The organism is Microbacterium sp. BWR-S6Y (genome assembly GCF_041379845.1).
Classification (GTDB): Bacteria; Actinomycetota; Actinomycetes; order Actinomycetales; family Microbacteriaceae; genus Microbacterium; species Microbacterium hydrothermale.
In genome coordinates this window covers 395,475-504,789 of the sequence record NZ_JBFECV010000002.1, presented here as the reverse complement: position 1 = coordinate 504,789, position 109,315 = coordinate 395,475, and the positions used below count along the sequence as shown (strand labels likewise).

122 protein-coding genes and 1 tRNA gene (2 of these 123 only partly in view) are annotated in these 109,315 nt (G+C 68.4%); 73 read left to right on the top strand and 50 right to left on the bottom strand.

Annotated elements, in window-relative coordinates; genetic code table 11:
- The 6 genes from AB1K56_RS06335 to AB1K56_RS06310 form a co-directional block, all read left to right on the top strand.
- Positions 1-1,852, top strand: partial view of an ArnT family glycosyltransferase gene (locus AB1K56_RS06335; protein ID WP_371204965.1) — the 3' portion only. 134 nt of this gene lie to the left of the window's left edge; only the last 1,852 of its 1,986 coding nucleotides appear in the window; the start codon falls outside the window, past its left edge; the stop codon is at positions 1,850-1,852.
- A 73-nt stretch (positions 1,853-1,925) separates the two neighbouring features.
- Complete coding sequence (locus AB1K56_RS06330) at positions 1,926-3,491, top strand: DUF3375 domain-containing protein (RefSeq protein WP_371204964.1); 1,566 nt, start codon at positions 1,926-1,928, stop codon at positions 3,489-3,491.
- Complete coding sequence (locus tag AB1K56_RS06325; RefSeq protein WP_371204963.1) at positions 3,484-4,236, top strand: DUF4194 domain-containing protein; 753 nt, start codon at positions 3,484-3,486, stop codon at positions 4,234-4,236. The genes AB1K56_RS06330 and AB1K56_RS06325 overlap by 8 nt, the downstream gene beginning before the upstream one ends.
- On the top strand, positions 4,233-7,577 hold the full coding sequence (locus tag AB1K56_RS06320; protein ID WP_371204962.1) for an ATP-binding protein: 3,345 nt from the start codon (positions 4,233-4,235) through the stop codon (positions 7,575-7,577). The genes AB1K56_RS06325 and AB1K56_RS06320 overlap by 4 nt, the downstream gene beginning before the upstream one ends.
- Positions 7,578-7,590: 13 nt before the next feature.
- Positions 7,591-7,929, top strand: coding sequence for an SDR family NAD(P)-dependent oxidoreductase (locus AB1K56_RS06315; protein ID WP_371205064.1), 339 nt, complete (start codon positions 7,591-7,593; stop codon positions 7,927-7,929).
- Positions 7,911-8,063, top strand: coding sequence for a hypothetical protein (locus AB1K56_RS06310; protein WP_371204961.1), 153 nt, complete (start codon positions 7,911-7,913; stop codon positions 8,061-8,063). Before AB1K56_RS06315 ends, AB1K56_RS06310 begins: the two co-directional genes overlap by 19 nt.
- A gap of 36 nt (positions 8,064-8,099) precedes the next feature.
- Here AB1K56_RS06310 and AB1K56_RS06305 read toward each other — a convergent pair whose 3' ends face one another.
- Genes AB1K56_RS06305 through AB1K56_RS06290 form a run of 4 tightly spaced genes read right to left on the bottom strand, consistent with a single transcriptional unit; the run spans position 8,100 to position 10,628 of the window.
- Positions 8,100-8,879 (bottom strand): hypothetical protein, encoded by a 780-nt coding sequence (locus tag AB1K56_RS06305; RefSeq protein WP_371204960.1) that lies wholly within the window; start codon positions 8,877-8,879, stop codon positions 8,100-8,102.
- Between the two features lie 2 nt (positions 8,880-8,881).
- A complete protein-coding gene (locus AB1K56_RS06300) occupies positions 8,882-10,051 on the bottom strand; it encodes a hypothetical protein (RefSeq protein WP_371204959.1) in 1,170 nt (389 codons plus the stop codon).
- On the bottom strand, positions 10,051-10,347 hold the full coding sequence (locus AB1K56_RS06295) for a hypothetical protein (RefSeq protein ID WP_371204958.1): 297 nt from the start codon (positions 10,345-10,347) through the stop codon (positions 10,051-10,053). The genes AB1K56_RS06300 and AB1K56_RS06295 overlap by 1 nt, the downstream gene beginning before the upstream one ends.
- The gene (locus tag AB1K56_RS06290; protein ID WP_136587782.1) at positions 10,344-10,628 is read right to left on the bottom strand and encodes an SAV_915 family protein; all 285 of its coding nucleotides are present in this window, start codon (positions 10,626-10,628) and stop codon (positions 10,344-10,346) included. The genes AB1K56_RS06295 and AB1K56_RS06290 overlap by 4 nt, the downstream gene beginning before the upstream one ends.
- A gap of 190 nt (positions 10,629-10,818) precedes the next feature.
- Between AB1K56_RS06290 and AB1K56_RS06285 the strand changes: the two genes are divergently transcribed.
- Entirely contained in the window at positions 10,819-12,594 is a 1,776-nt protein-coding gene (locus AB1K56_RS06285; protein WP_371204957.1) for a Na+/H+ antiporter, read from the top strand.
- Positions 12,595-12,639: 45 nt separating this feature from the next.
- Here AB1K56_RS06285 and AB1K56_RS06280 read toward each other — a convergent pair whose 3' ends face one another.
- The 3 genes from AB1K56_RS06280 to AB1K56_RS06270 all read right to left on the bottom strand — a co-directional run bounded on the left by AB1K56_RS06280 (position 12,640) and on the right by AB1K56_RS06270 (position 15,960).
- Positions 12,640-13,725 (bottom strand): hypothetical protein, encoded by a 1,086-nt coding sequence (locus AB1K56_RS06280; protein WP_371204956.1) that lies wholly within the window; start codon positions 13,723-13,725, stop codon positions 12,640-12,642.
- 379 nt (positions 13,726-14,104) lie between these two features.
- The gene (locus tag AB1K56_RS06275) at positions 14,105-14,770 is read right to left on the bottom strand and encodes a response regulator (protein WP_371204955.1); all 666 of its coding nucleotides are present in this window, start codon (positions 14,768-14,770) and stop codon (positions 14,105-14,107) included.
- A complete protein-coding gene (locus tag AB1K56_RS06270; RefSeq protein WP_371204954.1) occupies positions 14,767-15,960 on the bottom strand; it encodes a sensor histidine kinase in 1,194 nt (397 codons plus the stop codon). Before AB1K56_RS06270 ends, AB1K56_RS06275 begins: the two co-directional genes overlap by 4 nt.
- A gap of 133 nt (positions 15,961-16,093) precedes the next feature.
- Here AB1K56_RS06270 and AB1K56_RS06265 point away from each other — a divergent pair, with 133 nt between their 5' ends.
- A complete protein-coding gene (locus AB1K56_RS06265; protein ID WP_371204953.1) occupies positions 16,094-16,801 on the top strand; it encodes an ABC transporter ATP-binding protein in 708 nt (235 codons plus the stop codon).
- On the top strand, positions 16,798-18,099 hold the full coding sequence (locus tag AB1K56_RS06260; RefSeq protein WP_264630499.1) for an ABC transporter permease: 1,302 nt from the start codon (positions 16,798-16,800) through the stop codon (positions 18,097-18,099). The genes AB1K56_RS06265 and AB1K56_RS06260 overlap by 4 nt, the downstream gene beginning before the upstream one ends.
- Positions 18,100-18,280: 181 nt before the next feature.
- On the opposite strand, the gene AB1K56_RS06255 is transcribed toward AB1K56_RS06260, so the two are convergent.
- On the bottom strand, positions 18,281-18,727 hold the full coding sequence (locus tag AB1K56_RS06255) for a MarR family winged helix-turn-helix transcriptional regulator (protein ID WP_371204952.1): 447 nt from the start codon (positions 18,725-18,727) through the stop codon (positions 18,281-18,283).
- A gap of 115 nt (positions 18,728-18,842) precedes the next feature.
- On the opposite strand from AB1K56_RS06255, the gene AB1K56_RS06250 reads away from it, so the two are divergent.
- Complete coding sequence (locus AB1K56_RS06250; protein WP_371204951.1) at positions 18,843-20,033, top strand: MFS transporter; 1,191 nt, start codon at positions 18,843-18,845, stop codon at positions 20,031-20,033.
- A 415-nt stretch (positions 20,034-20,448) separates the two neighbouring features.
- Here AB1K56_RS06250 and AB1K56_RS06245 read toward each other — a convergent pair whose 3' ends face one another.
- Positions 20,449-20,796 (bottom strand): YnfA family protein, encoded by a 348-nt coding sequence (locus tag AB1K56_RS06245; RefSeq protein ID WP_371204950.1) that lies wholly within the window; start codon positions 20,794-20,796, stop codon positions 20,449-20,451.
- Between the two features lie 161 nt (positions 20,797-20,957).
- Between AB1K56_RS06245 and AB1K56_RS06240 the strand changes: the two genes are divergently transcribed.
- The 11 genes from AB1K56_RS06240 (at position 20,958) to AB1K56_RS06190 (ending at position 26,480) form a co-directional block, all read left to right on the top strand.
- Positions 20,958-21,146 (top strand): alternative tryptophan synthase beta-subunit, encoded by a 189-nt coding sequence (locus tag AB1K56_RS06240; RefSeq protein WP_264630497.1) that lies wholly within the window; start codon positions 20,958-20,960, stop codon positions 21,144-21,146.
- A 101-nt stretch (positions 21,147-21,247) separates the two neighbouring features.
- Positions 21,248-21,493, top strand: a complete 246-nt coding sequence (locus tag AB1K56_RS06235; protein ID WP_264630496.1) for an alternative tryptophan synthase beta-subunit — start codon at positions 21,248-21,250, stop codon at positions 21,491-21,493.
- A 178-nt stretch (positions 21,494-21,671) separates the two neighbouring features.
- The gene (locus AB1K56_RS06230) at positions 21,672-21,875 is read left to right on the top strand and encodes an alternative tryptophan synthase beta-subunit (RefSeq protein ID WP_205823028.1); all 204 of its coding nucleotides are present in this window, start codon (positions 21,672-21,674) and stop codon (positions 21,873-21,875) included.
- A gap of 85 nt (positions 21,876-21,960) precedes the next feature.
- Positions 21,961-22,311: a hypothetical protein gene (locus AB1K56_RS06225; protein WP_371204949.1), complete on the top strand. Its 351-nt coding sequence runs from the start codon at positions 21,961-21,963 to the stop codon at positions 22,309-22,311.
- Between the two features lie 94 nt (positions 22,312-22,405).
- Entirely contained in the window at positions 22,406-23,017 is a 612-nt protein-coding gene (locus AB1K56_RS06220; RefSeq protein ID WP_371204948.1) for a TetR/AcrR family transcriptional regulator, read from the top strand.
- Positions 23,010-23,561: a hypothetical protein gene (locus tag AB1K56_RS06215; RefSeq protein WP_371204947.1), complete on the top strand. Its 552-nt coding sequence runs from the start codon at positions 23,010-23,012 to the stop codon at positions 23,559-23,561. The genes AB1K56_RS06220 and AB1K56_RS06215 overlap by 8 nt, the downstream gene beginning before the upstream one ends.
- Positions 23,558-23,737, top strand: a complete 180-nt coding sequence (locus tag AB1K56_RS06210; protein WP_371204946.1) for a hypothetical protein — start codon at positions 23,558-23,560, stop codon at positions 23,735-23,737. Before AB1K56_RS06215 ends, AB1K56_RS06210 begins: the two co-directional genes overlap by 4 nt.
- A 123-nt stretch (positions 23,738-23,860) precedes the next feature.
- Positions 23,861-24,007 carry a hypothetical protein gene (locus tag AB1K56_RS06205; protein WP_167494248.1) on the top strand — a complete coding sequence of 49 codons (147 nt, stop codon included), beginning with the start codon at positions 23,861-23,863 and terminating at the stop codon, positions 24,005-24,007.
- 498 nt (positions 24,008-24,505) lie between these two features.
- Positions 24,506-25,288: a hypothetical protein gene (locus AB1K56_RS06200; protein WP_070709208.1), complete on the top strand. Its 783-nt coding sequence runs from the start codon at positions 24,506-24,508 to the stop codon at positions 25,286-25,288.
- A 51-nt stretch (positions 25,289-25,339) separates the two neighbouring features.
- On the top strand, positions 25,340-25,696 hold the full coding sequence (locus AB1K56_RS06195) for a hypothetical protein (RefSeq protein WP_020628263.1): 357 nt from the start codon (positions 25,340-25,342) through the stop codon (positions 25,694-25,696).
- A 1-nt stretch (position 25,697) separates the two neighbouring features.
- A complete protein-coding gene (locus AB1K56_RS06190) occupies positions 25,698-26,480 on the top strand; it encodes a HEPN domain-containing protein (protein WP_020628264.1) in 783 nt (260 codons plus the stop codon).
- Positions 26,481-26,660: 180 nt separating this feature from the next.
- Here the strand turns inward: AB1K56_RS06190 and AB1K56_RS06185 are convergent, their stop codons facing one another.
- The 8 genes from AB1K56_RS06185 to AB1K56_RS06150 form a co-directional block, all read right to left on the bottom strand.
- Entirely contained in the window at positions 26,661-30,077 is a 3,417-nt protein-coding gene (locus AB1K56_RS06185; RefSeq protein ID WP_222114907.1) for a DEAD/DEAH box helicase, read from the bottom strand.
- A gap of 71 nt (positions 30,078-30,148) precedes the next feature.
- A complete protein-coding gene (locus tag AB1K56_RS06180; protein ID WP_371204945.1) occupies positions 30,149-30,994 on the bottom strand; it encodes a hypothetical protein in 846 nt (281 codons plus the stop codon).
- Between the two features lie 9 nt (positions 30,995-31,003).
- The gene (locus tag AB1K56_RS06175) at positions 31,004-32,446 is read right to left on the bottom strand and encodes a hypothetical protein (RefSeq protein WP_020624925.1); all 1,443 of its coding nucleotides are present in this window, start codon (positions 32,444-32,446) and stop codon (positions 31,004-31,006) included.
- Complete coding sequence (locus AB1K56_RS06170; protein WP_070709075.1) at positions 32,443-33,549, bottom strand: XRE family transcriptional regulator; 1,107 nt, start codon at positions 33,547-33,549, stop codon at positions 32,443-32,445. Before AB1K56_RS06170 ends, AB1K56_RS06175 begins: the two co-directional genes overlap by 4 nt.
- Positions 33,542-34,339: a hypothetical protein gene (locus tag AB1K56_RS06165; RefSeq protein ID WP_070709076.1), complete on the bottom strand. Its 798-nt coding sequence runs from the start codon at positions 34,337-34,339 to the stop codon at positions 33,542-33,544. The genes AB1K56_RS06170 and AB1K56_RS06165 overlap by 8 nt, the downstream gene beginning before the upstream one ends.
- 93 nt (positions 34,340-34,432) lie before the next feature.
- On the bottom strand, positions 34,433-35,614 hold the full coding sequence (locus AB1K56_RS06160; protein WP_070709082.1) for a tyrosine-type recombinase/integrase: 1,182 nt from the start codon (positions 35,612-35,614) through the stop codon (positions 34,433-34,435).
- Positions 35,607-35,864: an AlpA family transcriptional regulator gene (locus AB1K56_RS06155; RefSeq protein WP_020624282.1), complete on the bottom strand. Its 258-nt coding sequence runs from the start codon at positions 35,862-35,864 to the stop codon at positions 35,607-35,609. Before AB1K56_RS06155 ends, AB1K56_RS06160 begins: the two co-directional genes overlap by 8 nt.
- 146 nt (positions 35,865-36,010) lie before the next feature.
- The gene (locus AB1K56_RS06150; protein ID WP_020624281.1) at positions 36,011-36,385 is read right to left on the bottom strand and encodes a hypothetical protein; all 375 of its coding nucleotides are present in this window, start codon (positions 36,383-36,385) and stop codon (positions 36,011-36,013) included.
- 203 nt (positions 36,386-36,588) lie between these two features.
- On the opposite strand from AB1K56_RS06150, the gene AB1K56_RS06145 reads away from it, so the two are divergent.
- Positions 36,589-37,584 (top strand): DNA-processing protein DprA, encoded by a 996-nt coding sequence (locus AB1K56_RS06145; RefSeq protein ID WP_020624280.1) that lies wholly within the window; start codon positions 36,589-36,591, stop codon positions 37,582-37,584.
- 57 nt (positions 37,585-37,641) lie between these two features.
- Positions 37,642-38,889 (top strand): helix-turn-helix domain-containing protein, encoded by a 1,248-nt coding sequence (locus tag AB1K56_RS06140; RefSeq protein WP_070709077.1) that lies wholly within the window; start codon positions 37,642-37,644, stop codon positions 38,887-38,889.
- A gap of 8 nt (positions 38,890-38,897) precedes the next feature.
- Here the strand turns inward: AB1K56_RS06140 and mobF are convergent, their stop codons facing one another.
- Positions 38,898-42,443 (bottom strand): MobF family relaxase, encoded by a 3,546-nt coding sequence (gene mobF / locus AB1K56_RS06135; protein WP_371204943.1) that lies wholly within the window; start codon positions 42,441-42,443, stop codon positions 38,898-38,900.
- A gap of 85 nt (positions 42,444-42,528) precedes the next feature.
- Complete coding sequence (locus AB1K56_RS06130; RefSeq protein ID WP_020621998.1) at positions 42,529-43,266, bottom strand: DUF4238 domain-containing protein; 738 nt, start codon at positions 43,264-43,266, stop codon at positions 42,529-42,531.
- A 213-nt stretch (positions 43,267-43,479) separates the two neighbouring features.
- Here AB1K56_RS06130 and AB1K56_RS06125 point away from each other — a divergent pair, with 213 nt between their 5' ends.
- The 6 genes from AB1K56_RS06125 (at position 43,480) to AB1K56_RS06100 (ending at position 50,261) form a co-directional block, all read left to right on the top strand.
- Entirely contained in the window at positions 43,480-46,077 is a 2,598-nt protein-coding gene (locus AB1K56_RS06125; RefSeq protein WP_292775127.1) for an SIR2 family protein, read from the top strand.
- Positions 46,078-46,452: 375 nt separating this feature from the next.
- A complete protein-coding gene (locus AB1K56_RS06120; protein WP_083325314.1) occupies positions 46,453-47,100 on the top strand; it encodes a TetR/AcrR family transcriptional regulator in 648 nt (215 codons plus the stop codon).
- A complete protein-coding gene (locus AB1K56_RS06115) occupies positions 47,100-48,083 on the top strand; it encodes an MDR family oxidoreductase (RefSeq protein WP_070709079.1) in 984 nt (327 codons plus the stop codon). The genes AB1K56_RS06120 and AB1K56_RS06115 overlap by 1 nt, the downstream gene beginning before the upstream one ends.
- A 37-nt stretch (positions 48,084-48,120) precedes the next feature.
- Positions 48,121-48,762 (top strand): SDR family oxidoreductase, encoded by a 642-nt coding sequence (locus tag AB1K56_RS06110; protein WP_020622159.1) that lies wholly within the window; start codon positions 48,121-48,123, stop codon positions 48,760-48,762.
- A gap of 12 nt (positions 48,763-48,774) precedes the next feature.
- Positions 48,775-49,728 (top strand): TIGR03571 family LLM class oxidoreductase, encoded by a 954-nt coding sequence (locus AB1K56_RS06105; RefSeq protein WP_020622158.1) that lies wholly within the window; start codon positions 48,775-48,777, stop codon positions 49,726-49,728.
- 47 nt (positions 49,729-49,775) lie between these two features.
- Entirely contained in the window at positions 49,776-50,261 is a 486-nt protein-coding gene (locus tag AB1K56_RS06100) for a Dps family protein (RefSeq protein WP_020622157.1), read from the top strand.
- Positions 50,262-50,341: 80 nt separating this feature from the next.
- Here AB1K56_RS06100 and AB1K56_RS06095 read toward each other — a convergent pair whose 3' ends face one another.
- Positions 50,342-50,752 carry a RidA family protein gene (locus AB1K56_RS06095; RefSeq protein ID WP_043276424.1) on the bottom strand — a complete coding sequence of 137 codons (411 nt, stop codon included), beginning with the start codon at positions 50,750-50,752 and terminating at the stop codon, positions 50,342-50,344.
- A gap of 73 nt (positions 50,753-50,825) precedes the next feature.
- Between AB1K56_RS06095 and AB1K56_RS06090 the strand changes: the two genes are divergently transcribed.
- Entirely contained in the window at positions 50,826-51,203 is a 378-nt protein-coding gene (locus tag AB1K56_RS06090; RefSeq protein WP_020622155.1) for a helix-turn-helix domain-containing protein, read from the top strand.
- A 43-nt stretch (positions 51,204-51,246) separates the two neighbouring features.
- Here the strand turns inward: AB1K56_RS06090 and AB1K56_RS06085 are convergent, their stop codons facing one another.
- The 4 genes from AB1K56_RS06085 to modA are packed head-to-tail and all read right to left on the bottom strand — an operon-like array spanning position 51,247 to position 54,001.
- Positions 51,247-51,822 carry a hypothetical protein gene (locus AB1K56_RS06085; RefSeq protein WP_024357654.1) on the bottom strand — a complete coding sequence of 192 codons (576 nt, stop codon included), beginning with the start codon at positions 51,820-51,822 and terminating at the stop codon, positions 51,247-51,249.
- The gene (locus tag AB1K56_RS06080) at positions 51,806-52,543 is read right to left on the bottom strand and encodes an ABC transporter ATP-binding protein (RefSeq protein WP_020622153.1); all 738 of its coding nucleotides are present in this window, start codon (positions 52,541-52,543) and stop codon (positions 51,806-51,808) included. Before AB1K56_RS06080 ends, AB1K56_RS06085 begins: the two co-directional genes overlap by 17 nt.
- Entirely contained in the window at positions 52,540-53,346 is an 807-nt protein-coding gene (locus AB1K56_RS06075) for an ABC transporter permease (RefSeq protein WP_020622152.1), read from the bottom strand. The genes AB1K56_RS06080 and AB1K56_RS06075 overlap by 4 nt, the downstream gene beginning before the upstream one ends.
- Complete coding sequence (gene modA, locus AB1K56_RS06070) at positions 53,324-54,001, bottom strand: molybdate ABC transporter substrate-binding protein (protein WP_020622151.1); 678 nt, start codon at positions 53,999-54,001, stop codon at positions 53,324-53,326. Before modA ends, AB1K56_RS06075 begins: the two co-directional genes overlap by 23 nt.
- A 284-nt stretch (positions 54,002-54,285) precedes the next feature.
- Here modA and AB1K56_RS06065 point away from each other — a divergent pair, with 284 nt between their 5' ends.
- The 6 genes from AB1K56_RS06065 (at position 54,286) to AB1K56_RS06040 (ending at position 59,253) form a co-directional block, all read left to right on the top strand.
- Positions 54,286-55,377: a ThiF family adenylyltransferase gene (locus AB1K56_RS06065; RefSeq protein ID WP_070709080.1), complete on the top strand. Its 1,092-nt coding sequence runs from the start codon at positions 54,286-54,288 to the stop codon at positions 55,375-55,377.
- The gene (glp, locus tag AB1K56_RS06060; RefSeq protein ID WP_308302087.1) at positions 55,307-56,569 is read left to right on the top strand and encodes a gephyrin-like molybdotransferase Glp; all 1,263 of its coding nucleotides are present in this window, start codon (positions 55,307-55,309) and stop codon (positions 56,567-56,569) included. The genes AB1K56_RS06065 and glp overlap by 71 nt, the downstream gene beginning before the upstream one ends.
- The gene (moaCB, locus tag AB1K56_RS06055) at positions 56,566-57,522 is read left to right on the top strand and encodes a bifunctional molybdenum cofactor biosynthesis protein MoaC/MoaB (protein WP_043282516.1); all 957 of its coding nucleotides are present in this window, start codon (positions 56,566-56,568) and stop codon (positions 57,520-57,522) included. Before glp ends, moaCB begins: the two co-directional genes overlap by 4 nt.
- The gene (locus AB1K56_RS06050) at positions 57,515-57,928 is read left to right on the top strand and encodes a molybdenum cofactor biosynthesis protein MoaE (RefSeq protein ID WP_020628091.1); all 414 of its coding nucleotides are present in this window, start codon (positions 57,515-57,517) and stop codon (positions 57,926-57,928) included. The genes moaCB and AB1K56_RS06050 overlap by 8 nt, the downstream gene beginning before the upstream one ends.
- Positions 57,929-58,112: 184 nt before the next feature.
- Entirely contained in the window at positions 58,113-58,616 is a 504-nt protein-coding gene (locus AB1K56_RS06045; RefSeq protein WP_020624684.1) for a redoxin domain-containing protein, read from the top strand.
- 256 nt (positions 58,617-58,872) lie between these two features.
- Complete coding sequence (locus AB1K56_RS06040) at positions 58,873-59,253, top strand: hypothetical protein (protein ID WP_070709081.1); 381 nt, start codon at positions 58,873-58,875, stop codon at positions 59,251-59,253.
- A 122-nt stretch (positions 59,254-59,375) separates the two neighbouring features.
- Here AB1K56_RS06040 and AB1K56_RS06035 read toward each other — a convergent pair whose 3' ends face one another.
- Both AB1K56_RS06035 and moaA read right to left on the bottom strand, forming a co-directional pair.
- On the bottom strand, positions 59,376-59,612 hold the full coding sequence (locus AB1K56_RS06035; RefSeq protein ID WP_020625377.1) for a MoaD/ThiS family protein: 237 nt from the start codon (positions 59,610-59,612) through the stop codon (positions 59,376-59,378).
- Between the two features lie 2 nt (positions 59,613-59,614).
- Positions 59,615-60,673: a GTP 3',8-cyclase MoaA gene (gene moaA / locus AB1K56_RS06030; RefSeq protein WP_043279905.1), complete on the bottom strand. Its 1,059-nt coding sequence runs from the start codon at positions 60,671-60,673 to the stop codon at positions 59,615-59,617.
- Positions 60,674-60,888: 215 nt separating this feature from the next.
- Between moaA and AB1K56_RS06025 the strand changes: the two genes are divergently transcribed.
- From AB1K56_RS06025 to AB1K56_RS06015, 3 genes are all read left to right on the top strand, one after another.
- Complete coding sequence (locus tag AB1K56_RS06025; RefSeq protein WP_067115756.1) at positions 60,889-61,482, top strand: molybdopterin-dependent oxidoreductase; 594 nt, start codon at positions 60,889-60,891, stop codon at positions 61,480-61,482.
- A gap of 104 nt (positions 61,483-61,586) precedes the next feature.
- Complete coding sequence (locus AB1K56_RS06020; RefSeq protein ID WP_371204942.1) at positions 61,587-62,240, top strand: FAD-binding oxidoreductase; 654 nt, start codon at positions 61,587-61,589, stop codon at positions 62,238-62,240.
- Positions 62,240-62,527 carry a DUF6510 family protein gene (locus AB1K56_RS06015; protein WP_043279909.1) on the top strand — a complete coding sequence of 96 codons (288 nt, stop codon included), beginning with the start codon at positions 62,240-62,242 and terminating at the stop codon, positions 62,525-62,527. Before AB1K56_RS06020 ends, AB1K56_RS06015 begins: the two co-directional genes overlap by 1 nt.
- Here the strand turns inward: AB1K56_RS06015 and AB1K56_RS06010 are convergent.
- Positions 62,497-63,135, bottom strand: a complete 639-nt coding sequence (locus AB1K56_RS06010; protein WP_043279902.1) for a TetR/AcrR family transcriptional regulator — start codon at positions 63,133-63,135, stop codon at positions 62,497-62,499. The genes AB1K56_RS06015 and AB1K56_RS06010 overlap by 31 nt on opposite strands.
- Before the next feature lie 400 nt (positions 63,136-63,535).
- Between AB1K56_RS06010 and AB1K56_RS06005 the strand changes: the two genes are divergently transcribed.
- Together AB1K56_RS06005 and AB1K56_RS06000 are read left to right on the top strand one after the other, a co-directional pair.
- Complete coding sequence (locus AB1K56_RS06005) at positions 63,536-64,027, top strand: hypothetical protein (RefSeq protein ID WP_020625383.1); 492 nt, start codon at positions 63,536-63,538, stop codon at positions 64,025-64,027.
- Positions 64,024-64,779: a helix-turn-helix domain-containing protein gene (locus tag AB1K56_RS06000; protein WP_175987530.1), complete on the top strand. Its 756-nt coding sequence runs from the start codon at positions 64,024-64,026 to the stop codon at positions 64,777-64,779. The genes AB1K56_RS06005 and AB1K56_RS06000 overlap by 4 nt, the downstream gene beginning before the upstream one ends.
- Positions 64,780-64,781: 2 nt before the next feature.
- On the opposite strand, the gene AB1K56_RS05995 is transcribed toward AB1K56_RS06000, so the two are convergent.
- From AB1K56_RS05995 to AB1K56_RS05970, 6 genes are all read right to left on the bottom strand, one after another.
- Positions 64,782-65,468 carry an RraA family protein gene (locus AB1K56_RS05995; RefSeq protein ID WP_240739669.1) on the bottom strand — a complete coding sequence of 229 codons (687 nt, stop codon included), beginning with the start codon at positions 65,466-65,468 and terminating at the stop codon, positions 64,782-64,784.
- An 84-nt stretch (positions 65,469-65,552) separates the two neighbouring features.
- Positions 65,553-66,116, bottom strand: a complete 564-nt coding sequence (gene msrA, locus AB1K56_RS05990; protein ID WP_020625394.1) for a peptide-methionine (S)-S-oxide reductase MsrA — start codon at positions 66,114-66,116, stop codon at positions 65,553-65,555.
- Positions 66,113-66,589 (bottom strand): peptide-methionine (R)-S-oxide reductase MsrB, encoded by a 477-nt coding sequence (gene msrB, locus AB1K56_RS05985; protein ID WP_020625393.1) that lies wholly within the window; start codon positions 66,587-66,589, stop codon positions 66,113-66,115. Before msrB ends, msrA (AB1K56_RS05990) begins: the two co-directional genes overlap by 4 nt.
- A 126-nt stretch (positions 66,590-66,715) precedes the next feature.
- Positions 66,716-68,164 carry a cysteine--tRNA ligase gene (cysS, locus tag AB1K56_RS05980; RefSeq protein WP_070708717.1) on the bottom strand — a complete coding sequence of 483 codons (1,449 nt, stop codon included), beginning with the start codon at positions 68,162-68,164 and terminating at the stop codon, positions 66,716-66,718.
- Between the two features lie 3 nt (positions 68,165-68,167).
- Positions 68,168-69,031, bottom strand: a complete 864-nt coding sequence (locus AB1K56_RS05975; RefSeq protein ID WP_070708718.1) for a DNA-3-methyladenine glycosylase — start codon at positions 69,029-69,031, stop codon at positions 68,168-68,170.
- Between the two features lie 7 nt (positions 69,032-69,038).
- Positions 69,039-69,413 carry a VOC family protein gene (locus tag AB1K56_RS05970; protein ID WP_175987528.1) on the bottom strand — a complete coding sequence of 125 codons (375 nt, stop codon included), beginning with the start codon at positions 69,411-69,413 and terminating at the stop codon, positions 69,039-69,041.
- A gap of 77 nt (positions 69,414-69,490) precedes the next feature.
- Between AB1K56_RS05970 and AB1K56_RS05965 the strand changes: the two genes are divergently transcribed.
- The gene (locus tag AB1K56_RS05965) at positions 69,491-69,928 is read left to right on the top strand and encodes a MarR family winged helix-turn-helix transcriptional regulator (RefSeq protein ID WP_020621643.1); all 438 of its coding nucleotides are present in this window, start codon (positions 69,491-69,493) and stop codon (positions 69,926-69,928) included.
- On the opposite strand, the gene AB1K56_RS05960 is transcribed toward AB1K56_RS05965, so the two are convergent.
- The 4 genes from AB1K56_RS05960 to AB1K56_RS05945 are packed head-to-tail and all read right to left on the bottom strand — an operon-like array spanning position 69,918 to position 72,330.
- The gene (locus AB1K56_RS05960) at positions 69,918-70,271 is read right to left on the bottom strand and encodes a hypothetical protein (RefSeq protein WP_070708719.1); all 354 of its coding nucleotides are present in this window, start codon (positions 70,269-70,271) and stop codon (positions 69,918-69,920) included. The two genes, AB1K56_RS05965 and AB1K56_RS05960, sit on opposite strands and share 11 nt — an antisense overlap.
- Positions 70,268-71,293 carry a helix-turn-helix domain-containing protein gene (locus AB1K56_RS05955; protein ID WP_101966225.1) on the bottom strand — a complete coding sequence of 342 codons (1,026 nt, stop codon included), beginning with the start codon at positions 71,291-71,293 and terminating at the stop codon, positions 70,268-70,270. The genes AB1K56_RS05960 and AB1K56_RS05955 overlap by 4 nt, the downstream gene beginning before the upstream one ends.
- Positions 71,294-71,338: 45 nt before the next feature.
- A complete protein-coding gene (locus AB1K56_RS05950) occupies positions 71,339-71,797 on the bottom strand; it encodes a DUF5709 domain-containing protein (RefSeq protein ID WP_020627589.1) in 459 nt (152 codons plus the stop codon).
- Entirely contained in the window at positions 71,794-72,330 is a 537-nt protein-coding gene (locus AB1K56_RS05945; RefSeq protein WP_020627590.1) for a carboxymuconolactone decarboxylase family protein, read from the bottom strand. The genes AB1K56_RS05950 and AB1K56_RS05945 overlap by 4 nt, the downstream gene beginning before the upstream one ends.
- A gap of 253 nt (positions 72,331-72,583) precedes the next feature.
- Here AB1K56_RS05945 and msrA (AB1K56_RS05940) point away from each other — a divergent pair, with 253 nt between their 5' ends.
- The 19 genes from msrA (AB1K56_RS05940) to AB1K56_RS05850 all read left to right on the top strand — a co-directional run bounded on the left by msrA (AB1K56_RS05940) (position 72,584) and on the right by AB1K56_RS05850 (position 88,724).
- Entirely contained in the window at positions 72,584-73,084 is a 501-nt protein-coding gene (gene msrA / locus AB1K56_RS05940; RefSeq protein ID WP_043281847.1) for a peptide-methionine (S)-S-oxide reductase MsrA, read from the top strand.
- A 24-nt stretch (positions 73,085-73,108) separates the two neighbouring features.
- Positions 73,109-73,504 (top strand): GNAT family N-acetyltransferase, encoded by a 396-nt coding sequence (locus AB1K56_RS05935; protein WP_371204941.1) that lies wholly within the window; start codon positions 73,109-73,111, stop codon positions 73,502-73,504.
- A 28-nt stretch (positions 73,505-73,532) separates the two neighbouring features.
- The gene (gene trxA / locus AB1K56_RS05930; RefSeq protein ID WP_020627593.1) at positions 73,533-73,913 is read left to right on the top strand and encodes a thioredoxin; all 381 of its coding nucleotides are present in this window, start codon (positions 73,533-73,535) and stop codon (positions 73,911-73,913) included.
- 29 nt (positions 73,914-73,942) lie between these two features.
- The gene (locus tag AB1K56_RS05925; RefSeq protein WP_083325290.1) at positions 73,943-74,401 is read left to right on the top strand and encodes a carboxymuconolactone decarboxylase family protein; all 459 of its coding nucleotides are present in this window, start codon (positions 73,943-73,945) and stop codon (positions 74,399-74,401) included.
- 234 nt (positions 74,402-74,635) lie between these two features.
- The gene (locus AB1K56_RS05920) at positions 74,636-75,430 is read left to right on the top strand and encodes an AraC family transcriptional regulator (RefSeq protein ID WP_100058189.1); all 795 of its coding nucleotides are present in this window, start codon (positions 74,636-74,638) and stop codon (positions 75,428-75,430) included.
- A gap of 240 nt (positions 75,431-75,670) precedes the next feature.
- Positions 75,671-76,759, top strand: a complete 1,089-nt coding sequence (locus AB1K56_RS05915; RefSeq protein ID WP_070708795.1) for an ImmA/IrrE family metallo-endopeptidase — start codon at positions 75,671-75,673, stop codon at positions 76,757-76,759.
- Positions 76,759-77,673: a bifunctional DNA primase/polymerase gene (locus AB1K56_RS05910; RefSeq protein WP_020627596.1), complete on the top strand. Its 915-nt coding sequence runs from the start codon at positions 76,759-76,761 to the stop codon at positions 77,671-77,673. The genes AB1K56_RS05915 and AB1K56_RS05910 overlap by 1 nt, the downstream gene beginning before the upstream one ends.
- Positions 77,670-78,326, top strand: a complete 657-nt coding sequence (locus tag AB1K56_RS05905) for a DUF2637 domain-containing protein (RefSeq protein WP_020627597.1) — start codon at positions 77,670-77,672, stop codon at positions 78,324-78,326. The genes AB1K56_RS05910 and AB1K56_RS05905 overlap by 4 nt, the downstream gene beginning before the upstream one ends.
- Complete coding sequence (locus tag AB1K56_RS05900; protein ID WP_020627598.1) at positions 78,323-78,754, top strand: hypothetical protein; 432 nt, start codon at positions 78,323-78,325, stop codon at positions 78,752-78,754. The genes AB1K56_RS05905 and AB1K56_RS05900 overlap by 4 nt, the downstream gene beginning before the upstream one ends.
- 80 nt (positions 78,755-78,834) lie before the next feature.
- Positions 78,835-79,695, top strand: a complete 861-nt coding sequence (locus AB1K56_RS05895; protein WP_043281843.1) for a hypothetical protein — start codon at positions 78,835-78,837, stop codon at positions 79,693-79,695.
- Complete coding sequence (locus tag AB1K56_RS05890) at positions 79,692-80,765, top strand: ParB N-terminal domain-containing protein (protein ID WP_020627600.1); 1,074 nt, start codon at positions 79,692-79,694, stop codon at positions 80,763-80,765. The genes AB1K56_RS05895 and AB1K56_RS05890 overlap by 4 nt, the downstream gene beginning before the upstream one ends.
- A gap of 76 nt (positions 80,766-80,841) precedes the next feature.
- Positions 80,842-81,540 (top strand): hypothetical protein, encoded by a 699-nt coding sequence (locus AB1K56_RS05885; RefSeq protein WP_020627601.1) that lies wholly within the window; start codon positions 80,842-80,844, stop codon positions 81,538-81,540.
- A gap of 14 nt (positions 81,541-81,554) precedes the next feature.
- A complete protein-coding gene (locus AB1K56_RS05880) occupies positions 81,555-82,730 on the top strand; it encodes a M23 family metallopeptidase (RefSeq protein WP_020627602.1) in 1,176 nt (391 codons plus the stop codon).
- Complete coding sequence (locus tag AB1K56_RS05875; RefSeq protein ID WP_043281856.1) at positions 82,730-82,996, top strand: DUF6112 family protein; 267 nt, start codon at positions 82,730-82,732, stop codon at positions 82,994-82,996. The genes AB1K56_RS05880 and AB1K56_RS05875 overlap by 1 nt, the downstream gene beginning before the upstream one ends.
- 81 nt (positions 82,997-83,077) lie before the next feature.
- Positions 83,078-83,347: a DUF6112 family protein gene (locus AB1K56_RS05870; protein WP_020627604.1), complete on the top strand. Its 270-nt coding sequence runs from the start codon at positions 83,078-83,080 to the stop codon at positions 83,345-83,347.
- A gap of 40 nt (positions 83,348-83,387) precedes the next feature.
- Positions 83,388-84,881 carry a conjugal transfer protein TrbL gene (locus AB1K56_RS05865; RefSeq protein WP_043281858.1) on the top strand — a complete coding sequence of 498 codons (1,494 nt, stop codon included), beginning with the start codon at positions 83,388-83,390 and terminating at the stop codon, positions 84,879-84,881.
- Positions 84,882-84,884: 3 nt separating this feature from the next.
- On the top strand, positions 84,885-86,345 hold the full coding sequence (locus AB1K56_RS05860) for an SCO6880 family protein (protein WP_020627606.1): 1,461 nt from the start codon (positions 84,885-84,887) through the stop codon (positions 86,343-86,345).
- A 52-nt stretch (positions 86,346-86,397) separates the two neighbouring features.
- Positions 86,398-87,234, top strand: a complete 837-nt coding sequence (locus AB1K56_RS05855; RefSeq protein WP_070708980.1) for a hypothetical protein — start codon at positions 86,398-86,400, stop codon at positions 87,232-87,234.
- Positions 87,231-88,724, top strand: coding sequence for an ATP-binding protein (locus AB1K56_RS05850; protein WP_070708981.1), 1,494 nt, complete (start codon positions 87,231-87,233; stop codon positions 88,722-88,724). The genes AB1K56_RS05855 and AB1K56_RS05850 overlap by 4 nt, the downstream gene beginning before the upstream one ends.
- A gap of 54 nt (positions 88,725-88,778) precedes the next feature.
- Here AB1K56_RS05850 and AB1K56_RS05845 read toward each other — a convergent pair whose 3' ends face one another.
- Entirely contained in the window at positions 88,779-89,774 is a 996-nt protein-coding gene (locus AB1K56_RS05845) for an arsenic resistance protein (protein WP_101966154.1), read from the bottom strand.
- 54 nt (positions 89,775-89,828) lie between these two features.
- On the opposite strand from AB1K56_RS05845, the gene AB1K56_RS05840 reads away from it, so the two are divergent.
- From AB1K56_RS05840 to AB1K56_RS05800, 9 genes are all read left to right on the top strand, one after another.
- Entirely contained in the window at positions 89,829-90,188 is a 360-nt protein-coding gene (locus AB1K56_RS05840) for a helix-turn-helix transcriptional regulator (protein WP_043278786.1), read from the top strand.
- Entirely contained in the window at positions 90,185-90,856 is a 672-nt protein-coding gene (locus tag AB1K56_RS05835; protein ID WP_371204940.1) for a cation diffusion facilitator family transporter, read from the top strand. The genes AB1K56_RS05840 and AB1K56_RS05835 overlap by 4 nt, the downstream gene beginning before the upstream one ends.
- A complete protein-coding gene (locus tag AB1K56_RS05830) occupies positions 90,853-91,161 on the top strand; it encodes a hypothetical protein (protein WP_020624338.1) in 309 nt (102 codons plus the stop codon). Before AB1K56_RS05835 ends, AB1K56_RS05830 begins: the two co-directional genes overlap by 4 nt.
- Positions 91,162-91,467: 306 nt before the next feature.
- Entirely contained in the window at positions 91,468-91,959 is a 492-nt protein-coding gene (locus tag AB1K56_RS05825) for a hypothetical protein (RefSeq protein ID WP_020624339.1), read from the top strand.
- Positions 91,956-93,752 carry a type IV secretory system conjugative DNA transfer family protein gene (locus AB1K56_RS05820; protein ID WP_251204188.1) on the top strand — a complete coding sequence of 599 codons (1,797 nt, stop codon included), beginning with the start codon at positions 91,956-91,958 and terminating at the stop codon, positions 93,750-93,752. The genes AB1K56_RS05825 and AB1K56_RS05820 overlap by 4 nt, the downstream gene beginning before the upstream one ends.
- Before the next feature lie 53 nt (positions 93,753-93,805).
- The gene (locus AB1K56_RS05815) at positions 93,806-94,261 is read left to right on the top strand and encodes a single-stranded DNA-binding protein (protein ID WP_020624341.1); all 456 of its coding nucleotides are present in this window, start codon (positions 93,806-93,808) and stop codon (positions 94,259-94,261) included.
- Positions 94,262-94,276: 15 nt separating this feature from the next.
- Positions 94,277-94,849, top strand: coding sequence for a hypothetical protein (locus AB1K56_RS05810; RefSeq protein WP_070708793.1), 573 nt, complete (start codon positions 94,277-94,279; stop codon positions 94,847-94,849).
- Positions 94,846-95,061, top strand: a complete 216-nt coding sequence (locus AB1K56_RS05805) for an AlpA family transcriptional regulator (RefSeq protein WP_020628096.1) — start codon at positions 94,846-94,848, stop codon at positions 95,059-95,061. Before AB1K56_RS05810 ends, AB1K56_RS05805 begins: the two co-directional genes overlap by 4 nt.
- 43 nt (positions 95,062-95,104) lie before the next feature.
- The gene (locus tag AB1K56_RS05800; protein ID WP_308302086.1) at positions 95,105-96,271 is read left to right on the top strand and encodes a site-specific integrase; all 1,167 of its coding nucleotides are present in this window, start codon (positions 95,105-95,107) and stop codon (positions 96,269-96,271) included.
- A gap of 209 nt (positions 96,272-96,480) precedes the next feature.
- On the opposite strand, the gene AB1K56_RS05795 is transcribed toward AB1K56_RS05800, so the two are convergent.
- Positions 96,481-96,554: transfer RNA gene (locus tag AB1K56_RS05795), tRNA-Pro, on the bottom strand.
- Between the two features lie 224 nt (positions 96,555-96,778).
- Here AB1K56_RS05795 and AB1K56_RS05790 point away from each other — a divergent pair.
- Together AB1K56_RS05790 and AB1K56_RS05785 are read left to right on the top strand one after the other, a co-directional pair.
- Positions 96,779-97,357 carry an N-acetyltransferase family protein gene (locus AB1K56_RS05790; protein ID WP_371204939.1) on the top strand — a complete coding sequence of 193 codons (579 nt, stop codon included), beginning with the start codon at positions 96,779-96,781 and terminating at the stop codon, positions 97,355-97,357.
- Positions 97,358-97,399: 42 nt separating this feature from the next.
- Positions 97,400-97,783, top strand: coding sequence for an RNA-binding S4 domain-containing protein (locus AB1K56_RS05785; protein WP_136587801.1), 384 nt, complete (start codon positions 97,400-97,402; stop codon positions 97,781-97,783).
- 264 nt (positions 97,784-98,047) lie between these two features.
- Here the strand turns inward: AB1K56_RS05785 and AB1K56_RS05780 are convergent, their stop codons facing one another.
- Positions 98,048-98,950, bottom strand: a complete 903-nt coding sequence (locus AB1K56_RS05780; protein ID WP_371204938.1) for an NUDIX domain-containing protein — start codon at positions 98,948-98,950, stop codon at positions 98,048-98,050.
- A gap of 80 nt (positions 98,951-99,030) precedes the next feature.
- Between AB1K56_RS05780 and AB1K56_RS05775 the strand changes: the two genes are divergently transcribed.
- Entirely contained in the window at positions 99,031-99,444 is a 414-nt protein-coding gene (locus AB1K56_RS05775; protein ID WP_371204937.1) for a GNAT family N-acetyltransferase, read from the top strand.
- Positions 99,445-99,660: 216 nt separating this feature from the next.
- On the opposite strand, the gene der is transcribed toward AB1K56_RS05775, so the two are convergent.
- The 10 genes from der to AB1K56_RS05725 all read right to left on the bottom strand — a co-directional run.
- The gene (gene der, locus AB1K56_RS05770; RefSeq protein WP_136587804.1) at positions 99,661-101,187 is read right to left on the bottom strand and encodes a ribosome biogenesis GTPase Der; all 1,527 of its coding nucleotides are present in this window, start codon (positions 101,185-101,187) and stop codon (positions 99,661-99,663) included.
- Entirely contained in the window at positions 101,177-101,917 is a 741-nt protein-coding gene (gene cmk, locus AB1K56_RS05765; protein ID WP_371204936.1) for a (d)CMP kinase, read from the bottom strand. The genes der and cmk overlap by 11 nt, the downstream gene beginning before the upstream one ends.
- Positions 101,910-103,043: a prephenate dehydrogenase gene (locus tag AB1K56_RS05760; RefSeq protein ID WP_136587806.1), complete on the bottom strand. Its 1,134-nt coding sequence runs from the start codon at positions 103,041-103,043 to the stop codon at positions 101,910-101,912. Before AB1K56_RS05760 ends, cmk begins: the two co-directional genes overlap by 8 nt.
- A 55-nt stretch (positions 103,044-103,098) precedes the next feature.
- Entirely contained in the window at positions 103,099-103,881 is a 783-nt protein-coding gene (locus tag AB1K56_RS05755) for a pseudouridine synthase (RefSeq protein ID WP_264630483.1), read from the bottom strand.
- Positions 103,878-104,543, bottom strand: coding sequence for an SMC-Scp complex subunit ScpB (scpB, locus tag AB1K56_RS05750; protein ID WP_371204935.1), 666 nt, complete (start codon positions 104,541-104,543; stop codon positions 103,878-103,880). The genes AB1K56_RS05755 and scpB overlap by 4 nt, the downstream gene beginning before the upstream one ends.
- On the bottom strand, positions 104,533-105,294 hold the full coding sequence (locus AB1K56_RS05745) for a ScpA family protein (RefSeq protein ID WP_371205063.1): 762 nt from the start codon (positions 105,292-105,294) through the stop codon (positions 104,533-104,535). The genes scpB and AB1K56_RS05745 overlap by 11 nt, the downstream gene beginning before the upstream one ends.
- 166 nt (positions 105,295-105,460) lie before the next feature.
- Entirely contained in the window at positions 105,461-106,363 is a 903-nt protein-coding gene (locus AB1K56_RS05740; RefSeq protein WP_240752823.1) for a ParA family protein, read from the bottom strand.
- Positions 106,364-106,501: 138 nt separating this feature from the next.
- Positions 106,502-107,302, bottom strand: a complete 801-nt coding sequence (locus AB1K56_RS05735; RefSeq protein WP_371204934.1) for a DUF4184 family protein — start codon at positions 107,300-107,302, stop codon at positions 106,502-106,504.
- Between the two features lies 1 nt (position 107,303).
- Positions 107,304-108,617, bottom strand: coding sequence for a tyrosine--tRNA ligase (gene tyrS, locus AB1K56_RS05730; RefSeq protein ID WP_371204933.1), 1,314 nt, complete (start codon positions 108,615-108,617; stop codon positions 107,304-107,306).
- Positions 108,618-108,709: 92 nt separating this feature from the next.
- On the bottom strand, positions 108,710-109,315 hold the 3' portion of the coding sequence (locus tag AB1K56_RS05725; RefSeq protein WP_371204932.1) for a DUF2510 domain-containing protein. It continues 249 nt past the right edge of the window; only the last 606 of its 855 coding nucleotides appear in the window; the start codon falls outside the window, past its right edge; its stop codon occupies positions 108,710-108,712.

Sequence of the window (109,315 nt, the reverse complement as noted above, 5' to 3'; positions counted from 1 at the left end):
CGAGGCGTCCGCCCGATCGATGGCGTCGTCGTGGCACGCGCTGCTCTTCGGCGCGTTCGATCCCGCCGCGACCGTGACCCTCGACAAGCTCAGCGGCTTCGCCGTTCCCCAGGCGCTCAGCATCCGCCTCTTCGGCATGTCGATCTCGGCGATCGCGCTGCCGCAGGTGATCGAGGGCGTCGTGACCGTGGTGGCGTGCGCGGTGCTCGGCCTGCGCCTCGGAGGCCGCGGCGTGGGCCTCGTGGCCGCCGCGGCCGCCGCGTCGACGCCGATCTTCGTGTCGATGTTCGCCCATCCGATGGAGGACGGCCTGCTCACGATGGCGCTCGCGGTCGCCGTGGTGTGGTGGCAGCGGGCGGTGCTCACGGCGCGCTGGTGGCCGCTGCTGGTCTGCGCGGTCTTCATCGGCGTCGGCTTCCAGGCGAAGATGATGTCGGCCTGGTTCGTTCTCCCCGCCCTCATCGTGGGAACCCTGCTGACCAGCGACGGCCTCCGTCGGGGATTCGTGCGCGCGGGGGCGCTGACGGCGTCTGCGGTGGTCGCCTCGGTCGCGTGGATCACTGCGATCGCCCTCGTGCCCGCGGGGTCGCGTCCCTATATCGACGGGTCGACCGACAACGACGTGTTCGCGATGGTCTTCGGCTACAACGGCCTCGATCGCTTCGCCCCGGGCGCCGTTCCCGGCTCGGTGGGATCGTCGACCTCGACGGGGGGCGTCGGGGCGACGCTGAGCGCGATCGTGCACGCCCTCGCGGGTCACGGCGCGACCTCGGCGGGAGCGTCGTCGTCGGCGACGAAGCTCTTCGAGCTGCCCCTCGTGACCCAGATCGGCTGGCTCTACCCCGCGGCGATCGCGGGCATCGTCCTGGGACTCTGGCGGTGGTGGCCGCGCACGAAGCCCGACTGCACCGGTCCGCGCCCGGACGAGGGCGCGCCCGGCGCGCGCGCCCGGTTCGCGCTGGTGGCGGTCGCGGCGATCTGGCTCGTCACCTCGGCGGCGGTGCTGTCGTTCACCCGGGTTCCGCACACCGCGTACGTTGCGGCCCTGGGCGTGCCGCTCGTGCTCCTGACGGCCGTCGCGTGGGGCGAGGGGGTGCGCCTGCTCCGCTCGGCGTCCCGCGCGCGCCGGCTCGTTCTCCCCGCGATCGCGCTCGCGCAGGGTGCCTGGTGGGCCGTGCTCGTGTCGGAGGCGCGACTTCCCGGCATCCTTCTGATCCCCGCCGTCGCGGTGGGTGCCGCGGGCGCAGTCGTCGGGATCGTCGCGGCGGTGTCGGCCGGCCGGGTCGCCGGCGTCGCCCCCGCCGCCCTCGCCCTGGCGCTGCTGTGCCTGCCGATCGCCACGAGCCTGCAGGTGCTCGACGACGCGCGGGACGGCAGCGGAGGCGACGCCTACGTCGGCGTCACCGCGCAGAAGGGCAACCCCGACGAGACGTTCGCCGTCTCGCCCCCGGCCCCCTGGGGCGGGACCGCGGGACTGACCCCGGCGGTGTCGCAGCTGGTCGACACCGCGCGCGCCCACGGCGGCGGCACGGGCGGCGAGGCCCTGATGGTGACCGATTCGTGGGCGATCTCGGCGCAGATCATCGACGCGACCGGGGCGGACGTGCTCACCGACGGCGGGTACTCGGGCCACGTGCCGGTGTTCACCGCCGCCCGGCTGAAGGATCTCGTGCACACCGGTCGGGTCCGCCTGTTCGCGGTGGCCGACGGCGCCCCCGAGTCCGACCCGGTGCGGGAGGTGGCGACCTCGTCCGGATGCCGCGAACTCAGGGCCTGGTCATTCGCGGCCAAGAACGAGGGCGGTGACGTGAACAAGACCTCGGGAGTGACGCTCTACGGGTGCGGCGTCTGACAAACGCCCCCGGAGACGCCCGGGAGGGCCTTCCGATCGCAGGCGCCTCGGCACCGCCGGTAGACTTCAGCCAGTGACCCGCACCCGAGCCGAAGCCGCCTATCTGCGCTCGGCGACGGCGTTCAAGAACCCCACTCTCGACCTGCTGCACGGGCGATTCGCCCCCTTCGTCGTGGCGGTGCTGTCGGTGGTGTTCACGCCCGATCGCCCCGCCGTCGCGGTCGCCGACGCCCACGTCGAGGTCGCCGAGGCGATCGAGGAGTTGCGCGCCGCGGGCATCGACTCCGACGACGACCGCCGCATCCCCGCCGGTACCGCCCGCGAGATCTGCCGCGGGTGGGTGCGCGTCGGCTGGCTGGGGCTGCAGATCGAAGACGACGTCGAGGTCTACCGCCTCTCGGCCCACGCGGTGGGGGCGCTCGAGATCGCCGGTCGCGCGGGCGGCGGTCGCGCCCGCGTCTCGCGCTCGCGCGTGCGCACCCTCCTCGACGCGGTCGAGCGCCTGTCGCGCGACGCCGAGAGCGATCCGGTCCGTCGACGCGAGGCGCTCCTCGAGGAACGCGCCGCCCTGGATGCCGAGATCGCGGCGCTCGACGAGGGCATCGTCGAGCCGCTCGACGACGAGCACCTGCTGGAGGAGGCCGAGAACGTCATCCACCTCGCCCGCGAGCTCCCCGCGGACTTCTCCCGCGTGGCGGAGTCGATCGCCGCGATGCAGCGCGACGTGGTGGCCGAGCTGCGCCGGGACGTGCGCCCCACCGGCGACGTGCTGCGCGAGTACCTCGAACGCGGTCGGCAGGTGATGCAGGCCACCCCCGAGGGGCGCGCGTTCCAGGGGGCGCTGCGCCTGATCGGCGATCCCGAGCACATCGACGACCTCACCGAGCAGCTGCACGCGGTGCTCACGCAACCGTTCTCGCGGCTCATGACGCCCGAGCAGCGTGGCGAGCTCGACGCCATCGCCCGCCGCGTCGAGGCGGGCGTGCAGGAGGTGCTCACCGCCCAGCGCCGCGCGTCGCACGTGATCACCGCGCAGGTGCGCACGCACGACCCGATCCGCGACCGCCAGGTCGACGATCTGCTGCGCGGCGTGATGGCGGGCCTGCACCGCTGGAGTCAGACGCGGGCGCCCGGTCGCGTCGAGCCGGTGCGCACCCTCCCCCTCGCCGACATCGGGCACCTGCGCCGATCGCTCAGCGACGTGCGTCCACCCGGGGCGCCGGAGCCGTTGGCATCCGCCTCCGAGGTCGACGACGCCGAGTTCGCTGCGGTCGACACGCGCGCGTGGGGCGGTCCGCACTACGCCGAGCTCGAGGCCTACGTCGCGGGTCTCGGGGACTCCTTCGACCTCGCCGCCGCCTTCGCCGGGGCGGATACCGAGACGCGGCGCCCGGTCGACCTCGTCGGGCTGCTCGAGATCGTGCACCGCGGGGGTCTCGTCGAGACCGACGAGGTCTCGATCGTCGAGGCCGTGCGCCCCGACGGCACGACCCGCCGCTTCGCCTTCGGGGCGGTCACGGCGCGAGGTGGGGCCGGGTCCGAGACGGCACCGCCGCCGGGCCGGGCGGCCCCCGCGGAATCGCCCCGGAGCCCCGACCTCCCCCCTCGACCGAGCCAGGAAAGTGTGATCGATGACTGACGTGGACCTGTCCGTCCCCGACGCCGACTCCCCCGTCTTCATCGCCCCCGTGGCGATGGAGAACGACCCCGACGCGCTCTTCGCCGGCGACCGCGGCGTGCTCGACGCCGCGGTGCGGCGCGTGCTCGTGCGCATCCTGCAGCGTCGCTTCCTGCTCGCCGAGTCATCCCCCGCGGAGTGGAAGCTGCTGCTGGAGCACCAGCAGATGATCGAGTCGCGCCTGAACGACCTATTCGTGCGGCTCGTCGTCGACCACGCCCGTGGCGTCGCCTACAAGGAGCAGGTGCGCAGCGACGAGCTCGACGTCCCGATCCTGCTGAAGGACGAGGCCTACTCACGCGCCGAGACGCTCGTGCTCGTCTACCTGCGCACGGTCTTCCAGCGCGAGACGACCGCGGGCACGGCATCCGCCCGCGTCGACGTCGAAGAGGTCGAGCAGACCGTGCTGACCTACTTCTCCGAGAGCGACGGCACACGCGCGAGCCAGCAGCGCGCGGTGCGCACCGCGATCGCGCGCCTCGACCGCGAGGGGATCATCGAGGAGGAGTCCGAGGGGCGCTATCGCATCGGCCCGCTCATCGAGGTCGTGCTGAGCGCCGAGGTCCTGCGCGAACTGCAGCGCTGGCTGGACGCGCAGACGAAGGATGCCGCGCCCCCGGCGCCGGAGTCGCGCGAGCCCGAAGCGACAGCCGAAGCCGAAGCCGGAGCCGACGCATCCGAGACGACCGAGGGAGAGCTCTCATGACCATGCTCGAGACCCTCTTCGGACTCATCCCCGCCGCCTCCCGCGGGCAGCAGTGGGTCGCCGAAGACCTGCAGCTGATCAACTGGGGAGGATACGACGGCACGCACCGCGTGCGCTTCGCCCCGACGGCGACCCTGCTGTGCGGCGGGTCGGGCTCGGGAAAGTCGACGCTCATGGACGCCTACGTCGCGCTCATGATGCCGCACACGACCCCCTTCAACGGCGCGTCCAACGGCGCCGTGGTGGGACGCCCGCGCGGGCAGGAGCAGCGCAACATCCTGTCGTACGGCCGCGGCAAGCTCGACGAGTCGCGCACCGACGAGGGCACGAAGGTGCGCGTGCTGCGCGGCGACGGCGTCGACACCTGGACGGCGATCGCGATGACGTGGGCCGACCACGACGGGGCGCGGTTCACGGCGGTGCGGGCCTGGTACATCCCCGCCGCGGCGCGCACCCTCGACGACGCGGTGAAGGTGCGCGCGACGGTGCACGGCGCGTTCGACCTGCGTCAGCTGGAGCGGGCGGCGCAGAGCCACCTGTCGGACTCCGCGGTGCGGGCCACGGGCCTGGACACCCTCGCGACCGACCGCGAGTTCTCGGCGCGCCTGCACGCGGTGCTCGGGATCGGCGCGGCCGGCTCGGGGACGAAGGCGATGAGCCTTCTCGCCCGCATCCAGGCCGGTCAGCAGATCACCACGGTCGACGACCTCTACAAGCGCATGGTGCTCGAGGAGCCCGAGACCCTCGCGGTCGCCGAGGCCGTCGTCTCGCACTTCGACGGGCTCGAGGGCACGCGCACGCGCATGCTCGAGGCGCGCCAGCAGGTGCGGGCGCTGCAGCCCATCCGTGCGATGAAGACGCGCATCGACGAGGCCGCCGAGCGCCTGCGGCTCATCGACGCGCTCGGACGCTTCGGCGACCCGGAATCGCGCGCGTCGCTGTGGCGCGCGCAGCGCCGCGTCGACCTCCTCACCGCCGTCGAGACCGAGCTGCGCGAACGCACCCACGCCACCGACGCCCTGGTGCGCGAGCGGCAGGCGCTGGCGGATGCCGCCGAGGCCGAACGCGAGGGTCTCGGCGACGTGCTGCGCGCGGCCGGGGGCGACCAGCTCGACGCCGCGCAGCGCGAGCTCCGCGCCCTCGAGCGGCGACTGGCCGGCATGCAGCGCGACCGTGAGAGGTTCGAGGCCGCCCTCGCGGTGCTCTCGGTCGAGGTGTCGTCGGCGAAGCAGTTCGCCGCGATCGTCGACGACGCACGACGCACACTCGGCGACGCGGACGCCAAGACCGCCGTGCGCGACGCCTTCGTCGCCGCGAGCAGCCGGCACACCGACCTGCGCCAGCAGCTCTCGGCGCTCGAGGCCGAGCACCGGCGCACGCAGACCCGCGACGACAACATCCCGCCGCGCCTGCACGAAGCGCGCGAGGCCCTCGCCGAGGCGGCGGGACTCACCGCCGCCGAACTGCCCTTCGTCGCCGAGCTCGTCGACGTGCGCACCGAGTACGAGCCGTGGCGCGGGGCGTTCACGCTCGCCCTCGGCGGCTTCGCGACGACGCTGCTCGTGGATGCCGCCCACCTGGCATCCTTCCGCTCCGCGATCGACGGGGTACGACTGAGCGAGAGACTGCGCTTCGAGGGCGTGTCGACCGACCTTCCCGAGCGCACGGGCCTCGACCCCGCGACCCTGCCCGGCCGGCTCGAGTACCGGCGGTCCCCCTTCACCGGGTGGCTGCAGGACCGCCTCGAGCAGCAGTTCTCCTTCGTCTGCGTCGATGCCGCGAGCGACCTGTCGCACCACCGCCTGGCGCTCACGATCGCCGGACAGACGAGCCAGGGCGCGCGCGGCGCGCATGGTGGGTCGACGCGGCAGAGCATCCTCGGCTTCTCGTCGCGCGTGCGCCTCACCGAGCTCGGCGAGCAGATCGTCACCGCGCGCCGCGACCTCGCGTCCGCGAAAGCCGCGGTCGACGAGGCCGCCGCGGCGCTCGACGCCTTCGACGAACGGCGCAGCGCCCTCGAGAAGATCGCCGACCTGACCTGGGACCAGGTCGACACGGCATCCGTCCAGCGCGAACTCGACCGCTGGAACGAGACCGTCGTCGAGGTCACCGCCGGAAACCCCCGCATCGCCGAACTGCAGGAGCAGATCTCGGGCGCCCGCGCCCGCGTGGCGCGACTGCGCGAGGAGATCGGCGCCGCCAAGACCGAGCAGCAGGCCCTCGCCGCCCGCTGGGCGGAGGTCACCGACGAGGTGGACGACGCCAACGCGCGTCTCGAGCGGGCCGAGGATGCCGCCATGACGCTGACCGCCGACGAGGCCGCCTACCTCGACGGGCTCTTCGTCGCCCCCGCCGACGACGCCTCGCCGTCGCAGCTGCTCGCGCGCTTCGACGCCGCCCTCGAGTCCGCGTCGAAGCGACTGCTCGAGGAGCAGCGCGCGGCGCAGGAGACCTGGGCCGATCAGCGCGAGAGCCTGCGGCGCACCCTCACCGCCTTCACCGACCGGTGGCCGAGCCCCAACCTGCTCGCGGACCCCGACGAGTCGCTCGGCGACTTCGAGCGCATCCTCGCCGACCTCGAGGCCAGCGGTCTGCACGAGCTGGAGGCCGAGTGGCGCGACTCGCTCCTGCGGCTGTCGGGCAACGACCTGACCAGCCTCGACTCGGCGCTCACGCGCGCCCTGCGCGAGATCCGCGAGCGCATCGCGCCGATCAACGACATCATGCAGGACCTGCCGTTCTACGATGACGAGCACCGCCTGCAGATCGTGCCGCGCGAGAACCAGTCCGAGGTGCGACGCCGGTTCCGGCGCGAGCTGCGCGACGTGCGGGCCGCGATCGACGCAGCATCCTCCGACGAGGAGCGCGAGGCCGTCTACGGCCGCATGGCGCGGCTGATCGGGCGGATCCGTTCGACGGCTCCCGACTTCGCCGACCTCGTCGATGTGCGCAACCACGTGCGGGTGAGCGCCGAGCGCTTCCGCGCCGACACGGGCGAGCACGTGGCCCTGTACGACCACATCGGCGAGAAGTCCGGCGGCGAGTCGCAGGAGCTGATCGCCTTCATCGTCGGCGCCGCCCTGCGGTACCAGCTCGGGGATGCCGGGTCGGAGCGCCCGCGCTACGCCCCGGTGTTCCTCGACGAGGCGCTCATCAAGGCCGACGCGCACTTCACCAAGCGCGCGATCGGCGCGTGGCGCGGGCTCGGCTTCCAGCTCGTCATCGGCGCCCCGAACGACAAGTACAGCGCGATCGAGCCGCACGTCGACGTCGAGTACGACATCCTCAAGGACACGCGCGGGCGCTCGTGGGCGAAGGCGAAGGTGGGCGTCGCGGACTGAGGTCACCCGCTCGATTGGCCAGGTCACGGCGCAGACGACCGGGAACGTCACGAGCCTCACCGCGCTCACCGCCCTGCTCCTCCCGGGCATGCTGGAGCGCCGCCGCGGCGCGATCATCAACGTGGCCAGTACCGCGGCGTCCCAGCCCCTCCCCCACATGTCGGTCGATGGGGCGACCAAGGCCTACGTGCTGTCGTTCTCGCGCGCGCTGTGGCACGAGACGCGGGGAACCGGCGTCGATGTCGTCGCGATCTGCCCGGGCGCCACCGCGACGGGGTCTTCTCCACCGCCGGCGACGACGCCTCGGTGGGCCCGCGCCGCACGCCCGAAGGCGTGGTCGACAGCGCCCTGAACGGCCTGCGCCGGGGGCGCCCGACCGGCATCGACGGCTCGGCCAACGCCCTGTCATCGCGCGTGGCCGCGGTCCTGCCGGAGCGCCTCGTCCTGCGGATCGCCGAACGGGCGATGCGCCCGGCCTCGCGCTGACGCCCACCTCGGCCCCGGCCACCCTGCTGTGCGAGCTCAGCCCTCGCGCGCGCGGAGCGCGTCGTCGACGCCACGCAGCACGACGGGTCCGAGGCCGTCCAGGTCCGCGCGCGCCGAGGGCACGTCGCGGAAGTACCGCACCACCGTGGCGACCTGATTCGGATCGGACCCCAGCGCCAGCATGGGTGCTTCGACGCGGGGGCCGGCTCCGTCGGCGATGAGGTGGAGCTTGGCCACGGGACCCGTGCCGATCCCCACCTCGGCGAGCTCGTCCCACCGCCAGTCGACGCGGCCGCGACCGCGGATGCCGGTGAGTCCTTCGGTCGTCAGGTGCAGCCCGGCCGGCTCGCGCAGACGCACAGCGCTCATGACGATCACTCCGAGGCCGAGCAGCCCGAGGGCGTATGGCGCACGCGTGAGCAGGAACGACGGCATGGTCGGCAGGTCCCCCGCATCGACGACGATCTGAGCCACCGCGGGGAGCAGCAGCAAGCTCCCGAGCACGAAAGGAACCGCGGTGGCAGCCGGGGCGGGGCGGAACCAGATCCCGGATGCCGACGGGTCGATGCGCAGCAATCGCTCCCGGATCGTCCCGAAGAGGACATGGAGGCAGGCCGCCGCCCCGAGGATGGTGACGGTCAGCGCTCCCATCACGAGGCGCAGACCGATGCGCTCATCGGCGACCGCCATGAGGACGGGCAGCACCGCGAAGAGAACGACGACGACGACGAGCCAGGTGGGGCGCCGGCCGTTCGGGAGGACCGGGATTCGCGGGTCGGTGGACGGAAGCCGGGGAGACATGGTGCTGATTGCCACGGTCAATTCTCTCCTCTGTAGGGCTGCGATCGAGGGGACGGCGGGACATACCCCTCCAGGCGGGGCTGGCGACCGGTGAAGAAGTCATCGACGGTTTCGCGCGAATCGAGGGGCACGGCGGCCTCCCACAGCCACCGGGCACCCGCACCGACGGCGAGCCCGCCGATCACGGTTCCACCGATGACCCACCCCACCGGGTTGCTGCCAAGCGCGACGGCCGCAGCCCCGCCTGCCGCCGCGCCTCCGGCACCGCCCGCCATCCCCCCGGCGATCTCCGCGACGCCGGAACTGAGCGAACCACCATCTGCGACGTCGGCGGCGAGGGACACGACGTCGATGACGTTCCCCGCGATCGGGAGCACGCGGGTCACCCTCGACACGCGACCGATGTGCTCCGCCAGCTCCTCCACCCCTGCCCGCATCCCGTGCGGATCCGCGGCCTCAGCGGCAGCACGCAGTGCGGGATTGCCGGAGCGCAGTTGGTCGCGGAAGGTCTCGGCCGCGGACTGCAGCGCATCGTGGTCCTTGCGCCACGTGCTCAGCGTCTGGTCGTAGAAGCTCTCATAACCGTCGAGCACGGAGGTCGCGAGCGACTCGTTCCCCTTCGCAGCGATGGCCGAAACCGTCCCGGCGAGCTTCTGCAGGCCCTCCACACGCGAGATGAGCGGAGCCATGTGCTCGCCGACCCAGGCGTCGAGCTCACCGGTCATCGTGCCGACCTGTGCGCCGAGATCGTTGTAGCTGGCGATGAGGGAGACGTACTCGTCGTACGCCTCGAGATCGTCCTCGGGCGCGCCGGGGCCCGGGCAGTACGTCAGAGACGTCGACGGTGGCAGAACGTTCGTGCCGACGACGTCGAGGCCGACCGCCGCAGCTTGGGAGCGAAGCGTCGCGACGTCTTCCTGCGCGCGCTCCAGCCGTCCGGCGTAGGCGCGGAACACCTCCACCGCGTCACCGAGGTAGCCGAGCACCTCATCGGCTCGACTGCGGATGTCGCCGACGACCGACCTCCACGCGGTTCCGGCCTCGCCCGTCCAGTAGTTGTTCGAATCGCCCCAGAGGTAGCTCAGTTCGAGATCGGCGCCCGTGTAGGCCCCCTTGACGCGGTCGAGCCAGTCCGCGACCGCGCGCACGCTCGCCGGATCACCGGGAATCCTCGCGTCGATCGGCATCAGTCCGCGAGCCCCTCTTCGAGCCGCGAGATCTCGTCTTCCGTCTGCTGTTCCGTCGCCTCGACGTCATCGAGGACGCTGTCGGTCACCGCTGCGACGAGGCGGACCGCTCCCGCGTATTCATTCGCCGCCTCCCCCGCGGCGCCGGCGATGAAGCCGATGAGGGCCGAGGCGGCTCCGCCATCGGCCGCTCCGGGGATGGAGGCGAGCGCGTCGTCGACGCGGTCGAGCTCGTCGACGACGAGTCCCATCCGCCGCGTCATGTTGACGCGGTCCACGAAGATCGGATCGCTCATCCGAGTCGCCCTCCTCGACGGGAATGAGGGGGCACCTCGAGGTCGAAGGCGACGACGTCGAACGGTTGCGCCTGACGGATCCGATCGAGCTCCGAGGTCATCAGCAGCATCCAGGGTTGCTCGCGCCCGCATGCGTCGGCGAGCCGGTCGAGCGCCGTGTAGGCGAGTAGCCCGCGGCGACCATCGACCAGCTTCTGCACGACGGCCAATTGGCCACGCCCCTCCGGGTCGTCCACCAGGGGCAGGTAGAGAGCGGGTGGCACGATGACCTCGCTCCGCATCGTGTCTCCCCGTGTTCCGCCGAGCGACATCACTGATCCCCCCATCCCCGAACCGTTCCGACAGCCTAGTGCGGTCGAGGTACGCCCGCCCACCTGTTGCGCGGCCCCGAGCCTCGCGCACGTCACAGACCGGGAATGTCCGAGCCGCTCTCTACGCTGAGTGCTGAGGGCACGGCGAAAGGCGGCACGGATGCAAGGACTCGAGATCACGGTTCTGCTCGGGCTCGCGATGCTCGTGGGCACGATTCTGGCTCCGCGACTGCGCGTCGCGACACCCCTCGTCCTGCTCGTCATCGGCCTCGCTCTGGGGTTCATTCCCGAGCTGCGGCAGATCGAACTGCCGCCCGAGACGGTGCTGCTGCTGTTCCTGCCCGTCATGCTCTTCCGCGAGGCGTGGACCACCTCGCTGCGGTCGGTACGCCGCTCGCTGCGCTACATCATCCCGATGAGCACGCTGCTCGTCGTGGCATCCGCTTTCGCCGTCGCCGGCGTCGCCACCCTCCTGGGCGTGCCGTGGGAGGCAGCCCTCGTGCTCGGCGCGGCCGTCGCCCCGCCCGACGCGACCGCCGTCGCCGCCCTCGGCCGGCTGCTGCCCGCCAAGACGTTCATGAAGCTCAAGGCCGAGAGCCTCACCAACGACGGCACCGCCCTCGTGCTCTACGCGATCGCCGTCGCGCTGCTGCTCGGCGATCAGATCACCCCGCTGCAGATCACGGGCATGGTGCTGCTGTCGTACCTCGGCGGCGCGGCGGCCGGCATCGCGGTGGCGGCCCTCGCGTTCTTCGCGCTGCGGCGGATGCAGTCGACCCTGACGATCAATCTCACCATGGTGCTCGTGCCGTTCGTGTCGTTCCTGATCGCCGAGCTGATCGAGGCGTCGGGAGTGCTCGCCGTCGTGTTCGCGGGCCTCATCATGGCCTGGGTCTCGCCGCGCATCACGACCGCGATGTCGCGAAGGGCGGCGGATGCCACGTGGCCCTTCGGCGTGTACCTCCTCAACGGTGCGCTGTTCGTGCTGATCGGGCTCGAGGTGCAGCTGGTGCTGCACGAGATCTCGGGGTCGGAGATCGGCATCCTGCTGCTGGTGACGGTGGCCGCGTGGATCGCCCTGTTCGTGGTGCGGTACCTGTTCCAGTGGCTGTTCTCGCCCTTCTCACGCCCCGCCGCGGGATCCTCGCGATCTCTCCGCCATCGGTCGCGGATCGTGAGCACCGTGGCCGGGTTCCGCGGGGCCGTGTCACTCGCGATCGCACTCTCGGTGCCGGTCACCACGGCCGCGGGCGACCCGGTGGCCGGTCGCGACGCGATCGTGTTCGTCACGGCGGGTGTGATCGTGCTCACCCTGCTCGTGCAGGGGCCCCTGCTGCCGGCGGTCATCCGGTGGGCGAAACTGCCCAACGACGACGCGGCCACCGAGGAGTTCGAGCTCGCCGAGCGGGCGATCTCGGGTGCGGCCCTGGCGGCCCTCGACGATCTGGCGGTCGAACACGGCATCAGCGACAGGGTCCGCGATCGCGCGCGGCGGGAGGGCTACGAGCGTCTCGAGCTCGCCAACGCGCGCGCCGTCGCGCGCCAACGAGCCAACGAAGAACGGGACCTCGCCGAGCTCGACGCCTCGCTCGACGACGACCGCGCGGCGACCGGACCCGTGCCGCCCGACGCCCCCGACGGCGACCGGCGCTCGGGCGACCGCTCCCCCACGACGGCCGACGACGATGGAGCGGCCTTCACCGGCCCGCTGCAGATGATCGCCGTGAGCGACGACATCGACGTGACGCAGCGATCCCCCCTCCTGCGTCACAAAGAGGCGCAGCGACTGCGGCTCGCGATCCTCGACCGCAAGCGCGAAGTGCTGTTGCGCCTGCGTCGGGAGGGCACGATCGACGACCTCGTCGCACGCCGCATCCTCGCCGGTCTCGACATCGAGGAGATCCGCGCGCGGGGGCTCGAGAAGTCCAGCGAGTGACGGGGATCGCGACGCGCCCGTCCGCGTGACCCACGCCGGCGCTTGTCACCGCGCGGGCGGCGCCTGCCGCTCCCGCTCCCCCACGGGCGACACGAGACGCACGGATGCCGGGGCGTCGCGGGCCAGAAGCAGGTCGGCGTCGCGCCCCCGGCGGAGCCCGCGGGCGTCGCGCCCGCGAGACGCCCGTGCCGACAGCCCCGCCTCCTCCAGCCGCCGGCGCAGGCCCGTCGGCAGCGCCGGCAGGGTCGCCGCCATCCTCGGCGGTCGACGCGCCAGACCGAACAGCAGCACGACGCCCGACCCCGCGACCGGCCGCACCTCGACGCGCGTCGGCGCGTCGCGAGCCGCCCACCTCAGCGCCCGCACCTCGCCAAGGGCGAGGTCGACGATCCTCATGGCATCCGTCTTCTCCTCTGTCATGCGCTCGATGACGAGACGCCCGCGCGTGACGCGGACGAGCACCTCGACCGTGCGTGCCCGCGCGATGAGCAGGATGGCGCCGTAGATGGGCAGGCCGATCAGCCAGCCCAGCACGACGACGATCATCAGGGGACTCATCCGCATCGCGACGTCGGTGAAGACCACCACGAACACGCTGAGCACGCCCGCCGCGAGGGCGAACAGGATGCCGATGACGCCGCGGTAGGTCGACAGGCGCAGCGCGACGGCGGGCAGACGCAGCTCCCACACGTCGTTCGTCCGCGTCCAGTCCGGCGACACGAGCCGGGCCGCGCGCCGGGCGGAATCGGCCCGGACGAGACCGAACACCCTCCCGATGAGGGTCAGCCAGATCCACCCGGCCGCCGGAACCGCGGCGAACGAGAGCGCGGCGGTCGCCGACGCGTCGACGGTGCCGGGGATCACCCCGCGCGTCAGCAGGTACAGCGCTGCCGCGGCGGCCGCGGCGACGCCGACGTGCAGGCCGAACGACAGGCCGGGAGAGCGCAACGCCATCAGCCCGCGGACGGCCGCGTGAGCGACGAGCCAGCCGGCGATCAGACACAGCAGGAATCCCGCGAAATCGAGGTCCGTCCCGAGCAGGGGAAGCGCCGCGAGTCCGCACAGCACGGCCCAGAGCAGCGGATGTCCGAGCAGCGCGCGCACACGGAATCGGTCGTGCCCTTCGGTCATACGATCCCCCCGGTCGGTCCGCCGCCATCGGCCCCTCGACGATGACCGGCTCCTCGATCCTACGAGCCGCCGGCGGATTCGTCAGGGATCGCCCGTTGGCGGACGCCTCCGACGGGATGCGTCGAGACCCGGACCGGCCGGCCCGCGTCTCGCGCCCTCCGCCCCGCGCAATGCCCGCCCCGGGCCCTGCCGCCAGCCCGCGCAGCGCACGCCCCACGCGCCCTCCGCCCCGAGCTTCGTCGCCACCCCGCGCAACGCCCGCCCCGCGCAACCCCCGCCCCGAGCTTCGTCGCCACCCCGCGCAGCGTCCGCCCCACCCGCCACCCGCCCGCGCCGACCCACCGCCCCGACGACCGCTCCGACCCCGCGGGCCCCGCCGTCACTGGCCGGGAACGAGCAAGCCGCTCTCGTACGCCGCGATGACGAGCTGCGCCCGGTCGTGCGCGCCGAGCTTGAGCATCGTGTTCTTCACGTGCGTCTTCGCGGTGTGCGGAGAGATGAAGAGGGCCGCGGCGATCTCGTCGTTGGACCGCCCGCGTGCGACAAGCTGCAGCACCTCGCGTTCCCGCTCGGTGAGCACCGCCAGGGTGGGCGCGTCACGCGGAGCTGCGGGCTCCGTCCTCCGCACGTATCTCTCGATCAACGCCCGCGTAGCCGCCGGCGACAGCAGCGCCCCTCCCTCGTCGACGGCGAGCACGGCCTGCACGATCTCGTCGGGCTCGGCCCCCTTGCCGATGAAGCCGCTGGCCCCCGCGCGAAGAGCCGCCACGACGTAATCGTCCTCCTCGAACGTGGTCAGCACGAGCACGCGCGTCTCGGCGAGCGCGGGGTCGTCGCAGATGCGCCGGGTGGCCTCGATGCCGTCCATGCGCGGCATCCGGATGTCGCACACCACCACGTCGGGCCGGAGGCTCGCGGCGAGCGCCACGGCCTCCTCTCCGTCGACGGCTTCGCCGACCACCTCGATCCCGTCGGCGGCGTCGAGCAGGTCGCGCACGGCGGATCGGATGAGGGCCTGGTCGTCGACCACGAGCACGCGGGTCATGGGGTACCTCCGGGGGCGGCGGCGAGCGGAAGGCGGGCGGCGAGCCGATAACCGCCCGGCGCGAGCCCGGCGTCGAGGTGCCCGCCCACCGACTCGACGCGTTCGCGCAGCCCCACGAGGCCGAAGCCGGAGGGCGAGGCGGTCGCGGGCGCGTGATCGAGGGGGTTCGTGATCACGATCTCGACCTCGTCGTGATCGCGACGCAGGAGCACGTGGGCGCGCCGAGCCGTTCCGTGCTTGAGGGCGTTGGTGAGCCCCTCCTGCACGACGCGGTAGGCGACGATGTCGACCGAGAGCGGCAGCGCGTCGGCCGGGTCGTCGCGGGCGAGTTCGTCGCGCACGACGACGTCGCAGCCGGCGACGCGCACGGATTCGACGATGTCGTCCAGTCGGGCGAGCCCGGGTTGCTCGCGCGGGGCGGCCTCCTCGGGCGCGCGCAGCACGGCGAGGAGCGATCCGATCTCGCCGAGCACGTCGCGCGATGCGGTGCGGATCGTCGACAGCGCCTCGCGCGCGCGCTCGGGGCGCGTCTCGAGCGTGGATGTCTCCACCCCGGCGTTGAGGCTGATGACCGAGATACGGTGCGCGACGGCGTCGTGCAGGTCGCGCGCGATACGCAGGCGCTCCTCGGTGACCCGCCGTCGCGCCTCGGCCTCGCGCGTCTGCTCGGCGCGGCGGGCGCGTTCGATCACGGCCTCGACGTACGCCCGGCGCGAGCGTGCGGCATCCCCCAGGGCACCGGCGAGACTCACCATCAGCCCCACCTGCAAAAAGCGGGTGTCGAGTCCGGTCGTGAGTTCGACGACGATGCTCGCGGCCACCAGCCCCACGACCGCCGGAATGGCCACGGGGGCGGCCTCTCGACGCGGCAGCCGGTCGGCCATCGCGTACGCCGCGATGACCATCGACAGGGCCACCCCGGGAAGGAGCACACCGAGCACGAGTGCGGTGACGTACAGCGCGATGCAGGTGAGAAGCACGGTGCGCGGCAGGCGGCGGCGCAGCGGCAGCAGCACGGCCGGCACGATCGCGATCGCGTACTCGAGGGGGTTCGCCGCGCGCAGCTCCGGGAAGGGCACGGGGGCGAAGACCGGCACGATCACGAGCACCGCGGCGACCACGTCGAGCACCCAGGCGCGACCGGCGGGGATCAGACGCGGCGCGGTGTCCGTCGTCGGGTCGGGTCGCATCGTCCCAGTCTGACGCGCGGGCGGGCGTCTCACCATCGCCCTCTCGGAGCAGACGCGATCTCCCCCCACGGGGGTAGGCCCTCACCCCGCCGGAGCGACGCGGATCACCGCCCTCGCGAGCGACAGTGAGGTCATGTCATCCGAACCTCCTCCCCCACTGCTCTCCGTCACCGACCTGCACAAGTCGTACGGCCGCGGATCGGCCCGCTTCGACGCCCTGCGCGGCGTGAGCCTCGACATCCACCGCGGCGAGAGCATCGCGATCGTCGGCAAGAGCGGGTCGGGAAAGTCGACCCTCATGCACCTGCTCGCGCTCATGGACGCCCCCTCGAGCGGCACCGTGCGCCTCGAGGGGAAGGATGCCGCGACCCTGCGCGGACGCCGCCTCAATCGCACGCGCAACAAGACGTTCGGCTTCGTGTTCCAGCAGTTCTTCCTCACCCCCAGCGCCTCGGTGCTCGAGAACGTCGTGCTGCCGTTGAAGATCGCCGGCGTGGGACGCGCGGAGCGGCGCCGCCGGGGGCTCGCGGCCCTCGCGGAGCTCGACATGCAGGACAAGGCGAAGAACAAGGCCACGGCCCTCTCGGGCGGGCAGAAGCAGCGCGCCGTCATCGCGCGCGCCCTCGTGAACGACCCCCGCGTGATCTTCGCCGACGAGCCGACGGGCAACCTCGACTCCGCGACGGGGGCGGTCGTGGAAGACATCCTCTTCCGCCTGAACCGCGAGCACGGCATCACCCTGATCGTCGTCACCCACGACGACGACCTCGCCGCGCGCTGCGACCGGCGGGTGCAGATCCGCGACGGCGTGATCGTCGCCGAGGAGAGGAGCGCGGCATGAAGACCGGCGACCTCGTCACCACCGCGGCGGCGAACACGTTCCGCTCGAAGACCCGCACGATCCTCACGGTCCTCGCGATCTTCGTCGGAGCCTTCACCCTGACGCTCACCAACGGTCTCGGCACCGGCATCAACCGCTTCATCGACGACACCGTCTCGGCGATCGGCTCGGCCGACGTGCTCACCGTGACGAAGACGGGCACCGGGGCGGCGGCATCCGGAGAACCACAGAAGTACGACCCCGAGGCGGTGTCGGCGGCGAATACGAACCCGGGTCGGCCCGGGGCGACGGCGACCGTGTCGGCGTTGACGGATGCCGACATCTCCGACCTCCGCGCCCTCCCGGGCGTCGCCGCCGTGACGCCGACCAAGGCCGTGCAGATCGACTACGTGCAGGTCGACGGCGGCGACCGGTACGTGGCGAGCGCGGGCTCGCTCATCGGTGGGCAGACGCCGCAGCTCGCGGCGGGCAGCGCCCCCGACGGCGCGACCGACGCCCTGCAGGTGGCGATCCCGGAGTCGCTCGTGGCACCCCTCGGTTTCGCCGACGCCGCCGACGCAGTCGGGGCGACCCTCTCGATCGCCGTCTCCGACCCCGTGCGCACGCAGCACGTGATCTCGGCCACCATCACCGGAGTAACCGAGGGCGCCTTCGCCTCCGCCACGGCGCTGACCACCGATCCGGCTCTCGAGGACGCCCTCTTCGCGGCGCAGAACACCGGGGTGCCCGCCGACCAGCTCGACCGCTACGCGAGCGCGAGCGTCACCCTGTCGTCGTCGACGCCGCAGGCGGTCGACGACGCGAAAACCGCGTTGACGGATGCCGGGTTCTCGGGCCAGACCGTCTCGGATCAGCTGGGCACGTTCAAGGCGGTGATCGACGGCATCGTGCTGGTGCTGAACGCCTTCGCGGTGATCGCCCTGCTGGCGGCGAGCTTCGGCATCGTCAACACCCTGCTCATGTCGGTGCAGGAGCGCACGCGCGAGATCGGCCTGATGAAGGCGATGGGCATGGGCAGCGGCCGGGTGTTCTCGCTCTTCAGCCTCGAGGCGGTGATGCTCGGGCTCCTGGGCAGCCTCATCGGCGCGGTCGTCGCGATCGGCGTCGGCACGGCCGTCAGCGCGCAGCTCGGTCAGACCCTGTTCAGCGACCTGCCGGGGCTGCAGCTCATCGCGTTCGATCCCCTGTCGATCCTCGTCACGACCGTGGCGATCATGGCCATCGCGTTCCTCGCGGGGAGTCTGCCGGCCGCTCGGGCGGCGCGCGCCGATCCGGTGGAGTCGCTGCGGTACGAGTGACGGCGGAGCGGGCCCGGGGTCGGTGACCTCGGGCCCGTTCGTGCGCTCTGCCTCGGGCCCCGCGGAGCCCGATGACAGGATGACGCCGCGTCGGTGCGGGCAGGGCTCAGGCGTGCAGCGCTCGGGCACGCGGGGCTCGCGCGTGCGGCACCCGGGCACGCAGCGCTCACGCGCGCAGCGCTCACGCGGGCAGGGCGACCCCGTGCAGGGCGGTGACGACCGGGGCCAGCTCTGGCTGCCTCTCGGCGTCGGCAAGGACGCGTTCGAGCGCCTCGTCGTGAACCGGCTGGGCGCGCTCGTACAGCGCTCGGCCGGCCGGGGTCAGCTCGGTGTAGATCCCGCGCCGATCGTCGGCGCAGAGAACCCGGGAGAGCAGCCCCCGGTCCTCGAGCCGGTTGACCAGACGCGTGGTCGCACTGGGGCTCAGGGCGGCGGCCCGGGCCAGCTGCTGCATCCGCATGTGCCACCCGTCCTGTCGGTCGAGCGCGTCCAGCACCGTGTACTCGACCACGGAGAGTTCGACCGCGGTCAGCGCTCTTTCGAGCTCGGCTTCGATCACGGCGTGCAGAGCCGCGAGCGTGCGCCACCCGCGCGCTCGGATCTCCACGGCGTCGTCGGCGATCCCCATCGGGCACTCCTCTCGTCAATAGTTGCTTGCGCGCATTAATTGCGTATGCAATCATTTCTCCTGCCGCTGCAAAAGAGCGCGCGTGCAACTATCTCAGTGTATCAGGAGACCCCTCATGCCTCTCGGACTCATCGCCCTCGCCGTGGGCGCTTTCGGAATCGGACTCACCGAATTCGTCATCATGGGCCTGCTCCCGCAGGTGGCCGCCGACTTCGCCGTGTCGGAATCCACCGCGGGATGGCTCATCTCGGGCTACGCCCTCAGCGTCGTCGTCGGCGCTCTCGGCCTCACCGCCGCCACGACGCGCCTCCCGCGCAAACCCGTCCTGCTCGGGCTGCTCATCCTCTTCATCCTCGGGAATGCCGTGACGGCCCTCGCCCCCGACTACGAGATCGCCCTCGTCGGGCGCGTCCTCGCCGCGCTGTGCCACGGTGCATTCTTCGGTATCGGCGCGGTGGTGGCCGCCGACCTCGTCGCCGCCGAGAAGCGCGCCGGAGCCATCGCGCTCATGTTCACCGGCTTGACCGCCGCGAACGTGTTCGGCGTGCCCTTCGGTACCTTCCTCGGGCAGCAGCTCGGCTGGCGCTCGACGTTCTGGGCCATCGCCGCGATCGGCGTCGTGGCCATGATCGGCATCGCTGCGCTCGTGCCGTCGCTGCCGCTTCCGGCGGAGCGCGTGCGCCTGCGCACCGAGCTGGGCGCCTTCCGCTCGGGACAGGTGTGGCTGTCGCTGCTCATCACCGTCCTCGCCTACGGCGGGATGTTCGGCGCGTTCACCTACATCGCGTACACCCTCACCGAGGTGAGCGGCTTCGACACCACCGCCGTGCCCTGGCTGCTGGTGCTGTTCGGCGTCGGACTCGTCGCGGGCAACGCGGTCGGAGGTCGCCTCGCCGATCGCTCGGTGGATCGCACGCTAGTGGTCTTCGTCGCCGCGCTGCTCGTCGTGCTCCTCGCATTCGCGGCGTTCGCGGCATCCGGAATCGCCACCGCGATCGCGCTCTTCCTCATGGGAGGGTTCGGCTTCGGAACCGTTCCGGGCCTGCAGACCCGGGTCATGATCTACGCCGGGGGCGCCCCGACCCTCGCGTCGGGCGCGAACATCGGCGCGTTCAACGTGGGGAACGCGCTGGGTGCGTGGGCCGGCGGCCTCGGCATCGCCGCGGGCCTCGGATACACCTCACCCTTGTGGATCGGCGCCGGCATCACCGCCCTCGCCCTGATCGTGGTGGTGGCCGCCGCCCACGCCGCGCGACGGGCGACCCCGATCGAGGCCGGCACCGAGAGCCTCCCCCTGCCGGTCTGACCCCTGCCGGTCTGACCCCTGCCGGTCTGACCCCGCACGGACGGCGCCCCGCGATCCTCCGCGGTCGCGGGACGCCGCCCCGCGCCGAGGGCGCGACGTCCATCACGCGGAAACGACGAAGGACCGGAGCCTGTCGGCATCCGGTCCTGTCGTGAGAGGCCCGGGACGGGCCGCGAGGACGCTCAGTCTCCGCCGTTGATCACCGAGAGGTACGACCCGAAGGGGCGCACGGGCTCGGAGGCGGAGAAGTCGTCGGCGATGCCCTCGTGGGGCGTGGTGTCGAACTGCATGGATCGAGTGTGCCCGGCGAAAGCCCCCGTCAGAGGACGGTTGACAATCCGTCGGTATCTCGTCTAGCTAACTACTCGCCGTCCTAACTGATCGATGCGCTGCGCGAGGGAGACTCCGGATGCCGTCACTCCGGCGCCGGAGCCACGACCGGCGCGAGCACGATGATCCCCGCCCCCACGAGCGCGACGGCGGAACCGACGTAGTCCCACACGGTGGGGCGGAAGCCGTCGACGATGATCCCCCACGCGAGGGAGCCGGCCACGAAGACCCCGCCGTACGCGGCGAGCACTCTCCCGAAGTGCGCGTCGGGCTGCAGCGCCGCGACGAACCCGTAGGCCCCCAGCGCGACGATCCCGAGCAGCGCCAGCCACCAACCGCGGTTCTCGCGCACCGCCTGCCAGATCAGCCAGGCGCCGCCGATCTCGGCGACCGCGGCGAGGGCGAACAGCACGACGATGCGGACGGTGGTCATCGGGTCATTATCGCGGCCCGGTCGTCTCGACGCGGCATCCGCAGGCCCTGGAAGACGCCGCGGGGACGCCCCGGTTACGGCTGTTCACCCCCAGATTACGCGGAGGGAAAATCTCGGTCGCGGCCGCCGCGGGAGGACTACCTTTCCCGCAGGGAGTGATGATGACTCGACCTCGCACCTTGACCCACACCTACACGCTCGCGGGCGGCTGGCAGAAGGCCGCCCACGAACCTCTCACGCCGGAACGGGCCGCTGAACTGCGCGAACAGGGCATCATGCTCGTCCGCGCCCGCCGCGGCCTGTTCGATACGCGGGAGATTTCGCTCCGCCAGTACCCGCCCGCGCGCTGACCCCCCGAAGAGGGGACAGACATCCCGCCCCACGACGCGTAGCGTCGTTACCCCCGCTCCGATGACGTAGCTCCCTCGAAAGCCTGCCTTTTGGAGTGGACATGACTCGCCCCCGCACCGTGACCCACGCATACCGCATGCCCGGCGGATGGGAAGAACTCCCTCACCGCCCCCTCACCACCGAGAACGCCCGCGCGCTCCGCGACGAGGGATACACCCTCGTGCGAGCGCGACGAGGCTGGATGAACTCCAAGGAGCTCTCGCTCACGCTGTACACCCAGCAGCCGGCGAGCTCTCCGCAGTGGCCGGATTCCGATATCCGCCCCTCGGGATCCTCCGCCGCCTGACCCCCGAGCCGGTCGTCCCGCGCCGGCCGACGCCCTCGGCATCCGCTCCGCTCCCTCACCGACGGATGCCGCTGACACGCGCCCGCCGCGGGACCCCGTTCGCGCAGCCGGTCCGACACGGTCCCCCTGCCGGGTAATGTCGATGGGTCGGTTTCATGCATTCAAGGGGGCAATGCCGGTGTCAGGATCGCAGACGATCACGCACGCCTATCGACTGCCGGGCGGGTGGGAAGCCGTGCCCAAGCAGCGATTGAACATTCCGAACGCGCTCGCTCTGCGCGCGCAGGGGTACACGATGATCCGCGCGAAGCGACGATTCCGCAGCCCCTACAACCACTCGATGGTGCAGTTCCTGCAGGCGGCCGGTCACGTCGACGGCTGAGCGCGGTCATCTCGCGCGACGGCGCCTCTTTAGCGCACCCCTCGGTCAGCGCGGGCCCCGTGCGCCGGGCGTATACCCTGGGCGCATGACGTGCACGCGGCCCACCCTCGACGAGATCACGCAGTGGGTCGCCGACTACGAGAAGACCGACTCCGTGGCGCACGCCACGGTCCACGTGCTTCCCCAGGACGACCCCGAGCACACCGAATCGGGCATCGTCGCCGTCCACCTCAATCACGGCCCCGCGTCGATCTACCTCAACGTGGACTGCGAACGCTCGTGGACCGCGACCCTCACCGAGCGTTCCGGCGAGTTCCCCCTCAAGGGCGGCCACCTCATCGCCCTCGGCGAGGAGCTCTACACCACCGGAAAGCTCTGCGAGTACCTGCAGCAGCGGACGGATGCCGCGGAGGCGGGCGCCTCGAGCCCGGCGTAGGCCGCGGCTCCCCGCGGCATCGCGGACGGAGCACCGTGTTACCGTTCGGTGAAATCCGACACACGTGTCGGATTTCACGGGTAGAGTCCCTGGCATGAGCACCTCCGTCAGAGCCGCCCCGAAGCTCCGCGGGAGCTACGCGAAAACTCCCGCGCAACGCGAGCGGATCGTCGATGCCGCCTTCGCGGAGTTCATCGAGGTCGGTTTCGCGGAGGCGACGATCAACGGCATCGCCCGACGCGCCGAGATGAGTCGGGCCGGCATCCTGCATCATTTCGCGACCAAGACCGACGTGCTCGCCGCCACCCTGGCCCGATGCGACGCCGTCATCGACGCGCACATGGAGGGTCGGCGCGGGGTCGACGTCGTCCGTGGCATCCTGTCGCTCTTCGCCGGCGATCAGGCGCTCGCCGACGTCATGCGGGTGCAGGGGGCGCTGTCGGCCGAGGCGCTGCGCCCGGACCATCCCGCACACGCCCACTTCGCCCGCCGCTTCGCCGCGATCGCGGAAGCCCTCGACGAGGCGTTCGCCGTGATGGCCGTGGAGGGACGCGCGACCACCGACGTGCCCACCGCGCAGATCGCGCGGGAGAGCCTCGCGCTGGCGGAGGGCCTGTTCCTGCAGTGGCTGCGCGGGGACACCGACGTCGACGTGGCCGCCGCCGTCCGTCGGCACGTGCAGCGGTTCTTCTCCGTCGATGCATGACGACCTCTCGCGGGCCCGGCAGGAGCGGAGCACGCGCGTCGACTTCAGCCGACTCGGCGACACGGTGTGGCTCGCCCGCCGCGGGTCCGCCGTTCTCGGATACGTCGGCCTCGACGAGCAGGGATACGTGGCGTTCGATCCCGACCTGACGCCCCTGGCATCCTCCGCGCGGGAAGACGAGGTGCGTGCGGTGTTCACGCGGGCGGCGCCGGCCCCCGTCGCGCCGAAGCCCGTCCGGCCACAAGAACTCCTGGCCGAGGTGCGCGAGACCCTCGCCGCGTTCGTGCGCGATCATCGCGGGAGCGGCATGACCGCCGAGCTGACGTTCACCGATCCCGACCTCGGCATCGACCCCGCCGTTGTGCTCCTCCGCTTCGCCGACGGCGGCGTGGTCCTGCTCACCCGCGAGCATCGGGACGCCTGGGAGGCCGTCATCGAGCCGCCCGTCGGCGAGATCCAGGCCGACACCGCCCACCTGCAGGGCCTCGCGCGAGACCTGCTGGCCGTCGCCGACCTCAGCGAGCGGCTGAACCGGCGCCCATGACGAGGCGTCGCCCGCGTGCTCGCTCCGTGTGGCGCGCCGCCCTGTGGGGTGCGATCGTCGCGAGCGCGGCGGCCGGTGCGGCTCTTCTGACGACGGATGCCGATGCGGGAGCGCTGCTGCTGCTCACCGCGCTCGTGCTCGCGGCACCCGCGACCGCGGGGCGGCGGTCGCCGTGAGGCCGCGGCGCCCGCGACCTCAGCGCAGCGGTCACCGTGACGCCCTCGCGATATCGCGGCTCGTGGGGCGTCGGTCGACGTGAGGACCTCGCGGTTTCGCGCCTCGTGGGGCAGGGTGGAGGGATGACCGGACTTCTCGGCTGGCACGCTCTCATCATCATCGGTGTCCTCGCGGTGATCGCCCTCGCGATCTTCGCCGTCTACGCCCTCGTGCGGCTCGCGGCGCAGCAGGGCGTCGCGGCTGCGGAGCGGCGGGGGCGGCGGGAGTAGGGGGCGCCGCGGGGGTTTCTCTGCGGGGGCGCGGGCGGTCGCGGAAACGACAAGAGGCCCGAACCCCCGCGATTCTGCGGAAGTTCGGGCCTCATCTGTCGGGATGACAGGATTTGAACCTGCGACCCCTTGACCCCCAGGCGTCCAGACGGTGCGATCGAGACCGAAATTCGCGTGATTCCGGACCTCAGATCATGCTGAGCACGTCACGAGATGCATGGTTCGCATGATTTTGGTCCCCAATTGGTCCCCCTCCCCGAAGGCGCGCGGGAGCCTGAAAAGGAGCTTCGTTGGCGCGCAGATGGTCAGAGATCCGGCCGACACGCTCTTCGCTTCGTCAGCGGGCGTGACTTCGATAAGGGGGTTCTTGCCCTTCTCCCCCGCGACGCACCAACAGCCCGCCGACCGATGCTCAGCGACATGCATGAGCGAGACTGATCCCCTGCGGCATCGTCGTGGTCGCCCCGAGGTGTCGGCGGTGGAGGAGATAATTTGGCTGTGATCAAACGTCCACCGGATCTCATGGCGCAAATCGAGCGTGACCTTCTCGATGAGAAACCGCTCGACACTCTGCTCCGCAAACTCATCCTGCTCGGCGGAAGCGCAGGCTCACCCGAGCTTCGCAACTGGGCGTCGGTAGAGCTCCGCGGCTACGGGCGGGACGCGGAGCTGCCCCTGTACCGAACTGTGTCCGCTCCGCTGCAAATCGACGGCACCGTTCCAGGCGGGATCGTGCGCCACGAGACAATCGGCGCGATGGACATTCCCGACTTCGCTCGCGACGAAATCAACGAGCAAGTTCCACTTCGAATGGGCGTGAGCGAGATCCACAGCATGGTGGATCAGCACCGAACCGACAGAATGGTCAAGCTCCAGCCACCGGGTGCTCCCGACCTCGTCACCTATATGAACGGCACCCGGGAGATGAACGGCCACATCACTGCGCTCTACTGGAGCGTCAGCACTATCGCGCTCGCAGGCGTGCTCGACCAGATTCGCACTCGCTTAGCCGAACTCATCGCCGAGCTGCGCTCCGCAACCCCACAGGGCCAGAACCTACCAACCCCAACGCAGGCAGCCAACGCCGTGAACTTCGTCATCAACGGGCGCGGGAACCGCGTGAGCATCGCACAGGCCGCGGACGGCAGCACGATCACTGCTGCCCCCGAAGAAGCGAAGCCGCGCTTCTGGACGCGAGCAAAGCTCGTCGGTGCAGCGGCCGTTGGACTCGCCACGATCGCAGGAACGGTCATCGCGGCACTCCAACTGCCGATCTGGTGAGGTAATCGAGAGGAAGCCATGACCACGCATACACCCCGAACAGTCACGTCCGTGCTGGCGGAAGTGGGAACCGACAGCGTCACCATTACGTGGGGGCTCGGAGAGCCAGTCGATGTCGGCGATGTCGAGTTCTTCGGCTATGGCATCTATTACTACGACCCGACCGGCAACGGCGGAAAACGACTCGGCGTTCGCTTCGGCGACGCGATCACGGCGTGGGTCTTCGACAACGCCAGTGCCACCCAGGCTAACTACGAGGCCTCGTCCGTCACGGCCACGAAGGACGCCGTGACGGTGCACTTCCACGACGCAAGTCTGGGCCTGGACGCGGTGGGCACGATCGCGGCCTACGCACACGTCAACGGTCACGATACGCAGGCCGAACTACCTGTCACGCTTCTGCATTGACATGAGCGATCTCCAACTTCCTGGCGGCGAAGAGACGTTCGGTGAACATCTCGTCGAGAACCTCTTCGCAACGTGGATTGATCGCGACCTCGAACAGCGCGCAACCGAGCTCACGCGGGCGCACGTGTACCGCGCGGTGGTTGAGCTCCCGCCATCGGGTGGTGCACCGATCGTCCGAATCAACGAGGAGGTGTCGCTGCAGGCGCGGGCGGTCGCATCGGCGCCCATCAAGAAGGGCGAGCCGGTCACTGCAGAGAACATCAGCAGTCTCGAAGCCTTCTGGCCTGTCGATGTCGACCCGAACAGCGGATGGCTGGCCTACATCATCGTCGGCGAGTCCGCATACATTGCCTTCGACTTGCGCTACAACAAACAGCGCAGTGCCGAGTTGCTCAGCCTTGCTGACGACTACCTCGACGTAGTCGAAGCGGTCCGGGAGTTCGCGCTGCGACCAGCCGTCGACAATCTCCTCTCCGCGGCGGAACTCACCGTTCAGGCGCAGATGCTCGCGCAGTCGCAGGAGACGAAGTTCCACAACGTGCGAGATCGGTGGCTGCGTGAGAACGAACGGCTTGGCAATGCGCCGGAAGGCTTCTTCGCCACGCTCCAGCGGCTCCGGCGAGAACGAGGGGCCGCGAGGTACGGCGACGGCGTCTTAGGAGTAACAGCCGACGAGGTGCCAGCCTTGATTGCGACCGTCCGCTCGATGGTCGAGCACGCAGCCAATCAGATCGGGCTGGTCGCGGCCGACACAAGTTCACTGAGCAGCAGGTCTCCTCAATAATCGTTGGGCGTGAGGAACGAACGCTCGATCGGCTCAGCCCGGCATCTACATCGTGAAGTTGACCGCGAAACGTCCAAACGGCGTCGTCGAGGCCCGAATCCGCGTAGTTCTAGGCCTCAGATAATGCAGAGGATGTCACGAGAAGCATGAATTGCATGTGTTTGGTCCCCCACGTGGGGGTCAGAAGAGACGATCATCAAGAGGATCAAGCAACGTGATCTGCAACTGGTCACGCCCGTCGGGATGCTCAAGCTCGACTCGAAGCGCAAACCCCGTGTCCAAAATGCTCTGGATATCTGAGTGGTCTCTGGCCGAGATCGTCCCCAACAGCTGCACGCCTTGGTAGAGGCCGAACGGAGCGGGATGAGTCTCGCCCTCTATCTCCGCCAGGCGTAGCGGGATAGAGCCTGTAGTAGGCGCAGCCTGAAGGTGGACAGGCACGTTCGCCACGTTGCGATCGAGCAAGTTCTTCAGCAGGCTTCGCCGTCGCTGACGCGTAAAGTCGAGGAGATCAATTACCTCAGAGGTCGATGCGGCAAACTCTTGGCGCCAGCCGGACACGCCTAGTGATGCCAGATGCTCTCTCAACACGTCCAGTTCCGCTACCCGATCGAAGCGACTTGCCACTAGGTTGGCGATCCGTCGTGAACGAATACCTTCGGTCACGAGTGCGAGCGCGACCGGCGTGCTGACTCCGTACCTGATGTACCCACCGAGTTCTGGACAAACGAGTTCGTCACCGCCGGCTGCTTGCAGGTGCGTGTTTACGAGGTCGATGAGCGCTCCAACTGTCCACGACAGATAGTGCTCGAAGTGCTCTGTGGTCGCAGTGACTATCTGTTCAATCCTCCATGCGGGATCGGCGACGGCGCCCAAGTGACTCTTTGCCAGCTGCGGTAGCGAAGCACCTTCGAGCCAGTCGCGCAAGACTTCGGCGGCATCTACATCCAGAGTCGCGCCCTGTACAGACTCGCGAAATCCCCATCGAGGTGCTTCAGGAAGCCGGAGCAACTCTGCGATCGTCGGACGAAGGATTCCCACCGCTTCTAGAGCCGTAGAGACAGAAGTTACGTCTGCGGAGATCAGGGCACGGGCAATCTGCGACGCCCATTCATCAATCTTACGAGCGGAACCGATAGAGCAGCCGATCCGCGACCATCTCTGACGGGCAGCGGAATCGACAGATACATAGGCCTCCCGCGCTCGCCCCGCGAGTCGTGTATATCGCGTTCTAGCTTGGGTGGATTGATTTGCCGCCAGGGTGAACCCCACCACCGTGTCGAGGTCGACCATCTCTGGGCTGGTCAGTTCCCGCTCGGCCGCGGCCAGCATCATCCAGACGAAGCTGATAAAGTCCGCAGCCGCACCGTTGGCTGCGAACACTGCGTCGGCGTCAGCCCTTTGAACACCTTCGAGTTGGGCAACAGCCTGGAGTGCGGAGTCAGTCAGCAGGGAGGACGTGACCTCTAGGTCCTGATCGTCAGGGTTGAGGTCGGCGAAGTCCTGACTGCTCGGCGAGGCCGCCCTTACTAGTACGATCCAGCCCTCAGTCTCGCGTCCTGCACGCCCTGCCCGTCCCATTGCGTTCACGAGCCGGGCACCGCGTAAGCGGGTATCTTCGGGCTGGTCTGGGTATGGAGTGTCGTATAGAACGACGGTCCTGACCGGCAAGTTCACCCCGTCCGTAAGCGTTGAAGTGCAAGTCAGATAGAGGAGATCATCACTTCGCACGGCAGCCTCAAGCGCTTCGAGCACCTCGACGGGCAACCCTGCATGATGGAATCCCACGCCTCGCCTAAGCGTGCCGACGAGTGGATGTGCGTCGCCCAACTGTTGGCGTACAAAGTCAACCAGCGCGGCCAGTTGCGGCTGCTCATCAAGCTCGTCCGCGATGCCACGAGCGAGCGTCTGGGCTTGCTTCTTTGTTGACGCAACAACTAGTACCGATCCTGCGTGCCCTAGAGCGGTAATCATGCCGCTGGCAATCGAATAGTGTTTCGTGTTTCGTGAAGAATCGACCTTCACTTCAGCTGGACGCTCTCCCCCGTCCTTCGACTTTCGGACTAGACGCCAACCCGTGTCCCCTTGAGTGCGGAGTGACTTGGTGCTCCCGTTTCCGAGCCGCAATCGGATCAGTCCCGAGAGCGGCGTGGTGTGCCGGTAGGGCCACACGGACCCGGCCCCTCCTTCAACGACGGTCTGATCCCACTGCGCTTCGGTATTGAAGACTGCATGCAGTCGCCTGGGCCCCCGCCAGTCACTTGTCTGACTCAGGGCACCGCCGTTTGGATCAAGCCACTGAGCGATCCCACCGACGTTTCCCATCGCGGCCGAAAGGAGAATTATGCGATGCGGTCGGCCCTGTGTTTGCAGGTTCAGGGCAGATATCACGGATTCAAGGACGAAGCCACGCCCCTTCTCCTTCAACAACTGAGCCTCATCGAAAATGAACAGACTGTACTTGTCGAGCACCGCTTCGAAGTCGTTTCTCAGGAGATGACTGAGCCTTTCCGGGGTCATAACATCGACGTCGGCCTGCTCAACCTCCGAAAGCGAGAGGCCCAATTCTCCCAGCCAGGCGGAGAAGTCAGTCTTTTCCGCTCCGACCTCTTTCTGGAGAATACGAACTCGTGCGCTCATCGCGCGCCGAATTTCTCGACCAAGACTTCTTGTTGGCACGACAAAGCAGATACTCGTGTCCGTCTGCGCCAGATGCGCGACGGCGAGCATTTGAGCGACGAGTGTCTTCCCCCCGCTTGTGGGAACGGAAAGTACCATTCGCTTGACTTCCGGCGAGCACGGCGATGGTTCTCCGGTGAGCAGATCTCGCTGCGGCTCCCAGAGTGTCAGCACGGCAGGGCTTCCAACCGCGAAAGCCTGGCGTACGGCGATCGGTACGTCTGGCGGCAGGATCGACGGGTTCCAGGGTGAGCCCGCCTCCGCGATGGTCGCGAAGTTCAGTAGATGTGTAGCGACCCAACGCGCGTCGAGCGAAGCGCCCCCGGTTTCGCCAGTCGCTACCTCCCGCAGTCGTTGAGACCCCTGACTGTAGCGTTCATAATCTCCACGCGTCAGGTACGAGAGTATGTCTTCCACAGCCAGGACGAGCGTCTGCAGCGAACCGAGGGCCGTTGAGCGCAGGCTGTCCATCGCCGACTGCTGTGCTATTGACGCGAAGTATCTGCGCCACCGAGCCAGCCAACCGAAGGCTCGTTTAGCATCGAAGCTCAAAAATACAAGTCCGGCGCGTACGGAGAGATTCTCAAGTGACGGTTCTTGCGTGCTATCTGCTCCACCTAAGAGGGGCTGAAGTCGGGTTATGATCGCGGACGCGTTTGGGTCACGACCACCTCGGCGATACCCGATCGCAGCAGCAAATCCGATTGATAGGCGTTCTTCATCGCTCCAGTCATTTCGAGCCAGAGCAAGATCGAAAATATGGGCGCTCACCAAGAACGCCTGACGTTGGCGAGCTGCCGAGTAGCGTTGACGCGCATCACTTACCGACGCCACGCCATGCAAGTACCATGCTGTCTTAATTAGCTTCTCATCAACAGATGGACGATCAAGCACTAGGGCGATTTCAGCCTGCGCCATTCGCTCTTGCAATCGCTCAGCCGTCGGGAGACCGGAGCGACCCGCAAGCGCTTCCCCGAGCAGATGTATGTCTAGAGACCGCTCCATACGATCTCCTTTACCTTCGAGGCAAACTCAGGAAAGTCCGGCAACGCAATAACGATTGACTCGGTTTGCCCAGCCGCCACAAACTCCGGGAATTGTGTGCCGAGCGATCTGAACGTGTTGCAGTTTCGTGGGCGATGTTCGAGAGACGCCCCTACGGAGACTCCCACGCCTGCTCTTGCGCTCCGTTCGAACCAGAGGTCAACCATGCCGTCGTAAAGCTCCCCCAGGGCACCTTCAGCAGTGAGGGTCGCCGGTCCCGCGAGCTTGGCAAGGTAGTGGTGGCCTCTCTTGCGCAACTGTTTCGCCGCCCGGTTGATCGTTTTCGATATCCGAGCATCTGCGTCGTGCTTCTTAATCTCCCAGAGCCGGAAAACGAGGGTTCCGCAAGAGTCCTCGTAGACGACGAGCCCATCTCCCCCTGGTTCGAGTGCATCGGCCTTGATGGGTGGCGCTTCTACGAGAGTGCGTCCGTCCCGACAGGATGTACGCTCGGCCACAACGCGGTGCCAGAGCAACTCCGCGACGTGCCCTTGTACATGATCGGCGGGCTTCGGAGCATCCGGAAGGCCGAAGCCGATGGAAACAAATGCCTTGACGGCTTCTAGTTGCGCTCCCGTCGAGGGTGCGCCCCCGTCACGACGCGTGCGCCACCGGTCGAGTACCGGTGATTTCCCGCATGCAACGACCATCGCATCGTCAGCGATGATCGCGGCGGCAAGGTCACGCGCATCATCTACCAATTGCTCGCCACCGACGACATACTCAACCTTCGACTTGCCATCGCTTTCTTCAAGTGTCAAAAGCGGAGTCAAGAAGGCTGGTGAACTCATAATTACGACCTATCTGTCGAGTTGCGGATCGCCGTTGATCTTGGATGCGGAGAGCGGTCGGCGAGCATCGACCGCGGTGAAGCGGATCTCCTTGCCCGTCGCAGTCGAGACTTCGGACACCTCGGCCGGAAGTGCGCAGAGGCGGTCCACGGCGGCCTTGTTGCTCCGGTATTGCAGCGCGATGAACCAGCCTTTGGTGGCGTTGTCGGATTGCAGATAGCTCGGGAGCTGGTACCGCAGCCCGTTCCAGAACCTGCCGTTGTGGAGCTTCTTGACTTCGATCAGCAGACGGGCAGATGTGCCTGAGGATGCTTTGAAATCGACCGGACCGCGTCCGAGCTCGACTTCGCGGTCGAGCTCGACATCGAACTGCCGGAGGTACTGCTGAGCTATGCCCAGGAACACCAGCTGTGCTGCCTCTTCGGGTTTCTCCGAGCCGTCATCGTTCCACAGCAGGCTCCAGCCTCGCTGGTCTTCGATGAAATGCCGGAACTGTTCCACGACTTCCGCGGCGAGGTCGACGAGATCATCGTGAGTTGTGATCGTGCGCGGCGGGAGCGGATTCTCAGCGGCGTATCGTGCCGGTTCCCGGTCCCACTGAACGACCCCGAGCGGGTCAGCGCCGAAGTCGTAGCCGATGAGGTCTTCCCGGCTGGTCTGGGCTCGCGCCCAGTCCCGGACTCGATCGGGGTGCTGGCGAGCGAAAGCGACGATGCTCGCCTTAGTCACTGCCTGGCCGACCTGGAGGTTGAGCGACAAGCGGATGTCGTCATTGAAGTGTGAGTCGAACCAGTCATCCGCGTTCAACGTCGGCAGGCCGTTGAGGAGGAACGCCGGGACGAGGATCACCGGGCGCCCAGTGACAGGGTTGGTGGGAAGGGCAACGTCCTCGTCATGCCATCTGGCGCTGTCCAAGCTGACACGAGCATGCCGGACCTTGTGCTGGTCGAGCGGGACGTTGTGGTTCGTTGCGATGGCCTGCGTGTATGCGATCAGGCGGCTCTTGATGACATTGGCGGTCGCATCGGAGATCCGATCCGCCCCGATTCCCTCGTTCAGGATGCCGATTTCCTCGATGTGCTCGGGCTGCCCGAGGCCTGCGGCGATCGCAACGGCAATACCGTCCGCCATCCGCGCCGCGAAGCGATCGCCGGCGCCGGAACCACGGGTTCCTTCCGCCGTATATCCGAGGCCGAGCTCGAAGGGCTCCGGGAAAGTGAGCAGTCGCCGCGCCGCCTGTGCTGACACCGAGGTGGTGCTCGTTGCCCTGGCGACGAGGCCGTAACAGTGGACGAAGTGGGCGATCAGCTCGTTGTGCGCTTGTGCCCATTCGCCGCCCGCTTCGAGAAGAAGCAACGGGTCAATGAAGAGCTTGGTGTCGATGGTGAGGTGTGGATCAAACCAGTCGTCTGCCTCGGAGCGCTCGATCCCGAAGGCTTCCGAGAATCTCACGATCGATCCCCGGTCAGCGGAACGCGAGATGCGGCTATCTCGTAGAGATGGGCAGGGAGACCCGATCCCGAGAGGAATCTGTCGTCGTCGATCCCTGCGGAGCTCATGACCTCACGGGCGCGCGGCAGTATCGAGGGCATCTCAAGTGATGCGACCCGGCCGGGCTCGGCGCGGCGCCAGCCGTTCTGTGACATGCGGATCATGGCGTTCCGGTATGAGACGTCGCCCATGATGCCGAGTGCACGAGCCCTGTACAGCAGCGCTGCCAGGCTGACTCCCCAATGCTCCTTGAGCTCCGCGAGCTGTGCCCATGCACGGCCAGCCGTAGAACTCGGCAGGAACGGGGCGATCTCCTCCGCAGGCATAAGGAACTCGGATGCGAATCGATGAGCCTGCTCTTCAGCGATCTTCCCGCCGGGTTCGGCGTCGTGATGCATGATCAGATGCCCGAGCTCGTGGGCGACGTCGAACCGCTGCCGGTAGTAGTCGTCCTTGGCGGGATTCAGAACGACAATCGGCCGCGTGGCCGTGTGCAGGGAGTAGGCGTCGATAGCCGCAATCCCCGGCTCACTGAAGACGACGACTACGCCCGCACGCTCGGCGAGGCGGATCACATGCTGGATCGGTCCTGGGCCGACGCCGAAGAACCCACGGGCATCCCTGGCTGCCTCTTCCGGAGTTGTTGTGCCCTCTTCAGGGTCGACAGGCAGATCGGGCAGCAGCGCTTCCGGAAACTCGACGGCGTTTTCCAGCATGCCGGTCACCTCGGCGACGAACTGCCCATACGCTTCGGCTTCATCCTGAGCGATCTGCGGGGTGGAGCGGAGCGACCGGAAGTGCGGCTTGTTCACTCGTGGTGGGGCGCCTCCGCCGAAGAACTGCGGCTCGACTTTCAGGGCAAGCGCCAGCTTCGCCACAGTGGCCCGGTTGGGTTGCTTCGCGCCACTCTCCCACGCTGTCACTGAAGCCGGCGACATTTCGATCAGGGCAGCGAGATGCGCCTTCTTTAGCCCTGCGAGTTGTCGCGCCATTGCTAGACGCTCGCCGTTGAAAAATGTGGCCGCGGCGGCGAGCGTCTGGGACGGTCGGCGCAGGCTATCCATTCGCCGCGCCCGCCCCCTCGCCCGCGAGCGGCTTCTTCATTCGCACAACAACATCGTCCACATTGGTCGATGCCGAATCCCCAGGCAGGGCGGGCGGCACACGCACACCCGTGCCGGCCATCGGAGTCCCGCCTGAAAGCAGCAACTGACGCCAGTGCCAGCAGGAGTCCTCGGGATGAACGGGGTTCTTGCTTTGGCCGACGTAGACCTCGAACTGCTTAGTGATCGGGTTGAAGGCATGTGCCGCCACGAGCGTCACACCGACGAACTCGTCATCATCAGGGATACCGGGAATCGACTCCAGGCCGAAGTCGGCGTCGTCGAACAGCGTGTTCCCGCCGATGAACTGCTGGGAGGCGACTCGGCGCTTGGCATCGCTGCGCTCCACCCACTTGATGTCGTCGATGCGGCCGAAGATATAGGACTGCAGCAGCACACGGTGCCCGTCGGCCGCCCAGCCTGGTGACTGCCGGTAGTTGCTCCGCGCAATCGCCTCGGGAGAAAGTGACGGCATAGACCGGAACGCCTCGGGCGCGAGACCGCGCTCGAGAACATCTGAACCAGTTCCATCCACATCTTCTCCCAGAGCGAACCGCCCGTTCGAGGTCGCGCGGTCCATCAGATCCTTGAGGTGCTTGAAGTTCAGGTAGCCGATGACTCCCTGGTCATGTCCGGCGTCCTCGTCATAAATCTGATCGGTGGCGGCGAAGGCTGCTGGCGCGGCCCACGCGAGCACGTCGAGGAGGCCGGAGGTCCGGAGGCTCGCGATGGCGTCGTCTTCAGCAGTCACAAGGTCAGCCTACACCCAGGTCAGTAAGTTGCGCACTAGTTTTCACTCCCAGCGTGTCTTGTGTCTTCTAATTTGCTTCGTGCGCACGGGTCCTCACCCCGCTCTTCCGAAAGCTCGCTCGAGGTACTCGGCGGTGGCGGGGTTCACAGTCTCATCTCGGTGAATGTAGTGCTGCATCGTGATCCGCGGGTCGGTGTGCCCGAGGAGTTCCGAAGCGAGGAGCGCGCCTTGCGCGTCGTTGACGACCGTGGCGACGGTGCGGCGAAAGCGGTGTGGAGTGACGTTCTCGATCCCGGCAGCGTCCATCACGTCGCGCAGGAGCCTGCGGATGTTGTTCGTCGTGTGCGGCGTCCCGACCCTCGTGCTGAACAGGAGCGCGTGAGGTTCGGTGTCGCCGCTACGCAGTAGGCGCGAGCGGATGGCATGCAGCGCGAACGCCGGCAGGGCGACGCGGCGAACCGAGCGATCCGTCTTCGGATGGCCCTGCCGGTGCGTCGGCTCACCCTTGCGGCTGATGATCGTCCCGGCGATCCGCGCCGTCGGGATCGGTCCGCCCAGGTCGAGATCCTGGAGGCGGATGGCGAGGACTTCGCCGATACGGGCGGAGGTGCCGAGCATGACCTCGACGATCTGCCCGAGCTGCCGATCCGGCCTCGGTCCCGCCAGTATCCGCCGTGACTCCCACGCCTTGATCGCTGCACGGATGTCCTGCACCTCGCCGATCGTGAACGCGTCCGGGATGGTCTTCTTCCGGTGCAGCCGGGAGACGTGATCCATCGGGTTGCGAGGAAGGATCTCGTGACGGACCGCGAGCGCGAGTGCGAGGCGGAGGACGACGCGGGCGTGCTTGGCACGGCTGTAGCTGCGTCTGGCGAGTTGCTTAAGGAAGTAGTCGCAGCGGGCGACCCCGATCTCGCGAAGGGTCAGGTCCTTGAACGCCGGGAGAACAAGGGCACGCATGTCCCGCTCGTAGAGCTGCCTGGTGGTTCGTGAGAGGCGGTCTTCTATCTCCATGTCTTCCAGCCAGTAGGCGACGAGTTCCGGGAAGGGGCTGTCGGCGCTCATCCCGTTGAATCCGGGCTGGTAGAGGGAGCGTTCGGCGAGCTTCTGCTTGAGCTTGCGCTCCGCGGCAGCGCGTGAAGCACCGGTGGCCTGCACGAGCCGGTTGCTGCCGTCCCAGTCCCGGTACCGGGCGCGGGCGACATGGTTGCCGTTCGGCTGGACACGGGTGGCGATGACTCCGAAGGTGCCGATCGGCGTGCGGGGCCTACCCACGCGCACCCTCCCCCGCTCCAGGAAAGGTAGCCGCGCCGGTAGAGGCGGCGGGCTCACGCATGGTGTCCATCCACGCACGGATGTCGGTGATACCGAACATGATGCGCTTGCCGAAGCGGTAGGCGCGGGGGCCTTTGCCGTTGGTGCGCCAGTCGTAGATGGTGGAGACGGGCACGCCGAGGTAGTCGGCGAGTTCGTCGATGTTCAGGAGCGGTTCCAGGCCGTGCGGGCTGGACGGGTGGTGATTCATCCCTCCAGTCTCGAAGGACGAACGAGCGGGTCCGTTCCCCCGCCTCTACTCCCTCGGTCGAATTGCCCGCCGCCGGGCACGCGAATCACCGCAGGCCGTAACCGCGTCGCTATTCGAACGGTACGGGCGAGGTCGCCGCGCAGTTCCTATCGCACGTGCGCCGTTGTCGGCTCAGCAGGCTCAATCGGCCGAAGCGCACGACGGTCGCGGCGTCGGGTTGCCGACTCCTCTAGTCGAGCGCGGATGAGGAGGACGAGGCTGATCGGACCCATGATGAGGAACTTGAGCGCATTCCAGCAGAACACGAGCACGAGGAGGTTCAACCACCCGGGACCGCCATGCTCGATCAGTGTGAGGCAGTAGTTCGCGGCGAGGAAGTACGGCACGGCGACGAGCATCGCGGGGATGCCCCATTTCAGGCCGCGGCGAGTGCGGATCGCGTCGAGCGCGATGTTGGTGGGCATGTAGCGCCGCAGGTAGTAGCGGGCTTGGGCGCTGAGCGCCCAGAGCAGCCGGATCATGGCGTTGTCCTCTCGTGGCACGGTCAGGTGACGAGACAGTGCGTAGAGAGTGGCCGGAGGGCCTGTCCACAGAGAGACGCCAGATCAAGGAGGAATCTGCCTCGCTCCCAGGGTACGACTCCCCGGCGACATCCGTAAGAGGTGCGCCTGCTCGTTCGGACGGCGCTCGCGCACCTGCCTGGCACACACGGACAGGAGCCGGCATGGTCACGATCACTTCTCTCGCCAAGGACGAACGCTCCGCACGGGTCGCCCTGGCGGCGACCTTGGAGCCCGACGACGCGGTGACCGGCCGGCTCATCGCGGCGGTTGGCGCGGTCGAGACCATGCGCCTGGCGGCCGGCACCGGCGCGTTCCCGAAGAAGGTCGATTCGGTCGACGCCGGGCTGTGGCGTAACAAAGTCTCCCCACGCCTCGACGCCCGCACGGTCACGCAAGCACTGTCGGAGACCGACCGCCTCGGACTGCACATCCTCATCCCCGGCGACCGTGACTGGCCGACCGCACTGAACGACCTGGGCGAGCGCGCCCCGACCGTGCTGTGGGTGCGCGGCACGGTCTCGTTCCTCAGCGCCACGCTGAGCGATCGAGTGACGATCACCGGTGCCCGCGCCGCCACGAGCTACGGCGAGCACATCACAGGTGAACTCGCCTCCGACCTGACCCATGCAGGGCGGATCATCGTGGCCGGCGGCGCTTACGGCATCGACGCAGCCGCACACCGAGCCGCGCTCGCTCCTGGCGGGCAGACTCTCGCCGTCATGGTCGGCGGTCTGGATCGCCTCTACCCATCCGGCAACCGCGAGCTGCTGGAACGAGTCGGAGACCTCGGGCTCCTCGCTAGCGAGATGGCACCCGGTTCCGCGCCGACCATGTGGCGGTTCCTCGCCCGCAATCGCATCCTCGGTGACCTCTCCGGTGCGACCGTCGTCGTGGAGGCCGGCTACCGCTCCGGCTCCCTCAACCTCGCCGCTCGCGCCGCGCAGCTCGGCCGTCCAGTCGGCGCCGTGCCCGGCCCGGTGACCAGCGTTTCCAGTGCTGGGACGCACCGGCTCCTGCACGAAGGCATCGCGTCACTCATCACCGATGCCACAGACGTCACGGCGCTCCTCGACCCGCCCGCAGGCGTGAGCGGGAAGGCACTCGCACGTGAGTCGGCCATCACCCCGTCCGCGCGCCGGGAGGGGTGCGCGCTGTAGGCGGCCTTCGGTCGGCGTCACCGCCAGTTGTCGCGGGTGATCCCTACGCTGGGGGTCATGACTTTCACCGCTCTGCATCGCGCCCTCGGAGTCGCTCCTGGACCGCTGACGGACGAGCTGCTGGATGCGGCGGTGAGCAGCGGAGTCGTGGAGACGAACGATCTGGACTGGAAGTCAGAGCTGCCGCCGGCGAAGGGCCTATCGCAAACGGACTTCCCCAAGGACGTTGCAGCGATGGCGAACAGCGGCGGCGGTGTCATCGTGTTCGGAGTACGCGAGTCGCAGAAGGCCGCGACAGGGCGGGTCGACGTCGGCGAGTTTGATGAAGCGTACGAGCGATCCCTGCGCTCCGCGGCGATCACCGCGATCTCCCCGCCTGTCTTCGGACTCAACGTGCACCGTCTCGGAGTTGAGGGGGCTCGCGCTGTCGTTGTGGAAGTGCCTGCAAGCCTCGACGGGCCGCACCTGATCTACCGTAACGACTACTTCGGCGCTCCGGTGCGCAACGACTCCGACACCGTGTGGATGAAGGAACGCCAGATTGAGGCGATGTACCGAGCTCGCTTCGATGAACGCCGCCATGCCAGCGAAGCGCTCGACAACCTGTATGCCGAGACCGCGGGCGGGCGGGCGACGAGCGAACGCGCCTGGTTGATCGCTGTCGCCCACCCGCGTGTCCCTCGACTCCACAACCGCCTGACGCGCGATGGCGCGCGCGACGTGCTGACCAAAGCGGAAGGCTTCGCCTTGCTCTACGCCGGACGTGGCGGTGTGCACCCGCTGGAAAACGTCGACCGTCACAATCCACGACCGGGGTTGCGCCGCTGGGTCGCCGTCAACACCGCAACAGGCGACCGATCACTGTGGAAGGAAGCATGGGCGAGTCTCCACCACGACGGATCAGTTACGCTCGCAGCCGCAATCGGCGGCCACCGCATGAGTAGCGACGGGTACTTCGAGGGATCGCAGGTCCAGTCGGACGCGGTCGAGTGCGGCGTCGCAGATCTGATGGCTCTCATCCGAGCGACCGCTGACGCGACGGGCAACGACGAGTACGACGTGCGCGTCGGGATCGAGTGGACCGGTTCAGAGCCCCTCGTGATCCTGACTGTGGACAACTTCGGTCACTCCTACGGCGGTGTCTCCACGCCGTTGCACCGCTACATACCCGTCGAGAGCACCGTGAACGCTTCGGCTGCCGATCTTGACTTCTACTGGGGCGTTCACGACCTCGCTCAGGACTGCGTGAACCAGGGCGGCGTCTCGAACGTACGAATGATCCAACCACCAGATCGAACCGAGTAGCTGGGCCACTACAACGACGGCCTGACGCGCTGCGGCCCGGTGCGCCGAGCGCGTTCCTGCTCTGGCTGTTCGGGCTGGGCGAGGTTCTGTGCCCGGTCGAGCGCGGCGCGGGCGCGGGCGGCGTCGAGCTTCTGCGTCTCGGTCTCGGCGCGTGCTCCGAGGGGTGCAAGCCCAGTGACGCCGTAGCGGTCACGGTAGGCAGCGATGGTGCGAGCGGCGTTCCGCCATGCGCGGGCCGTTCGCGCCTGCTTCGGCTGGACGCCGAGTTTCATGATCCACTCGTGCTTCTCGGTGAGCGCAGTGTCGAGGAGCACATTGGTCCGGGTCTCGATGAGGTCGCGCCGCTCTGCCAGTGCCTGCCACATCTCCGATGGCATGGTGCCGGTGGCTTCGGGGATGAGGCCTGCGATCAAGCGTGGCGCCTTCCGCGCGCGACCGGACCCCGCCGGCCGGCCGGTCGCCTTAGCGACGCGGTAATGCAGGACGGCCGCGATGTCATCGGCGTCCCCGAACCCGCGTGCTCCCACGAGGCGCGGCAGTAAGGTCTCGACGTCGTGCTGGTTCGCCTCTGCCCGGCGGAGCTCGGCGGTCAATGCGCCGAATGCGGGTGAAGCGATCGCGTCGTCTGCGTCGTCGTCGCTGAGCCCCGACGAGCGTATGAGTGCGGCCCAGCGGTCGTGTTGTGCGGCAGCGGCCAGGGTCTCGTACTCGGCAGCGAGCTGCGCAATGGAGCCCCAGGTGTCCTGCTCGGCGGTGATCGTCTCGTGCGCCGACAGCTCGGCGCCGACGTGCTGCAGCACCCCGAACAACACCGACCGGGCGGACGCATCCTCGTTGTCGCCGGGGTGCGGGCCGTCGTGAGCGGGGTCGGGCTTATCGACGGCGACGTAGGCGATGTTCTCTTCGCGGCCACGGGTCATGGCGACGTAGAACGTCTCTCTGGTCATCGACGCATCCGCCAGGACGTGCGAGGAGTCGACCGTGATGCCCTGCGCCCGGTAGGAAGTGACGGCGTAGCCGAGGTCGAGATGTTCGGCCGCGTACTCGGCCGGGACCACGACCGATGCGCCCCACGTGCGCCCGGCGCGATGGAGGGTGAGGGCGCCGTCGTCGCGGACCTCGGTGACGGTCCATCTGTCGCCGTTGCGGACCCAGGACCGCCCGGCGCGAAGGCGGCGGTCGTTGCGGCGGGTGATGACGGTATCCCCGGCCGCGGCACGGGTGCCGTCGTGCAGCTCGACCTCGCGGCGGGCGTTGACGGTGCCGTCGAGGATCAGATCGGCCCGCGCCCTGTTGTTGAGCGCTTGGACGGACTCGTTGGAGTCGGTCACGAGGACGCTGGCTCGCCCGTCGAGGGTGTCCGTACGCCAGGCGGTGTAGGCGGCGTCGATCATCTCCTCTGACTCCCCGCCGATCACGCGGCCGTGCTCGGCGTAGGTGTCGATGACGTCGGTACGGCCGTACCGCAGCGCGAGCGAGGCGGTCTTCTCCCACACGTTGACGAACCGGTGCACGTCGACCAGCTCCGGGGCGTCGTCGCGGTCGCGGACGAGGAAGGAGAACGCGCCTCCGGCGGTGACGGACTGGAGCTGGGCGTGATCCCCGACCAGCAGTACTTTCGCCCCGGCCTCCGCCGCCAGGGTGGTGATGCGGTCGAGGGAGAGCGTGCCCGCCAGGGACGCCTCGTCGACGATGACGAGCTGTCTCTTGCGGAACGTCTCGCCGGTGCGGTCGTGGGTGTCGAGCCACTTGGCCGTGTTCTCGGTCTGGATGCTGAGGTCATCGGCCAGGACCTGCGCGGCGACGGCGGACGGCGCAAGCCCGACCACGCTGCCGCGCCCGTGCTCGCGCTCCCATGCCCGTCGCAATGCCGACATCGCTGTCGTCTTCCCCGCACCGGCCGGGCCGACCAGTACATCGACCATCCGGCCTGAGAGCGCGATCTTCGTCAGCGCGGCTGCCTGGTCGTCACCGAGCATCCGGCCCTTGCTGTCGGGGCGTTTCGTGATTCGTTCGACGGTGGTCAGCGGCACCGTCGGCGCGGTGGTGGTGCGGGCGCGCTCGAGGAGGCGGTCTTCGGCGGCCAGCAGCGCCTCGGAGGAGAACAGAGCGGAGTGCTTCGGACGGAACACGCTCGTGCCGTCCGAGCGGCGGAACTCCGCCGGGCTGGATGCGAGCTCCGGCGGGGTCAGGCGCAGCGAGGCCGCCTCGGCAGCGTCAACGACCATTCCGACGACGGCTTCGCGATCCTCGGTCGACGCGAACCGGTAGGCCATTGTCTGCCGAGCGGCCTCGGCGGTGAGGTTCCAGCGATGCCAAGTGGAGCGCTTCTCCCCGACCGTAGCCACGACGTCTGCCCCGAGCGAGTCGATCATGTCCAAAGGCACGTCGTCGGCGCGCAGCAGCAACGGCTCCTCGTTCGCCGTCACGCCGCGCGCCCACGAGGTCGCATCCGACGCGAGCACCCTCCCGGCCCGTTCCCGCCAAGAAGCCGTGAGGGCGGCCAGCGACTGCACCTCCTTCTCCGGTCGAGTGGTGAGCGTGGCCTGGGCGCGGAGCTTCATGATTGTCGCCGGCGACGGCCGGCGCCCATGCGTCTCGACGTAACGCTCGATAAGGCGATCGGTCTCTGCGTCGATGTGCCGGGCACGAGTGGAGAACTCCTTGACCAGTGCCTCCGGCACCCCGGTGACCACCCAGGCGGGGTTCCGGTCGCGGCCTCTATCCCGCGCCTCCCACGAGACGCCGAGCATTCGGGTGAGGTGGTCCGCGAAGACCGCCTCGTGCAGTTCGGAGAGCGCGACGACAGCCGCGTGCATCGGCCGCCCATCCAAGCTCCGCCATTTCCCGTCAAGGACGGTCTGCACCTTGTTACTGATGACGACGTGCGTGTGCAAATGGGGATCGCCCGCCCGGCTGTCGTAGTGGTCGAACGCGGTGGCGATCAGACCTGCGACGTCGACCTGTGCAACCGCGCCGTCGCGGCCGCTTGCGCCCGCGCGCGTGGCTGCAACCTCCCGCTCCATGAACGCAACGACCTCCGCAACCGCCGCATGGTGCGCGTCCGCGATCAACGTCTGCGTCCCGGCATCCGCAACCGCCCACAGCACGCTCGCGGACTTCGGGATCGAGAACGTGAAGTCGAACCCCGCGACGGCCCGGCGCGTCCCACGCTCGGCCTCCCCCGCTTCGATCGCCGCGAGCGCCTCCGCGCGTGACGCCAGCCCGAGGGACGGATCAAGCGCCCCGCTGCGCGCCTCAATCCGCTCGGCCACGGTTCGGTACTCGGGATACGCACGGCCAAGCGGTTCCCCGGTGATCGGGTCACGGCCCATACCAACGAGGAGCTGGAGTTGGGCTTCGGAGACCTGATCGCCTGCGCTGATCCGCCCGCTGCCGAGCATGGCGACCCCGGCACCGAGCCAGCGACCCGGCGGGGTGCCCTCGGCGTTGTAGTAACGCGTCAACGGGGTGGACAGCGACCTGTCGCCGTCGCCGGCCGCGACGGTGCGCAGCAGGTACTTGTAACCGTCGCCCGCCGACATCACGCGCATCGAGACCGTCATGTGAGAAAGGTGGGACTCGCGTGACGCTACGGCGTCGCATGCGCCGGAGCAGGAAGGGCGCGTGTATCAGTCGTCAGGTCCCGTCGGCTAACGGGGCGCCGGTGCGCGCAGCCTTTATGCGGTTTGGATCCTGTGTGAGAACACCAATGGCACCGACGACCCATCGCCGACAGTTTCGCATTATGAACTCGTTTATCTGGAGATTCACGTCGATTTCACGACCGATGACGAGTAGCTGCGTCGGCGAGATCGGGAAGGTCACTGTGCAGATCTCGCTGTCTCTGGTCTCTCTGAAGAGCAGAACCGCACCATCCCCTGTTACGAGCAGGTCGCTCGTATAGATCCGCCATGGCCAGAGCTCAAGTGACAGATCCCGAAGACGAAAGAACCCCTCCATGTTCCTCGAAAGGAGCAGCCGGTCTCCGAGCTTCAGATTCGTCTTCTCAGTTTCGCCGCCTACCTTCAGGATGACGGCCGGCGTCGTAACGGCGGCCTGATCTGCGTAGCGCCCTCGCTCGAGATGCATGTCCAGAAACTCGATGACAGCGATTTGCATCTCCAAAGTGAGCGTTTCCTGCGCTCGAAGCACATTCAGCGCCTTGATACCAGCCGCCTCCGTCTTTGCGAAGCGCGCCTCCAGATCCACAGTCAAGACCTGCGGATCGTACACATAGCTGACGACCGTCGCGCTATCGACCGAAGTAGTAAAACCTCGATCGTTCTGACAGTCGATGACTGATACCCGCTTCTCGTCGTTGGCCCATGCCTGCAGGTAGCCCTTAGACACCATGTGTGCGCGCCTCACAGCCATTGCGCCTCCTCGTCAACGTCTCGAAATTCGTTCCAGTGACATGGTCTCTCGCTCAGGCGCTTCTCTGGCAAGGTGCAATTCAGCTCAGGACGAAGACACGACTTTCCTGATAGGGCTCGGCAGGGGCGAAGCTGCCACCATCGAACCTGGTGCATCGCAGGTGTCCGAGCCAGGATTGGTGTGCCAGACCGCGCCGAGATTGGGGAAACCGCAATGGCAGATGCTGAATGGTGGATGTGCCATGACGTGCTCGTCCAGGTGGCTGGCCGTCTGCGCGACGGACGGCCACTCGGGATCCTGACAGGGGCAGGCGTGTCGATTGAGTCGGGCGTGCCTTCAGCAGGCGGCGTCGTCGCGCTACTTGAGCGCCATGGGCTAGTCACAGATCGCGGATTAGCGTATCAGGACGCGATGGCGTCGGCGTTTCCCACCGATCACGAGCGGGGGGCCTTCCTTCGCAGCATGTGCAGCCGCAAATCTGCTGGTGCCGCGAACCAAACGATCGCTCTACTCTGCCGTGACTTCACGGTCGGGCCGTTGCTCACTACGAACTTCGATCATCTGCTCGAGCAGGCCTGTGTCTCGCTCGCCGACCGCCCGATCATCGTGAGCATGCTCGGTTCGCCGAGCGCGATCGCAGAGTCGTCGAAGAGCATCCAGATCATCAAGCTGCACGGCGATCTCCATTTCGACGTAACCGCCCACAGCGACCAAGAGATGGCCCGGCACCACGCCTGGCTGCGGGACTGGTCGCAACTGCGGTTCCGGCCAGGCTCCTCACTGCTGGTGCTCGGCCACTCGGGTCTGGATGCACCGATTCGCGAGCTTGTTCGGGACCTTCTCGACTCTGGCACGCTCGCCCGGGTCTATTGGGGCGTGTTCAAGCACGAATCCGAGTCGAACGTCGGCATCGTGGAGGCACTTCAGCAGGAGTGCGGAGGCCCGGACGCCTTCGTCCTCTTCCGCCATGAAGGCGCCGCAGCGATCCTCTCGCAGTTGTACGAACTGGCGGCTGGGCAACCTCCGCTCATTGAGACGGTGCTTCTCCCGGCCTTTCAGGTGGTGACGGGCCTCATCCACGGCGCAGCAGAGGTCGATGCGCGGGCACTTGCGGGCAGCGCCGCGCAGGCCGATGTCGGTCGATTGAAAGCCTCGATTCGGGACACCCAACTCCGGCTCGTCGAGGTCAGAGCCGACGACCACGCGGAGCGGGCGTTCCGCGCACTGGCGGCGCTCGCCGCTGAACAGTCGGAATCCGTAGTGACTCTGGCGCTGGATCAGGCAGACACGTTGCCGAACGACGAGTCGCTGATTCGCGCGCTCACTGGGTGGGTCGCTCGAACGACCGGCGAGGTGGTCGAAGCGAGCCGCGCGCAACATTCGCTCGCGGCTCTTGCCGGCCTGCGAGCGCGAATCGTCATCAACCTCGCCCAAGCCTTCCAGCACCAGAGCTCGGCACAAGCGCTGGCGGTGCTGGCAACCGCTCTTCCAGATGATGCGGCTATCTGGGTTGTCTCCGACGTTCACGCCGACTCGATTCCAGGATTCGAGCCGCTCACATACTCCGCGCGGGCTCTCGTGCTTCCTTCCTCCGCCGGCGGCATCCTCGAGCACATACGCCGTTCGGTCGATCGAGACGCATTGAGGCGGTTCCTCGTAGCCGAAAGACAAGGCAGGACTGTAGAGGACCTCATCAGGTCCGCGATTTGTTACGAACGAGGGAACCGAGTCGTGATCGACCGAACTCGGTGGACGCAGCCTGACTACTTTCCGGCCGGATATCTTCTCGACGCCATCGGCGTGGCCGAGCAGTTGGCGCGCACCACCAACTCTTTTGAGGCGCTGAACTGGTCGTCCGATCTCGAGTCCCTGAACTTCTCAGCTGCCAGTGAATACCCGTTGCGACGAAATCTGTACACGTCAGCGGCGCTCAAGTGGCTTCTGGGAGCCGCCACGTCCTGGTCGGGCACGCGCGGCACCGGCTACTTCCTGACGACGCTCAAGGAGATCCTGCACGCATCGACAGGGACGATCGTCGGCCAACTCGATGCGCTAGCAATTGGGCAGGTCCGCCGCGTCCTGGCTCATTGGCCACCGCCTCCCGTCGACTGGCTCGGCCAGCCGACCCTGTACGTTGGCCAGAGCCAAGCGCTTGATCAGCTCGCGTCTCAGATCGATCGCCAGCTAATGGGTGACCCGTCCCTGGCGATGCATTCCGACGACGACGACCTCAGAACCCATATGCGCACTCTGGAGGCGATCGCTCCAGGGATGGCTTATCAGTTCGTCGGCTGGGCCGTCAGCGGCGAGGAACGCGTGCAAGACTATGCGCGGTTCTTCGACCTGCTCAACATGGCCGGTGATGTTGCGCAGACCGTTGCGCCGACGGCTGCAGTGATGCTCGACGATGCAGCATGGATGCTCTTCGCAGTCGGCGACCACGACGAGGCATTTCGTCTCTGGGAGCTCGTGACGGATCAGATCCTCGGTATAGGCGGCATCCCGGCGGTCATACACCTCTGCAACTACGGCGTCGCGTGCTATCTCACCGGCGAGGAGCAGGCAGCAGCCAACATGCTCTTCGAATCGGCCCTCCTCGCCTCTCGAATCGGGGACGAAGGCCGCGTGTGGAGAGCCCTTGCCTATCTCGCAAAGATGGCGCCCGGGGATGCGAAGGCCGAAGCATGGATCGACTCGTGGCTTGAACAGGTGGCGGAAGACCTGCCCAACGAAGATCGCGTCTCTCAGGTCGAGTTTGTCATGGCGATCCGTGGCGTCATCATGGAGCTTCAGGAGTTCCCGATCCAGTGAACGCTTTCGGACGCGTTCTCTGTAGGGAGAGCCAGGCGGTCGAGTCGCCCGTCCCGCTGTCGGAGATCTAAATCCGCGATTTCCGAGCGTTCAACCTCGATCTGCAAGAGGCGTGGTGGCTCTGAGGTGACGTCGGAGAGGAACTCCAGCGAGTCCAACGCGAGGTTAGGGCGAAACAGTCCGCAGGGAGTCTCCGCGGGCACACAGCGGGTGCGCAGCATCCATCGCCTGCGCCATGGATTCGATGACGACTCTCCCGTCTGACATTGAGCTAGTGGCAAGCGCACTGGCCGATTACTGCACCAGATGGCCGATCTCTGCATGCTCTGCGCGCACTTGTACTTATTTAGAGACGGTCGGTCTAAATTCGCTCTCATGACCGACATCGCAACTCGACCTCGCCGAGGGCGCCCCCCGAAGATCCCTCGCGAGCACGGAGACACGCGCGAGGCGCTGTTGCGCTGCGGCATGGAAGTCCTCACAACGCAGGGCATGAGCGCGACCGGCATCGACGCGGTCCTGAAGCGTGTCGGCGTGCCGAAGGGCTCCTTCTACCACTACTTCGACAGCAAGGACGCGTTCGGATTCGAGGTGCTGCAACGGTATGCGGACTACTTCGCTCGCAAGCTCGACCGATGGCTGCTCGAAGAGGGGCCGTCGCCGCTGGAACGCCTGACGCGGTTCGTGGACGATGCCAAGGCCGGCATGGTACGGCATGACTTCGAACGAGGGTGCCTAGTCGGCAATCTCGGCCAAGAGGTCTCCACCCTCCCCGACGGCTACCGGGAAGCGCTCGAAGACGTGCTGCGCGACTGGGAACGTCGCGTCGCGGCGTGCCTGCAACTGGCCGCAGACGCAGACGAGATCCCGCCCGGCTCCGACTGCGACGAACTGGCGTCGTTCTTCTGGGTGGGTTGGGAAGGCGCGATCCTTCGCGCCCGCCTGACCCGCGACGTCCGGCCGATGGAAGTGTTCTTCGCCGGTTACCTCGCATCCGTCCGCATCCATCCCGGGAGAGCATGATGTTCAGCGCAATCTCCATCGACAAGACCGATGCCGGATACCAGGCAGCGCTGCGCGAACTCGATGAGAGTGAGCTACCTGACGGTGACGTCACGGTGCGCGTGTCGTACAGCGGCCTGAACTACAAAGATGCCCTCGCGATCACGGGAAAGGCTCCGGTCGTGCGTCGCTTCCCGATGGTGCCCGGGATCGACCTCGCCGGTGTCGTGGAACACAGCGACAGCCCCTCTTATGCGCCTGGCGACCGGGTGCTGGTGAACGGCTGGGGCATCGGCGAGACGCACTGGGGCGGTCTCAGCCAGCGGGCTCGCGTGAGTGCGGACTGGCTCGTGCCGGTTCCTGATGCGATCTCGGAGCGGCAGGCCATGTCGATCGGCACGGCCGGATACACGGCCATGCTCTCCCTCATGGCCCTCGAGTCGCACGGCCTCACCACTGATTCGGGTGACGTCCTTGTCACGGGCGCGAACGGTGGGGTCGGCGGGTTCGCGATCGCGCTGCTGGCACGCGGCGGCTACTCGGTCGTTGCGTCGACCGGCCGTCCCGTTGAAGCCGATTACCTGCGCCGCCTTGGCGCCACGACGATCGTCGACCGGACAGAGCTGTCGGGGCCGGGCCGGCCGCTCGGCAAGGAACGCTGGGCGGCTGCGATCGACTCCGTCGGTAGCCATACCCTTGCGAATGCCTGTGCCGGGACGAAGGCGGGCGGCGCCGTCGCCGCATGCGGGAACGCACAGGGCATGGATCTGCCCGCCACTGTCGCACCGTTCATCCTGCGCGGGGTGAGCTTGCTCGGCATCAACAGCGTCACCCAGCCCCGCGACAAGCGCGTCGCAGCGTGGAACCGCCTGGCCGACGAGCTCGACCTGGACTTGCTGCCCGCGATGAGCCGCGAGGTCGGCCTGAGCGAGGCCCTCTCCGTTGCCGATGACCTTCTGGACGGCCGCATCCGCGGCCGGATCGTCGTCGACGTGAACCGCTGACCATCCCCCAAGACCACACAAACGAAAGAGGAAGACCATGACGAAGATCACCGTGCTCGGAGCGGGCGGACGTATCGCAAGACACGCCATCGCCGCGCTTCTCGAGGAGCCTGCCAACGAGCTGACCCTCTACCTGCGTCGCCCCCAGAGCCTGCCGGATGCTCCCAGCGACCGCGTCCAGATCGTCGAGGGCGACGTGCTCGACAACGAACTCCTCACACGCACCGCCACGGGACAGGACATCGTCTACGCGAACCTCGGCGGAGGCGACATCGAAGCTCAGGCCCGCGCCGTCGTCGCAGCGCTGACCGCCGCGGGAACACGACGGTTGATCTGGATCTCCACCCTCGGCATCTACGACGAGGTGCCCGGTGAGTACGGCAAGTGGAACCACCGGATGCTCGACGGCGGATACCTGCAGACGTACAGCGCCGCCGCGAAATTGATCGAGGAGTCCAACCTCGACTACACGATCATCCGTCCCGCGTGGCTGTCGGACGCCGACGAGGTCGACTACGAGCTGACCCAGAAGGGCGAGCCCTTCCAGGGCACCGAGGTGTCCCGCAAGAGCGTCGGCGCGCTCGTCGCCGAACTCGTCAAGAACCCGGCCGACAGCATCGGCGCCTCGCTCGGCGTGAACAAGCCCGGCACCGACGGCGACAAGCCATCCTGGTACTGAACGGAGCATGCCATGACCGCTTTGGACACGCTCACCGAGAACGGCTTGTCCCTCGGGATCGAGCTGCCCCTGGACAACGATCTCGCCCGACGAGACGTCTCCGGTCAGGGACTCTTCCCTGACCTGACCCGGCATCAGGAGCGTGCGCAGCTCGCCGACCGGCTCGGGTTCCGGGCGCTCTGGCTGCGGGACGTGCCGATGTGGCGACCGCGTGACTTCGGCGACGCCGGACAGGTCTTCGACCCCATCCCCTACCTCGGCTACCTCGCCGCATCGACCGAGCACATCCTGCTCGGAACAGCGGGGATCGTGCTCCCCTTGCGGCATCCAGTCGCGCTCGCGAAGGAAGCTGCAACCGTGGATGTCCTCTCCGGTGGGCGGCTGCTGCTCGGCCTCGCCTCGGGCGACAGGCCGGGTGAGTACCCGTTCTTCGGAGTCGATTTCGATCGTCGGGGAGAGACCTATCGCGACGGTGTGCGCGTGCTGCGTGAGATCTGGTCGCAGGCGGCGCTGGGCCGGATCGATCAGGACTCGTTCCTGCCCGCCCCTGCGGACGGGACGATTCCACTGATCGGGATCGGTGGCGCGCAGCAGTCTCCTGCGTGGGCGGCAGAGCACCTCGACGCGCACATGACGTACCACCGTGCAGGTCCGCAGATGCGCGCCGTCGCTGCGCAGTGGCGGGCGATATCGCTCAAGCCGTTCATGACGAACCTCTACCTCGACCTCGCGGAGAACCCGGACGCTCCCTTCGAGCCGATCCGCCTCGGTGCACGGGTCGGCACCACCGGTCTCACCGATTACCTCACCGGACTGGCAGCGGCAGGGGTCGTGCACGTCAACCTCGTGCTGCGGCCGGGACGACGAGACGTTGAAGACGTCATGGAGGAGATCGGACAAGACGTCATCCCCGCCCTCCGAGCCCGAACCGCATCAGAGCCAGCCGGCGCAGACATCCGATCGTGACCGAATCCACCGAAACAAGAAACAAACGAGCAGGGAGAACGATTGATATGAGCAGCACAGACACCATCGCCACGACTGCGAGCGACCCGACAGCGGTTGTCGCGACCGCGCAGTTCCTTACCCCCGTCGTACTCGGCCTTCAGGGGCTGACCATCAACGCCAAGCAGGCGCACTGGCACGTGCGTGGCTCGAACTTCGTCGGCGTCCACGAGTTGCTGGACACCATCGCAGGCAACGCCGGCGAGTTCGCCGACGCGGCAGCGGAACGCATCGTCGCCCTCGGCCTCCCGCTCGACGCCCGCGTCAGCGCGGTCGCCGAGAAGAGCTCCGGGACAAGCGTCCCGGCCGGCTTCGCGAACTCAGACGACCTCGTGCACGCGGTGATCGCAGACATCGACAGGCTCCTCGCCGACGTCCGCGCAGCGGTCGATGGCCTCGACGGCATCGACCTGACCAGTCAGGACGTCGCGATCGAGATCCAGCGAGGTCTCGACAAGGACCGCTGGTTCCTCGTGTCTCACATCGCAGCCTGACCGACCTGCCAAAGCGGCGCCTCTCACCGGTCCGGTGAGAGGCGCCGCGCGCACTACGTGGTGCAGTCGGACAACACGGGCTAATCGAGGATCGCGGTGACTTCGAGCTCAACGAGAACGTCCGGCTCGAAGAGGTAGTCGACCCCGATCAGGGACGCGGGCGGCAGGGGCTGAGGCAGCTTCAGCTCCTCAGCGACCCGAGCGATCCCGTCCATGAAAGGTGCGATCTTCTCGGGCTCCCATTCGGTGACGTAGAAGGTCAACCGAAGCGCATCGTCGAAGGATGCACCCGCGCCTGCGAGCGCACGAGCTGTGTTGCGGAGAACCTCCGCGACCTGACCCGCGAGATCGTTGATCGCGATGGGCTTTCCTTCCGCACTACGGGCGACCTGGCCGCTGATATGCACGTGACGCGTGCCGGTGCCAATGGCGACGTGATCATACGGCGTTCCTGGCTGGAGACCGGCAGGACTGAAGCGTGTGACTGGCATAGAAGGTCCTCTTCGTTGGTGGTTTACTATTGATACTTGGTAGTTGAAGGACACTTCAAGGAGACCTGGTTTCATGGCCGATACCGACGCCGTATGCGAAAGCGAGCTGCGTATCGCGACGCCGCATCGCGAGCTGCTCGACCAGGTGCTCGACAAGTGGTCACTCAGCGTGCTCAACGAACTGTGCGAGCGACCCTGTCGGTTCAACGAGTTACGGCGTGCGATTCCGGGAGTGACGCAGAAGTCCCTCACGGCGACGTTGCGTCGGCTGGAGCGAAACGGAGTCGTGCAACGCCGAGTCATCAGCACGCGGCCGGTGGCCGTCGAGTACGGGATCACCGCCTTGGGCAAAACGTTGCGCGGGCCGATTGACGCGCTCGTCGCCTGGGCAGATGAGCAACTGCCGAACATTGAACGCGCACGCATCGCCTTCGACGAAGACGAACAGTAGACGTCGGGACATCTTTCCCCTCGCGACCAAGCAAGAGCGCGGCTCAGCTCTCTGTCGGATGTTCAGGCTTTGCGCCTTCTCTGTCTCCCATGACGGCGTCCACCATGCCCATCGTCGCGTCGAACTGCGTCATGACCAGCGCCGCTGTGCTCGCGAAGCCGCACGCGAGAAGGATGAGCAGCGAGGGGACGAACTCAGTCGGATCGGGCACCCAGCCTCCCAATGTCCATGGCAGGACCATGGCGATGACGATGCCGGCGCTCGAGAGCCATTCGTTCACGAATAGAGCGCGTGAGGAGCCGGACCCGCCCCTCGCGAGGATACGACGTCCTGTTTCCACTGTCATCGCTACCAGGAGGATGCCGAGGACGATGAAGCTCAGCGCGCCCCAGAGCGGATCAAGCGACGCGAGCACGAGCGGAACAAGGAGCGGAATGGAGTAGGCGGTGAAGACCCAGCGGACCGACGAACGGAGATACCGGTCCGCAGCCTCCGACGCTGCGAGTCGGCGGTGCATCTCCGAGTCGATGTAGAAGAACACGCCCACGATGAACGTGCCGAGCATCGTTCCCGATACTCCGGCGAGCCCCAAGAGGAAGTCATCATCCGTACCTGACATCGTCTGCGTCCCTTCTTCCCTGGGCACCTGTGAAGCGGGCAATCCATGCGGTCGCAGGATTTCGTGCCAGATCGGCGAGGCTTCCTCGCTGCGTGATGCGCCCTGCCTCAAGGACGATCACCTCGTCAGCGAGCACCTCGACGTCTTCACGGTCATGTGTGACGAGGATCGTCGGACCGGCGAACTGGCGGAGACGCAGACCGAGGTCGGCACGCACTTCATCCCGGAACTCCACGTCCAGCGCCGCGAGCGGCTCGTCGAGGAGCAGTGCCTTCGGCTCGGATGCGAGGGCACGGGCTAGCGCTACACGCTGAGCTTGCCCGCCGGAGAGTGCACTGGGGTATCTCTCTGCCAGGTCCGCCATTCCGAAGCGAGACAGCCAGGGGTCTGCGCTGCGCCGGGCGGCGGACCAACGCCCACCGCGGACTTTGGCTGAGAAGGCGACGTTCTCGCGCACCGTGAGGTGAGGGAAGAGGAGCAGGTCTTGGAACATGACGCCGATCCTTCGCTGGTCAGCAGGAAGACCGGCCAGATCCTTGTCCCCCAGTCGAATCGTGCCGTGGGACTCGGTGAAGCCTGCGATCGCCGCGATGGCGCTGGACTTTCCGGCACCGTTCGGTCCGACGACGGCGAGCACACTTCCGGGATCCGCTTTCAGCTCCACGACTACGTCGAAGGCGGGGCGTGGGATACGTGCGGAGACGGTGAGCTCGAAGGTCATGCGGTGCCTGGCAGCCATCGGTCGCGGAGTGCGAGGAGCACACCCAGTGATACCGCGAGCAGGACGAGTGCGAGGGCGATCGCGGTGTCGGGGTCCGAGTTCATCGCGAGGTACGACGCGATCGGGAGTGTGCGCGTCACGCCGGGGAAGGAGCCGGCGAACGTGATAGTCGCGCCGAACTCGCCGAGCGCGCGGGCGAAGCACAGCACGGCGCCCGCGGCGATTCCAGGCGCGGTCAGCGGAACCGTCACGAGGCGGAAGATCTGCCACGGGCTGGCGCCCAGGGAGGCGGCGGCTAGTTCGCTGCGGCGGTCCGCTGATCGCAGCGCGCCTTCGACGGCGAAGACGAGGAAGGGCATCGCGACGAAGGTTTGCGCGAGCACAACGGCACCGGTGGTGAAAGGAATAGTGATGCCGACCTGCGTGAGCCATTGCCCGAGGATGCCTCGCCGTCCCAGCAGGAGAAGCAACGCAATGCCGCCGACAACGGGAGGCAGTACCAGCGGGATAGTGATCGCCGCCCGCAAGAGGCGGCGCGGCAGGACCTTCCAGTGAACGGAATGGCTCAGCAGGACGGCTAGCGGGATACCGAGGATGAGACTCAGGCCGGTAGATAACGTCGCTGTGAGTAACGAGAGCCCGAGCGCCTGTAGTACCTCTTGCCGAACGAAGAGTTCGCCCAGCTGGCCCCATGGTGCACGCAGGATGAGTCCGAGCAGCGGGAGAACGAGCAGCGCGAGACCGATCACCCCGAGGGCGAGGATGACCGGCTGCCGGCGTTCACGGGGCCGCGAAGCCTGCATGCTCGAAGACCTGACGTGCCTCATCGGAGCGGAGGTAGTCGATGAACGCCTGTCCTGCGTCGGGGTTCGGTGCCTCGGCAAGAAGGGCGACCGGATAGTTGTTGATCACCTGCTGCGCCTCAGGCACATCGATGCCTTCCACCGCGCTCCCTGCTGCGACGACGTCGGTCACGTAGACCAGTGCGGCGTCGGCCTCACCCAGAGAGACTTTCGTCAGTGCGGCACGCACGTCCTCCTCAAGTGTGTCCGGTTGGGCCTGAACACCAGCAAGGTCGAGCAGGGACTGCGCTGCGGCTCCACACGGCACCGCGGTGTCGCACAATGCGATTGTCAGCTCAGGCCGTGCGAAGTCGGCGAGACCGGTGATCCCTGCAGGGTTCCCGGCGGGAACCGCGATCTGCAGCGTGTTCGTGACGAGCACTTCCGGATCGGCGGCCAGGCCTGCGTCGACAACAGACTGCATCGTCGCCTCATTCGCTGAGAAGAACACGTCCACCGGGGCACCGGAGACGATCTGCTCGGCGAGCGCCGACGATCCGCCATAGCTGGCGACCACGTCGACATCTGCGTTCGCGTCCTCGAACCTCTCGGCGAGGACGTCGATCACGTCGGTCAAGGAGGCTGCGGCCAACACTGTCACCGTTCCGGAGGTCATGTCGTCCTTGCTTGCCCCGACATCCGATTCGTCGCTTCCCGTGCCGGGCGATGAGCATCCAGCGAGCAGAAGGAGCGCTGCGGCTGCCGCAAGGAGGGAGGGGGCACGCACGACAGGAACTCCTCTGAAAGACGGTCGGTCAGGCGAACGAAGTTGCCGACCTGTCTCAAGCCTCCCGTAGCCGAGGTCGTGAGAATGGCCTGCGACTGCTGGGCTTTGTCTGCTCTCTGCTGTCTCGCCGCTTCCGACCTCACCCGCTGGGACCGGCTCCCTAGCCTGAAGGCATGCCGGTCAATCCGCTCTCTCCGACCTTTCAGAGGCAGCGCGTCCTCACGGGCTTCGGCGTTCCCGCTCAGGAGCGTCTTTCGAGAGCGCATGTGCTCGTGATCGGCGCGGGTGGGCTGGCCAGCACCCTGTTGCCGGTCCTTGCTGCCGCAGGCGTCGGCAGCCTCACGATCGTCGATGACGACACTGTCGCCGAATCGAACCTGCACCGGCAGACGATGCACACGCCCGGCGACATCGGTCGCAGCAAAGCGGTCTCAGCCACCATAAGGCTCGCGTCGCTCGCTCCTGATGCTGAGCTCCGCGCCGTCGAGGGGCGTTTCGACGCCGTGACAGCCGAGGGTCTGCTGCACGGTGTGGACGTGCTCGTCGATGCCAGCGACAACCCGGCAACAGTGATGCTGGCAGACCGTGTTGCTGCCGAACGCGGCATTCCGCTCGTGTGGGGGTCAGCACTGGGGTACGCCGGCCAAGCAGGCGTGGCATGGGATGCCAGAGGCACCGACTACCGCGACTTGTTCCCGCATGGTCCGGACTCCAGTGCGGACACCTGCGACATGATCGGCGTGCTGCCGAGCGTATGCGCCGTCATCGGGGCGTTCATGGCGACCGAGGCACTCAAGCTCCTCACCGGCATCGGAGAGCCGTTGATCGGCCGGGTCGCCGCGTACGACGCACGCACCGGCCGCACCCGCGAGATCGCCTACCGGCGCGACGAGTCCGCCCGTGCCGCAGCGCAGAACATCGAGACCACTCCGCTGTCATCCGACGATCAGAACGCCGTCTCGCCCGAGGAACTGCGCGACCTGCTCACAGCTTCCTTCCCGCCGCTGCTGATCGACGTACGCGAACCGTGGGAGGCCGACATCGCAGCGATCCCGGGAAACGTGCTGATCCCCTTGACCGAACTCCCTCGCCGGGCACCAGAACTCGACACCGGTCACCCCATCGTGCTGTACTGCCACCGCGGCACACGCTCACGCCAAGCGCTCGATCAGCTCCTCCAACTCGGATTCTCCGATGTGCGGCACCTCACCGGAGGCATCGATGCCTGGGCTGTCCGCATCGACCCCACGGCGAGCAGGTACTGACATGCCCCGCACATCGGTCGCTGAGCACACGGCCCGAGTCCGCACCCTCCTGAACGCCGTGAGCCAGCGCCCCGTCGAGCAGGTCGCCCTGTCTGACGCGCTAGATCGGGTGCTTGCCCACCCCATACGGACTCCGATAGATCTGCCCCCGTTCCGGAACTCACAGATGGACGGCTTCGCCGTCCGTACGGTTGACCTCGCGCGGACGCCAAGCAGTCTGCCGCTGCGCGGTGCGATCCCCGCTGCTCCTGGCACACCTGGGCCGCTTCGCCCTGGCCATACCGTCCGGGTCATGACCGGTGCGCCGATCCCCGACGACGCCGATGCGGTCGTCCCTGTCGAACACGCCACCGTCCAGGGAACGACAGTGACGTTCACGCGGAAGCCGGACGTCGGAGAGTTCGTGCGTGAAGCCGGCTCTGACCTCGCGGTCGGTGAGCCTCTGTTGTCTGATGGATTCCGGCTCGCTCCTCGCCACCTGGCGGCGCTCGCAGCTGCGGGAGTGGCGTCCGTCCCCGTTCGCTCACAGGTACGTGTCGCAGTGATCTCGACCGGAAGCGAGCTGGCCGCTCCCGGTGAGCTTCTGGCTCCCGGCCAGATCTACGACGCCAACGGCCCCGCACTCGCCGCAGCGGTACGAACCGCCGACGCCCTCTTGGTCGATGAGCATCGTGTCGTCGATGACACGGCCGCGTTCGCGCGCGCTCTCGACGCGTCGTGTGCGGCGGGAGCCGAGATCTTGCTCACCAGCGGGGGCATCTCGGCAGGCAACTACGAAGTCGTGAGGGAGCTTCTGGAGCCGCTCGGGGCGCACGTCGATACTCTCGCGATGCAGCCGGGCGGCCCCCAAGCCACTGCCATCTACAAAGGCGTTCCCATGGTGTGCTTCCCAGGCAATCCCGTGTCCGCGCAGCTGTCGTTCATGCTCTTCATCGAGCCGGTCCTCCGTGAGGCAGCAGGACTGCACGCGCGACAGCCCGAGCCGCGGACCCTGGCCGAGCCCCTCACCTCTGTCGCCGGGAAACGGCAGTTCCGCCGTGGTGTGGGGTTGCCTGGAGGCCGGGTGGCACCGGTTGGCGGCCCTTCCTCGCACCTTGTCGCCGCCATGGCGGCATCCGACATGCTCATCGATGTCCCGATCGATGCCGTCACCCTCGACATCGGGACACGCGTGGAGACCTGGAATCTATGAACGAACTGCCGCACCTCGACGATCACGGCCGATCGCGGATGATCGACATCGGCGGGAAGGCGATCACTCGGCGCACGGCGATCGCGACCGGCCGCCTCGACACGACACCGGCGGTGCTGGAACTGCTCGCCGCCAACCAGCTGCGCAAAGCAGACGCGCTCCCGACAGCGCGGGTCGCGGGCATCCAGGGCGCCAAGCGCACCAGCGAACTTGTACCCCTCGCGCACACATTGCCCCTGGAGTCCGTCACCGTGGACTTCGAGCTCAGCACCTCATCGGTGGAGATCCGGGCCACGGTCGCAGCGACGGCGAAGACTGGGGCCGAGATGGAAGCCCTCACCGCCGTCGCCATCGCCGGTCTCGCTCTGCACGACATGATCAAGTCCGTCGATCCGGCCGCCGTGCTCGGAGACATCCACCTCATCGAGAAGACCGGAGGAAAGCGCGGGCACTGGGTTGCAGGCGCATCCGTGCCCGCAGACCACGGACAGGCGGTCGTGATCGTCTCCTCAACGAGCACCGCGGCCGGTACGCGCGAGGATCTCACCGGTCCGGCAATCGCAGGCTGGCTTCGCGACCACGGGTATCAGCCAGACGAGCCCGTCGTTGTCGCTGACGCGGATATCTATCAGGCGCTCACGGATGCTCTCACCAGCGAGCCGGTATTGATCGTCACGACCGGCGGCACCGGGGTGCATCCCGAGGACCGCACCCCCGAGGCGACGAGCGCGGTGATCGAGAGAGCACTTCCCGGCATCGCCGAGGCCATCCGTGCAGCGGGCCGCGCGGCGACGCCGACAGCCTCGCTCAGCAGGGCGCTTGCAGGGATCGCCGGACGCACGATCGTCATCAACCTGCCTGGATCGCCACGCGGCGTGGAAGACGGCCTCATCGCACTGGAGCCGCTCTTGCCACACCTGCACGACCAGCTGGCCGGCGGCGGACATGCCTGACCCGATCGGTTTCGTCACCGCTGCTCCGCTGGACAAGACGCAGCTGGAAACACGGATACGCAGTAGGAAGAACGGGGCGGTGGTCACCTTCGAAGGCATCGTGCGCGACCATGATCACGGAGAGGACGTCGGCTCTCTCGACTACGAGGCGCACCCCGACGCGGAACGAATCCTCATCGACGTGTGCACGAGGATCGCTCAAACCACGGACTGCGATGTCGTCGCCGCTCACCGCATCGGTCACCTCGAGATCGGCGACGTCGCACTGGTCACGGTCGTCGCCGCCCCGCACCGGGCAGAGGCGTTCGCCGTCTGCGGGAACCTCGTCGACGCGATCAAGGCAGAGGTTCCGATCTGGAAGCACCAGCACTTCACCGACGGCAGATCGGAGTGGGTGGGGTTGTAGATACACCGCACGACCTAGCGAACCCGCCGGGTGAACGATGGTGCAATCACCGAGGAAAGAGGCGCCAGATGACTGGCATTGAGACTGAAGCACACAACTTTCATGGCAACCGACTTCCCCCGTCAGAAGCCGCCCGCGTCGCACCCACCGATGCGGCCGCTCGGACCGTTCTTGCGAGCCTCTGATGTCGTTGCTGCGTGGTGGTGATGCGTTCCCCGCCCTCGAGCTGGTCGAGGTGGGAGGCACACGCCGAACGATCCCGGCCGTATTCGCCGGGCAGTACGGCGTGGTTCTCTTCTCTCGCGGGGCAGGCTGCCGGCCTTGCGTGGAGCAGCTGCGTGCGTTCCAGCGCGGCCTACGACGCTTGTCCGCCGCGGGTATCGCTGTCGTCGCGGTGACTGCGGACGAGGAGCCGATAACCGCGGAGCTCGTGGCGCGCTATGGGCTGACTTTTCCGATCGGACACAGCACCGATGTGGGGCAGATCGCGGCCGCGACCGGAGCGTTCGTCACCGTGGACCCGCCGCAGTTGCAGACGACCGGATTCGTGCTGGATCCCGATGGGACGGTCGTGATCAGCGTGTACTCCTGCGGAACGTTGGGACAACTCGTTCCCGACGATGTCCTCGAACTCATCCGGGAGTTGCCTCAGCATGCGGATGCGAATCGGAAGCGGGCAGACCGATGAAAACCATCGATGCCATCTCGAGAGCGCGGATGCAGACCGCTGCGAGAGCAGTCGGCAAGGATGTGCGCAACCAGAACAGGATGCAGACACATCCTCTCTTGATCGTTCCGCCGGAGAAGCGACGTTGACCTCGTCTCCGAACGCCTCAGGTGCCACTGGGACAGCCGTCTGGGAGGAGCTCGCTCAGGAGGTCCTCAGCAGAAACCCACGCGGCCGGATACTCGTCGCCATCGACGGCGTGGACGCTGCAGCCCGCATGCACTTCGCCGACGCCCTGGCGGCAGCGCTGCGTGCAGTGGGACGTCACGCGACTCGTCTCAGCGCGGCCCCGTTCACGGACGATGACGCCGTCCGAACCATACTGCGCATGTTCCGCCACAACGGACCTGAGAGCGAGCTCGCTGCCGCGCCTGAGGACAGGATGCTGATTGTCGACGGTTGGTCACTGCTGCGCTCTAGCCTGCGCTCGGCGTGGCACTTCACCGTCTTCCTCGACGGCGGTGAGCCGGCGCACCCAGACACCCATGAACGGCATCTCCGCTACATGCGCGAGGACATTCCACGCGAATCATCCGATGCCGTGTACGAGGTGAGCGACAGCATGCATCCCCAACGCTTGTACTTCGATTCCTGCTGAGACAAGGATCTGGGCAGCACCGCGGTCGTCTCACGTAAGAGGATGGCAGCGCAGGAGACGAATGCAGTTCACGACACGTGGACCCCCGCGGTGGATCGGACCTCAGCCGCTTGTGGTTTGGCTCAGCCGCCGGAGAACGGGGGCAGCACGTCCACCTGCGCGGAGACCGGTCGCGCGGGATCGCGTGAGGCGATGCCGTCGACGAGGAATGTCCCCTTTGCGATCACCGGCTCGAGTGCCGGGTGAGCTGTGAGGAGCGCGTCCTTCGCCTCTCCGAGGGTCGTCGCCTCGACGTGCTCTTCTTCGCAGCCAGCCGCTTCAGCGGCGGCTGCGAAGTATCGGACGAGTATGCGTGACATCGTCAGCCTCCGATCGCTCCCATGGAACGGGCCGGTCGACGAAAGCTCTTCTCTTCCATCCCGTGCCCAGCCTGTTTGTCCCACATCGTCGCCCGCCAGGCGTCGGCGATAGCGGCATCGTCTGCTCCACTTCGCAGCATCGTGCGCAGGTCTGTCTCGTCGTCTCCGAACAGACAGGAACGTACCGAGCCTTCGGCTGTCAGCCTGGTTCGGTCGCACGCGTCGCAGAAGCTGCGTGTGACGGACCCGATGATGCCGACGGTGGCCGGGCCTCCGTCGACGAGCCACTCCTCTGCGGGAGCGGACGGGTCTTCACGCCCGGCCGGGGTCAGCCGGTATCGGCGTCCGAGCACAGACAGAAGTTCTTCGGCGGAGACGAGGTGGTCTCTGCGCCATGTCTGATCTGCATCCAGCGGCATCTGTTCGATGAACCGCAACCGCACGCCGTTGGCAAGCGCCCACGCCAGCAGGTCGGGCGCATCCGCGAGGGTCTCGCGCAGCGCCACCGCGTTGATCTTGATCGGGCTGAGCCCTGCGTGCTGTGCCGCCTCGATCCCCCTGAGCACGGCAGGCAGGCGATCGCGTCGGGTGACAGCGGCGAAATGCTCGCGGTCGATCGTGTCCAGCGACACGTTGATCCGCGTCAGTCCAGCCTCCACAAGCTGCGGCGCCTTGCGGTCGAGGCCGATCCCATTGGTCGTCATCGACACCGGCAGGCCGGGCACGGCTGTCGTCGTCTGGCGCACGATCTCGACCAGATCAGGTCGCGTAAGCGGCTCGCCGCCGGTAAAGCGCACCTCACGGACTCCGAGATCGTGGACGGCTATGGTGACCAGACGCGCGATCTCTTCCGGAGTCAGCAACTCCCCGCGAGGGACGATGGGCAGGCCTTCCGCCGGCATGCAGTATGTGCAACGCAGTGAGCAGGCGCTTGTGATCGATACGCGCAGGTCTCGCGCGATGCGCCCGAACCTGTCCACGAGAAACGGTGTCTCGGGTCGGCCGACCGTCGAGCGCGCGCGATGGCGAACGGTCGGCATGCCGAGCGCAACAGGGCACATGGTCACAGACTTCTTCTCGATGCTTGCGGGGGGGGGCGAGGTCGCCCGGTGGGGCGTCCTGTTCCACAGTGTGGTCGGCACAGTGGCCCGTTTTCACGCCGGGGACTCATCACCTGCAGTCATGGGCAAGTTCCGCGCAGGACCAGGCGATCAGCGAGAGAGCTCCCGCAATATCGTCGGTGGTGTACAGCCAGAGAAGACGGAAGGGGCGATGTATGTCGTTCACTACTCGCGGATTCGCGGGACGCCGGCGTGGACCCGATGATCAGCTCCCTCCGGGACAGACGCTGTTCGACAACTGGCCGGTGCTCACCGCCGGTCCCACCCCCTATGTCGATACCGAGACGTGGGATTTCGCCATCCTCGATGAAACCGGTACCGAGCATCACTGGAACTGGGAGCAGTTCCTGGCGCTCGGTGCCGAGGACATCACGGTCGACATCCACTGCGTCACGCACTGGTCCAAGCTCGACATGGCCTGGCGCGGGGTGAGCCTGGACAAGCTGTTCGAGAACGTCGAGACATCCCATGACTACGTCATGGCGCACTCCTACGGCGGCTACACCACGAATGTGCCGCTTGAGGATCTCCTGGATGGCAAGGCCTGGATCGCGACCGAGGCCGAAGGCGCACCGCTCGACGCAGAACACGGCGGGCCGGCACGTCTCCTGATCCCGCATCTGTACTTCTGGAAGAGCGCGAAGTGGGTCCGGGCATTGACGATGATGCCGACGAACGACCCTGGGTTCTGGGAGCAGAGCGGCTATCACATCTACGGTGATCCGTGGAAGGAAGAACGCTACTGGTGATGGAGCAGACCCGGCTCGCTCCGCTTCGCCCCCGCGTGAGGCCGTCGTGGTTCGTCGCCACGGTTTCGGAGGTGCGTCCAGAGACGCCGACTGCGGTTCGGCTGGTGCTCGATGTCCCGGGGTGGCCGGGGAGCGAGGCGGGCAGCCATCTCGATCTGCGACTGACCGCTCCGGACGGCTACCAGGCGACACGTTCGTATTCGATCGCATCCTCCGAGACGGGCGGAACGATCGTCCTTGCGGTCGATGAGCTGCCCGATGGCGAGGTGTCTCCGTTCCTCGTCCGTGAACTGCGCGTCGGTGACCAGCTCGAGGTCCACGGACCGCTGGGATCGTTCTTCCTCTGGCGCCCGGGACAGAGCCAGCGCCCCGTGCAGCTCATCGCCGGCGGGTCAGGTGTCGTGCCCCTCTACGCGATGGCGGCGTCTCATGCGGCCGCATCCGATCCCGTTCCGTTCCGGCTGCTGTACTCGGTGCGCACCCCGGAGGACGTCTACTTCCACCAGGAGTTCCTCGAGCTGTCGGACGGGTCGTTCGCGATCGACCTCGTGTACACGCGACGAGCGCCAGCTGGGTGGCAAGATCCGGTCGGACGGCTCACAGAGTCGACTATCGCGGCGCGGACGCTCCCTCCGGAAGACCGCCCACGCATTTTCGTGTGCGGTTCGACAGGCTTCGTCGAAGCCGTCGCGCCGTGGCTCGTGAAGCTCGGCCATGCGCCGCAAGACATCCTCACCGAACGATTCGGAGGCCTATGATGACCAGCCACCTCGACGGGAACATCCTCGCCGGGACTCTCGCGGATTTTCTCGTGCCCGATGCAACGATGATCGAAGGACGGTGCGGAGGCTGCGGGCGCGTCGCGCCCCTTGGCGAGGCAATCGTGTATCCGGACGCCCCGGGGCTGGTCGTACGCTGCAAGACGTGCAGCCACGTGCTGGCGACGATCATCGACGCCGGTGAACGCCTCTTCCTCAGCTTCGCGGGGATGACCGCGTTCGCGATGAGGCGGGATCAGGCTGAGGAGTCGGTCTCAGTCGCGTAGGCCCTGAGCTGTGCGATAGCCATGTCGAGAGCGGCACGCATCGGATAAACATCTCGACTCGCCTTCGCCAGAAGATAACCTCCCTGCAGTGCCGATAGCAGCCCAATGGCAAGCGCTCGCGAGTCCGCATCGCTGCGCAACACGCTGCGTGTCTTCAGCCTCTCCACGGCATCGATCAGCATCTCCAGCCAATCATCGAAGTGGGCAGCGATCGCCCGGCGGGCATCCTCATTGTGGTCTGCGATCTCGTTCGCCAGAGACCCGAGCGGGCACCCGTACGCGCCGTCGCGTAGCGCGTTGCGTTCGACGAGTTCATCCCGCCACAGCTCGAACCCGCGTAGGGATTCCACGCGTCGAAGGCGCCGGCGCTGCTGCGTCAGGACGTCCTCCGCCCGGGTCTCGATGACTTCCTTCACGAGTGCGTCCTTGTCGGCGAAGTGCTGATAAACCTGAGACTTCGATGTCGCGCTGGCGGCTCGGACGTCGGCGAGGGTCGTCGCCGCAACGCCTCGCTCATACATCAACTGGTTCGCTGCGTCGACGATACGCGCCCTCGTTGCCGCCCCTTTCGGCGTCAACCGGCGCGCACTCGTTCCGTCGGCAGTCACGCCTCCAGGGTAGTCTCCTCCGTCCGCAGGACTCGAAGTCGTCCGTCACGCGATGCCAGCCCGGCCGGCCCAGTGAAGTCCAGCGGAGCGGGACGCTCGCATCTCACACCTTCACAATAATGGACCTCGGAGTCCTTATCCAAGTCGATCCGAAACACCTATGGCGATCCAAGCGTCCTGCTTTTCAGACCTGCGACACCTCTCGTCAATCGACGTCCCGCTCATACTTTGGTCTGGCGAGTCCTTTTCTGTCGTCGTAGGCTAGTGGTCATGATGTGCGGGAAGCCACGCGGCTCACGGATCTTCCGTGTGCGCGAGAAAGTCCGAGCCGAGGGCTCGGTGCGGCTGCCCACGCGCGCCCGTCGAGAACGTTGCGCGCTCCGCAGGAGAGGGGCGTTCGGTGGACCTGCCGGTCAAGCTCGGTGACGCGCAAGAGTTTCTGATGCTCGTTCCCTCGCCTCTTGCGGAGCGGGTGGCTGAGGACGAGCGCCTGGTCGTGGCGGCCTATCGGTTTCGTAGGGGCCTGGGCATCCGGGCTCGACGGGCGTTGGCCTCGCGTATCGAGCATGAGGTGACCGCCGCGCTGCACATCGTTCGGCCCGGAACGGTGGTGGTGGCGTTCGACGGTGCCGGCACGATGTCTCGGGCCCGAGTACACAGGTTGGCGACGGGCGTAGTCGGTGAGGTGAGCAGGAGCGCCACCAATCTCGTCGGCGCGGACACGACCGTGATTGGAGTCGTGGTGATGTCGCCGACCGAGCGAGATCTCGCCGCCGCGTGCGTGCGGCATGTCGCGGAGCAGCCACCGCACCGGGGCGACGGGCTCGTCTTTCACGCCAGCGACCTCCGCCGGGCGAACATCTATGAGCTGATCGAGGAAGCAGTCCTGTGACGACGGTCAGCTCTCCCCGTGGTCGCAGCGAGGACTACCTGTTAGTCATCTACCAGCGTCGGAACGCCTCGGTCCTGTCGCTGCAGGGGCGGGACACCGAGCTGACCCCCGGGAGCATCGTCGTTGTCCCCCGCTCGACGGTGGAGAGCGCGATGCCCACCGAGGATGCCGATCGCATGATTGTCGAGGTGCCGTTGGGTGTGGTGGGGTTGACGGCGGATCAGGTCGCTGAGGTCTCGGGTGTGGACCTGCAGGAGCGGACCTCGCTGGCGGCGCTGCTGCGGTCCGTGCTCGGGGGCGTGATGGACTCCAAACTCAGCCTTCGCGACGAGGTGGACGTGTTCGCGCCCGTCGCCGACCTGCTGAAAGTCACCCTGCTCAGCGCCCTCACTCCCGACCGCGCCACGACCCGGTATCCGCTGGCCGAGCAGATCGTCACCTACGTGCTCGACAACCTCACCGACCCCGGTCTCGGAGCCGCCCGGATCGCGAAGGACCTGCACGTGTCCGAGCGTCTGCTCTACGCAGAGATGTCCCGCGCGGACATCAGGCTCGCGCAGCTGATCCAGTCCCAGCGCCTGCGTCGCGTCCGCGACGCCCTGACCGCACCGGCCACCATCGACGTCCCCATCGGCATCCTCGCCCAACAGCACGGATTCGTCTCCGCCAGCCACTTCAGCCGCATCTTCCGCGAAGAATTCGGCACCACACCCCGCCAATGGCGCAACAACACCACACCACCGGGACCGTGAGGTCACCGCTCGCGCGTCAAGCCTTCGTTGCGACCTTCCCGCGCGATCAGGTCACGGGACGCGCTGTCGTCGGCACGGACCTGATGGGCGGTCTCAAGCACTTCGTCGATGTCGCTGTCGGGGATGACGACGGCTCCCGATGAGTCGCAGAAGATGTACTGGCCCGGATAGATGCCCACTCCTTCGATGACGACGGGAATATTTGCCTGAAACGGCGTGACCACTGCTCCACCCCAGGCGACGGCCTCTCCCGAGCACCATGCGGCGAACGGTTCCGCGGCCAGTTCGTCGAAGTCGCGAAGGCGTCCGTCAGTTAGGACGCCGGCGAGGCCGACGTTGGTCGCACGGGAGAGCTTCGTTCCACCGGCGAGAGACGTCGAGCTGTGGCCGTTGCTGGCCATCACGAGGACCGTGTTGCCGGGATTGGCTGGTGATCCGTCGACGGCCTGGTGGAACAGCCGTCCGAAGGTGTATTCCTCCGGGTCAAGTATGGCGTGGCAGGTCGGGAAGAAGGAGATCGTCGCGACGCGCCCGAACAGGATGCGTTCGGGTGCCGGGCTGACGAGCCCGGTGATATGGGCGCGGTGACGGTGCTTCCGGCCGAGCGCATCGGTCAGGTCTGCGCATGTGAGGACTGCGGCTGACGCTGCGCGACGTCGCTCCACCGCGTTGTCTTCATCTTCGTTCACGGTCGTTCCGCATCATTCCTCCGTCACTGATGACGCGGGGGCGTGCCACCGGCTCAGCGGTGGCACGCCCCCACGTGGACATGGTCAGACGGAAGCCTCGGTCGCCTGGATGCGGCGGGGCAGGACCCAGCCGGCACGAGGGTAGTGGCAGTTGTAGCCGTTCGGATACCGCTGGAGGTAGTCCTGGTGCTCAGGCTCGGCCTCCCAGAACGGGCCGGCGGGCTCGATCGTGGTGACAGCCGATCCTGGCCACAGACCGGAGGCATCGACGTCGGCGATCGTCTCCTTGGCGACCTGCTCCTGCTCGGGGGTGAGCGGGAAGATCGCCGACCGGTAGCTGGTGCCGATGTCGTTGCCCTGACGGTTCAGGGTCGACGGGTCGTGGATCTGGAAGAAGAACGCCAGGATGTCCCGGTACGTCGTCTTCGATGGGTCGAAGACGATCTCCACGGCCTCGGCGTGGCCGGGGTGGTTGCGGTAGGTGGCGTGATCGTTCTGCCCGCCGGTGTATCCGGCGCGGGTGCTGATCACGCCCGGCTGCTTGCGGATGAGCTCGTCCACGCCCCAGAAGCAGCCGCCGGCCAGGACGGCCGTCTCGGTGCCGGGTGTGCGGGTGACCTCTCCGGTGTCGTGAATTCCACTGGTCATGATGCGTGCTCCTTCGTGGTCGTGGTGGTGGTCTCGAACAGTGAGCGGAACTCTCCATACCCCTCGGCCTCCAGGTCGGAGACGGGGATGAACCGCAGCGCGGCGGAGTTCATGCAGTAGCGCAGGCCGCCGGCGTTCGCGGGGCCGTCGTCGAAGACGTGCCCGAGGTGGCTGTCCGCCCCGGTAGAGCGGACCTCGGTGCGGGGCATCCAGAGGGATCGGTCCGTCTTCGTGTGAACGGCGTCAGCGACGACCGGCTTGGTGAAGCTGGGCCATCCGGTTCCGCTGTCGTACTTGTCGGTGGATGAGAACAGCGGCTGTCCGGAGACGACGTCCACGTACAGGCCGTCCTCGTGGTTGTCCCAGTACTCGTTGCGGAAGGCCGGCTCGGTGCCGTCCTTCTGGGTGACGCGGTACTGCTGGTCGTTGAGGCGGCTCAGGGCCTCAGAAGTCTTGCTGTAGTCGTGCGACACGATGTCCTCCTTGTTCGGCGCCGCTGGCTGCGGCGTCACTGTTGATAACGCCGGGGTGACGCGGTTTGGTCCCGTGAGCCTGGGAGTGGGCTGTGACTTCAAGAATCCTCCTGTTGTTGTTCCGGGCTATGAGGTATGGCCTTCGGTGAAGCCCCATGTCGTACCTGACTGGCTGTCGTTGAGCACGATCCCGGCGGCGTCGAGTTCGTCACGGATACGGTCTGCAGTGCGGAAGTCTCCGGCCGCACGTGCCTGGGCTCGCTGGTCGAGCGCCTGTGCGATCAGGGCCTCCAGTGCGCGCTCGGCGCGCGGGGGTGTGGCCGTTGATTCGTCCCACGGGCTGTCGCGCGGGTTGATGCCGAGGACGTCAGTCATGGCGAGCACCGCATCCAGCGTGTCGGCACCGGTCCGCGCGTCGTGCTGGGCGAGGGCGGTGTTGCCCCGCCTGACTTCGTCATGGAGGACCGCGAGTGCCATGGGGATGTTGAGGTCGTCATCCAAGGCGTTTCGGAATGCGACCGGCAGCATGTCCGCGTCCGCCGCGCGCCTCGAGTGGTTGGCGCTCCGGGTGATGAAGTCTTCGATCCTGCGCATCGCCGCCGCGGCGGATCGCAGGGCGGAGTCGGTCAGTTCCAGGTTCGACCGATAGTGGGCCGATCCGAGGTAGTAGCGCAGGTCGAGAGGACGCATGTGCTGCAGTAGCTCGTCGAGGGGTGTCGCGTTGCCGAGGGATTTGCTGATCTTGTCGCCGCCGGACGTGACCCAGCCGTTGTGCATCCAGTAGCGCGCGAATCCGTATCCGGCGGCACGGGACTGCGCCTGTTCGTTCTCATGATGAGGAAAGCGCAGGTCGAGCCCGCCACCGTGGATGTCGAAGCTCTCTCCCAGGTAGCGGAGAATCATTGTCGAACAGCTCAGATGCCATCCGGGGCGTCCCGGCCCGTAAGGCGAAGCCCATGCCGCAGGAGCAACGATCTCCTCGCTGGCCCCCGCGTCCGGGGGAGCCGACTTCCAGAGCGCGAAGTCGCGAGGGTCACGTTTCTCTGTTGCCTGATCGGTATGTTCGTCTCCGCGGAGAGTGCCGTGCTCCTGTGAGGTCAAAGACCCGTAGCCGGGCCATGATGAGACGTCGAAGTAGACGTCCCCCGCTTCCCCTCCCGCTCGGTACGCGTGGCCCCGGGCGATCAGCCGGTCGATGAAGGTAAGCATCTCGGCGGTGTGCCCTGTCGCGCGCGGCTCGATCGTCGGCGGCAAGATACCGATCTTGCGATAAGCGTCGGCGAACGCCCTCTCATGACGAGCCGCCCACGCCCACCATGGAACGCCCGCCGTCTGGCTCGCGGCAAGAATCTTGTCGTCCAGGTCGGTGATGTTTCGCACCAGGGTCACGTCGAGCTCGTGGCCGATCTGGAGCCATCGTCGCAGCTGGTCGAAGACCACTGCGGATCGGAGATGACCGACGTGCGGCGGAGCCTGAACAGTCGGACCGCACAGATAGATGCCGACGTGGCCCGGTCGCAGGGGCGCGAACGTGCGTAGCGATGACGTTCCACTATCGAAGAGCCGTAACGTCATCGATCAGCCCATCTCACGGGTGCGCTGCTCTCGGAGCGCACGGAGGTGGACGGCGGCCCAGGAGCGGAAGGGGCGCCAGCGTTCCGCGACCTCCTCGAGCACCGAGTCGGGCCCGTACTGGTAGGAGATCTCGGCGTAGAGGCGGCGTTCCGCGCGCGGAAGGATGTCCTGGGCGTTGGCGCCGCGGATAAGGATGAGGTCCGTGGCGAACGGGCCGATGCCTGTCACCGTGAGCAGGTCGCGGCGAGCCGATTCTTCGGGCATCGTTCGGAGCCGAGGACCGTTGAGCAGCCCGGTGAGTGCGGCCTCTGCGACAGCTCGGAGATACTCTGGCTTCCGACCGGGTAGGTCTAGTTCTTCGGCGTCGATGGCGCGGATGAGCGCATCGGGCGCGGGAAACACCCCGTCGTTGCCGTGCGCGACGATAAGGTCGCGGCGGAGTCGGGCAGCGACCGGGACGCGGGTGCGCTGCGACAAGACGCACCAGGCTGCGGCTTCGTACGGGGAATGGAAGCCGCACGGGCGATATCCGGGGAGCGCCCTTTGGGCGGTGGCGACGATCGGGTCGCGATCGCCGACGGCCGGCCATTCCCGCGCGTCCACATCGAGAGAGAGGAAGCGCCGCACCTGCTCGGCGGCTGCGGTCAGATCGCCCGGGCCGGACAGACCGATCTGGGCGCTCTCCCCGCTCTGGGTGACGTGGGCGGATACGGACGTCCAGTCGTGCTCGCTCACAAAGCGTGCGGAGAGGACGTCCGGGTCGCCGCCGGACTCGATCGCGGTAGGGGTGAACTCTTCCCAGAACCGCTTGCTGGTGCGCAACGACCACGGCCCGAGCACTGGGACCGAGAGGGTGTGCTGCGCCATGGTGGTGTTAGGCGCGGGCGTGGATGGTGACGACGTAGCCGTCGGGGTCTCGGAACGAGAACTGCAGGCCGAACGGCCCCTCGACCGGTTCCTGCACGATCGCCACTCCCGCGTCGACGAGTCGTGCGTGCACGCGTTCCGCGTCATCGTTGCGGAACCAGACGCCGATGCCGGCGCCGAGCTGAGGGATCGCGTCGAGATCCACGCCCGGGAACGGGTCGCGGACGGCGAACGCGGTTCCTTCTGCGGAGAAGACGGTCGCTGCCGGGTTCGAGTCTGGGAGCCGTGTGAGTCCGACGAGCTTGTCGTAGAACTCCGCGGAGACGGCGCGGTCCCGCACCTGGAAAGAGATGAAGTCCGGGCCGGTGGTTGTTGCTGCCATGAGCAAGCTCCTGTTCTGTTCAATAACGCCAGTGTCAATATCCTGACACTCAGTGGAGTGTGTGTCAAACTATTGACATGGATGCATTGGACCGGAGCCCGGAGTCGTTGGGGGTGTTGATCAAGGAGACGCAGTCGCTCCTGAACCAGCGAATGGACGATCGGCTTCGCCCGCTCGCGCTGAGTGTGCCGCAGTACGCGTGCTTGACCGCCTTGCAGGACACGCCAGGTATCACGAGCTCCGAGCTCGCCCGACGCGCGTTCGTGTCCCGTCAGTCGATGAACGTGCTGCTCCAGGGACTGGAGAAGCGGGGGCTGGTGACCCGCTCGAGTGATCCTGGACCCCGGCGAGAACGGAGCGTGGTGCTGAACGACGCCGCAGAGCTCCTCCTCGAACGCGCGCATGAGGAAGTGTCCTCGGTTGTTCAACGCATGACGATGGAGGTCGAGCTGGTGGAGCGCGCCCGTCTTTACGAGCTTCTGGCCCGTTGCCGAGACGCCCTGCTCATTCCTTGACAGCATTGTCAGGCCCGGGGAGCTGGTACCGGCCGACGGCTGTGTAGGAGCCGCGGCGGAAGCGCAGACCAGTGATCCGCTCATCTTCGACGAGCCAGCGCAGTTCGTAGCACGCTCGGTAGTCCGGCGGCCAGAAGGAGCAGAACTGCCCCTCTGCATCCACGTACCACTCCCCCAACGTGGGTCTTCCGTTCTCGACATACACGGTCTTGCCGTTCTCGGCGAATGCCTGCGTCGCCCCGTCCTCGTACAGGATCGATGCGGCCGTCAGCGCGCGAGGGATATCCGATGCTCGAACTTCCTCCGCGTCAACGACGGCGAGATCAGACAGCGGCTCGTTCATCCGTACGTCTCCTCTGGTCTGATCTGCTGCGGGAGATCCAGTCGACTCTCGTCCTGGATCTCATCGGGGCGAGGTGTGGTGTTGTTGCGCCATTGGCGGGGTGTGGTGCCGAATTCTTCGCGGAAGATGCGGCTGAAGTGGCTGGCGGAGACGAACCCGTGCTGTTGGGCGAGGATGCCGATGGGGACGTCGATGGTGGCCGGTGCGGTCAGGGCGTCGCGGACGCGACGCAGGCGCTGGGACTGGATCAGCTGCGCGAGCCTGATGTCCGCGCGGGACATCTCTGCGTAGAGCAGACGCTCGGACACGTGCAGGTCCTTCGCGATCCGGGCGGCTCCGAGACCGGGGTCGGTGAGGTTGTCGAGCACGTAGGTGACGATCTGCTCGGCCAGCGGATACCGGGTCGTGGCGCGGTCGGGAGTGAGGGCGCTGAGCAGGGTGACTTTCAGCAGGTCGGCGACGGGCGCGAACACGTCCACCTCGTCGCGAAGGCTGAGTTCGGAGTCCATCACGCCCCCGAGCACGGACCGCAGCAGCGCCGCCAGCGAGGTCCGCTCCTGCAGGTCCACACCCGAGACCTCAGCGACCTGATCCGCCGTCAACCCCACCACACCCAACGGCAGTCGGAAGAAGTCCCCGATGACTCCTTCGTCGAAGGCGTGGACGTAGGGGCTCGTGCTCGGGTAAACGACGATGCTGCCCGGGGTCATCACGGTCTGGTCATCGCCACGGCGCAGCATCGACCGGTTGCCGCGCTGGAAGACCACGAACAATGACTCGTCGTCGTCCGACATGATCATCCGCTGGGGACGCATAGCGAGGGCAGCCAGCGAGGGCACCGTCTTGACGGACAACGCTCTCAGCTGCCCGATGTCTTGGTAGGACACGTTCACATGCGCCTCGCGGCCCTGCGGGTCGAGAGTCAGGTCCGTCTGGACGAGGTTCTCGCAGAGCATCGTGCGGATCGTCTCCACGCGGTCACGTGGATCGATGCTGCGCGAGTCCCATGTCTGCTGCATCATTACAGCCTCCGCCGGTCTTCCGGGCTTCCCCGGTCTGATTCCAGACTATTGCCGGTCATAGTCGCCCTCGTCGATGACGACATGGATAGCCGCTTCTTCGGCGGAGGCGGCACCGTTGTCGATGCCGATGTCGGAGGCCCAGAAGTCGGAGGATGGGTCTGGGTTGCCGGGTTCGGTCCAGATCAGCCGTCCAGCGCGTACCGATCCGACCTGGTCGTCAAGGATCTCGCCGTCCGTGCCGATGATGTCGCCGATCCCGTCGCCCATCGGCTCTTCGGGTTCGTACTCCGGCACCTCACGCGCCAAGCGAGCCGCCAGCGGCTCCCGGGCACGTGCTTCGCGTGCAGTGAATCCCCACGACAGTTCGGATGACCGCCGCTCCGGTGGAGAGTATCCCGGGCCGTCGTCATCGGAGTCTTCGCCGAGAAGATCCGAGTCCAGGCTCTCATCCGGCGGAAGCAGATCGAACTCGATGTCCTGCCCACTGAACGATCCGTCAGTCATGATGGGTTCCCTTTCTTTCCCCTGACGCCTGGTCTCTCGGCGTCGCGAGCAGACTCTTCACCACCGGGCGATACCACCGGCACGGAGCCTTGTGCGAGCTTCAGCCTCGTCCACACGTTCATGTTGATGACGACGGCTGCGATCTCCGCGATCTCACGCTCATCGAAGAACACCGTCAGCCCTTGATGCATCTCATCGAAGTGCTCGTGCTCGTAACGTGTCAGCGCTTCGCAGTACGCCAGTGCGAGTGCTTCGGAACCGGAGAACATCGTGCTCTGCCGCCAACTCGCCAGGTGCGCCACCATCGCCGCGCCGATTCCTACTTCCACGGCGATACGCGTGTGCAGGATCAGGCAGTACGAGCACGGATTGATCTGAGCAACCCGCAATCGGAGAAGGGCAGCGAGGCGATCACCGATCGACAACTTCGCCGTGTACCCGAACCCCGCAGCCATCTGCTTCGCAAGTTCGTGGAAGTCAGAGAGATCCGGGTCAAAGCGCACATTCTCGAAATCGATCTGCTCTGATATCACGATCTCTCCTCACCGTAGGGCACGGTTCGCTGGCTTGCCGGAGTTCCGACGCCTCCTCCGACGGTAGATCCGCTTCTCTGCCCTGTGTGGCCTGCCCCTGCAGAGAGCTGTCTTCTCCCTGCAACCGCCCGCTCCGCTTCCGAACGCCGCAGGTCGCGGACATTACGCTGCACAGCCAGGCCACCTGGACAGCACCCGGCTCCGTATCGTGACCCGAAGGGGCGTGCTGCCCGCCGTGAAGAGAGAGAAGACGATGCCGACCTCGAGAGTGATCCTCGCCAGCGGCTGCTTCTGGGGAGCCCAGGAGCTCTTCCGCTCACTCCCGGGCGTCGTGAGCACCCGCGTCGGATACTCCGGCGACGACGACACCCCCAACGCAACCTACCGGGATCACGGGGATCACGCAGAAGCCCTCGAAGTGATCTATGACCCCTCGATCATCCGATTCCAGATACTGCTGGAGTTCTTCTTTCAGATTCACGATCCCACCACTCGGAACCGTCAGGGAAACGACATCGGGCGCAGTTACCGATCAGCGATCTTCACGACGACCGAGGGACAGAGGAAGGTCGCCTTCCACGTGATCGAAGCGATCAACGCTTCCGGCCGCTGGCCAGGAAAAGTCGTGACAGAGGTGGGCGAAGCCGGCCCGTTCTGGGAGGCCGAACCCGAACACCAGGACTACCTGCAGAAGCACCCCAATGGATACTCGTGCCATTTCATCCGACCCGACTGGGTACTACCGGGCCGCTGACCGAGATCTCGCGATAGGAGACACATGAAACATCCCGACGGAATGATCGGCTTGACCGCGACCGACGCCGACACTGACCTCCCGGCTGCATCCTCGGACGCAGTCGAAGACTTCGTCATCACTGAGAACGTCGAGTCCGAGCTGTACGAAGCGACCGTGAACGGCAAGCTCGCCGCCGGCCTGCTCTACAGCAGAACCGGCGACCGGGTGCTTCTGCTCGCGACGTCCGCGTTCCCCGAGTTCCGCGGAAAGGGAGTCGCGGCGCGACTCCTTGGAGGCGTCCTCAACAGTCTCCGCGAGGACAAGAAGACCGCGACGGTCTCGTGCCCCTTCGCCGCCGCGTACATCCGCGCTCATCCGGAGTATGCGGATGTCGTCGACACGCGGTTCCCTGGCAACCCCCACGGACACCACCACTGATCGTCATACGCACAAGAGGAGAACCCACATGGCAACCGTCGAACTGACCGAGGACAACTTCGAGGTCACGATCAATCAGAACGACATCGTTCTCGTCGACTTCTGGGCGGACTGGTGCGCACCATGCCATCAGTTTGCGCCGGTCTTCGAGAAGTCGTCGCAAGACAATCCCGACATCGTCCACGCGAAGCTCGACACGGAGTCGGAGCAGCGCATCACTGCGGCGGCCCAAATCACCGCGATTCCCACTCTGCTCGCCTTCCGCCAGGGGTTGCTCGTCTTCAGCCAGGCCGGCGCCCTACCGCCCACTGCCCTAGCCGAAGTGGTAGAGAACGTCAGAGGACTCGACATGGACGAGGTCAGGAAGGACCTCGACTCCGATGGCGGCTCGGCCAAGGATGATCGCTGATGTCCACCTTGCATGGAGCACGCCCCTACATGGACAAGGCCGTCCCAGAAGCATGGGAAGCCGCGTCTGCGTTCGCGACCGCTGTGTCTGAAGCCGCATCGCAACGCGGACTCACTCCCGCCGAGAGCGAGTTGATCAAGGTTCGGGCGTCGCAGTTGAACGGATGCGTCTTCTGCCTCGATCTGCATTCGCGGCAGGCAAGGCGCGCAGGCGTCAATCAGCAACTACTCGACATCTTGGCCGCCTGGCGCGAGTCGCCACTGTTCAGCGATCGAGAGCGCGCCTTGCTCGCGATCGCTGAAGCAGCCACCCGGCTCCCCCTCGACGCCGCCGTGAATGTCGAGCTCGCGCAGGCCCGAAGCACCCTCTCCGAGGCGGAGTTCGCGGCCGCGGAGTGGGTCGCCGCGGCCATCAACATGTTCAATCGGATCTCGATCCTCAGCGAACATCGCGTGCGACCACGCGACTCGGAAGGCAAGCTGAGCTGACGGTGTGCCGTGCGCAGCGTGGCCGCTACGCCAGAGGACGCGTTCGAGGCCGCGCACGACTTGCCGGCCACTCAACCGATCAGGTTCACGCCCCCCTACGCAGCGGTTCAAGCGCCAGGAGATATCGCGGCCATAGAGATGGTGCGTACGGTCCCGTCAAGCCGTACCGTGTTCCGGCACGCGAAGATACTCAACGTCGTTGAGGGCTCCTGCGCCCTAGAGACTGCTGAGAGCATGCACGTCCTGCGTCCTGGCATGTCTCTTGCCCTCGGCACCGGCAAATGGTGCCGCGTGCGCCCATCCCCGTCCGTACGCATCTGGGCCATCTACGCCGACGAGCAGTTCTGGCGCACCCAGATGGCATGGTTCCTCCCTGACGCAGAACGAGTGATCGCAGGAGTACACCCCCTCGAGTGGGACGGCCGCGCAATCGTCCTTGCGCCAGGTATCGCTGTGCTGCGGCATGTCGAGCCGATATGGCGACAGATGAGCGTACTGCGCAGCGGGACCCACTCGCCCGAAGTCGTCGCGACTCACACTCTCGAGCTTCTCGCACGATGGATGAGGCTGATACTGCCGACTTTTCTGGACGAAGCGCCGGACACCCTCACGACACCGTGGACACCCATCAATGGACGACTGACCGACACCGGATCTATTGGCTACGTCGGTCAGGCAATCCGGTTGCTTCGCGGGCGCATCGCAGAGCCGTGGACCGTTGGAGCGCTCTCACGCGAACTCTCCCTCTCACGGACCCACCTCACCCGCATGTTCGTACAGTACGCCGGCGCCGCACCAATGCGTCTACTCACTGAACTCCGGCTCACCGAATTCGCGCGGCTCATCGAAGAAACCGACATTTCCGTAATGCGTGCCGCAAGCGAAGTCGGGTGGAGCGATCCGCGCGTAGCATCCCACTGGTTTCTCCGTCGCTACGGCATCACGCCGACACAGTACCGGCGCACACCACATACGGTTCCTGAGGATCGACAAAGCCACGCTATCGCTGTCAACGACACCAGCCGGTAACCTCTGCGGACTCGTCGTATGAACCGCTCCACTCGACGCGTGTCCCACGTTTCGCCGGCGACGTCGACAGGTCTTGGACTGCCGTGTAGAACACGTCAAATACGTCGGGTTCATCGCGGAGCCTGACGGCCACAGGCCCAGTCCGTTGTCCGTCTCTCTTCTTCCTGATCCGCCCGGCGCACCTCATGGTCGCAAGGGTCAACGGCTTGCGCCGTTGGCCTCGCCGGGAGGAGGTCATTGATGGCGACGGACGAGGAGGCGCGAGCAGCGCGGGATGCGCGGCTCCAACAGCTCCATGAGCGGCTAACGGCTGCAGTCGATCAGCTCGTCTCGGGTGAGGACTGGAAGCGTGCGCTGGAGTTCGCGGCCCGGTTCCGGGCGAAGTCGTTCAACAACACGCTGCTGATCTGGGCTCAACATCTCGATCTCTACGAGGCAGGTCGCACAAGCGCGCCAGAGCCGACCTTCGTGGCCGGTTACAAGCAATGGAAGGCGCTGGGTCGCTCTCCGCTGGCAGGCGGGTCGATGCAGATCTTCGCCCCGCTGATGGCGCGGTTCGCGTCCTCGACACCGCAGAACCCCGGATCATGGCGCCGCCTGGACAGGTACGAGAAGCCGAAGCCCGGAGAAACGGTCCGGTCGAAGATGGTCCGCGCGATTCCGGTGCGTGTCTGGGACGTCTCGATGACCGACGGCCCGCCGATCCCTGAACGCCCGGCGCCGACGCTGATGGAAGGCCAGGCACCGGACGGCTTATGGGAAGGGCTATCGGCACTGGTGGCGGCCGAGGGCTTCGCGGTGCTGCGGGTCGAGCACGAGGGGATGATCCACGGCGCGAACGGCCTGACCGACTTCCAGGCGCGCACGGTCGCGGTGCGGACGAACATGGACGACGCCGCGCAGGTGAAGACCCTCGCGCACGAGCTCGCGCATGTGATGCTGCACGGCCCCGACAGCCCGGATGCGACCGGGCATCGAGGCGTCGGCGAGGTCGAGGCCGAGTCCGTGGCGCTGATGATCGGCGCCGCGCATGGCATGGACACCACCGCCTACACGATCCCGTATGTTTCGGGCTGGGCGGGCACGGTCAAGGACAAGGACCCGGCCGAGGTTGTGCAGGCCACCGGCGAGCGTGTCCGCAAGGTCGCCGTGACGATTCTCGACGCGCTACCCACCGTTCAGGTCGGCACGGGCGACCCGCCCGGCCTGTCCCGTGAGTCGACTGGGACTTCGCGTGTGGCTGGCTCTAAGCGGATCGCACCCCAGTCGGTGCCGGGCGAGTCGGCGCGTTCGTCGCGTCCTGCGGACGTCGCGGTGAGGAGCCTGTGATGAGCGTCGCCAGCGTCCTCTCCTCGGTGTCGACCCTTCCATTGCCACAGGCCGCCGCGCTGCTCGCGGCTGCTGGGGTGCCTGTGTTGCCGTGCGTGCCGGGCGCGAAGAACCCGCTGTTGAAGCCCGATGAGGAGAACCCGGAAGCGCAGCCCGGCGGGTTCCACGCGGCAACCATCGATGCCCGTCAGGTGGCGGCGTGGTGGCGGCGGTGGCCGTCCGCGAACATTGGCATCCCGACCGGCGCTGTCTCCGGGGTCGTGGTCGTCGATGTGGATCGCAAGCCCGGCGGTGACGGGTTCGCGGCGTTCGAGCGCTCCCGCCGTGCCGGCCTGGTGCCGGGATGGCTGGCCGCGGTCAGGTCGGCGTCGGGCGGGGCGCACTTCTACTTCCCATCCGACCCGGACCGGCCGCAGCGGTCGTGGCAGGCGGCGAAGGCGCATGTGGACTTCCGCGGCGACGGCGGCTACATCATCGTCCCGCCCTCGGCCGTGACAGGCGCCGGCTCCTACGAGTTCGTCGCCGGTGCCGACCGTGCGCCCGCACCGGTCGATGCGGCTCGGCTGCGGGACTTCCTCGACCCGCGCCCGGAGCCTGCCCCGCACCAGGTACGCGGCCCGATCCGGTCGGAAGATGCCACACGGCTGGCCGCGTGGGTCGGGATGCGCGCCGAGGGCGAGCGCAACCGCGGCCTGTTCTGGGCATCGTGCCGTCTCGCGGAGGCAGGCATGTCGCTGCCGGAGATGGTCGACGCGCTTGCCCCGGCCGGCGAACGAGTCGGCCTTGCGCCGCGAGAGGTCGAGACCACGATCCGTTCTGCGTACCGCGTCGCGCACGCCCGGCCCGCATCCGTCGTCGGGCAGGGCGATGCGCCGCAACGGCCGGTGCGGCTCACGGGGCAGGTGCTCTTATGAGTACCGCGGTACGGACGCGGGGCGGCGGGGTCGCGGTCGTGACGGCCTTGGCCGGGACGGTGTTCATCGCGGCCGGCGCGTTCTGGCTCTCGTTCACCGCCCTCGCGGACCTCGCTCGCCGCTCGGGCGTGGATGCCGGGCAGGCCTGGGCGTGGCCGCTCATCGTCGACGGGATCATCGTCGTCGCGACGGTCGCTGTCGTCGCCCTCGCGAGCCAGCGGTCGGCTTGGTACCCGTGGCTGCTGCTCGCGGCCGGTGCGCTGGTGTCGGTGACGGCGAACGCGATCCACGCCGTCGTCGCGGCCGACGCCGACGTGCCCAGCGTGCTCGCCGCGTGTGTGGCGGCGGTACCGCCGATGGTGCTGCTGGCGATCACGCACCTCACCGTGATCCTCACCCGCCCCCTTCCCGCGAGCATCGAGCCCGCCGAGGAGCCTGCGCCTGATGAGCGCGTGCCTGATGCTGCGCCAGCGCCGCTGGCGGTCGGACCGGTGCGCCAGGCGAGCCGGGAGCTCGCAGCGCGCCTGCGCGAGGAGGAGGGCTGGTCGAACAAGGCCATCGCCCGGCGCCTGGGCGTGCACCCCTCCACCGTGGGTCGCTGGTTCACGGCCCCGCCCGCACTGACGAGGCCTGAGGAGAAGGAGACGCCATGAACGACGACCAGCACACGACCGCCCTGCACGAGCGCGTCGAACGCGCCCCGGACTGGCCGGAGCGCGACGAGACGCCGCGGGAGGGCGAGACCTCGGCGCTCGCCCGGCACCGCGACCCGTCGCTGACCAAAGACACCACGGAGGCGGCGAAGAAGCAACGGCCGGGCGTGGAGTGGGTGCGCCCGACCGACCTGATGGTCTCCCGCTCGGCCAGGGTTGCGGGACGGGGTATCGACTTCCAGGCTGAGCTCGCCCGCCGCTCCCGCCGGGTTCCCGGCCAGGCGTACCGGGCAGCGCGCACCGGGGCGCGCACTGGTGTCCGGTTCGTGAGCGAGCGTGCCCGGAAGCTGCCGCCCGTGACGGCGTTCGGCCGCGGGTCCGGGGAGCACTACTCCTGGGTGTCTCGCTCCGGGATCGGGCTCGGGTAACCATGTTCGCCCCCGGCGCGACGGCGCGAAACCAAGCCGCTGGGGGCCGTGTGCGCACCTGCCTGTCAGGAGGTGCCGTCATGGAGACTGCCACGGCCCGCAAACGGCGGGAACGATTCGACGATTCGGAAGCGCTGCGCGCCCTGCTCACCCGCCTCCACGAGGCGGGGCGCGGAGCGTGGCGCCATGACCCCGAGGCCGCTGCGCTCATGGAGCACGCGGCGAGCAAGTACGCGGCGCTGGCCCGCAAACACGGACTGGACCCGTGGGAGGCGGCGTCCGCGGCATTCGAGGCGATGCGCGGTGCCGCGACCCGCCGGGCGGAGGACCCGTGGGCGGTGATCACGCGGGCGGTGCAGGTGACGTGCACCGCGGAGGAGCGCGGCAACGGGCTGCTGTGCTCCGTTCACCAGGCCCGCCGTCCCCGCTACTCGGTGTTCCACGATGCGGAGCGGTTCAGCGATCGGGAGAACCCGCTGCCCGACTACCACCCCGCGTTCCGGTTCGACCCATTCACCGACGACGAGCCCGACGACGAGGACCCGGCGCCCGAGCGAGCGGTGAACGTGACCGCCGCCATCGAGGACACCATCGCGTTCCTCACCCGGGTCGGGTGGGAGCCAGAGACCGCGCGGGCCGCGGTCGAGTACGTCACTGCCCGGCTCACGGAGGCGTCCTCGCGGGCGTCGGCGTTCGAGGTGCTGCGCCGAGACCGGCAAGCCCGCGCCCTCCTCGACCTCCCCGGCGCATCCTGGACGGCGCTGCTGCGGGCCGTGCTCGGCGTTCCCGACCCGGCACTCGCGCACACGAACGCCGGCCGCGGAATGCTCCGCCGCCTGCTGATCGGCCAGCCGCTGCGCGCACTCCTCACAGACGACGATCTCGTGATCACCGCCGGGCTCGCCGCACCCAGATTCGATGCCGGGAGCGGCGGGCGATGAGCACGCCGCTGGAAGGCCGAATCGAGCTGGAGCGCGCCGTCGATTCGATCGTCGTCGGCGCGCGGCACAGGCACGACCACGGCGACCTGATCCCGCTGGTCGAGTCGATACGCCGCCACGGGCTGCTGCAGCCGATCACGGTCACCCTCGACGGGCACCTGATCTGCGGAGCCCGACGGCTCGCGGCGATCAAGCTGCTCGGCATCAAAACCGTCAACGTGTGGGTACGCTCCGGCGTCTCCGACCGGCTCGGGCAGCTCCTCGCGGAGCAGGACGACAACCAGCTCCACAAGCCCCTCACCCAGCTCGAAGCCGCCGCCCTCTACCGCGAGCTGAAGGCCCTGCTGGCCGAGGACGCCGCGCGCCGACAGGAGGCCACCCGGTTCCAGGCGTCCGCCGACGACGCAGAAGACGGTGGTGCCAATTTGGCACCACCGCAGATCGAGCAGGGCAAGACCCGTGCGCAGGCTGCTCGGATGGTCACTGGCCGCGCCTCCTACACGACGTTGGAGCGCATCGGCCGGCTGGAAGACCTCGCCGCGGACGAGTCCCAGCCCGAGGCGGTGCGGGCGCGCGCCGCGCAGGAGGTCGAGCAGATCAAGACCGGCGGCAGCGTCTATCCCTCGCATCTGCGCGTGAACGCGGAGCTGTCGCTGGCGGAGCTCGACCAGCTCGCCGCCGACCCTGCCCAGCCCGCCGAGCTGCGCGAGCAGGCCCGCACCGAAGCGGATGCGGTGCGGGCGGCGGAGCGGGAGGCGAAGGCTGCGGAGCTGGAGCAGTTGGCGCAGGCCGCGCTCGCCCGCGTCAAGGCCGCCAAGACCGGCAGGAAGGCGAAGCGGCCCGCGCTGACGGCGGTGGAGCCGGGTGTCCCGGTGCCGTTCCCGCTGAGCGTGTTCACCGCGACGTGGGACGACATGGCCTCGTGGTGGGAGCACTACGACCCCGCCGATGTCGGCCCGGCACTCACCACCGAGCAATGGGCCCGGTTCGAGGAGACGATCGCCGGCACCGTCACGTTCGCCGATGCCGCCCGTGCCGCCCGGGAGGACCGGGCCGAGCAGACCGCCTGAACAGGGCGGGGGGCGGTGGTGCGCACCTTCCTGGCAACCACGCATCCCTGTTGCCGTCCGGGAAGGACCCCTGTTCATGGACCCCGCCGCCCCCGATGACCGTCGCCGTCGTCGCCTGCTGATCGCCGCCACCGCCGCAGGCCTCGCCCTGCTGATCCTCGTCGGCGTCGGCATCTACGGACTCGTCCACGGCCCCGCCGCGGCCGACCCGGCGTCGAGCGAACGCCCGTCTACCACGGCTGCGCCTGTGACGCCCGGCCCGATGCCGGGCGGTGAGCTGGAGTCGCTCCGGCAGAACCTCGGCCCGGAAGCGTTCGCCCGCGCGGTCGCGACCGCCCTGTTCACCTGGGACACCACGACCGGGCACACGCCCTCGGACTATGCGCAGGTGCTCGCGGATGCCGCCCACGGTTCCGAGGCGGATGCGTTCGTGGGCGACGTGCGCGCCTACCTGCCTTCTGTGGAGGCGTGGGCGCAGCTGCGACAGTATGCGACGCGCCAGTGGCTCACCATCGACGAGGTGTTCATCCCGGAGGCGTGGGAGACCGCCGTCGACCAGGCCGCGCCCGGCCAGATCCCGGCCGGGGCGATCGCCTACACCTTCGAGGGCACGAGGCACCGCGACGGCACCTGGGGCACGACGCCGGTGGAGGCGTCCCGCCCGGTCGCGTTCACCGTGTTCCTCGTCTGCAACCCGCCCACGCCCGGCCACGGCGCGGCATCAGGTTCGTGCGAGGTGCTGCGGCTGTCCGAGCTCGACAACCCGCTGCACTAGCCGGGAGCGTCGTGATGAAGAAGCTCGCCGTCCTCGCCCTCACCCTGCTGCTCATCGGGCCCTCCACGGCCCTGCTGGGCGTCGCCGCGCTCGGCGGCACCTCCGCGACCGCCGCCGTCTGCACGCCCGGCTCACTCGCGGTCGGCCCGATCCCGGACTCGCTGACCACGACGACCCGAAACGGGGAGACGGTCACGCTGAACCGGCAACAGCTCACGCACGCGGCGACGATCATCACGGTCGGCGGGCAGACCGCCGGCGTCGGCCGCGACGGTGTGCTCATCGCGCTCATGGCCGCCCTCACCGAATCCACCCTGCGGATGCTCGCCAACACCAGCGCCTACCCCGAGTCGGCGAACTATCCGAACGACGGCAACGGTTCTGATCATGACTCGCTCGGCCTGTTCCAGATGCGCCCCGCCAGCGGCTGGGGCACGGTCGCCGAGCTCATGGACTCGGCTTACCAGGCCAGGGCGTTCTACGGCGGCGAGTCCGGCCCGAACTACCCGTCCCCGCGGGGGCTGCTCGACATCCCCGGCTGGCAGCAGCTCGACCCCGGCGAGGCCGCCCAGGCCGTCGAGGTCAGCGCCTACCCGGACAGGTATCAGAACTACCAGCCAGTCGCGCAGGCGATCCTCGACGCCCTCACCCGCCCCGCGCCCTCCGGCAACGGCGGCGGGGATGAGACACCGGTCGTGCCCGAGACGACCAGGATCGTGTTCCCGCTTCCCGAGGGAACCTGGGTGCGGACGAGCCCGTTCGGGTGGCGCAACGACCCGATCACCGGGGAACGACGCTTCCACGCAGGCTCGGACTTCGCCGCCCCCGACGGCACCCCGATCTACGCCGTCGCCGATGGCGTCGTGGTGCGCGCGAACTACACCGACGCAGGCGGCGGGATCATCGTCATCGAGCACACCGTCGGCGGGCAGCGGGTCGCGTCGATGTATGTGCACATGTGGCAGCACGGCATCCACGTCGCCGACGGCGACACCGTGACCGCGGGCCAGCACATCGGAGACGTCGGCTCCTCCGGCCACTCGACCGGCCCGCACCTCCACCTGCAGATCCACCCCGGCGGCGCCGGAGCGGACCCGGTGGACTCCGACGCCTGGCTCACCGAACACGGTGCCGGAGGGATTGCGGGCGGCGATGCCGCCCCCGCCCTGTGCACTGCCGGGGGCGCGTGATGGACGTGTTCCCCGACTTCGGCGGCGTGGGCGGCGCCGCAGACCTGCGCTCCATCGTCGGCGCGCTGCTGATGTTCGTGCTCGTCACCGCGGTGCTCATGCTCATCGTCTGCGCCATCATCTGGGCGATCAGCGGAGCCTCCGGCAACTACCAGGCAGCGACCAAGGCCCGCACCGGCCTGCTTGTCGCGGTCGGCGCCGCCGCGCTATCCGGTGCCGGCGTTGCCTGGCTCAACTTCCTGCTGGACGTCGGCACCCGGCTCTGACCGTCCTTGCCTGTGCGGCTGGGAGCGAGTGCGCACCTGACCGTCGAGAACCCCGTCTCGACCAGTCAAGGGAGCACAACCGTGATCGACATCGACCCCAACAGCTCGGGCCTTCCGGGCATCGAGCAGCTGCGCATCATCGTCGGCGCCGTCATGACGGTGGGCCTGATCCTCTCCGTCCTCGCCCTGATCGTCTCCGCGATCGTCTGGGGTCTCGGATCGAACAGCAGCAACCCCCACCTCGCCAGCCGCGGCAAGGTCGGCGTCCTCGTGAGCTGCGGGGCGGCGATCATCTGCGGCGCGGCGGTGACGCTGGTGAACTTCTTCTGGGGCGTCGGGCAGGCCGTCTAATGACGACCCGACATGACTTCCGACGGCGGGGGTGGGCGCGGTGAGCGTCTGCGACGTCCCGGTCATCTCCTCCGTCTGTGACGCCGTGGGCGAGGGCACCGCCTCCCTGATCGCGGCCCCGTTCGACTGGCTGGCTCAGGCGATGGCGGGGGCGGCGGCGTGGCTGTTCGAGGCCGTGTGGTGGGTGTTCGACACCACGACCCTCGTCGACGTCACGAGCGCCGAGTACGTCGGCGTCTACAACGTCCTCTTCGGCGTCGCCGTGTTCGTGATGCTGATCTTCTTCTGCCTCCAGCTCATCACCGGCCTGGTCCACCGCGACCCGACCGCCTTGTCCCGTGCCGCGCTCGGCCTCGCCAAGTCCGTCCTCGGCTCGTTTCTCGTCATCACGCTGACGGCGCTGCTGTTGGAGGTGACCGATCAGCTCGCGGTCGGGATCGTGCAGGCCACCGGGAACACGATGGAAGGGATGGGGACCCAGATCGGGCTCCTCGCCGTCGCCCTCGGCGCCATCAACATCGGCGGCCCTGGCGTCGGGGCGATCCTCACGATCTTCTTCGCCGGCCTAGCCATATCGGCGGCGGCGATTGTGTGGTTCTCCCTGCTGATCCGCAAGGCGCTGCTGCTGGTGGCGGTCGTGTTCGGCCCGGTCGCCCTGGCCGGGGCGACGTGGGATGCGACGAAGGGCTGGTTCGCCAAGTGGGCGGCGTTCGTGATCGCCCTGATCTTCTCCAAGCTCGTCCTCGTCGTGATCTTCCTCGTCGCGATCGGGCAGGTCTCGGCCCCGATCGAGGCCGACCTGGCCTCCATCTCCGACCCGATCGCGGGCGTCGTGCTGATGTTCATCGCCGCGTTCGCCCCGTACATCACCTACAAGTTCCTGTCGTTCGTGGGCTTCGACATGTACCACGCGATGTCGTCCGAGCAGGAGGCGAAGTCCGCGCTGAACCGGCCCGTGCCGGTGCCGTCCGCCCCGCAGGCCGACACGGCCAAGAAGGTCCTCGACGGCGGCACCGACCCGGGCAGCAAGCCGCCGAGTGGTGGAGGCGGCGCGGGCGGAGGCTCGACACCGCCCCCACCTCCTCCCGGTGCGTCGGCTGCGGCCCCGGCCAGCGCGGGAGCCGGCACGGCGGGCACCGGCGCCGCCGCATCAGCCGGAGCAGGAGCAGGGGCTGGAGCTGGAGCTGGAGCTGGAGCGGGCGCCGGAGCTGCCGGCGCTGGCGCGGCTGGTGCCGGTGCGGCCGCGGGGCCGGTCGGTGCCGCGGTGGTCGTCGGAGCCGCCGTGGTCAAGGCCGCAGCGACCGCCGGTCCGAAGGCAGGCAGAGCGGCGGGCGGCGCGGCGGACAGTCAGGCCGGCGCGGCGGCCGAGCAGGCATCCCCGCCGCCGTCGCAGGGCGCCCCGCCGCGTCCCGCACCGTCGACACCGCCTCCGGCCACGCCGCCCTCTCCCGGGCCTGGAGAGTCTTCGCCCGCGCGCCAGCGCCGGCAGGACCCGCCGCCTCCGCCGTCGTCCGCACCGGCCGGGAAGGAGTAACCGATGGTCACGAACTCGCCTAGCGACTACCCGCTGGCGCCGGTGCAGTTCTCGCGGCTCGCCAGGCGCGGCATCATGCTCGGTCTGTCCCTGCCGCAGCTCATCGTCCTCGGTATCGCGGTGCTCACGGTCGTCTTCTCCCTCTACACCGCCGACGGGATGGGCTTGGCCTGGACCGCACCCGTCTGGGGGACCTGCGCCCTGCTCGCGGTGATCCCTGCCGGGGGCCGGAAGGTGATCGAGTGGGTGCCGATCCTCGCCCGCTGGGCCGCCCGGACCTATCTCGGGCAGCTCATCTACCGGCGCCGCGTCATCAAGCCCCGCCCCGCCGGGACCCTCGCCCTGCCCGGGGATGCGGCACCGCTGCGGGAGTGGGAAGACCCCGAGACCGGCGCGGCGATGGTCCACGACCCGCACGCGCAGACCCTCACCGCGATCCTCGGCGTCTCCCACCCCGCGTTCGTGCTCCTTGATCCGGGTGAGCAGCAGCGTCGCGTCTCCGGCTGGGGCCGCGTACTGGCCGCCGCCTGCAGGTCCGGGCGGATCGCCCGCATCCAGGTGTCCGAGCGCACTCTGCCGGATTCCGGGACGGGGCTGGCGGAGTGGTGGCGCACGCACGGCACCGACGACGGCTCCTGGGCCGCGACCACGTACGCCGAGCTCATCGAGCGTGCCGGCCCCGCCGGAGAGCGCCACGCGACGACCATCTCGCTCGCGCTCGACATGAAGGCCGCCGCCCGGCAGATCAGAACGAGCGGTGGCGGGATACGCGGCGCGGCTGCGGTGCTGCGGCAGGAGATGAGCACGCTGACGACGGCGTTGCGCGCCGCGGAGCTCAGTAGCACCGGGTGGCTGACGCCGGGCGAGGTCGCCGTCGTCCTGCGCTCGGCTTACGACCCCGCCGCCGCCCCGGCGCTGGAGCGCCACGGGGACCTGGGCCGTGACCTGGCGACCGCAGGTCCGGTCGCGGTTACCGAGACCTGGGACCGGCTGCGGTCGGACTCCGCGCACCATGCGGTGCTGTGGATCACCGAGTGGCCTCGCTCGCAGGTGTATCCCGGCTTCCTCGCGCCGCTCGTGCTGTCCAACGGCATCCTGCGCACCCTCGCCCTGCACTACACCCCGGTGCGCGCCGACCAGGCCGCGCGGGACCTGCGGAAGAAGAAGACCGAGCTCATCTCCGATGCCGCCCAGCGGCGCAAGATCGGGCAGATCGACGACGCGGCCAGCAGCGCCGAGCTGGACGACGTGCTCCAGCAGGAGGCGGACCTGACTGCCGGGCACGGCGTCCTGCGCGTCTCCGGCCTCGTCTCCGTCTCTGCGCCGACCGTGGACGAGCTCGACGCGGCGGTGGCCGCGGTCGAGCAGGCGGCGATCCAAGCGTCCTGCGAGACCAGGCGGCTCGTCGGTCAGCAGGCGCAGGCATTCACCGCTGCCGCGCTGCCGTTGTGCCGGCCGGTCTGACCCGGCGCACCTGCTCACCAACCGTCACGCCTTCCTGTGAGGAGCCCCGATCATGCCGACCTTCGATGACCCGCTCGCGGACGCCGCTGAGGCGTCCGCCGCGCTGCGGGGCCTGGCCCACGCGACCCGCACGTTCGAGAGCCCCGCCGACACCCACCCGGTGATCGGAGATCTGCTCGCCGGCGTCAGGTCGCTGCGGCAAGTGCTCGACCAGCTCGCAGCCGCCCACATCAGCGCCCGCGCCAGGGCGCACGACGACGCCGGGAACCAGGCCGCCGGCGCAACCTCGGCCCTCGCAGCTGCCGATGAGCTGCACCAGGCCGGCACCCTGCTGGACACCGTGGAGTGGCGGCTGGACGCCGCCTCCCAGCACTCCGGTCGCATCGCCTGGCACCCCGCACCTGCCGTCGAGGACGGCCCGGCGAGGCGGTGGGTCAGCGTCGTGTTCCTGGAAGGCGCCGAGGCCGATGAGGTGCTGGAGCTGATCGACCGCGACGGGACGGATGCAGCGATCGAGCACCTGGCCGGGCACGACTACGGAGCGGAGACCACCCAGGCCGCGCTCGAGAACGGATACGTCTACGACGAGCCCCCGGCAGGTGTGCTCGACAAGGTGGCCACCCACGACGTCTACACGCTCACCTACAACCCCTTCCTCGGGCACGTCTCGCTGCTGCGCAAGCACGACACCGTGCCCGACCCGGCGCTCCTCGGCATCGACACCCCGGCCTCCGCACCCGCATCGGAGTCGAGGCGGGAAGCGGAACGCGCCGCGCACAAGTCCACGCGTGCAGTCGGCCCCGCGGTCAGCCGGGGGCGAGACGGGGCCGACTGGTTCACCCGCCGCCCCGGCGCCGCCTCCGCACACGGACGGGGGCTGGCGCTGTGACCGGGCAGGACGACAGCCGCCTGCACACCGCCGTGCTCGTCGGTCCCGAAGGCGAGCGGCGCCGGGCACGCAAGGCCCGCCGGCAGGCGGCGGCGAAGGTCGAGACCGATGCCCGCCAGCATCGCAAGGCACAAGCTCGGGCGAAGTGGGAGGCGGAGCAGGCTGAACGCCGCAACACGAGCTACCTGCCCGCCTCCGGCGAGGCGGGGCCCGCGGCGTTGCGGACGCCGGGCCGGTTCCGGCTCCCCAAGCACCAAGACACCTCCGCGACGCTCGCCGGCCAGTACCCCTTCCTGGCCGAGGCCGGCCTCGGCAGCCAGGGCGTCTTCGTCGGCCAGGACCTCTACAGCGGCGGATCGTTCGTCTACGACCCCTGGGTGCTCTATCAGCGCGGCCTCATCACGGCGCCGAACGTCGTGCTCGCCGGGATCGTCGGCTCCGGCAAGTCTTCCCTGGCGAAGTCGCTGTACACGCGCAGCCTGCCGTTCGGACGCAGGGTCTACGTCCCCGGCGACCCTAAGGGCGAACACACGGCTGTCGCGGAGGCGGTCGGCGGACGGGCGATCATCCTCGGCCACGGCCTTCGCAATCGTCTGAACCCGCTCGATGAGGGCCACCGGCCATCTGCCGTGTCGGATACGGAGTGGGCGATGCAGGTCGCCTCCCGCCGCCGCGACCTCATCGGCGCCCTCGCAGAGACCGTGCTGGACCGGGCGCTGTCGCCGTTGGAGCACACCGCCATCGACCTCGCCCTCCGAGACGCCGTCCGCAGCGCCGAGGTGCCGATCCTGCCGATGGTCGTCGACCGCATCCTCACCCCCAACACGGGGGACGATGAGGACGGTCGGCTCGCGGAAGACGGTCGTCTCGTCGGCCACGCGCTCCGTCGGCTTGTCGCCGGAGACCTCCAAGGCCTGTTCGACGGCCCCTCCACGGTCAGGTTCGACCCGTCGCTGCCGATGGTGTCGCTCGACCTATCGCGGGTCGCGGAGAACAGCACGCTGATCTCGGTGCTGATGACCTGCTCGTCCGCATGGATGGAGTCCGCTCTGTCCGACCCGGCGGGCGGGCAGCGATGGGTGGTCTACGACGAGGCGTGGCGGCTCATGCAGTACCCGGCGCTGCTTCGCCGCATGGACGCCCAGTGGAGGCTGGCGCGGCACTTCGGAATCGCGAACATGCTCATCTTCCACAAGCTCTCCGACCTCGACAACGTCGGCGATGCCGGGACCGCGATGCGCGCCCTCGCCTCGTCGCTGCTGGCGAATGCGGAGACCCGGATCGTGTACCGGCAGGAGCCGGACCAGCTCGGCTCCACCGCCCTCGCGCTCGGGCTCACCGGCACCGAGCAGAAGCTGCTCCCCGGCCTGGGGACCGGTCAGGGGCTCTGGCGGATCAAGGACCGCTCCTTCGTCGTGCAGCATCAGCTCCATCCCGCCGAGCTCGCCGCGTTCGACACCACCGGCCGCATGACCAGCGAACCCACGTAAGATCACGAATCCTGAAGGCAGTTGAGGCGGGAACCCACGGGCCGAGGGGCCATTTCAGAGTATCTGAGGTCGTGAGTTCGCGGTGTCGATGTCGTCGGGGAGCAGTCGCGGGATGAGCCGCACGAACACGACCATGACGATGAGCTCGACGAGGGTCTGTGTGACAACGACGAGCGGAGCAAGGTCGAACGCGGCGGGTAGGGCGAGGACGAGCGGGAGGACGACGAGGGAGTTGCGGGTCGCGCCGCTGAACACGATCGCGCGGCGACCGGGGACGTCGATCCGGGCAACCTTCCCGGCGGCGGCACCGATCGGGACCATGACCGCGGCGAACAGGATGTAGACGGGGATGGCGAGCAGGAGCGCGCCGAGCTGTCGTCCGACGCCGGCGATCTGGGAGGCCACCACGACAGCGAGGCTGAGCATCATGAGCGGCACCATCGCCCCCAGCACGGTGCCCTGGATCGCTACGCCCCAGCGGGTGCCGGCGGCGGCAAGCTGGGTGAACCCCGCGGCAACGAGAGGCAGCGCGATAAGCAGCAGGAACGCCTCGATGAACGGGGCGAAGTCGACCGTGGCGACGAACTCGGCTCCGACGAACAGCCAGAGGTAGAGCGGCAGCAGGAGCATCTGCGCGAGCATCAGCAGTGGTGCGGCCGCGAGCAGCCGATCCTTGGCTCCACCGGCGATGCCGGTGAACACGATGACGTAGTCCACGCATGGCGTGAGGAGGACGAACAACACGCCGATCAGGAGCACCTGATCGTGGGCGACGATCCGCGAAAGGACGTAGACGACGATCGGGACGGCGACGAAGTTCACCGTCAAGACGGTGACGAGGAAGCGCCAGTCGCGGAACGCCTGCCCGATCTTCGCGAACGGCACCCCGAGGAAGGTCGCGTAGAGCAACAGCCCGAGCACGGGGTTGATCGCCAACTCCGCCGGGTGCGCAATCGCCGGGATCAGCAGCCCGATGCCCGCGCCGAGGACGAACGCGGCGAGGTAGAGGGGCACCTGCCACCGCTCCATCCACTCGACCGCCGTCCGCATGAGTCTTATCCTTCCAGCCTTCCAATAGGTCACTGATCGCTGTATAGTCAGTGTGTGCTGACTCTTGCTTCTCGGGTGGACGTGATGAACCGGCTCGGCCGGGCGATGGCCGACCCGACCCGCTCGCGCATCCTGCTGTCGCTGCTGGAGCAGCCGGGGTATCCGGCGAAGCTCGCCCGCGACCTGGACCTGACCCGTACAAACGTGTCGAACCACCTGTCGTGTCTGCGTGGTTGCGGGATCGTGGTTGCCGAGCCCGAGGGTCGGCAGACTCGGTACGAGATCGCCGACCCACACCTGACGGCGGCGCTCGTCGCGCTGGTGGATGTGACGCTCGCCGTCGACGAGAGCGCGCCGTGCCTGGACCCGGCCTGCAGCGTGCCCGGCTGCTGCGACACCGAGGCCACCGCATGATGAGCGCGCCGGCCCTGACCGACGAGCGCCGCGCCCAGCTGCACCGGCGGGTGCGGTTCATCGTCTTCTTCACGATCACCTGGAACGTCATCGAGGCTGTCATTGCGCTCTCGGCCGGCGCGGTTGCGTCGTCTGCGGCGCTGATCGGGTTCGGTCTGGACTCGGTGATCGAGGTCGCCTCTGCCGCCGCGATCGCCTGGCAGTTCACTCGCAGAGACCCCGAACGGTGGGAGAAGGCCACCGTCCGGGTGATCGGGGGCGCGTTCTTCGCCCTGGCCGTGTACGTCGCCGTCGATGCGATCCTCGCCCTCACCGGCGTCCGCGACCCGGATCACAGTCCGGTCGGTATCGGGATCGCGATCGCCAGCCTGATCGTGATGCCCGTCCTGGCCTGGTTCGAGTTTCGCACCGGCCGGGAGCTGCGCTCCAAGAGCGTGCAGGCCGATGCGAAGCAGCTTCTGCTGTGCATCTACCTCTCCGGCACCGTCCTCATCGGGCTCGTCCTCAACGGCCTGTTCGGGTGGGCGTGGGCCGACTCCATCGCCGCGCTCGTGGTGGCGGGCCTGGCGATCCGTGAGGGTATCGAGGCTTGGCGCGGCGACATCGAATCCCCCTTCGAGGTGCTCGAAGACCTCGACCACGACGACCACGAGGAGGTCACCCCGTGACCCACATCGGCCCGCTCAACGGCCTGCCCATCGCCTGCACGCTGACCCCCACCGCCGGCAAGGCGCAGATCGAGAAGTGGCGAGCATTCGACGAGGACTACGCACTCGAAACGGAACGCACCGACACGCGGCTGACCATCCACTACGCCAAGGTCGAGGACTCCATCGCCCGCCTTCGCGGGCTGGTCGAGGCCGAAAGCTCCTGCTGCTCCTTCGTCGACTGGCGCATCGAGGAGCAGCACTCGGACCTGCGGCTCGTGGTGACCGGCTCCCCGCAGCAACTCGCCGCCCTCAACGTCGGATAGTCCAGCCCGAGCCGAGCGTTCACCATTCCTGCGATTCCTTCACGAATCGTGAACTCCTCGCACTAATCCTGAACGTTCGTCAGCCGCGGAGCACTGGCCGTACTCGCCCGCGTACCTGATGGATATGAGACTGCGACCGACTTACACCGCGAACGAACTCACGGCGGTTGGGACAGATGCGCACGAGTTCGGGAATCTCGACGTGCCTTCAGGAATCCCGAACGATCGGCAGGATTCCTGATGCTCCGGCCCCGCTACAAGCGATCCTGGGGCGAACCCGCATCCCGAAGCGGGAGTGCCGAGCCCGTGCCGGTCGTGCTCCCGCTCGTCGCCATCACCATCGCCGAGGACGGCCGCATGACCGTCACTGTCGACGGGGCGCCGTTCGAGCCGGAGCCGTTCGCGCCGCCGTGGCGGCGGGAGGACTTCGCCCGCGTCCTCGACCAGCTCACCGACCTGCGCCGCTCCCCGGTGCGGGTCGAGGTGCGCGAAGCGGACGGAACCGTGTTCACCGACATCATCACCCCGAGCAGGCGCCGCCGCACCGAACCCGATCCAGAGCCGGCATCGGAAGAACCGGCCCGCCGACCGGCGGCGGAACTCGTCGCGCTGCACGGGGAAGGGTTCGTTCCCGGCGAGGACGTCGCGATCGCCGTCGTCATCGCCCACGGCGATGCCGCCCCGGACGGCACCATGCGCGGCCTCGTCGAAGCCCACCAGCTCGCCGGGACCCCGACCCGCGAGGTCATCCTGCTCGGCCGCGTCTCCGGCACCCTCACGATCGGCCACCCCGAATGAGCACGCCCCGGCCCACGGGAGCGCTCGGGGACGAGCTGAGCAACCTCGGCATCGGCATCCTCATCGGCACGGCGGTCCTCGCCGCCATCCTCCGCGGCGCCGGGTCCGTCGCCGCCTGGATCACCGGCGTCAACCAGCCCACTGGCGGAGTCGAAGCCGGACTGGGCGTGCTGCTGGGCCCCGGTGACCCAGCGACCGCGCTCGGCGCACCGGGCCTGAGCGCCGTGGCGTACTGGATCACCGCCGGTCTGCTGGTCCTCGGCGCCGGAGTGGCCGGCTGGTGGACGTGGCGGTTCTTCCGCGAGCACGGCCGTCAAGTGAATACCGACCCGTACCGCATCGCCGGGATCGCCACCCGCAACGAGGTCGCTAAGGCCGCCTCGGAGGCGGCGCTGCTGCGCCGGGCCGGTCACCTGCGGCCCTCGCTCCACCAGCCGCAGCCGAAGGATGTCGGCTACCGGATCGGCGCCTCACATGGCACGAGCGTCTGGGCGTCCGTCGAAGACAGCATCCTGCTGATCGGCCCGCCCCGCTCCGGGAAGGGCGCCCACATCGTCATCAACGCCATCTTGGACGCCCCTGGCGCGGTCGTCACCACATCGACGCGGCCGGACAACCTGACCGCGACGCTCCGCGCCCGGCAGAAGATCGGCCCTGTCGCGGTGTTCGACCCCCAGCACCTCGCCGAAGGCCTACCCGCCGGGCTCAGGTGGTCACCCATCCGCGGGTGTGAGGACCCTTTGACGGCGATGATCCGCGCGACCGGCCTTGCCGCCGGCACCGGTCTCTCGGCCGGCGGGGTCGAGGGAGGCGGGTTCTGGGAGGGCAAGACGAGGACCGCGCTCCAGGCGCTCCTCCATGCCGCCGCCCTCGATCACCGGCCGCCCTCGGAGCTGTTCCGTTGGACCCTCGACCCCTCCGCCGCCGCGGACGCAGTGGCGATCCTCACCGCGAACCCGCGAGCGGCGACTGGGTGGGCGGACTCGTTGCAGGCGATGATCGACTCCGACCCCCGCACGCGCGACTCCATCTGGCAAGGCGTCTCCCTCGCCCTCGCCGCGCTGGCAGACCCGCGCGTGCTCGACGCCGTCTCGCCGCGCGAGGACGAGGACTTCGACCCCGAAGCGTTCCTCCGCGACCGAGGAACCCTCTATCTGCTCGCCACCGGAGCCGGCGCCAACAACTCCGCTGCGTTGGTGGCGGCGTTCGTGGAAGACGTCGTGGAAGCCGCCCGCCGCCTCGCCGCCACGAGCCCCGGCGCCCGCCTCGACCCGCCACTGCTGCTCGCACTCGATGAGGTCGGCAACCTCGCACCCTTGCCCTCGCTGCCGACGCTCATGGCAGAGGGCGGCGGAACCGGGATCACGACCATGCCCGTACTCCAAAGCCTCGCGCAGGCGCGGGAGAAGTGGTCGGAGAACGCGGCCGGCGCGATCTGGGACGCCTCTATCGTCAAGATCGTCCTCGGCGGAGCGTCGAACTCCAAGGACCTGCACGACCTGACCACGCTCATCGGCGAGCGCGACGAAGTGACCGACTCCACCACGGTCGGAGACCACGGCTCCCGCTCCGCACAGCGCTCCATCCGCCGCGTGCCGATCATGCCGCCCGACACGATCCGCACCCTCCCGTTCGGGACTGCACTGGTGCTGCTGCGCTCCGCACCACCCATCGTCACCCGATTGCGGACCTGGACCGACCGGCCCGACGCGAAACAGCTGCGCGACGACCGGGCCGACATCGAGGCGACGCTGCAGCACCGCTCGGAGGAGCCGCCGGGCGCACCTGCCTGACAGAGCGGCCCCACCGTGGGGTCGCCGCCGATGTCAGAAAGAGGGGCAGTCCAATGGCTCTCCACACGCAGGAATCCGTCTCGGGGTTCATCGCCTCCGACCCGCAGCTCACCTACACGGAGCGGGGCGATGCCCGGTTCTACGCCAAGATCGGGCAGGAGCACTATCGCAAGGAGCCGGACGGGTCGTTCACGCAGACCGAGACGACCTTCCACGACCTCGTGGCGTTCAAGAAGACCGCCGAGCGCGCCCACGACCGGCTCGCCAAGGGAGACAAGTTCGTCGCCGAGGGCTACACCCGCGAGTACGACCGCGCCACGCCGGAAGGCGAGGTGGTCAAGTCCGAGGAGTTCGTCGCGAAGAAGCTCGGCCACGACCTCGCCCGCACGAGCTACGAGGTCGACCGCACCCGCCGCCAGCCCGCCGTCACGCAGGAGACCGCGGGGCAGACCGTCGATGTCGGCGCCCGCCGCGAATCACGCGGCGCCGCACCGGCGCTCGGGCTCTGAACGGCGGTGACCGTGATGAACCAGAACGACACCGCCCCCGAGACCGACGAACCGGACCTGGACGGGGAGGCCGCGGAGTTCGACGGGCCGCTGATCCCGGAGCCTCCGCACCCGATCAACTGGAACCTCCTGACCAGCGAGGAAGCGGAGGCCGAGTGGCTGGAGCTGAACCGCTGGGTCGACTGGCTCCGCCGCACCTACGGGCTGCCTGCTTCGGTAGTTCCGCCGTTCTGGCACCGCCACCCGGAGCTGTTGTGGGAGCTGAGCGCTCTGCACCTGCATTGGCTGTCCGCCTACGACCCGGAGCAGAACGGCTCCGCGCCGCTGGGCTGGCATCGCGACTTCGCCGACGCCCGCCAGCGGCTCCGCGACTGGGTCGCCGCTTCCGGAACCCGTCTCGACCGAGACCGCCCGACCCGGCAGACCACCTGGCCCGGCGAGGACCCGGCAGGCCCGGTCGAGGACACGATCATCGCTCACCGGGATCAGGACTTCGTGCAGTTCGTCCTCGACGATGTCGCCGCGCGCCGCCAGGCCGAGGACGACTTCTATGCCGGACTCGACCCGAACACCGGAGAAGTCGCATGAGCGATACCGGCGGCACGATCGTGGTCTCGCCTCTAATGGACAGTCGGGAGATCGCCGCCTATCTCAAGGTGTCCGAGTCGACTTTGTCGAGGTGGCGTTCGGCTGGTCAGGGGCCGCCGTTCCTGCGGCTGGGCGGGATCGCCCGGTACCGCATCGACGCGGTCGACGCCTGGCTGGCTGGGCTGGAGGACAGCCATGCCCCGGAAGGGTGAGCCGCTCCCGCACGCGCAGCCAAAGCCGGTGCCTCCGGTCGGCGTGAAGATCTCCACCGACCTGGAACGTCGCTCCTACGGCATCCGCGCCCGTGCCCGCTGGACGGACCCGATCAGCAAACGCCGCATCATCCGCTCCGAGATCGTCGATGACGAGGCTGCGGCGCACGAGTTCTTCGACTCGCTGCGGCAGTCATCGGCCAAGGGCATGGACGTGTCCATGACGCTCACCGAGTTCGTCACCACGATCGGCGACCGATGGGCGCGCGGCCTCGACCCCACCTCCACCGGGGAGACCTACGGGTACGGTCTCAAGCTCCGGGTGCTACCTGCCCTCGGGCACCTGCCGGTCGCGCAGATCACCGCCGGGATCATCGACCGCACCATCGATGCCTGGGAGAAACGGCACGGGGCGTCAACGATCAAGAACTCCATCGCCCCGCTCGTGCGGGTCCTCGATGAAGCGGTGCGCGACGGGCTCATCCCGATCAACCCCGCGAAGAACCGTGCCAAGCGCAGCCTGAACCGCAATGCCTTCCGTCTCCAGCCTGCGGAGGATGCTTCCCCGCGCGCGCATGCGATCCCCGACATGGCAACGCTGACGACGCTCGCTGAAGCCTGCGGGAACATTCACCAGTCCTACTCCGACTTCGTCATGCTCGCCGCCCTCCTCGCAGCGCGCTCATCCGAGGTCTCGGGCCTTCAGGCCGGTGACGTCCGGTTCGACAAGAACATCGTGATGATCGCACGGCAGACCTACCCCGGCAAAGGCGGGCTCATCACGAAACAGACGAAAGGCCGGAGAGAACGCCGCGTCCCGATCCTCGACCCGCTCCGCCCGATCCTCGAGCGGCTCGCGGAAGGCAAGGAGCCCGAGGACCGGCTGCTGATCGGCCCGAAGGGCGGCGCTCTCACGACCGCGACCGTGCGGGACGCCACGAACTGGGACCAGATCGTCAGCGATCTCGGCCTGCCCGACCTCACCCGGCACGGCCTCCGGCACACCGGAGCCACCTGGATGGCAGACGCAGGCATCCCGCTGCACGTCCTCCAGGACATCCTCGGCCACGCCTCCGTCGAGACCACACGCGGATACCTGCACCCCGACGACCGCCACCTCGCATCCGCCGCAGAGCAGGCCAACGCCTTCCTCGCCCGATCCGCCAAGGCCAGCAGACCGAGCCGGCGTGAGGCCTCGAGGCCACTGTGACGGGGAGCCGGAAGCCACGACCGGGGGCTCTGGTCCCCTTTTGGTCCCCTTATCCACAGGCGGCGTTTTCCAGAGAGCCAGATATGCCCTCCGACGTCTGTGATGCGGCATCGATGCCTTGGCGAGGGGACCAGAGGGGGACCAACAAAAACCCGTCGTCAGACATGACGAAGCCCCGATGAAAATGGCTTCTCATCGGGGCTTTTCTGTCGGGATGACAGGATTTGAACCTGCGACCCCCTGACCCCCAGTCAGGTGCGCTACCAAGCTGCGCCACATCCCGTGGCATCGATTTTCAGTTGTTCGGGCCGATCAGAGCGGGGTAAACCCCTTGACCCCCAGTCAAGTGCGCTACCAAGCTGCGCCACATCCCGTTACCCGCGAGCGGGCAACTCCCCTATATTAGCCCCTCCCCGGCACCACCGCGAACCACGCCTCCCCCCGGGCGTGTGGCGCTCCCGATCACGCGCCCTTGTCGATGTCGGACCCCCTCGCTACGGTCGCGGCATGACGATCGAGATCCTCCCCGCCACCGGTGACCGCTTCGACGACGCCGAGACGGCGCTCGACAGCGGAGACGGGCCCGGCTGCCAGTGCCAGTGGTGGCTGCTCACGAGCGCCGAGTTCCGCGAGGAGTCGCGCGCGCAGCTGACGGAGCGCTTCCGCGCCGAGACCCGGGGTGAGAGCGCGCCCGGACTCGTCGCCTACGTCGACGGCGAGCCGGCGGGCTGGGTCCGCGTCGGGCCACGCCCCGCGCAGCCGCGCATCGCGCGGACGCGCGACGTGAAGACCGCGAGCGTCGAGCCCTTCGACGCCGATGATGTGTGGGCGGTGTCCTGCTTCGTCGTCCGACGGCAGCACCGCGGCACCGGCCTCACCCGCGCTCTGCTCGACGCCGCCGTGAGCTACGCCCGCGAGGGTGGCGCGCGGGTCGTCGAGGGTTATCCGCTCGACCCGACCGTGACGAAGCGCTCGGCGAATCAACTGTTCCGCGGCACGGTCGCGGTGTTCCAAGACGCCGGTTTCGACATCGTCTCCCGCCCGCAGCCCGACCGAGCGCTGGTCTCCCTCACCCTCCGCGACTGAGACCCCGACGTACGATGGAGGTTCGCCGACGGAAGACCCGAGATGACGGATGCCACGACCACCGCGCGCGTCGACGCGTGGCTATGGGCGGTGCGCGTCTACAAGACACGCTCGGCCGCGACCACGGCGTGCCGCGCCGGTCACGTACGCGTCAACGGCGAACGGGCGAAGGCCGCGCAGCCCGTGCGACCCGGCGACGAACTGCGCGTGCGGATCCAGGGATTCGATCGCATTCTGATCGTCAAGAAGACCATCGCGAAGCGCGTCGGCGCCGCGCTCGTCGCGGAGTCGGTCGACGATCGCACTCCCCCGCCGCCGTCGAAGGAGAGCATGCCGTTCGTGCCCGTCCGCGACCGCGGCGCGGGACGACCCACCAAGCGCGATCGCCGCGAGATCGAGAAGCTGCGCGGACGCGAGCTCGACTGACCCCGGCGAGAGCACGAGCGCCGCACCCCGGGGCTCGGCGCGACAGCGAAACAAACGGAACCCGGGAGTGGCAGGCGCTCCTCGACACGGCCGCGAGCTCGACGGAACCCGGGAGCGGCAGGCGCCCCTCGGCACAACCGCAAAGCTTGACGGTACTCGGCGGCGACAGGTACATCGCCCCGCGGCTCACCGGGACCGCGAACTCGACGGAACCCGAAGGCCACAGTCACGCCGCGCCCCCGAGTGTCCGCCCGGCCGGCCGCCTCAGCCCAGCTGGTCCAACAGCCACCGCGTGCCCTGCACGGTGGCGCCGAGCTCCTCGACCCGGGCGGCCAGCCCGCGATCGCTCGTGACGACCACCACGGGGCTCGACGTCTCCGCGAGGTCGCACACCACCTCGACGATCTCGTCATCGCCCTCGCCCGCGGCGCGGCGCACCTCGATCGCCGGAGCCGCAGGATCCGCCGCCTTCGCCTGCCCCTCGAGCACGGCGACCACACGGGGGAACCAGCGCGTGGCGGAGAGGTCGAGGCGCTCGGCATCCACTCCCCGCTCCGCGAGGCGCGAGATTCGCGTCACGAGACGCGTCGCGGAGCCCGCGCGATCCTTCCACCAGCCGTCGGGCACCGACCCCATGACGTTGGCCACGTCCACGACGATCGCCGGGCGCACCTCGAGTGCCGCGCTCAGGGCGGGCCACGCCGCCGCGAACCCCGGGTGAAGGGGAAGCTGCGTCACCCGGTCTACCGGCACCCATTCCAGCGCGACGCTCTCCGGGTCGCTGATGACCGGCTCGAACGGCGTGACGACGTCGGCGATCAGGGTGGAATACGACCAGATGCCGAGGTCGAGCACGCTCTCGAAGCGCGCGCGCACGGCATCCGTCGGCACACCCGCCTCCTCGCCCGACTCGCGCAGCGCACCGTCTCGCGCGGACTCGCCCTCGTGCCGGGCTCCCCCGGGCAGCGCCCAGGTGTCGCCGAAGTGACTCCACGAGACCCGGTGCTGCAGCAGCACGCCGCGCGCCGGGTCGAGAGCGAGCAGCCCGGCAGCGCCGAAGCGACCCCAGTACCTCTCGCCAGTGGGCGCGACGACCCACGCGTCGCCGGGGTCGCGGGGCCCGTGCGGTCGCCGTGGTTCGTCCGGGGCGGGAGGTTCGATCGTCATCCCGTCCAGCCTGGCACAGCCCAAGGGCGACAGCGCCGGCGCGCGTCACATGCCGCCGCGGAACGCGCGAGACTTCTCTCGTGGAGTACGAATTCGACGACGACCCCGCGCGCATCGACCGCGACGCGGTGTGGCGGTGGCTGAGCACCGAAGCGTACTGGGCCCGCTGGCGCACGCGCGCCGATGTGGAGGCGCAACTCGACAGCGCGTGGCGCCTCGTGGCCGCCTACAGCCGCGACACGGGCGAGCTGGTGGGCTTCGCCCGGGCGATCTCCGACGGCGTCGCGTTCGGCTACCTCGCCGACGTGTTCGTCGTCGAGGAACACCGCGGTCGCGGCATCTCGAAGGGCCTCGTGTCGCTGATGATCGATGAGGGGCCGGGGCCGCACTTCCGGTGGACGCTCTTCACGAGCGACGCGCACGGCCTGTACCGGCGGTTCGGCTTCACCCAGCCCGATCGAACCGCCCTCGTGCGTCCGGCATCCTCCGTCTGACGCGGCGCCCTCCGCGACGCGCAGCCGCGCCCCACCCGCGAGACTGCACGCCGCCGACATCTCGGTTGCAGGATGCCGCCGAGACGTCACACGCGTGCAGTCTCGCGCACCCGACGGTCCCCACCGAAACGTCGCACGCGCGCCGTCTCGCGAACCCGACGACCCCCGCCGAAACAGCGAACGCCCCGGCCGAAACCGGGGCGTTCGCGGGGCGACTCAGCGCTGACGCTTCTCGCGGATGCGCATGTTCAGCACGATCGGCGTTCCCTCGAAGCCGTAGATCTCGCGCAGGCGCCGCTGGATGAACCGGCGGTAGCCCGGGTCGAGGAACCCGGTCGTGAACAGCACGAATGTCGGCGGGCGCGTCGCCGCCTGCGTGCCGAACAGGATGCGGGGCTGCTTGCCGCCGCGCAGCGGGTGCGGGTGCTCGGCGACGAGCTCCGACAGGAACGCGTTGAACTTGCCGGTCGGGATGCGGGTGTCCCACGACTCGAGCGCCTGCTCGAGAGCGGGCACGAGCTTGTCGAGGTGACGGCCGGTGCGGGCCGAGATGTTCACGCGCGGGGCCCACGCGACGTGCGCGAGGTCCTGCTCGATCTCGCGCTCGAGGTAGCGGCGACGGTCCTGGTTCTCCATGTCGTCGTCGTTGAGGCGGTCCCACTTGTTGAACGCCAGCACGAGCGCGCGACCCGACTCGAGCACGAGGTCGATGATGTTGAGGTCCTGGACGCTGATCGGCTGCGAGACGTCGAGAACCACGACCGCGACCTCGCTCTTCTCCAGCGCGGTCGAGGTGCGCAGCGACGCGTAGAAGTCGGCGCCCTGCGACAGGTGCACGCGACGACGGATCCCGGCGGTGTCGACGAGCGTCCAGAGCTTGCCGCCGAGCTCGACGACCTCGTCGACGGGATCGCGCGTGGTGCCCGCGAGCTCGTTGACGACGACGCGCTCCTCGCCCGCGGCCTTGTTCAGCAGCGACGACTTGCCCACGTTCGGGCGACCGAGGATCGCCACGCGACGCGGTCCGCCGATCTCGTACTTCGCCACGGCCGAGACCTGCGGCAGCACCTTCATGATCTCGTCGAGAAGGTCGGCGACACCGCGACCGTGGATCGCCGACACCGGGTGCGGCTCACCGAGTCCGAGGTTCCACAGGGCCGTGGCCTCGGGCTCCTGACGGGCGTCGTCGACCTTGTTCGCGACGAGGAACACCGGCTTGTTGCTCTTGCGCAGCAGCTTCACGACGTGCTCGTCGGTCGAGGTCGCCCCCACCGTGGCATCCACCACGAACAGGACGATGTCGGCGAGGTCGATCGCCACCTCGGCCTGGGCGGCGACCGAACGGTCGATGCCCTTCGCGTCGGGCTCCCACCCGCCGGTGTCGACGAGCGAGAAGCGCCGGTCGAGCCACTCGGCCTTGTACGTGACGCGGTCGCGCGTGACACCGGGGGTGTCTTCGACCACGGCCTCGCGGCGACCGAGGATGCGGTTCACCAGCGCCGACTTGCCGACGTTCGGGCGGCCGACGATCGCGACCACCGGCAGCGCCGGCAGGAACTCGATCTCGCCGTCGCCCGAAGCCAGGCCCGCGAGCAATTCGGCGTCGTCCTCGTCGAGGTCGAAGTCGGCCAGGCCCGCGCGCAGCGCTTCGGCCCGCTGCTCGGCGAGAGCCTCGTCGAGGTTCTGCATCTTCTCGGCGAGCTGGTCGGGCCCGCCTTCGTATTCGTCTTCTTCAACGCCCATCGCGGGCTCCCATCGTGTTCTCGACGACGCTCAACACGGCGTCGACGGTCTGTGCGAAATCGAGGTGGGTCGAGTCGACGACCTCGACGCCTTCGGCGGCGGTGAGGAAGTCGACGACCGTGGAATCGGCGGCGTCGCGCTTGTGCAGTGCGGCGGCCACCTTGGCGGCATCCTGATCGGTCAGCTCGGCGCTGCGACGCGCGGCGCGCACCTCGGGCGCCGCGGTGAGCAGGATGCGCACGGACGCGTCGGGGAACACGACCGTGGTGATGTCGCGTCCTTCGACGACGACACCCGGAAGAGCAGCGGATGCCACGAGCCGGCGGAACAGCTCGGTCACCGCGTGCCGCACCGGAGCGACGCGGGCGACACCGCTCACCGCATCCGTGACCCGGGGCTCCCGGATCGCGGCGGTGACATCGACCGAGCCGACGCGCACCCAGCGGTCGGCCGTGTCGAGCGAGATGGAGTAGTCGAAGTCGCCGAAGACCTCGAGCACCGCGGTGGCGTCGGAGGTGTCGACGCCGTGCTCGAGGGCGTGCCACGCGAGGGCGCGGTAGGCCGCTCCGGTGTCGAGGAAGCCGTACCCGAGGCGCTGGGCCGCGGCCTTCGACACGCTCGACTTGCCGCTGCCGGCGGGACCGTCGATCGCGACGACGACGGGCGCACCGTCCGGGGAAGACCCCTCGACGGGGGCGCCGAAGGCGGGCTTGAGGAGGGACTCAGTCATGGGTGGTGCTCGCAATCCGCCATCCGCGCTGCTGGAGCCCGTCGACGGCTCGGCGGACCGCGTCGGGGACGACGCTGATCTCGGCGAGGCCGAACGGGGCACCGGGCGAGTGCTCGAGGCGCAGGTCTTCGACGTTGACGTCGAGGTCTCCGAGCTCGCCGAAGAGGCGGCCCAGTTGGCCGGAGGTGTCGTCGACCATGACGACGAACGTATCGAAACGGCGGTTCTGGCCGTGCTTACCGGGGAGGCGCTCGACGCCCTCGTTGCCGCGGCGGATCGTGTCGGCGACGGCACGACGAGCACCCGGCACGTCGGGGTCGCGCAGTGCCTCGGCCACCTCGGCGAGGTCGGCCGAGAGCCGGTCGAGCACCGACACCACGGGGGCGGCGTTCGCGCCGAGGATCTGCACCCACAGCTCGGGAGCGGATGCCGCGATGCGCGTCGTGTCGCGCACGCCCTGACCGGCGAGGCGGAGGGAGCCGTCGGGGGCCTCGACGAAGCGTCCGGCGAGCAGGCTCGCGACCAGCTGCGGCACGTGCGACATGAGGGCGACGGACTCGTCGTGCTCCTCGGGCGTCATCTCGATGAGCGTCGCGCCGAGGTCGAGGGCGAGGCCCTCCACGAGTGACAGGTCGTGCGCCGAGGTCTCGCCGTCGCGGCAGACGACCCACGGTCGGCCGACGAAGATGTCGGCGCGTGCCGAGATCGCTCCCCCGCGCTCGCGCCCGGCCATCGGGTGCGACCCGATGTAGTGGCGCAGATCGACCCCGCGCTCCCGCAGGGTGCGCAGCGGCTCGAGCTTGACGCTCGCGACGTCGGTCACCACGGCATCCGGGAACGCGGCGAGCTCGCGCTGCACCACGTCGGCGGTGACGTCGGGCGGCACGGCCACGACGATCAGCGAGGGCGCGTCGTCGTCGCGTGCGGCGCGACCGGCACCGTAGTCGATGGCCAGCCGCAACTGGGACGGCGACGCGTCGACGAGGACGACGTCGACGCCGCGCGCGGTGAGCGCGTGGCCGATGCTCGCGCCGAGCAGGCCCGAGCCGACGACGCGGACCGTGCCGCTCGTGCGGGTCGCCAAAGGCCCCGCCGCGCGCGCGGACGCCTCGTTCGATTCGCTCATCGGGTCTCCTGCTGCCCTGGGCGGTGCCGCACGCACCGCGAGACGCCCGGGAGGCTCACTCCACCGGAGCGTCACCGTCTCGACGAGACAGCGTGAGCAGGGCACCACGTTCTACTGTAGTCAACTCGCGCGCCTTGCCCACCGGGAGTGTTCCCAGGTGAAGGGGTCCGAACTGCCGCCGCACCAGCTCGACGACCGGATGCCCCACCTCGGCCATCATGCGGCGCACGATGCGGTTCTTGCCCGAATGGAGGGTCAGCTCGACCAGGCTCTCGCCCCGGGAGGCGTCGAGCAGGCGCGCCTTGTCGGCGGCGATGCGTCCGTCTTCGAGGTCGACGCCCTTGATGAGCCGCTGGATGGTCTGCGGGAGCACCTGCCCCTCGACCTTGGCGATGTACACCTTGGTGACCCCGAACGACGGGTGGGCGAGCACGTGCGCGAGGTCGCCGTCGTTCGTCAGCACGAGCAGCCCCGAGGTGTCGGCATCCAGGCGCCCGACGTTGAACAGGCGCTCGTCCCAGTCCTTCGTGTACCGGCGGAGGTCGGGGCGCCCACGATCGTCGTTCATCGAGCTGACCACGCCGGTGGGCTTGTTCAGGATGACGTAGCGCTTCGACGAATCCAGCTGGATCGCCGTTCCGTCGACGTCGACGAGGTCGGTCTCGGGGTGGATGCGCGAGCCCAGCTCCGTCACCACGACGCCGTTGACGCGCACGCGCCCCTCGACGATCATCTGCTCCGAGACGCGGCGCGAGGCCACCCCCGCGTTCGCGAGCACCTTCTGCAGGCGCACGCCCTCTTCGCCCCCGGTCGCTGAGCCTGTCGAAGCGTCGCTCATTTCAGTACCTCTCCGTCGAATCCGTCCGAGCCGTCGTCGAGCAACGGCGAGATGTGCGGCAGCTCGTCGAGCGAGTTGATGCCGAGGTGGACCAGCAGCTGGTCGGTGGTCCCGTAGTGGATGGCGCCCGTGTCGGGGTCGGTGAAGACCTCGGTGATCAGTCCGCGCGCGAGCAGGGTGCGCACGACCGAGTCGACGTTGACCGCGCGGATGGATGCCACCTGCCCGCGCGTCACGGGCTGCTTGTACGCGATGACGGCCAGGGTCTCCAGGGCCGCCTGCGACAGTCGGGCCGGGGCCTGCGTGTTGACGAACTCGCCGACGACGTCGTCGTACTCCTCGCGCACGTACAGCCGCCAGCCGCCCCCGACCTCGCGCAGTTCGAAGCCGCGCCGGGGGCCGCCGGTCTCTCCGTCGTAATCGGCGACGAGCGCCTCGACGGCTTGGCGAACGACCGGGACCGGAGCCGCGACGGCCGCCGCGAGGCTCACGAGGCTCTGCGGCTCGTCGAGCACGAGCAGGATCGCCTCGAGGCGACGGGCGACGGATGCCGGGTCGGACGGCCGCGCGGGGGGCGCCGGCTCGGATGCGGGGTTCGCCGCGGCGACGGCGGGGTCCGCGGCGCGCGGGTCGGTCGCCGTCTCGGTGCGGTCAACGGTCATAGTCGGCTCCCAGGGCGGCGAGGTTCTCTTCCGACCACCTCTCGGCGGTCCAGCGCAGGGTCAGCTCCCCCAACGGTTCGAGCTGCTCGAACGACAGCGCGGCGTGGCGGTACAGCTCGAGGATCGACAGGAACCGCGCGACGACGACCCCCGTCTCGGTGACGCCCGCGACGAGGTCGCGGAAGTTCAGCGTGCCGGCCGAACGCAGCAGCGTGACCACGATCGCGGCCTGCTCGCGGATACTGACCAGCGGCGCGTGGAGGTGGTCGAGGCCGACGGTGGGGATCTGCTTCGGGGCGAAGGCCACGACCGCGAGGGCGGCGAAGTCGTCGGCGCTGAGGGTCCACTTCAGCTCGGGGACGGCACTGCGGTACTTCTCGTCGAGGCGCACGGACCGCGTGTGCCGCTTGTCTTCGCGCTGCAGGCAACGGGCGAACCACGCCGACACCTCTTTGAACGCGCGGTACTGCAGCAGGCGGGCGAACAGCAGGTCGCGCGCTTCGAGCAACGCCACCGACTCGGCATCCACCACCTCGCCCTGCGGCAGCAGACCGGCGATCTTCATGTCGAGCAGGGTCGCGGCGACGACGAGGAACTCCGAGGTCTCGTCGAGGTCGGCGTCGGGGCCGAGCGCGCGGAGGTAGGCGATGAACTCGTCGGTCACGCGGCTGAGTGCCACCTCGGTGACGTCGAGTTCGGCGCGCGAGATGAGGGTGAGGAGCAGGTCGAACGGCCCGTCGAAGTCGGGCAAGGTGACGCGGAAGCGCGGAGCCTCGGGCCCGGTCCCTTCGACAGGCTCGGGGACCTCGGTGTGCTCGGAGGGCTCGGGGTCGCCGACCGCGAGGTGGCTGAGCCTGTCGAAGCCACCGGGAGCCGCGGAGGGAGACGCCGCGGGCGCGGCATCGGCCAGGGTGTCGTCAGGCGACGGCGCCACGGGCGACCAGCTCCCGCGCCAGCCGCAGGTAGGCCTGTGCGGCGGCGTGCTCGGGGGCGAACTCCGTGATCGGCATTCCCGACACCGAGGCGTCCGGAAACTTCACCGTGCGGCCGATGACCGTCTCGAGCACGTCGTCGCCGAACGCCTCGACGACGCGCTCGAGCACCTCACGGGAGTGCAGCGTGCGGGGGTCGTACATCGTGGCGAGCACGCCGTCGAGCTCGATCGCGGGGTTGAGGCGGTCGCGCACCTTGTCGATCGTCTCGACGAGCAGGGCGACGCCGCGCAGCGCGAAGAACTCGCACTCGAGCGGGATGAGCACACCGTGCGCGGCGGTGAGCGCGTTGACGGTGAGCAGACCGAGCGAGGGCTGGCAGTCGACGAGGATCACGTCGTAGTCGGCCGCGACCTTGCGCAGCACGCGCGCCAGGATCGTCTCGCGCGCGACCTCGTTGACGAGGTGCACCTCGGCCGCCGACAGGTCGATGTTGGCCGGGATGACGTCGAGCCCCTCGACACGCGTGTGCACGATGACCTCGTGCGGGTCGCGCTTCGTGTCGAGCAGCAGGTCGTAGATGGTGGGCACGTCGTGCGTCTGGATGCCGAGACCCGCCGACAGCGCACCCTGGGGGTCGAAGTCGATCGCGAGGACGCGACGCCCGTAGCCGGCCAGCGAGGCGGCGAGGTTGATGGTGGTCGTCGTCTTGCCGACGCCGCCCTTCTGGTTGCACAGCGCGATGATGCGGGCGGGACCGTGTCCGTCGAGCGGCTTCGGGGTGGGGAACCCCTGGTAGGGGCGCCCGGTGGGGCCGAGGATGACCTCGTCCGCGCCCGACTTCGTGCCCTTCGTGCTCGCCGACACCGATTCTCCCGCCTTCGTCATAACGTCCCGAGTCTAGTCGCCGCCCGCTCCCCCGCCCGGAGTGACCCGCGGGCGGGGGTGAGGTCCGCCCCATGCCCGCGTGCGCTGCGCGCGCACATCCTCCGCGATCCGCACAGCCTCAGCCCGAAACCGCGAGGCTCAGCCGACTTTGCGCGAATCACTGACGTCGCGCGAGCGCCGCACCTGCACGAGAACCGCCAGAACGAGCGTCGCGAGACCCCACGCCGCGGCGACCTTCACCAGCACGCCGTAGATCAGGTGGGTCGGGGTGTAGTCCTCACCGAAGCCTCCCGCGACCGTCACCGCGACGAGGGATGCCGCGACCAGCGCGATCGGCAACGACAACCACCACGTCACGCGGACGGCATCCGGAAGCACGCGGGTCAGCGGCTGGGGCGAGCGACGCGACAGCCACCACAGGCCGAACGCCGCGAGCCCGGCGAGCCCGAGGGCACCCGAGCCGTACTGCAGCCACTTGACCCCGAGCAGCGGTCCCCACTGCTGCTCGAGAGCGGGGAACAGGGCGTCGCCCGCCCTGCCCTCGTGCGTGAAGAAATCCCACGCCACGTGCGTGACCACCCCGAGCGCGAGGGAGGCGAGGAGCCACAGGATGCCGACGACTCCCCCGTTCAGGGTCTCTCGCGCCGCCGCACCGGCCCCGGCATCCCACGCCGCCGGCGACCGCTCCGCGACCGCGCGCGGCAGCAGCTCCCGGGTCGCCGGCCGCAGTACGCAGCGCCACACGAGAAGGAGCACGAGAGCGACGACGACCGTCACCGGCAGCCACGCGAGATCGTGCGTCAGCGTGTAGTCGGGCCACATGCCCCGCAGGAAGAGGGGCAGGTCGGGGGTCATCGCCCCGATCGCGATCGCCGCCGGCACCAGCGGCGTCCGCACGAACGGGAGCGCGACGACCGCATGGCTGACGGTGAACGGCATGTCAGTCGACGAACAGCCCCGCGAGGGTCTTCTTGCCGCGCCGCAGCACCGAGACCCCGCCGGGGAGGGCGCCCGTCACGGCCGCTTCGTCACCGGTCACCTTCACGCCGTCGAGCGAGACCCCGCCCTGAGCGATGGCGCGACGCGCGTCGCTCAGGCTCGACGACAGCCCCGTGGCCGTCAGCGCCTCGACCACCGACGACCCGGCCGGCACCGTGGCGTGCGGGAGCTCCTGCAGCGCGGAACGCAGCACCGTGGCATCCAGGGCGGTCAGGTCTCCCTGACCGAACAGGGCCTCGGTCGCCGCGATCACGCTCTCGGTCGTCTCGGCCCCGTGCACCGTGGTCACGACCTCGCGCGCCAGGCGCTTCTGCGCGGCGCGGCGGAAAGGCTCCTCCTCGACGAGCCGGGCGTACTCCTCGATCTCGGCGCGCGTGAGGAAGGTGAACACCTTCAGTCGCTCGACCACGTCGCGGTCGTCGGTGTTGAGCCAGAACTGGTACATGACCCACGGGCTGCACATCTCGGCATCCAGCCAGATCGCGTTGCCCTCGCTCTTGCCGAACTTCGTGCCATCGCTGTTGGTGATCAGGGGCGTGCCGATCGCGTGCACCGAGACGCCCTCGACCTTGCGCACAAGGTCGGTGCCGCTGGTGAGGTTGCCCCACTGGTCGCTGCCGCCGGTCTGCAGCACGCAGCCGTACTGGCGGTGCAGCTCGAGGTAGTCGAGCCCCTGCAAGATCTGGTAGCTGAACTCGGTGTAGCTGATGCCCGCCTCGGAGTTGAGGCGCGCGCTGACGGCATCCTTCTTCAGCATCGTGCCGACGCGGAAGTGCTTGCCGATCTCGCGAAGGAAGTCGATCGCGCTGAGCGGAGCGGTCCAGTCGAGGTTGTTCACGATGCGCGCGGCGTTGTCTCCGTCGAAGCTCAGGAACCGTTCGACCTGCGCACGGAGCTTGCCGACCCACTCCTCGACGGTCTCGCGCGTGTTGAGCGTGCGCTCGGCCGTGGGACGCGGGTCGCCCACGAGTCCGGTCGACCCGCCGACGAGTCCGAGCGGGTGGTGACCGGCGAGCTGCAGACGACGCATCGTGAGCAGCTGCACGAGGTTGCCCAGGTGCAGGCTCGGCGCGGTCGGGTCGAAGCCGCAGTAGAACGTGATCGGATCCCCGCCGAGCAGCTCGCTCAGCTCGCCCTGGTCGGTCGACACGTGCACGAGTCCGCGATACACCAGCTCGTCCCAGACGTTGTCGAAGGTCGGGTCGTTGGCGGGTGCGAGGGCGCTCACGGGCGCCGCATCGGTGGAGGCAGACACCGGTTCAGGGTACCAGCGGGCTCGAGAGGCTCCGGATGCCGCGACCCGCGGCTGAGTGCACCGGGAGCGGACGGGCCCGCTCAGCCTCGGGTCTAGCCCGTCGGCGCCGACGGCGGCTCGCTCGGGATGAGCAGGACGCGTGTCTGCGAGCGCGACGCCACGGCCAGGGCCGCGACGAGAACACCGAAGAGCACCCCGCCGATGATCAGCACCCACCCGCCGACGACCGACGCCGGGTCGGATCCTCGGGTGGCGAAGCCCAGCATCACGATCCCCGCCACCACGGCCCCCACCGCCACGACCGCCAGCAGCAGCACGACGATGCGCTGCGTCGCCAGAGCCCGCTCGGCGTGGAAGGTGGGACGCACGCCCCACCGGGTCAGGAGGTACCCGGTCCACCTGCTGCCCGTCCACCACCGGCTCGCCGTCCGCGAGACGGGATACCACCCGGCTGCGGACGCCTCGACGGCGCCGGGCAGCGGCCGCACGGCATCCGGGTCGATCGGCTCGCCCCGGGGCGCGGGCTCCCGACGCACGAGCGTGGTCTGCGCGGCCATCGCCAGGAACAGCGCCGCCAGCACCACGCTCGACACCGCGGTGAACGGTTGGGCCCCGGACGTGACGGCGAACGTCGTCTGCATGGCCGTGAGCGCGACGAACACCCCTCCCATCGCCCACGCGAACGCGGGTGACTCGGT

Excerpts from the sequence above, each read along its gene's own strand:
- AB1K56_RS06325 (WP_371204963.1), top strand. The coding sequence starts at position 3,484 with ATGACTGACGTGGACCTGTCCGTCCCCGACGCCGACTCCCCCGTCTTC.
- AB1K56_RS06320 (WP_371204962.1), top strand. The coding sequence starts at position 4,233 with ATGACCATGCTCGAGACCCTCTTCGGACTCATCCCCGCCGCCTCCCGC.
- AB1K56_RS06300 (WP_371204959.1), bottom strand. The coding sequence starts at position 10,051 with ATGCCGATCGACGCGAGGATTCCCGGTGATCCGGCGAGCGTGCGCGCG.
- AB1K56_RS06295 (WP_371204958.1), bottom strand. The coding sequence starts at position 10,347 with ATGAGCGATCCGATCTTCGTGGACCGCGTCAACATGACGCGGCGGATG.
- AB1K56_RS06290 (WP_136587782.1), bottom strand. The coding sequence starts at position 10,628 with ATGCGGAGCGAGGTCATCGTGCCACCCGCTCTCTACCTGCCCCTGGTG.
- AB1K56_RS06285 (WP_371204957.1), top strand. The coding sequence starts at position 10,819 with ATGCAAGGACTCGAGATCACGGTTCTGCTCGGGCTCGCGATGCTCGTG.
- AB1K56_RS06280 (WP_371204956.1), bottom strand. The coding sequence starts at position 13,725 with ATGACCGAAGGGCACGACCGATTCCGTGTGCGCGCGCTGCTCGGACAT.
- AB1K56_RS06275 (WP_371204955.1), bottom strand. The coding sequence starts at position 14,770 with ATGACCCGCGTGCTCGTGGTCGACGACCAGGCCCTCATCCGATCCGCC.
- AB1K56_RS06270 (WP_371204954.1), bottom strand. The coding sequence starts at position 15,960 with ATGCGACCCGACCCGACGACGGACACCGCGCCGCGTCTGATCCCCGCC.
- AB1K56_RS06265 (WP_371204953.1), top strand. The coding sequence starts at position 16,094 with ATGTCATCCGAACCTCCTCCCCCACTGCTCTCCGTCACCGACCTGCAC.
- AB1K56_RS06260 (WP_264630499.1), top strand. The coding sequence starts at position 16,798 with ATGAAGACCGGCGACCTCGTCACCACCGCGGCGGCGAACACGTTCCGC.
- AB1K56_RS06255 (WP_371204952.1), bottom strand. The coding sequence starts at position 18,727 with ATGGGGATCGCCGACGACGCCGTGGAGATCCGAGCGCGCGGGTGGCGC.
- AB1K56_RS06250 (WP_371204951.1), top strand. The coding sequence starts at position 18,843 with ATGCCTCTCGGACTCATCGCCCTCGCCGTGGGCGCTTTCGGAATCGGA.
- AB1K56_RS06245 (WP_371204950.1), bottom strand. The coding sequence starts at position 20,796 with ATGACCACCGTCCGCATCGTCGTGCTGTTCGCCCTCGCCGCGGTCGCC.
- AB1K56_RS06240 (WP_264630497.1), top strand. The coding sequence starts at position 20,958 with ATGACTCGACCTCGCACCTTGACCCACACCTACACGCTCGCGGGCGGC.
- AB1K56_RS06235 (WP_264630496.1), top strand. The coding sequence starts at position 21,248 with ATGACTCGCCCCCGCACCGTGACCCACGCATACCGCATGCCCGGCGGA.
- AB1K56_RS06225 (WP_371204949.1), top strand. The coding sequence starts at position 21,961 with ATGACGTGCACGCGGCCCACCCTCGACGAGATCACGCAGTGGGTCGCC.
- AB1K56_RS06220 (WP_371204948.1), top strand. The coding sequence starts at position 22,406 with ATGAGCACCTCCGTCAGAGCCGCCCCGAAGCTCCGCGGGAGCTACGCG.
- AB1K56_RS06215 (WP_371204947.1), top strand. The coding sequence starts at position 23,010 with ATGCATGACGACCTCTCGCGGGCCCGGCAGGAGCGGAGCACGCGCGTC.
- AB1K56_RS06210 (WP_371204946.1), top strand. The coding sequence starts at position 23,558 with ATGACGAGGCGTCGCCCGCGTGCTCGCTCCGTGTGGCGCGCCGCCCTG.
- AB1K56_RS06205 (WP_167494248.1), top strand. The coding sequence starts at position 23,861 with ATGACCGGACTTCTCGGCTGGCACGCTCTCATCATCATCGGTGTCCTC.
- AB1K56_RS06190 (WP_020628264.1), top strand. The coding sequence starts at position 25,698 with ATGAGCGATCTCCAACTTCCTGGCGGCGAAGAGACGTTCGGTGAACAT.
- AB1K56_RS06185 (WP_222114907.1), bottom strand. The coding sequence starts at position 30,077 with ATGGCGCAGGCTGAAATCGCCCTAGTGCTTGATCGTCCATCTGTTGAT.
- AB1K56_RS06180 (WP_371204945.1), bottom strand. The coding sequence starts at position 30,994 with ATGAGTTCACCAGCCTTCTTGACTCCGCTTTTGACACTTGAAGAAAGC.
- AB1K56_RS06170 (WP_070709075.1), bottom strand. The coding sequence starts at position 33,549 with ATGGATAGCCTGCGCCGACCGTCCCAGACGCTCGCCGCCGCGGCCACA.
- AB1K56_RS06155 (WP_020624282.1), bottom strand. The coding sequence starts at position 35,864 with ATGAATCACCACCCGTCCAGCCCGCACGGCCTGGAACCGCTCCTGAAC.
- AB1K56_RS06150 (WP_020624281.1), bottom strand. The coding sequence starts at position 36,385 with ATGATCCGGCTGCTCTGGGCGCTCAGCGCCCAAGCCCGCTACTACCTG.
- AB1K56_RS06145 (WP_020624280.1), top strand. The coding sequence starts at position 36,589 with ATGGTCACGATCACTTCTCTCGCCAAGGACGAACGCTCCGCACGGGTC.
- AB1K56_RS06140 (WP_070709077.1), top strand. The coding sequence starts at position 37,642 with ATGACTTTCACCGCTCTGCATCGCGCCCTCGGAGTCGCTCCTGGACCG.
- mobF (WP_371204943.1), bottom strand. The coding sequence starts at position 42,443 with ATGCGCGTGATGTCGGCGGGCGACGGTTACAAGTACCTGCTGCGCACC.
- AB1K56_RS06130 (WP_020621998.1), bottom strand. The coding sequence starts at position 43,266 with ATGGCTGTGAGGCGCGCACACATGGTGTCTAAGGGCTACCTGCAGGCA.
- AB1K56_RS06125 (WP_292775127.1), top strand. The coding sequence starts at position 43,480 with ATGGCAGATGCTGAATGGTGGATGTGCCATGACGTGCTCGTCCAGGTG.
- AB1K56_RS06120 (WP_083325314.1), top strand. The coding sequence starts at position 46,453 with ATGACCGACATCGCAACTCGACCTCGCCGAGGGCGCCCCCCGAAGATC.
- AB1K56_RS06115 (WP_070709079.1), top strand. The coding sequence starts at position 47,100 with ATGTTCAGCGCAATCTCCATCGACAAGACCGATGCCGGATACCAGGCA.
- AB1K56_RS06110 (WP_020622159.1), top strand. The coding sequence starts at position 48,121 with ATGACGAAGATCACCGTGCTCGGAGCGGGCGGACGTATCGCAAGACAC.
- AB1K56_RS06105 (WP_020622158.1), top strand. The coding sequence starts at position 48,775 with ATGACCGCTTTGGACACGCTCACCGAGAACGGCTTGTCCCTCGGGATC.
- AB1K56_RS06100 (WP_020622157.1), top strand. The coding sequence starts at position 49,776 with ATGAGCAGCACAGACACCATCGCCACGACTGCGAGCGACCCGACAGCG.
- AB1K56_RS06095 (WP_043276424.1), bottom strand. The coding sequence starts at position 50,752 with ATGCCAGTCACACGCTTCAGTCCTGCCGGTCTCCAGCCAGGAACGCCG.
- AB1K56_RS06090 (WP_020622155.1), top strand. The coding sequence starts at position 50,826 with ATGGCCGATACCGACGCCGTATGCGAAAGCGAGCTGCGTATCGCGACG.
- AB1K56_RS06085 (WP_024357654.1), bottom strand. The coding sequence starts at position 51,822 with ATGTCAGGTACGGATGATGACTTCCTCTTGGGGCTCGCCGGAGTATCG.
- AB1K56_RS06080 (WP_020622153.1), bottom strand. The coding sequence starts at position 52,543 with ATGACCTTCGAGCTCACCGTCTCCGCACGTATCCCACGCCCCGCCTTC.
- AB1K56_RS06075 (WP_020622152.1), bottom strand. The coding sequence starts at position 53,346 with ATGCAGGCTTCGCGGCCCCGTGAACGCCGGCAGCCGGTCATCCTCGCC.
- modA (WP_020622151.1), bottom strand. The coding sequence starts at position 54,001 with ATGACCTCCGGAACGGTGACAGTGTTGGCCGCAGCCTCCTTGACCGAC.
- AB1K56_RS06065 (WP_070709080.1), top strand. The coding sequence starts at position 54,286 with ATGCCGGTCAATCCGCTCTCTCCGACCTTTCAGAGGCAGCGCGTCCTC.
- glp (WP_308302087.1), top strand. The coding sequence starts at position 55,307 with ATGTGCGGCACCTCACCGGAGGCATCGATGCCTGGGCTGTCCGCATCG.
- moaCB (WP_043282516.1), top strand. The coding sequence starts at position 56,566 with ATGAACGAACTGCCGCACCTCGACGATCACGGCCGATCGCGGATGATC.
- AB1K56_RS06050 (WP_020628091.1), top strand. The coding sequence starts at position 57,515 with ATGCCTGACCCGATCGGTTTCGTCACCGCTGCTCCGCTGGACAAGACG.
- AB1K56_RS06045 (WP_020624684.1), top strand. The coding sequence starts at position 58,113 with ATGTCGTTGCTGCGTGGTGGTGATGCGTTCCCCGCCCTCGAGCTGGTC.
- AB1K56_RS06040 (WP_070709081.1), top strand. The coding sequence starts at position 58,873 with ATGCACTTCGCCGACGCCCTGGCGGCAGCGCTGCGTGCAGTGGGACGT.
- AB1K56_RS06035 (WP_020625377.1), bottom strand. The coding sequence starts at position 59,612 with ATGTCACGCATACTCGTCCGATACTTCGCAGCCGCCGCTGAAGCGGCT.
- moaA (WP_043279905.1), bottom strand. The coding sequence starts at position 60,673 with ATGTGCCCTGTTGCGCTCGGCATGCCGACCGTTCGCCATCGCGCGCGC.
- AB1K56_RS06025 (WP_067115756.1), top strand. The coding sequence starts at position 60,889 with ATGTCGTTCACTACTCGCGGATTCGCGGGACGCCGGCGTGGACCCGAT.
- AB1K56_RS06015 (WP_043279909.1), top strand. The coding sequence starts at position 62,240 with ATGACCAGCCACCTCGACGGGAACATCCTCGCCGGGACTCTCGCGGAT.
- msrA (WP_020625394.1), bottom strand. The coding sequence starts at position 66,116 with ATGACCAGTGGAATTCACGACACCGGAGAGGTCACCCGCACACCCGGC.
- cysS (WP_070708717.1), bottom strand. The coding sequence starts at position 68,164 with ATGACGTTACGGCTCTTCGATAGTGGAACGTCATCGCTACGCACGTTC.
- AB1K56_RS05975 (WP_070708718.1), bottom strand. The coding sequence starts at position 69,031 with ATGGCGCAGCACACCCTCTCGGTCCCAGTGCTCGGGCCGTGGTCGTTG.
- AB1K56_RS05970 (WP_175987528.1), bottom strand. The coding sequence starts at position 69,413 with ATGGCAGCAACAACCACCGGCCCGGACTTCATCTCTTTCCAGGTGCGG.
- AB1K56_RS05965 (WP_020621643.1), top strand. The coding sequence starts at position 69,491 with ATGGATGCATTGGACCGGAGCCCGGAGTCGTTGGGGGTGTTGATCAAG.
- AB1K56_RS05960 (WP_070708719.1), bottom strand. The coding sequence starts at position 70,271 with ATGAACGAGCCGCTGTCTGATCTCGCCGTCGTTGACGCGGAGGAAGTT.
- AB1K56_RS05955 (WP_101966225.1), bottom strand. The coding sequence starts at position 71,293 with ATGATGCAGCAGACATGGGACTCGCGCAGCATCGATCCACGTGACCGC.
- AB1K56_RS05950 (WP_020627589.1), bottom strand. The coding sequence starts at position 71,797 with ATGACTGACGGATCGTTCAGTGGGCAGGACATCGAGTTCGATCTGCTT.
- msrA (WP_043281847.1), top strand. The coding sequence starts at position 72,584 with ATGCCGACCTCGAGAGTGATCCTCGCCAGCGGCTGCTTCTGGGGAGCC.
- AB1K56_RS05935 (WP_371204941.1), top strand. The coding sequence starts at position 73,109 with ATGAAACATCCCGACGGAATGATCGGCTTGACCGCGACCGACGCCGAC.
- trxA (WP_020627593.1), top strand. The coding sequence starts at position 73,533 with ATGGCAACCGTCGAACTGACCGAGGACAACTTCGAGGTCACGATCAAT.
- AB1K56_RS05925 (WP_083325290.1), top strand. The coding sequence starts at position 73,943 with ATGGACAAGGCCGTCCCAGAAGCATGGGAAGCCGCGTCTGCGTTCGCG.
- AB1K56_RS05920 (WP_100058189.1), top strand. The coding sequence starts at position 74,636 with ATGCACGTCCTGCGTCCTGGCATGTCTCTTGCCCTCGGCACCGGCAAA.
- AB1K56_RS05915 (WP_070708795.1), top strand. The coding sequence starts at position 75,671 with ATGGCGACGGACGAGGAGGCGCGAGCAGCGCGGGATGCGCGGCTCCAA.
- AB1K56_RS05910 (WP_020627596.1), top strand. The coding sequence starts at position 76,759 with ATGAGCGTCGCCAGCGTCCTCTCCTCGGTGTCGACCCTTCCATTGCCA.
- AB1K56_RS05905 (WP_020627597.1), top strand. The coding sequence starts at position 77,670 with ATGAGTACCGCGGTACGGACGCGGGGCGGCGGGGTCGCGGTCGTGACG.
- AB1K56_RS05900 (WP_020627598.1), top strand. The coding sequence starts at position 78,323 with ATGAACGACGACCAGCACACGACCGCCCTGCACGAGCGCGTCGAACGC.
- AB1K56_RS05895 (WP_043281843.1), top strand. The coding sequence starts at position 78,835 with ATGGAGACTGCCACGGCCCGCAAACGGCGGGAACGATTCGACGATTCG.
- AB1K56_RS05890 (WP_020627600.1), top strand. The coding sequence starts at position 79,692 with ATGAGCACGCCGCTGGAAGGCCGAATCGAGCTGGAGCGCGCCGTCGAT.
- AB1K56_RS05885 (WP_020627601.1), top strand. The coding sequence starts at position 80,842 with ATGGACCCCGCCGCCCCCGATGACCGTCGCCGTCGTCGCCTGCTGATC.
- AB1K56_RS05880 (WP_020627602.1), top strand. The coding sequence starts at position 81,555 with ATGAAGAAGCTCGCCGTCCTCGCCCTCACCCTGCTGCTCATCGGGCCC.
- AB1K56_RS05875 (WP_043281856.1), top strand. The coding sequence starts at position 82,730 with ATGGACGTGTTCCCCGACTTCGGCGGCGTGGGCGGCGCCGCAGACCTG.
- AB1K56_RS05860 (WP_020627606.1), top strand. The coding sequence starts at position 84,885 with ATGGTCACGAACTCGCCTAGCGACTACCCGCTGGCGCCGGTGCAGTTC.
- AB1K56_RS05855 (WP_070708980.1), top strand. The coding sequence starts at position 86,398 with ATGCCGACCTTCGATGACCCGCTCGCGGACGCCGCTGAGGCGTCCGCC.
- AB1K56_RS05845 (WP_101966154.1), bottom strand. The coding sequence starts at position 89,774 with ATGCGGACGGCGGTCGAGTGGATGGAGCGGTGGCAGGTGCCCCTCTAC.
- AB1K56_RS05835 (WP_371204940.1), top strand. The coding sequence starts at position 90,185 with ATGATGAGCGCGCCGGCCCTGACCGACGAGCGCCGCGCCCAGCTGCAC.
- AB1K56_RS05820 (WP_251204188.1), top strand. The coding sequence starts at position 91,956 with ATGAGCACGCCCCGGCCCACGGGAGCGCTCGGGGACGAGCTGAGCAAC.
- AB1K56_RS05815 (WP_020624341.1), top strand. The coding sequence starts at position 93,806 with ATGGCTCTCCACACGCAGGAATCCGTCTCGGGGTTCATCGCCTCCGAC.
- AB1K56_RS05810 (WP_070708793.1), top strand. The coding sequence starts at position 94,277 with ATGAACCAGAACGACACCGCCCCCGAGACCGACGAACCGGACCTGGAC.
- AB1K56_RS05805 (WP_020628096.1), top strand. The coding sequence starts at position 94,846 with ATGAGCGATACCGGCGGCACGATCGTGGTCTCGCCTCTAATGGACAGT.
- AB1K56_RS05790 (WP_371204939.1), top strand. The coding sequence starts at position 96,779 with ATGACGATCGAGATCCTCCCCGCCACCGGTGACCGCTTCGACGACGCC.
- AB1K56_RS05785 (WP_136587801.1), top strand. The coding sequence starts at position 97,400 with ATGACGGATGCCACGACCACCGCGCGCGTCGACGCGTGGCTATGGGCG.
- AB1K56_RS05780 (WP_371204938.1), bottom strand. The coding sequence starts at position 98,950 with ATGACGATCGAACCTCCCGCCCCGGACGAACCACGGCGACCGCACGGG.
- der (WP_136587804.1), bottom strand. The coding sequence starts at position 101,187 with ATGGGCGTTGAAGAAGACGAATACGAAGGCGGGCCCGACCAGCTCGCC.
- cmk (WP_371204936.1), bottom strand. The coding sequence starts at position 101,917 with ATGACTGAGTCCCTCCTCAAGCCCGCCTTCGGCGCCCCCGTCGAGGGG.
- AB1K56_RS05760 (WP_136587806.1), bottom strand. The coding sequence starts at position 103,043 with ATGAGCGAATCGAACGAGGCGTCCGCGCGCGCGGCGGGGCCTTTGGCG.
- AB1K56_RS05755 (WP_264630483.1), bottom strand. The coding sequence starts at position 103,881 with ATGAGCGACGCTTCGACAGGCTCAGCGACCGGGGGCGAAGAGGGCGTG.
- scpB (WP_371204935.1), bottom strand. The coding sequence starts at position 104,543 with ATGACCGTTGACCGCACCGAGACGGCGACCGACCCGCGCGCCGCGGAC.
- AB1K56_RS05740 (WP_240752823.1), bottom strand. The coding sequence starts at position 106,363 with ATGACGAAGGCGGGAGAATCGGTGTCGGCGAGCACGAAGGGCACGAAG.
- AB1K56_RS05735 (WP_371204934.1), bottom strand. The coding sequence starts at position 107,302 with ATGCCGTTCACCGTCAGCCATGCGGTCGTCGCGCTCCCGTTCGTGCGG.